General features: G+C 71.7%; 113 protein-coding genes and 1 tRNA gene (1 of these 114 running past the window's edge). 79 read left to right on the top strand and 35 right to left on the bottom strand.

Translation table 11 applies throughout. The features are described 5' to 3' along the window. Positions 1–141: 141 nt before the first annotated feature. Together GA0070561_RS20535 and GA0070561_RS20530 are read left to right on the top strand one after the other, a co-directional pair. Complete coding sequence (locus GA0070561_RS20535) at positions 142–1,146, top strand: glycine betaine ABC transporter substrate-binding protein (protein WP_091403220.1); 1,005 nt, start codon at positions 142–144, stop codon at positions 1,144–1,146. Positions 1,147–1,255: 109 nt separating this feature from the next. Next, on the top strand, positions 1,256–2,962 hold the full coding sequence (locus GA0070561_RS20530) for a hypothetical protein (protein ID WP_208603810.1): 1,707 nt from the start codon (positions 1,256–1,258) through the stop codon (positions 2,960–2,962). A gap of 18 nt (positions 2,963–2,980) precedes the next feature. Here GA0070561_RS20530 and GA0070561_RS20525 read toward each other — a convergent pair whose 3' ends face one another. The 3 genes from GA0070561_RS20525 to GA0070561_RS20515 form a co-directional block, all read right to left on the bottom strand. Further along, on the bottom strand, positions 2,981–4,168 hold the full coding sequence (locus GA0070561_RS20525) for an NADH-quinone oxidoreductase subunit D (RefSeq protein WP_181539454.1): 1,188 nt from the start codon (positions 4,166–4,168) through the stop codon (positions 2,981–2,983). Beyond that, positions 4,165–5,223, bottom strand: coding sequence for an SAM-dependent methyltransferase (locus GA0070561_RS20520; RefSeq protein ID WP_091403214.1), 1,059 nt, complete (start codon positions 5,221–5,223; stop codon positions 4,165–4,167). The genes GA0070561_RS20525 and GA0070561_RS20520 overlap by 4 nt, the downstream gene beginning before the upstream one ends. 65 nt (positions 5,224–5,288) lie before the next feature. Beyond that, entirely contained in the window at positions 5,289–6,200 is a 912-nt protein-coding gene (locus GA0070561_RS20515; RefSeq protein WP_091403211.1) for an SDR family oxidoreductase, read from the bottom strand. Positions 6,201–6,318: 118 nt separating this feature from the next. On the opposite strand from GA0070561_RS20515, the gene GA0070561_RS20510 reads away from it, so the two are divergent. The 8 genes from GA0070561_RS20510 (at position 6,319) to GA0070561_RS20475 (ending at position 13,772) form a co-directional block, all read left to right on the top strand. After that, positions 6,319–6,888, top strand: coding sequence for a TetR family transcriptional regulator (locus GA0070561_RS20510; RefSeq protein ID WP_091403208.1), 570 nt, complete (start codon positions 6,319–6,321; stop codon positions 6,886–6,888). Between the two features lie 127 nt (positions 6,889–7,015). Continuing rightward, on the top strand, positions 7,016–7,990 hold the full coding sequence (locus GA0070561_RS20505; protein ID WP_091403205.1) for a Rossmann-like and DUF2520 domain-containing protein: 975 nt from the start codon (positions 7,016–7,018) through the stop codon (positions 7,988–7,990). Further along, positions 7,987–8,835 (top strand): pantoate--beta-alanine ligase, encoded by an 849-nt coding sequence (panC, locus tag GA0070561_RS20500; RefSeq protein ID WP_091403202.1) that lies wholly within the window; start codon positions 7,987–7,989, stop codon positions 8,833–8,835. Before GA0070561_RS20505 ends, panC begins: the two co-directional genes overlap by 4 nt. 43 nt (positions 8,836–8,878) lie before the next feature. After that, on the top strand, positions 8,879–9,307 hold the full coding sequence (gene panD, locus GA0070561_RS20495; RefSeq protein WP_030327945.1) for an aspartate 1-decarboxylase: 429 nt from the start codon (positions 8,879–8,881) through the stop codon (positions 9,305–9,307). A 96-nt stretch (positions 9,308–9,403) separates the two neighbouring features. Further along, positions 9,404–10,300, top strand: a complete 897-nt coding sequence (locus tag GA0070561_RS20490; RefSeq protein ID WP_091403199.1) for a septum formation family protein — start codon at positions 9,404–9,406, stop codon at positions 10,298–10,300. Positions 10,301–10,408: 108 nt separating this feature from the next. After that, on the top strand, positions 10,409–12,103 hold the full coding sequence (locus GA0070561_RS20485; RefSeq protein WP_091403197.1) for an L-aspartate oxidase: 1,695 nt from the start codon (positions 10,409–10,411) through the stop codon (positions 12,101–12,103). After that, positions 12,100–12,996 carry a carboxylating nicotinate-nucleotide diphosphorylase gene (gene nadC, locus GA0070561_RS20480; protein ID WP_091403194.1) on the top strand — a complete coding sequence of 299 codons (897 nt, stop codon included), beginning with the start codon at positions 12,100–12,102 and terminating at the stop codon, positions 12,994–12,996. The genes GA0070561_RS20485 and nadC overlap by 4 nt, the downstream gene beginning before the upstream one ends. Before the next feature lie 17 nt (positions 12,997–13,013). Beyond that, the gene (locus tag GA0070561_RS20475; RefSeq protein WP_091403191.1) at positions 13,014–13,772 is read left to right on the top strand and encodes a type III pantothenate kinase; all 759 of its coding nucleotides are present in this window, start codon (positions 13,014–13,016) and stop codon (positions 13,770–13,772) included. 25 nt (positions 13,773–13,797) lie between these two features. Here GA0070561_RS20475 and GA0070561_RS20470 read toward each other — a convergent pair whose 3' ends face one another. Next, entirely contained in the window at positions 13,798–14,538 is a 741-nt protein-coding gene (locus tag GA0070561_RS20470) for a class I SAM-dependent methyltransferase (RefSeq protein WP_091403189.1), read from the bottom strand. An 88-nt stretch (positions 14,539–14,626) separates the two neighbouring features. On the opposite strand from GA0070561_RS20470, the gene lysS reads away from it, so the two are divergent. The 3 genes from lysS (at position 14,627) to GA0070561_RS20455 (ending at position 19,691) form a co-directional block, all read left to right on the top strand. After that, positions 14,627–16,135 (top strand): lysine--tRNA ligase, encoded by a 1,509-nt coding sequence (gene lysS / locus GA0070561_RS20465; protein WP_091403186.1) that lies wholly within the window; start codon positions 14,627–14,629, stop codon positions 16,133–16,135. Between the two features lie 112 nt (positions 16,136–16,247). Continuing rightward, positions 16,248–16,592: a histone-like nucleoid-structuring protein Lsr2 gene (locus tag GA0070561_RS20460; protein ID WP_036392792.1), complete on the top strand. Its 345-nt coding sequence runs from the start codon at positions 16,248–16,250 to the stop codon at positions 16,590–16,592. Positions 16,593–17,147: 555 nt separating this feature from the next. After that, positions 17,148–19,691 (top strand): ATP-dependent Clp protease ATP-binding subunit, encoded by a 2,544-nt coding sequence (locus tag GA0070561_RS20455; protein ID WP_030327930.1) that lies wholly within the window; start codon positions 17,148–17,150, stop codon positions 19,689–19,691. Positions 19,692–20,011: 320 nt separating this feature from the next. On the opposite strand, the gene GA0070561_RS20450 is transcribed toward GA0070561_RS20455, so the two are convergent. Then, positions 20,012–20,923, bottom strand: a complete 912-nt coding sequence (locus GA0070561_RS20450) for an HhH-GPD family protein (protein ID WP_091403605.1) — start codon at positions 20,921–20,923, stop codon at positions 20,012–20,014. Between the two features lie 96 nt (positions 20,924–21,019). Between GA0070561_RS20450 and GA0070561_RS20445 the strand changes: the two genes are divergently transcribed. The 3 genes from GA0070561_RS20445 (at position 21,020) to GA0070561_RS20435 (ending at position 22,924) form a co-directional block, all read left to right on the top strand. Beyond that, positions 21,020–21,532: a glycine cleavage system transcriptional repressor gene (locus GA0070561_RS20445; RefSeq protein WP_091403183.1), complete on the top strand. Its 513-nt coding sequence runs from the start codon at positions 21,020–21,022 to the stop codon at positions 21,530–21,532. Continuing rightward, positions 21,529–22,101, top strand: a complete 573-nt coding sequence (locus tag GA0070561_RS20440; protein WP_091403180.1) for a peptide deformylase — start codon at positions 21,529–21,531, stop codon at positions 22,099–22,101. The genes GA0070561_RS20445 and GA0070561_RS20440 overlap by 4 nt, the downstream gene beginning before the upstream one ends. A 106-nt stretch (positions 22,102–22,207) precedes the next feature. Next, entirely contained in the window at positions 22,208–22,924 is a 717-nt protein-coding gene (locus GA0070561_RS20435) for a hypothetical protein (protein ID WP_091403177.1), read from the top strand. A gap of 6 nt (positions 22,925–22,930) precedes the next feature. Here GA0070561_RS20435 and disA read toward each other — a convergent pair whose 3' ends face one another. The 4 genes from disA to GA0070561_RS20415 all read right to left on the bottom strand — a co-directional run bounded on the left by disA (position 22,931) and on the right by GA0070561_RS20415 (position 27,549). Next, on the bottom strand, positions 22,931–24,115 hold the full coding sequence (gene disA / locus GA0070561_RS20430; protein ID WP_030327921.1) for a DNA integrity scanning diadenylate cyclase DisA: 1,185 nt from the start codon (positions 24,113–24,115) through the stop codon (positions 22,931–22,933). Between the two features lie 131 nt (positions 24,116–24,246). Next, on the bottom strand, positions 24,247–25,704 hold the full coding sequence (radA, locus tag GA0070561_RS20425; protein WP_091403173.1) for a DNA repair protein RadA: 1,458 nt from the start codon (positions 25,702–25,704) through the stop codon (positions 24,247–24,249). Between the two features lie 85 nt (positions 25,705–25,789). Then, entirely contained in the window at positions 25,790–26,569 is a 780-nt protein-coding gene (locus tag GA0070561_RS20420; protein ID WP_091403170.1) for a hypothetical protein, read from the bottom strand. Between the two features lie 140 nt (positions 26,570–26,709). Next, positions 26,710–27,549, bottom strand: coding sequence for a UbiA family prenyltransferase (locus tag GA0070561_RS20415; protein WP_091403168.1), 840 nt, complete (start codon positions 27,547–27,549; stop codon positions 26,710–26,712). A 46-nt stretch (positions 27,550–27,595) separates the two neighbouring features. Here GA0070561_RS20415 and GA0070561_RS20410 point away from each other — a divergent pair, with 46 nt between their 5' ends. The 4 genes from GA0070561_RS20410 (at position 27,596) to GA0070561_RS20395 (ending at position 31,401) form a co-directional block, all read left to right on the top strand. Beyond that, positions 27,596–28,369, top strand: coding sequence for a class I SAM-dependent methyltransferase (locus GA0070561_RS20410; RefSeq protein WP_091403165.1), 774 nt, complete (start codon positions 27,596–27,598; stop codon positions 28,367–28,369). A gap of 40 nt (positions 28,370–28,409) precedes the next feature. Then, on the top strand, positions 28,410–29,576 hold the full coding sequence (locus GA0070561_RS20405) for an acyl-CoA dehydrogenase family protein (protein WP_091403162.1): 1,167 nt from the start codon (positions 28,410–28,412) through the stop codon (positions 29,574–29,576). An 84-nt stretch (positions 29,577–29,660) separates the two neighbouring features. Continuing rightward, positions 29,661–30,719 carry a type III polyketide synthase gene (locus GA0070561_RS20400; RefSeq protein ID WP_373861506.1) on the top strand — a complete coding sequence of 353 codons (1,059 nt, stop codon included), beginning with the start codon at positions 29,661–29,663 and terminating at the stop codon, positions 30,717–30,719. Positions 30,720–30,750: 31 nt separating this feature from the next. After that, entirely contained in the window at positions 30,751–31,401 is a 651-nt protein-coding gene (locus tag GA0070561_RS20395) for a flagellar basal body-associated FliL family protein (RefSeq protein ID WP_091403159.1), read from the top strand. A 10-nt stretch (positions 31,402–31,411) separates the two neighbouring features. Here the strand turns inward: GA0070561_RS20395 and GA0070561_RS20390 are convergent, their stop codons facing one another. After that, complete coding sequence (locus tag GA0070561_RS20390; protein ID WP_091403157.1) at positions 31,412–32,104, bottom strand: hypothetical protein; 693 nt, start codon at positions 32,102–32,104, stop codon at positions 31,412–31,414. A gap of 328 nt (positions 32,105–32,432) precedes the next feature. Between GA0070561_RS20390 and GA0070561_RS20385 the strand changes: the two genes are divergently transcribed. Genes GA0070561_RS20385 through GA0070561_RS20370 form a run of 4 tightly spaced genes read left to right on the top strand, consistent with a single transcriptional unit; the run spans position 32,433 to position 35,208 of the window. Then, positions 32,433–32,918 (top strand): CarD family transcriptional regulator, encoded by a 486-nt coding sequence (locus GA0070561_RS20385; protein ID WP_007073334.1) that lies wholly within the window; start codon positions 32,433–32,435, stop codon positions 32,916–32,918. Between the two features lie 56 nt (positions 32,919–32,974). After that, positions 32,975–33,670, top strand: coding sequence for a 2-C-methyl-D-erythritol 4-phosphate cytidylyltransferase (gene ispD / locus GA0070561_RS20380; RefSeq protein ID WP_091403154.1), 696 nt, complete (start codon positions 32,975–32,977; stop codon positions 33,668–33,670). A gap of 13 nt (positions 33,671–33,683) precedes the next feature. Continuing rightward, positions 33,684–34,169 carry a 2-C-methyl-D-erythritol 2,4-cyclodiphosphate synthase gene (ispF, locus tag GA0070561_RS20375; protein WP_091403600.1) on the top strand — a complete coding sequence of 162 codons (486 nt, stop codon included), beginning with the start codon at positions 33,684–33,686 and terminating at the stop codon, positions 34,167–34,169. A 10-nt stretch (positions 34,170–34,179) separates the two neighbouring features. Then, a complete protein-coding gene (locus GA0070561_RS20370) occupies positions 34,180–35,208 on the top strand; it encodes a tetratricopeptide repeat protein (protein WP_091403151.1) in 1,029 nt (342 codons plus the stop codon). 138 nt (positions 35,209–35,346) lie between these two features. Here GA0070561_RS20370 and GA0070561_RS20365 read toward each other — a convergent pair whose 3' ends face one another. After that, on the bottom strand, positions 35,347–36,513 hold the full coding sequence (locus GA0070561_RS20365) for a homogentisate 1,2-dioxygenase (RefSeq protein WP_091403148.1): 1,167 nt from the start codon (positions 36,511–36,513) through the stop codon (positions 35,347–35,349). 94 nt (positions 36,514–36,607) lie between these two features. On the opposite strand from GA0070561_RS20365, the gene GA0070561_RS20360 reads away from it, so the two are divergent. From GA0070561_RS20360 to GA0070561_RS20335, 6 genes are all read left to right on the top strand, one after another. Then, positions 36,608–37,477: a hypothetical protein gene (locus GA0070561_RS20360; RefSeq protein ID WP_091403145.1), complete on the top strand. Its 870-nt coding sequence runs from the start codon at positions 36,608–36,610 to the stop codon at positions 37,475–37,477. Beyond that, on the top strand, positions 37,474–38,670 hold the full coding sequence (fahA, locus tag GA0070561_RS20355; protein ID WP_091403141.1) for a fumarylacetoacetase: 1,197 nt from the start codon (positions 37,474–37,476) through the stop codon (positions 38,668–38,670). Before GA0070561_RS20360 ends, fahA begins: the two co-directional genes overlap by 4 nt. 176 nt (positions 38,671–38,846) lie before the next feature. Beyond that, positions 38,847–39,056, top strand: a complete 210-nt coding sequence (locus GA0070561_RS20350; protein ID WP_030327888.1) for a DUF397 domain-containing protein — start codon at positions 38,847–38,849, stop codon at positions 39,054–39,056. Between the two features lie 144 nt (positions 39,057–39,200). Continuing rightward, a complete protein-coding gene (locus tag GA0070561_RS20345) occupies positions 39,201–39,683 on the top strand; it encodes an SRPBCC family protein (RefSeq protein WP_091403139.1) in 483 nt (160 codons plus the stop codon). A gap of 81 nt (positions 39,684–39,764) precedes the next feature. After that, a complete protein-coding gene (locus GA0070561_RS20340) occupies positions 39,765–41,021 on the top strand; it encodes an outer membrane protein assembly factor BamB family protein (protein ID WP_091403135.1) in 1,257 nt (418 codons plus the stop codon). Between the two features lie 101 nt (positions 41,022–41,122). Beyond that, positions 41,123–41,485 carry an LPXTG cell wall anchor domain-containing protein gene (locus GA0070561_RS20335; protein ID WP_091403133.1) on the top strand — a complete coding sequence of 121 codons (363 nt, stop codon included), beginning with the start codon at positions 41,123–41,125 and terminating at the stop codon, positions 41,483–41,485. Between the two features lie 68 nt (positions 41,486–41,553). Here the strand turns inward: GA0070561_RS20335 and GA0070561_RS20330 are convergent, their stop codons facing one another. From GA0070561_RS20330 to GA0070561_RS20320, 3 genes are all read right to left on the bottom strand, one after another. Beyond that, entirely contained in the window at positions 41,554–42,468 is a 915-nt protein-coding gene (locus tag GA0070561_RS20330; protein ID WP_091403131.1) for a hypothetical protein, read from the bottom strand. Positions 42,469–42,595: 127 nt separating this feature from the next. Next, a complete protein-coding gene (locus GA0070561_RS20325; protein ID WP_244166336.1) occupies positions 42,596–43,150 on the bottom strand; it encodes a hypothetical protein in 555 nt (184 codons plus the stop codon). Between the two features lie 223 nt (positions 43,151–43,373). Further along, positions 43,374–44,180, bottom strand: coding sequence for an AfsR/SARP family transcriptional regulator (locus GA0070561_RS20320; protein ID WP_167362447.1), 807 nt, complete (start codon positions 44,178–44,180; stop codon positions 43,374–43,376). 600 nt (positions 44,181–44,780) lie between these two features. On the opposite strand from GA0070561_RS20320, the gene GA0070561_RS20315 reads away from it, so the two are divergent. Beyond that, the gene (locus GA0070561_RS20315) at positions 44,781–45,398 is read left to right on the top strand and encodes a hypothetical protein (RefSeq protein WP_141710413.1); all 618 of its coding nucleotides are present in this window, start codon (positions 44,781–44,783) and stop codon (positions 45,396–45,398) included. 125 nt (positions 45,399–45,523) lie between these two features. Further along, positions 45,524–45,928, top strand: coding sequence for a hypothetical protein (locus GA0070561_RS33110; RefSeq protein ID WP_141710412.1), 405 nt, complete (start codon positions 45,524–45,526; stop codon positions 45,926–45,928). Positions 45,929–46,032: 104 nt separating this feature from the next. Here GA0070561_RS33110 and hisC read toward each other — a convergent pair whose 3' ends face one another. The 4 genes from hisC to hppD all read right to left on the bottom strand — a co-directional run bounded on the left by hisC (position 46,033) and on the right by hppD (position 50,120). Continuing rightward, entirely contained in the window at positions 46,033–47,136 is a 1,104-nt protein-coding gene (hisC, locus tag GA0070561_RS20310) for a histidinol-phosphate transaminase (protein ID WP_091403121.1), read from the bottom strand. Then, positions 47,133–48,125 (bottom strand): RDD family protein, encoded by a 993-nt coding sequence (locus tag GA0070561_RS20305; RefSeq protein WP_091403119.1) that lies wholly within the window; start codon positions 48,123–48,125, stop codon positions 47,133–47,135. Before GA0070561_RS20305 ends, hisC begins: the two co-directional genes overlap by 4 nt. A 76-nt stretch (positions 48,126–48,201) precedes the next feature. After that, on the bottom strand, positions 48,202–48,903 hold the full coding sequence (locus tag GA0070561_RS20300) for an RDD family protein (protein WP_091403116.1): 702 nt from the start codon (positions 48,901–48,903) through the stop codon (positions 48,202–48,204). An 11-nt stretch (positions 48,904–48,914) separates the two neighbouring features. Next, positions 48,915–50,120 carry a 4-hydroxyphenylpyruvate dioxygenase gene (gene hppD / locus GA0070561_RS20295; protein WP_091403113.1) on the bottom strand — a complete coding sequence of 402 codons (1,206 nt, stop codon included), beginning with the start codon at positions 50,118–50,120 and terminating at the stop codon, positions 48,915–48,917. Between the two features lie 139 nt (positions 50,121–50,259). Here hppD and GA0070561_RS20290 point away from each other — a divergent pair, with 139 nt between their 5' ends. The 5 genes from GA0070561_RS20290 (at position 50,260) to GA0070561_RS20270 (ending at position 58,754) form a co-directional block, all read left to right on the top strand. Then, a complete protein-coding gene (locus tag GA0070561_RS20290) occupies positions 50,260–50,763 on the top strand; it encodes an Lrp/AsnC family transcriptional regulator (RefSeq protein ID WP_091403110.1) in 504 nt (167 codons plus the stop codon). A 72-nt stretch (positions 50,764–50,835) separates the two neighbouring features. Continuing rightward, positions 50,836–52,278: an outer membrane protein assembly factor BamB family protein gene (locus tag GA0070561_RS20285; protein WP_373861562.1), complete on the top strand. Its 1,443-nt coding sequence runs from the start codon at positions 50,836–50,838 to the stop codon at positions 52,276–52,278. 126 nt (positions 52,279–52,404) lie between these two features. Next, a complete protein-coding gene (locus GA0070561_RS20280; RefSeq protein WP_091403108.1) occupies positions 52,405–54,072 on the top strand; it encodes a fumarate hydratase in 1,668 nt (555 codons plus the stop codon). A gap of 258 nt (positions 54,073–54,330) precedes the next feature. Then, complete coding sequence (locus GA0070561_RS20275; RefSeq protein ID WP_091403106.1) at positions 54,331–57,309, top strand: AfsR/SARP family transcriptional regulator; 2,979 nt, start codon at positions 54,331–54,333, stop codon at positions 57,307–57,309. A 35-nt stretch (positions 57,310–57,344) separates the two neighbouring features. After that, positions 57,345–58,754, top strand: a complete 1,410-nt coding sequence (locus tag GA0070561_RS20270) for a class II fumarate hydratase (protein ID WP_208603809.1) — start codon at positions 57,345–57,347, stop codon at positions 58,752–58,754. A gap of 19 nt (positions 58,755–58,773) precedes the next feature. On the opposite strand, the gene GA0070561_RS20265 is transcribed toward GA0070561_RS20270, so the two are convergent. Beyond that, entirely contained in the window at positions 58,774–59,064 is a 291-nt protein-coding gene (locus GA0070561_RS20265; protein WP_091403104.1) for a hypothetical protein, read from the bottom strand. A gap of 410 nt (positions 59,065–59,474) precedes the next feature. On the opposite strand from GA0070561_RS20265, the gene GA0070561_RS20260 reads away from it, so the two are divergent. Beyond that, positions 59,475–60,074 carry a GNAT family N-acetyltransferase gene (locus GA0070561_RS20260; RefSeq protein WP_091403102.1) on the top strand — a complete coding sequence of 200 codons (600 nt, stop codon included), beginning with the start codon at positions 59,475–59,477 and terminating at the stop codon, positions 60,072–60,074. On the opposite strand, the gene GA0070561_RS20255 is transcribed toward GA0070561_RS20260, so the two are convergent. Then, positions 60,041–60,586, bottom strand: a complete 546-nt coding sequence (locus GA0070561_RS20255; protein WP_091403587.1) for a CGNR zinc finger domain-containing protein — start codon at positions 60,584–60,586, stop codon at positions 60,041–60,043. The two genes, GA0070561_RS20260 and GA0070561_RS20255, sit on opposite strands and share 34 nt — an antisense overlap. An 87-nt stretch (positions 60,587–60,673) precedes the next feature. Here GA0070561_RS20255 and GA0070561_RS20250 point away from each other — a divergent pair, with 87 nt between their 5' ends. The 3 genes from GA0070561_RS20250 to GA0070561_RS20240 all read left to right on the top strand — a co-directional run bounded on the left by GA0070561_RS20250 (position 60,674) and on the right by GA0070561_RS20240 (position 64,367). Beyond that, positions 60,674–61,639, top strand: a complete 966-nt coding sequence (locus GA0070561_RS20250) for an EamA family transporter (protein WP_091403584.1) — start codon at positions 60,674–60,676, stop codon at positions 61,637–61,639. A gap of 101 nt (positions 61,640–61,740) precedes the next feature. Next, the gene (locus GA0070561_RS20245) at positions 61,741–62,436 is read left to right on the top strand and encodes an HAD family hydrolase (protein WP_091403581.1); all 696 of its coding nucleotides are present in this window, start codon (positions 61,741–61,743) and stop codon (positions 62,434–62,436) included. Between the two features lie 221 nt (positions 62,437–62,657). Continuing rightward, positions 62,658–64,367, top strand: coding sequence for a S8 family serine peptidase (locus GA0070561_RS20240; protein WP_091403579.1), 1,710 nt, complete (start codon positions 62,658–62,660; stop codon positions 64,365–64,367). Positions 64,368–64,566: 199 nt separating this feature from the next. On the opposite strand, the gene GA0070561_RS34330 is transcribed toward GA0070561_RS20240, so the two are convergent. Then, the gene (locus GA0070561_RS34330; protein ID WP_244166335.1) at positions 64,567–65,175 is read right to left on the bottom strand and encodes an endonuclease domain-containing protein; all 609 of its coding nucleotides are present in this window, start codon (positions 65,173–65,175) and stop codon (positions 64,567–64,569) included. A 213-nt stretch (positions 65,176–65,388) separates the two neighbouring features. Here GA0070561_RS34330 and GA0070561_RS34325 point away from each other — a divergent pair, with 213 nt between their 5' ends. Continuing rightward, positions 65,389–65,529 (top strand): hypothetical protein, encoded by a 141-nt coding sequence (locus GA0070561_RS34325; protein WP_244166334.1) that lies wholly within the window; start codon positions 65,389–65,391, stop codon positions 65,527–65,529. Between the two features lie 491 nt (positions 65,530–66,020). On the opposite strand, the gene GA0070561_RS20230 is transcribed toward GA0070561_RS34325, so the two are convergent. Further along, a complete protein-coding gene (locus GA0070561_RS20230) occupies positions 66,021–66,806 on the bottom strand; it encodes an IclR family transcriptional regulator (protein WP_091403096.1) in 786 nt (261 codons plus the stop codon). A gap of 63 nt (positions 66,807–66,869) precedes the next feature. On the opposite strand from GA0070561_RS20230, the gene cysS reads away from it, so the two are divergent. Further along, positions 66,870–68,285 (top strand): cysteine--tRNA ligase, encoded by a 1,416-nt coding sequence (gene cysS / locus GA0070561_RS20225; protein WP_091403093.1) that lies wholly within the window; start codon positions 66,870–66,872, stop codon positions 68,283–68,285. Then, the gene (gene rlmB, locus GA0070561_RS20220) at positions 68,285–69,418 is read left to right on the top strand and encodes a 23S rRNA (guanosine(2251)-2'-O)-methyltransferase RlmB (protein ID WP_091403090.1); all 1,134 of its coding nucleotides are present in this window, start codon (positions 68,285–68,287) and stop codon (positions 69,416–69,418) included. The genes cysS and rlmB overlap by 1 nt, the downstream gene beginning before the upstream one ends. A 53-nt stretch (positions 69,419–69,471) precedes the next feature. Here the strand turns inward: rlmB and GA0070561_RS20215 are convergent, their stop codons facing one another. Together GA0070561_RS20215 and GA0070561_RS20210 are read right to left on the bottom strand one after the other, a co-directional pair. After that, positions 69,472–70,071 (bottom strand): hypothetical protein, encoded by a 600-nt coding sequence (locus GA0070561_RS20215; RefSeq protein WP_091403088.1) that lies wholly within the window; start codon positions 70,069–70,071, stop codon positions 69,472–69,474. A 167-nt stretch (positions 70,072–70,238) separates the two neighbouring features. Next, positions 70,239–71,330 (bottom strand): ABC transporter ATP-binding protein, encoded by a 1,092-nt coding sequence (locus GA0070561_RS20210; protein ID WP_091403085.1) that lies wholly within the window; start codon positions 71,328–71,330, stop codon positions 70,239–70,241. A 341-nt stretch (positions 71,331–71,671) separates the two neighbouring features. Between GA0070561_RS20210 and GA0070561_RS20205 the strand changes: the two genes are divergently transcribed. Further along, positions 71,672–71,748: transfer RNA gene (locus GA0070561_RS20205), tRNA-Thr, on the top strand. A 116-nt stretch (positions 71,749–71,864) separates the two neighbouring features. Here GA0070561_RS20205 and GA0070561_RS20200 read toward each other — a convergent pair. After that, positions 71,865–72,320, bottom strand: a complete 456-nt coding sequence (locus tag GA0070561_RS20200) for a hypothetical protein (protein ID WP_141710411.1) — start codon at positions 72,318–72,320, stop codon at positions 71,865–71,867. Between the two features lie 110 nt (positions 72,321–72,430). Here GA0070561_RS20200 and GA0070561_RS20195 point away from each other — a divergent pair, with 110 nt between their 5' ends. The 5 genes from GA0070561_RS20195 (at position 72,431) to GA0070561_RS20175 (ending at position 75,012) form a co-directional block, all read left to right on the top strand. Further along, positions 72,431–72,655: a hypothetical protein gene (locus GA0070561_RS20195; protein ID WP_141710410.1), complete on the top strand. Its 225-nt coding sequence runs from the start codon at positions 72,431–72,433 to the stop codon at positions 72,653–72,655. A 105-nt stretch (positions 72,656–72,760) separates the two neighbouring features. Continuing rightward, entirely contained in the window at positions 72,761–73,162 is a 402-nt protein-coding gene (locus GA0070561_RS20190) for a helix-turn-helix domain-containing protein (protein ID WP_091403075.1), read from the top strand. 35 nt (positions 73,163–73,197) lie between these two features. Then, positions 73,198–73,617, top strand: a complete 420-nt coding sequence (locus GA0070561_RS20185; protein ID WP_088952055.1) for a VOC family protein — start codon at positions 73,198–73,200, stop codon at positions 73,615–73,617. A 10-nt stretch (positions 73,618–73,627) separates the two neighbouring features. Beyond that, entirely contained in the window at positions 73,628–74,299 is a 672-nt protein-coding gene (locus tag GA0070561_RS20180; protein ID WP_091403073.1) for a DUF998 domain-containing protein, read from the top strand. A gap of 68 nt (positions 74,300–74,367) precedes the next feature. After that, positions 74,368–75,012, top strand: a complete 645-nt coding sequence (locus GA0070561_RS20175) for a histidine phosphatase family protein (protein ID WP_091403071.1) — start codon at positions 74,368–74,370, stop codon at positions 75,010–75,012. Here the strand turns inward: GA0070561_RS20175 and GA0070561_RS20170 are convergent. Then, entirely contained in the window at positions 75,000–75,539 is a 540-nt protein-coding gene (locus GA0070561_RS20170; RefSeq protein WP_112625724.1) for a hypothetical protein, read from the bottom strand. The genes GA0070561_RS20175 and GA0070561_RS20170 overlap by 13 nt on opposite strands. A gap of 166 nt (positions 75,540–75,705) precedes the next feature. Here GA0070561_RS20170 and GA0070561_RS20165 point away from each other — a divergent pair, with 166 nt between their 5' ends. From GA0070561_RS20165 to GA0070561_RS34320, 5 genes are all read left to right on the top strand, one after another. Next, positions 75,706–78,093, top strand: a complete 2,388-nt coding sequence (locus tag GA0070561_RS20165; RefSeq protein WP_091403065.1) for a M4 family metallopeptidase — start codon at positions 75,706–75,708, stop codon at positions 78,091–78,093. A gap of 220 nt (positions 78,094–78,313) precedes the next feature. Next, the gene (locus GA0070561_RS20160; RefSeq protein WP_091403062.1) at positions 78,314–79,081 is read left to right on the top strand and encodes an enoyl-CoA hydratase/isomerase family protein; all 768 of its coding nucleotides are present in this window, start codon (positions 78,314–78,316) and stop codon (positions 79,079–79,081) included. A gap of 149 nt (positions 79,082–79,230) precedes the next feature. Further along, a complete protein-coding gene (locus GA0070561_RS20155) occupies positions 79,231–79,812 on the top strand; it encodes a hypothetical protein (protein WP_141710409.1) in 582 nt (193 codons plus the stop codon). Between the two features lie 173 nt (positions 79,813–79,985). Next, positions 79,986–80,513, top strand: a complete 528-nt coding sequence (locus GA0070561_RS20150) for a hypothetical protein (protein WP_141710408.1) — start codon at positions 79,986–79,988, stop codon at positions 80,511–80,513. A 78-nt stretch (positions 80,514–80,591) separates the two neighbouring features. Continuing rightward, positions 80,592–82,235, top strand: a complete 1,644-nt coding sequence (locus tag GA0070561_RS34320) for a serine/threonine-protein kinase (RefSeq protein WP_244166332.1) — start codon at positions 80,592–80,594, stop codon at positions 82,233–82,235. Between the two features lie 70 nt (positions 82,236–82,305). Here the strand turns inward: GA0070561_RS34320 and GA0070561_RS20140 are convergent, their stop codons facing one another. The 4 genes from GA0070561_RS20140 to GA0070561_RS20125 form a co-directional block, all read right to left on the bottom strand. Beyond that, complete coding sequence (locus GA0070561_RS20140; RefSeq protein ID WP_091403053.1) at positions 82,306–82,749, bottom strand: HNH endonuclease; 444 nt, start codon at positions 82,747–82,749, stop codon at positions 82,306–82,308. Between the two features lie 232 nt (positions 82,750–82,981). Next, positions 82,982–84,190 (bottom strand): hypothetical protein, encoded by a 1,209-nt coding sequence (locus GA0070561_RS20135; RefSeq protein ID WP_091403050.1) that lies wholly within the window; start codon positions 84,188–84,190, stop codon positions 82,982–82,984. A gap of 67 nt (positions 84,191–84,257) precedes the next feature. After that, positions 84,258–85,811: an FAD-dependent oxidoreductase gene (locus GA0070561_RS20130; protein WP_091403047.1), complete on the bottom strand. Its 1,554-nt coding sequence runs from the start codon at positions 85,809–85,811 to the stop codon at positions 84,258–84,260. A gap of 24 nt (positions 85,812–85,835) precedes the next feature. Next, positions 85,836–86,324 carry an MSMEG_6728 family protein gene (locus GA0070561_RS20125; protein ID WP_091403045.1) on the bottom strand — a complete coding sequence of 163 codons (489 nt, stop codon included), beginning with the start codon at positions 86,322–86,324 and terminating at the stop codon, positions 85,836–85,838. A gap of 95 nt (positions 86,325–86,419) precedes the next feature. On the opposite strand from GA0070561_RS20125, the gene GA0070561_RS20120 reads away from it, so the two are divergent. The 4 genes from GA0070561_RS20120 to GA0070561_RS20105 all read left to right on the top strand — a co-directional run bounded on the left by GA0070561_RS20120 (position 86,420) and on the right by GA0070561_RS20105 (position 93,334). Continuing rightward, positions 86,420–88,444 carry a potassium channel family protein gene (locus GA0070561_RS20120; protein ID WP_244166330.1) on the top strand — a complete coding sequence of 675 codons (2,025 nt, stop codon included), beginning with the start codon at positions 86,420–86,422 and terminating at the stop codon, positions 88,442–88,444. Positions 88,445–88,679: 235 nt separating this feature from the next. Beyond that, on the top strand, positions 88,680–91,532 hold the full coding sequence (locus GA0070561_RS20115; protein ID WP_091403042.1) for an AfsR/SARP family transcriptional regulator: 2,853 nt from the start codon (positions 88,680–88,682) through the stop codon (positions 91,530–91,532). 30 nt (positions 91,533–91,562) lie between these two features. After that, the gene (locus tag GA0070561_RS20110; RefSeq protein ID WP_091403039.1) at positions 91,563–92,552 is read left to right on the top strand and encodes an ATP-binding cassette domain-containing protein; all 990 of its coding nucleotides are present in this window, start codon (positions 91,563–91,565) and stop codon (positions 92,550–92,552) included. After that, complete coding sequence (locus tag GA0070561_RS20105; protein WP_091403035.1) at positions 92,549–93,334, top strand: ABC transporter permease; 786 nt, start codon at positions 92,549–92,551, stop codon at positions 93,332–93,334. The genes GA0070561_RS20110 and GA0070561_RS20105 overlap by 4 nt, the downstream gene beginning before the upstream one ends. Before the next feature lie 19 nt (positions 93,335–93,353). Here the strand turns inward: GA0070561_RS20105 and GA0070561_RS20100 are convergent, their stop codons facing one another. Together GA0070561_RS20100 and GA0070561_RS20095 are read right to left on the bottom strand one after the other, a co-directional pair. Continuing rightward, complete coding sequence (locus GA0070561_RS20100; protein ID WP_091403032.1) at positions 93,354–94,589, bottom strand: APC family permease; 1,236 nt, start codon at positions 94,587–94,589, stop codon at positions 93,354–93,356. Positions 94,590–94,600: 11 nt separating this feature from the next. After that, positions 94,601–95,338 carry a phosphatase PAP2 family protein gene (locus tag GA0070561_RS20095; RefSeq protein WP_181539522.1) on the bottom strand — a complete coding sequence of 246 codons (738 nt, stop codon included), beginning with the start codon at positions 95,336–95,338 and terminating at the stop codon, positions 94,601–94,603. A 120-nt stretch (positions 95,339–95,458) separates the two neighbouring features. Between GA0070561_RS20095 and GA0070561_RS20090 the strand changes: the two genes are divergently transcribed. Continuing rightward, positions 95,459–96,682: a DUF4032 domain-containing protein gene (locus GA0070561_RS20090; RefSeq protein WP_091403026.1), complete on the top strand. Its 1,224-nt coding sequence runs from the start codon at positions 95,459–95,461 to the stop codon at positions 96,680–96,682. A gap of 52 nt (positions 96,683–96,734) precedes the next feature. Here the strand turns inward: GA0070561_RS20090 and nagA are convergent, their stop codons facing one another. From nagA to GA0070561_RS20075, 3 genes are read right to left on the bottom strand one after another with little or no spacing between them, the layout of a single operon-like run. Next, a complete protein-coding gene (gene nagA / locus GA0070561_RS20085; protein ID WP_091403023.1) occupies positions 96,735–97,844 on the bottom strand; it encodes an N-acetylglucosamine-6-phosphate deacetylase in 1,110 nt (369 codons plus the stop codon). Then, on the bottom strand, positions 97,841–98,791 hold the full coding sequence (locus tag GA0070561_RS20080) for an ROK family protein (protein WP_091403020.1): 951 nt from the start codon (positions 98,789–98,791) through the stop codon (positions 97,841–97,843). The genes nagA and GA0070561_RS20080 overlap by 4 nt, the downstream gene beginning before the upstream one ends. Then, entirely contained in the window at positions 98,788–99,717 is a 930-nt protein-coding gene (locus GA0070561_RS20075) for an SIS domain-containing protein (protein WP_091403017.1), read from the bottom strand. Before GA0070561_RS20075 ends, GA0070561_RS20080 begins: the two co-directional genes overlap by 4 nt. A 200-nt stretch (positions 99,718–99,917) precedes the next feature. Between GA0070561_RS20075 and GA0070561_RS20070 the strand changes: the two genes are divergently transcribed. The 19 genes from GA0070561_RS20070 to GA0070561_RS19980 all read left to right on the top strand — a co-directional run. Beyond that, entirely contained in the window at positions 99,918–100,703 is a 786-nt protein-coding gene (locus GA0070561_RS20070) for a DeoR/GlpR family DNA-binding transcription regulator (RefSeq protein WP_091403015.1), read from the top strand. 121 nt (positions 100,704–100,824) lie between these two features. Continuing rightward, complete coding sequence (locus GA0070561_RS20065) at positions 100,825–101,835, top strand: ABC transporter ATP-binding protein (RefSeq protein WP_091403013.1); 1,011 nt, start codon at positions 100,825–100,827, stop codon at positions 101,833–101,835. Beyond that, entirely contained in the window at positions 101,832–102,848 is a 1,017-nt protein-coding gene (locus tag GA0070561_RS20060) for an ABC transporter permease subunit (protein WP_091403010.1), read from the top strand. The genes GA0070561_RS20065 and GA0070561_RS20060 overlap by 4 nt, the downstream gene beginning before the upstream one ends. A 110-nt stretch (positions 102,849–102,958) precedes the next feature. Further along, positions 102,959–103,393 carry a DUF3263 domain-containing protein gene (locus tag GA0070561_RS20055; protein WP_091403007.1) on the top strand — a complete coding sequence of 145 codons (435 nt, stop codon included), beginning with the start codon at positions 102,959–102,961 and terminating at the stop codon, positions 103,391–103,393. 232 nt (positions 103,394–103,625) lie between these two features. Then, positions 103,626–104,264, top strand: coding sequence for a hypothetical protein (locus GA0070561_RS20050; RefSeq protein WP_091403006.1), 639 nt, complete (start codon positions 103,626–103,628; stop codon positions 104,262–104,264). Beyond that, positions 104,261–104,656 carry a phage holin family protein gene (locus GA0070561_RS20045; RefSeq protein WP_091403004.1) on the top strand — a complete coding sequence of 132 codons (396 nt, stop codon included), beginning with the start codon at positions 104,261–104,263 and terminating at the stop codon, positions 104,654–104,656. The genes GA0070561_RS20050 and GA0070561_RS20045 overlap by 4 nt, the downstream gene beginning before the upstream one ends. A gap of 22 nt (positions 104,657–104,678) precedes the next feature. Then, on the top strand, positions 104,679–105,278 hold the full coding sequence (locus GA0070561_RS20040; RefSeq protein ID WP_091403001.1) for a DUF3618 domain-containing protein: 600 nt from the start codon (positions 104,679–104,681) through the stop codon (positions 105,276–105,278). Continuing rightward, positions 105,247–106,134, top strand: coding sequence for a hypothetical protein (locus GA0070561_RS20035; RefSeq protein WP_091402998.1), 888 nt, complete (start codon positions 105,247–105,249; stop codon positions 106,132–106,134). The genes GA0070561_RS20040 and GA0070561_RS20035 overlap by 32 nt, the downstream gene beginning before the upstream one ends. Positions 106,135–106,283: 149 nt before the next feature. Next, entirely contained in the window at positions 106,284–106,793 is a 510-nt protein-coding gene (locus tag GA0070561_RS20030; RefSeq protein ID WP_091402995.1) for a GNAT family N-acetyltransferase, read from the top strand. Between the two features lie 276 nt (positions 106,794–107,069). Further along, entirely contained in the window at positions 107,070–107,498 is a 429-nt protein-coding gene (locus tag GA0070561_RS20025; protein WP_091402993.1) for a hypothetical protein, read from the top strand. A 2-nt stretch (positions 107,499–107,500) separates the two neighbouring features. Further along, the gene (locus GA0070561_RS20020) at positions 107,501–108,700 is read left to right on the top strand and encodes an SRPBCC family protein (RefSeq protein ID WP_091403576.1); all 1,200 of its coding nucleotides are present in this window, start codon (positions 107,501–107,503) and stop codon (positions 108,698–108,700) included. Then, positions 108,697–109,074: a gas vesicle protein GvpJ gene (gene gvpJ / locus GA0070561_RS34835; protein WP_244166328.1), complete on the top strand. Its 378-nt coding sequence runs from the start codon at positions 108,697–108,699 to the stop codon at positions 109,072–109,074. Before GA0070561_RS20020 ends, gvpJ begins: the two co-directional genes overlap by 4 nt. A 1-nt stretch (position 109,075) precedes the next feature. Continuing rightward, entirely contained in the window at positions 109,076–109,831 is a 756-nt protein-coding gene (locus GA0070561_RS20010) for a GvpL/GvpF family gas vesicle protein (RefSeq protein WP_091402990.1), read from the top strand. A gap of 3 nt (positions 109,832–109,834) precedes the next feature. Next, positions 109,835–110,155, top strand: coding sequence for a gas vesicle protein GvpG (locus GA0070561_RS20005; RefSeq protein WP_091402987.1), 321 nt, complete (start codon positions 109,835–109,837; stop codon positions 110,153–110,155). Further along, on the top strand, positions 110,124–110,453 hold the full coding sequence (locus tag GA0070561_RS20000) for a gas vesicle protein GvpO (RefSeq protein WP_091402983.1): 330 nt from the start codon (positions 110,124–110,126) through the stop codon (positions 110,451–110,453). Before GA0070561_RS20005 ends, GA0070561_RS20000 begins: the two co-directional genes overlap by 32 nt. A gap of 1 nt (position 110,454) precedes the next feature. Further along, on the top strand, positions 110,455–110,826 hold the full coding sequence (locus tag GA0070561_RS34830; protein ID WP_091402980.1) for a gas vesicle protein: 372 nt from the start codon (positions 110,455–110,457) through the stop codon (positions 110,824–110,826). Further along, positions 110,810–111,637 carry a GvpL/GvpF family gas vesicle protein gene (locus GA0070561_RS19990; RefSeq protein WP_091402977.1) on the top strand — a complete coding sequence of 276 codons (828 nt, stop codon included), beginning with the start codon at positions 110,810–110,812 and terminating at the stop codon, positions 111,635–111,637. The genes GA0070561_RS34830 and GA0070561_RS19990 overlap by 17 nt, the downstream gene beginning before the upstream one ends. After that, on the top strand, positions 111,634–111,843 hold the full coding sequence (locus tag GA0070561_RS19985; protein WP_091402974.1) for a gas vesicle protein: 210 nt from the start codon (positions 111,634–111,636) through the stop codon (positions 111,841–111,843). Before GA0070561_RS19990 ends, GA0070561_RS19985 begins: the two co-directional genes overlap by 4 nt. Continuing rightward, positions 111,843–112,069, top strand: partial view of a gas vesicle protein K gene (locus tag GA0070561_RS19980; RefSeq protein ID WP_091402970.1) — the 5' portion only. 127 nt of this gene lie beyond the right edge of the window; only the first 227 of its 354 coding nucleotides appear in the window; its start codon is at positions 111,843–111,845; the stop codon falls past the right edge of the window. The genes GA0070561_RS19985 and GA0070561_RS19980 overlap by 1 nt, the downstream gene beginning before the upstream one ends.

Raw genomic sequence — 112,069 nt, 5'->3', positions numbered from 1 at the left:
GGGTGACGAAGTCCATCCCAAGTTGTCGGTCGGTCCCGGAGCATGTTGGGTGGACATTCGCGGGCGGCCGACAGTCAGGATCGCCCGTCGGACACGCGGCCGGCCCGGGACGGGTCGCGCCGGGACACGGAAGGCGGGCACATGCGCGCACGTACACGTCTGGCGATCGGGGCGGTCAGCGCCGTCGCCGGGGCGGCACTCCTCACCGGCTGCGGTGACGCCGGCTCGTCCGGCACCGACGCACCCCAGACGAGCGCCTCCGGCGCCGGGTGCGCCCCGGTCGCCGGCCAGCAGCTCATCGCTCTGCAGGACGACAAGAAGCTCCAGAACTCCGACAACGTCATTCCCGCGGTCAACAGCAAGGCGGCCAACCCGCAGCTGATCGCCGCACTGGACAAGGTCTCCGCCGCGCTCGACACCCCGAAGTTGATCCAGCTCAACAAGGCCGTCAACGAGGACCGCAAGACCCCCAAGGTGGCGGCCGAGGAGTTCGCCAGCGCGAACAACCTCACCGCGGGCATCGCCAAGGGCCCGGGCGGCGACATCACGGTGGGTGCCGGCAACTTCGCCGAGAGCCAGATCCTGGGCGAGCTGTACCGGATCGCGCTCACCGCCGCCGGCTACCAGGTCAAGGTGCAGCAGATCGGCAACCGGGAGCTCTACGCGCCGGCCCTGGAGAAGGGCGAGATCCAGGTCGTCCCGGAGTACGCGGCGACCATGGCCGAGTTCCTCAACACCAAGGCCAACGGCCAGAACGCCCAGCCGGTCTCCTCGCCGGACATCAACACGACGGTGACCGCGCTCAAGGCCGAGGGCGACAAGGCCGGCCTCACCTTCGGCACCCCGGCCGCCGCACAGGACCAGAACGCCTTCGCGGTGACCCAGGCCTTCGCCGACAAGTACGGCGTGCGCACCCTCTCCGAGTTGGCGGCGAAGTGCTCCGGCAGCGCGACCGTGCTGGGTGGCCCGCCGGAGTGCGAGCAGCGTCCATTCTGCAAGCCGGGCCTGGAGAAGACCTACGGGCTGTCGGTCGGCAAGTTCTCCTCGCTGGACCAGGGTGGACCGCTGACCAAGAGCGGGCTGCGTGACGGCTCGATCAGCGTGGGCCTGATCTTCTCCTCGGATGGTGCCTTCGCCACCAGCTGAGCCCTTTCCGCACGTGCTGAGGACGCCCCCGCCCCGACCGGGCGGGGGCGTCCGCGCGTCCCGGGGACCCCGTTCCCTCCGGTGGACAACGTGGGTAGGCTGCACAGCCATGCCAGCCCCGGCCACCTCTGACGTCCGGCGTCAACCCCCACTGCTGACCATGCTCTTCTGGGCGGGCGTCGCTCTCGCGCCGGTGGCGGCGCTGATCCTGCTGGTGGCCGACGGCAATGGACCGCTGCGTTTCGCCGCGGTGCTCGCCATCCTCGCGGTGGTGCTGATCGGCCTCTCCATCGCGTTGCGGCCCGACGGCGAGGGCGCCTCGGCGCGGACCGACGAGTTGCTGGACGAGATCGAGGAGCTGCGTCGGGAGTTGCGCAGCGAGATCGTGGCCGCCGCCCAGCGCGGCAACCAGGCGCTCGATCAGGCGCAACGGGCCCAGGAGGGGATCGCCGCGGTGCGGCGTCGTCTCGACGCCAGCGGTGCTGCCCTCGCCGGTGCCGCCCCCGCCGTCGAGCCGGCAGGCGCCGGACGGGCGCGGGTGGCTGCCGCCGAGCCGCCGGTGGACGACACGCCGGTGGCCCGTAACCGGGGCGACGGGCCGGCCGGCCGTGCCCGGGTGTCCGGCCCCGACGACACGCCCCGGTGGCGGCGCCCCGAGCACCCGGACGACGACGAGCCGGCGTACGCCCGGGAGGCCCCCGAACCGCCGGCCACCGCCGGGATGTACGGCGGGGAACGGCCGGCCGCCACCGCGTACGGCTCAGCTCGCCCCCGGGAGCACGACCGCCCCGAGGCGGCGCACCGGCCGGGTGGCGTGGTCCGACACACCGAGACCGTGCACGTCACCACCCGGCACACAGTGGTGGACGGCGGCCCGCCCGAGCCGGCGGGGCGCTACGGCGGTGGGTACGCCGGTCAGTGGACCCCACCGGCGCAGGAGTGGACCCGGGGCGGCGACGCCGATCAGCCCCCTCGCCCGTCCGGCCGGGCGAGGAGCGAGCCGGAGCCGCACCCCAGGGCCGGGTACGGCGACGAGCCGGGTTGGACAGGCCGCCGCGACGAACCGGAGTGGACGGATCGGCGCGACGCGTACGCCCAGCCCGACGAACCCGCCCCGGCGGCCCGGTCACACCGCACCCCGGAGAGGCCGGCGGCGGAATCCTGGGACAGCCCGGACGATCGGGGCTGGTCGGAGCAGCGCGACCGGGCGGGCGCCCCGGCACCGCAGGCCGGCCCGCCGCTGCGGGCCGACGACACCGGCGAGTACTGGTCGCAGCTGCGGGCCGGTGACCGGTGGGCCGCCGTCCGCGACGACGAGAACGGTCGCGAGGTGCGGGTCGGCGAACGTCGGGCCGAGGTGCACGCCGACGCCACCGGCACCGAGTACCGGGTGGCCGACCGCTGGGCCGCCGTCCGCCACGAGGAGCCGCGCCGTCACGAGGACGCCGCCCGCTACGAGGAGCCGCCCCGCTACGAGGACGCCGGCCGCTACGAAGACGCCGGTCGGTATGAAGAACCGCGCCGCTACGAGGACGCCGCCCGCTACGAGGACGCCGCCCGCTACGAGGACGCCGGCCGGTATGAAGAACCGCGCCGCCACGACGGTGGTTGGCGGGCCGAGCCGGGAAGGCCCGCGCTGCCGGTGGGCGGTGTGCCGGTGCCGGACGAGTGGCGTCCACCGCGCCAACGCGGCCACCAGGCGGAACCCGAGCCGGAACGGACCGGCCGGCGACGGGTCGACGAGCGCTACGGCTACCCGCCGCAGGACGACGTACCGCGTGCCGGCGGCGCGCCACCCACCGACCGCTGGCGGTGACCGGTCAGGCGGCTCGGGTCACTTGTCGATGTCGCCGACCACGAAGAACATCGAGCCGAGGATCGCGATCAGATCAGGGACCAGACACCCGGGGAGCAGGGTGGCCAACGCCTGCACGTTCGCGTACGAGGCGGTGCGCAGCTTCAACCGCCACGGCGTCTTCTCGCCCCGGGACACCAGGTAGTAGCCGTTGATGCCGAGCGGGTTCTCCGTCCAGGCGTACGTGTGCCCCTCCGGCGCCTTGAGCACCTTCGGCAGCCGGGTGTTGATCGGCCCGGTCAGCCGGTCCACCCGGTCGAGGCACTGCTCGGCAAGGTCCAGTGACGCGTACACCTGGTCGAGCAGCACCTCGAAACGGGCGTGGCAGTCGCCGGCGGTCTTGGTGACCACCGGAACGTCCAGCTCGTCGTAGGCCAGGTAGGGGTCGTCGCGGCGCAGGTCCAGGTCGAGCCCCGAGGCCCGGGCCACCGGGCCGGACGCGCCGAACGCGGCGGCGTCCGCGGCGGACAGCACGCCCACGCCGACGGTGCGGGCCAGGAAGATCTCGTTACGACGGATCAGGTGGTCCAGGTCGGGCAACCGGCGGCGTACCTCGCCGATCGCCGCGCGGGCCCGCCCGGTCCACCCGTACGGCACCTCTTCCTTGAGGCCACCGACCCGGTTGAACATGTAGTGGATCCGGCCGCCGGAGACCTCCTCCATCACCGCCTGGATGGTCTCGCGTTCCCGGAAGGCGTAGAAGATCGGCGTGATCGCCCCGATCTCCAACGGGTACGAGCCGAGGAACATCAGGTGGTTGAGCACCCGGTTCAGCTCCGCGAGGGCCATCCGCAGCCAGGTGGCCCGCTCCGGCACCTCCATGCCCATCAGGCGTTCCACAGCGAGCACCACGCCCAGCTCGTTGGAGAACGCGGAGAGCCAGTCGTGCCGGTTGGCCAGCACGATGATCTGCCGGTAGTCACGCACCTCGAAGAGCTTCTCCGCGCCCCGGTGCATGTAGCCGACGATCGGTTCGCAGGCGACAACCCGCTCGCCGTCGAGCACCAGCTTCAACCGCAGCACACCGTGGGTGGAGGGGTGCTGTGGGCCGATGTTCAGCACCATGTCGGTGCCGAGCTGCTGATCACCGGTGCCGGCGATCAGCCCGGCCCCGGTGCCGACGGTCAGTTCACGGAGGTCCCCGGCGTCGGTGGTCATGCCCGTCATCGTGCCACGACCGGCCCGAGCGGGATGCCGACCGGCTGGCGCAACCACCAGTGCCCGCCGAGCCCGGCCGGGTCGGTCAGCTCGGCCACCGCCGACGCGGCGGCCAGCGCCCGCACGTAGCCGACCGGGTCGGTGCCGGCCAGGCTGAGCGGTGGTCGCCCGCCGTCGGCCCCGAGCGCCCGCAGCGCCTCCCGCTGCAAGACCAGGGAGTACGCGCACCGGGCGACCGCCGCACCAGCGGAGGCGACCGAGTCCATGGCCACGTGCGCTGTCACATCACTCGACCCGTCGGGCACCGGAGGCACCTGCCGCCCACCCCGGTACCCGGTCAACGTCCCGTCGACCGGCCTGGTTCCCCGCAGGTGCCCGTAGTCGACGGCTACTGCGAGGCCTTGGCTGATCTTCCCCACCGCTTGTGCCCAGGCTTCGTCTCTGGTCCGTCCGATCTCGGCTCGGCTGTGGTTGTTGTGAGGGGTTTCGGGGCGGGGCCACCAGTTGGTGAGCCAGTCGAGATCATCGGGGCTGACCGGCTCACCGACTGATTCGGCACCGGTATCGGGGTCGACAAGCGCATATCGCCAGCCGTCTTCGGTGTGCACCGCGATGTCCAGCGGGACGTTGTCAAGCCACTCGGTGGCCAGCAGCACTCCGGTGATTCCGGCGGGGATCTCGGACGTCCAGTTGATCTCTTCGGGCAGGTTCTCGGGGCGGTCGGCGTACTCGACTGCTGTGAAGCGGATTCGTTCCGCGAGCGACGGACGGGCGGCGACCAACGACGGCTCGTCCGGCGACCGACGCGCGGAAACCCCCACCGCCAGCCCGGCGAGAGCCCTCAGCAACTCCCCCCGCCCCGCGCCCACGTCGACCACGTCGAACCGGTCAGGGTGGCCGAGGGTCGAGTCCACCTCTGAGATCAGGCGCAGCAGGGCGGTGGCGAAGCCCGGAGAGGCGTGCACGCTGGTGCGGAAGTGGTCGGCCGGCCCGGTGTCGGCGACGAAGAAGCCGCCCGGCCCGTAGAGGGCGCTGGCCATCGCGTCCTGCCACAGGATCGGCATCAGTGCATTCCGCGTTGCGCGTGGGTCACCGTGCCGACCCTACGGTCAGGGCCGCCGTTCGTGGTTCAGGCCCGGAAGTAGTGCCCTTCGTGCAGGTCGGCGATCAGGCCGGGGTGGGTGGGGGTCCAGCCCAGCAGTTCGCGGGTGATGGCGGACGACGTCGGGTTGTCCATCTGTGCGAACGAGCCGAGAAAGCCGAAGTGGTCGTCGGCCTCGGCGGGGCTGATGCTCCGGACCGGGATGCCGAGGTTGTGGCCGATGGCTGCCGCGATCTGCTGGAAGGGGACGCCTTCGTCGGCGGCTCCGTGCAGACGCGTACCGGCGGGGGCCTTCTCGAGGGCGAGTCGGTAGAGCACGGCCGCGTCGAGCGTGTGGACGGCAGGCCACCGGTTGGTGCCCTCGCCGACGTAGGCGGCGTACCCCTTCCGTCGGGCCGCGGCGATGATGGCGGTGATGAAGCCGTAGTGGTCGAGTGAGCTGTGCACTGTGGGCGCGAGCCGGACGATGGAGGAGCGCACGCCGCGGGAGGCGAGGCCGGCCACGAAGTTCTCCGCGTCGATCCGGTAACCGCCGCCGGGGAAGGTGTCGTGTTCGGTGCCGGGGCGGCCGACGATGCCGCCCATCACGAGCATGGCCGTCCCGCCGGTGCCGACCAGGGGCTTGCCGGAGCCGGCCAGACCGTCGGCGAGTGCCGTGAGGGCGTCCAGGTCGGCCTTGGCGGCGCCGGCCAGGTCGCCGTCGACCATGAGGTCGTGGCGGAACGCCAGGTGGATCACACCGTCGGATGCGGCCGCCTCTTCCCGGAGCACGTCGAGGTCGGACAGGTCACCGCGGTGTGCCTGAGCGCCGAGCTTCTCAATGGCGGTGGCGGACGTGTCGGAACGGGCGAGGCCGATGACCTCGTGTCCGGCGGAGAGCAGGTCCGGGACCACCGCGGAGCCGAGATGGCCGGAGGCGCCTGTGACGAATACGCGCATTGTGATTCCTTCGTGAGGGTCGATGTCACCTTGCGACATCACCGTACCTCGCGTGATGTCACACCGCGACATGCTCACGGAATTAATGTCGCAGTGTGACGTCGGATACCATCGCCGCATGGCCCGCTGGCAACCGGACGCGCGCGGCCGCCTGGAGGCGGCCGCCTTCGAGTTGTTCCGCGAGCGCGGCTTCGAACAGACCACCGTCGCCGACATCGCCGCCCGTGCCGGCCTCGACAAACGCACCTTCTACCGCCTCTTCGGGGACAAGCGTGAGGCGCTCTTCAGCGGCAGCGGGCGCGTGGAGGAGGTCCTGGTCCGGGCGGTGACCGAATCCGACGCCGGGCCCTTCGAGGCGGTCGTCGCCGCCTTCCGCCGGGTGGCGGAGGAGCTCTTCGCGGACCGTCTCGAACTGGTCCGGGCGCGGCAGTCCATCATCGAGAGCAGCCCGGAACTACAGGAGCGCGAACTGCGCAAGACCGGCTCACTGGCGGCTGCGGTCACCGCCGCCCTGCGGGCCAGGGGCCTCGACGAAACCACGGCCACCCTGGCCACCGAGTCGGGTGCCACGGTCTTCCGGGTCGCGTACGCCCGCTGGGTCGCGCCCGACAGCGACGCCCCGCTCAGCGACCTGATCGCGGAGGTGGCCGCCGAGCTGCGCGCCATCACGTCGGCCCAAACGCCCTGATCGCAGGCGACTCGGACGCGCCGTCTCGTCGGTGGTGAAGGTTTTCACACATGCTTGTCCGGGTTCGGTAGGCCGGGCGCATACTTGCGATCGACCGGTACCCCTTCTCGAGGACTGGATCGTCGTCATGAGCGCACCGTTGCGCCCGCGTCCGGCCGGCCCATCCGGGCCCGCCGCCTCGTGGGATAGCGCCGTTCCCGGCGCCCGCGCCACCTCCCGTCTGCTCACCGTCGGTGTCGTTGGCGCCGGTCGGGTCGGCGCCGTGCTGGGCGCCGCGCTCGCCGCCGCCGGGCACCGGGTGGTCGCCGTCTCCGGCAGCTCCGGAGCCAGCCGCGCCCGCCTCGCCCTGCTGTTGCCCGAGGTGCACCGCCGCCCGGTCGCCGCCGTGGCCCACGCCGCCGCCGACCTGCTGCTGATCGCGGTACCGGACGACAGGCTGGCCGGTGTGGTGACTGACCTCGCCGAGCGGGGCGCGCTGCATCCGGGCCAGATCGTCGCGCACACCTCGGGAGCCCACGGCCTGGCCGTGCTGGCGCCCGCCGTCGCGGCCGGCGCCCGGCCGCTCGCACTGCACCCCGCGATGACCTTCACCGGTACGCCGGACGACCTGGCCCGGCTGGATGGCATCTCGTACGGGGTGACCGCCCCGGCGGAGTTGCGCCCGCTGGCTGCCCGGCTGGTCGCCGACCTCGGTGGCGTGCCCGAGTGGGTGGCCGAGTCGGACCGCCCGCTCTACCACGCCGCACTGGCCCACGGCGCGAACCACCTGGTGACCCTGGTCAACGAGGCGACCGACCGGTTGCGGGACGCCGGGGTGTCCCGGCCGGAGAAGGTGCTCGCCCCGCTGCTGCGGGCCGCCCTGGAGAACGCGCTGCGGCTCGGCGACGACGCGTTGACCGGCCCGGTCTCCCGCGGCGACGCGGGCACCGTGCAGCGGCACCTGGCCCGGTTGGCGGCCACCGCACCGGAGTCCGTCCCCGCGTACCTGGCGTTGGCCCGGCGGACCGCCGACCGGGCGATCGCCGCCGGCCGGCTACGGCCGGTGGACGCACAGTCGCTGCTCGGCGTGCTGGCCGACAGCGGTCGGGAGGTGGCCGCATGACCCAGGTGGTGCACACGCGCGCCGAGTTGGCTGAGGCGCGGGCCGGGCTGAAGGGCACGGTCGGGGTGGTGATGACCATGGGCGCACTGCATTCCGGGCACGAGACGCTGCTGCGCGCGGCCCGGGAACAGGCCGACCACGTGCTGGTCACGGTCTTCGTGAACCCGCTGCAGTTCGGACCGAACGAGGACTTCGACCGCTACCCGCGCACCCTCGACGCCGATCTGGAGGTGTGCCGGCGGGCGGGCGCCGATCTGGTCTTCGCCCCGTCGGTGGCGGACATGTACCCGGACGGTCAGCCCCGCGTACGCCTCGATCCGGGCCCGCTCGGCGCCGAGCTGGAGGGGGCGAGCCGCCCCGGCTTCTTCCACGGGGTGCTCACCGTGGTGCTGAAGCTGCTCCAGCTCACCCAGCCGGACCTGGCGTTCTTCGGCGAGAAGGACTACCAGCAGCTCACCCTGGTCCGGCGGATGACCCGCGACCTGGACGTGCCGGTCGAGGTGGTCGGCGTGCCGACCGTCCGGGAGCCGGACGGGCTGGCCCTCTCCAGCCGCAACCGTTACCTGAGCGAGCCGGAGCGGGCCGCCGCGCTGAGTCTGTCCGCCGCGCTGCGGGCCGGCGCGCAAGCCGCCGACGACGGCCTGGACGCGGGGGCGGTGCTGACCGCCGCGCACGCCGCGTTCGGCGCCGGTACGCCCGGTGCCCGCCTCGACTACCTGGTGCTCACCGATCCCGAGTTGGAACCGGGGCCGGTGGCCGGGCCGGCTCGGCTGGTGATCGCCGCCTGGGTGGGCGCCACCCGGTTGATCGACAACGCGGCGATCCACCTCGCCCCGCGTCCCTGACCCGGCCGTACCACCCCCACCGATACCGCGAAAGGCCACTCCGATGTTGCGGACCATGCTCAAGTCGAAGATCCACCGAGCCACTGTGACCCAGGCCGACCTGCACTACGTCGGTTCGGTGACGGTGGACGAGGATCTGCTCGACGCCGCCGACCTGCTCCCCGGCGAGCAGGTGGCGATCGTGGACATCACCAATGGCGCCCGCCTGGAGACGTACGTGATCCCGGGCGAGCGGGGCAGCGGCGTGATCGGCATCAACGGCGCCGCCGCGCACCTGGTGCACCCCGGTGACCTGGTCATCCTGATCTCGTACGGGCAGATGGACGACGCGGAGGCCCGGTCGTACCGGCCACGGGTCGTGCACGTCGACGCCGACAACCGGGTGATCGAGTTGGGTGCCGACCCGGCTGCGGCGGCACCCGGCACGGCCGGGAACCCGGTGCCCAGCCCGTTGGCCGTGTCCGGAGTCTGATCCCGGGTACCGCGATTCCGGTCTGTCACCAGAAGGTCATTTCCGGTTACCCTGGGCACGCTGGCGGAAGCCGGTCGGTGGCTGGGGGAGGCCGCGATGAGCCGTGCCATGACGACCCTGTTCGCCGCTGCCGTGACGGCAGTGCTGCTGGTGGGCTGTGCCGGGTCCGGCGGCCTGGACGGTGATCTGACCGACGACTGGGCGGCGTTGCCGGCACCGTCGGCGTTCACCCCGGCCGCCGGTGTGTGTCACGCCGCCGACTTCACCGATCTGGTCAGCCTGGCCAGCTATGAGCCGGTGGACTGCGCCGGGCCGCACCGCCTGGAGACAGTGCACGTCGGGGCCTTCCCGGCCGAGCGGACGGCCGCTCCGGCGGGTGGTTCGGCCGAGCTGCGGGGCGCGTTCGCCGAGTGCGACACCCGGGCGACCGGCTACGTGGGTGACGACTGGCGGTCCGGCCGGCTGCGGCTGTCCGTGGCGCTGCCCAACGGGCCGGGGTGGGCGGCGGGTTCCCGGTGGTTCCGCTGCGACCTCACCGAGCTGACCACTGTCGAGGCGGCGGCCATCGTGGTGGTCCGGTCGGGCAGTCTGCGGGACGCGTTGAAGGGCCCCACCGGGCTGCGACTCGGTTGCCAGCAGACTCGCGGTGGCGCCGGCCGGGGTGTGCAGACGCTGACCCCGGTGGAATGCGGCAAACAGCACGACGCCGAGTTCGTCGGGGTGTGGCGCGCACCGGACCGGGCGTACCCGACCCGGGACGCCGACTGGCTGCCGCTCTACACGGGTTGTCGTAGCATCCTGGCCCGGTACGCCGCTGTACCGGACGACGCCGCGCTGCGCTTCCGCAGCGGTGTGGTGGTCCGTCCGCCGGGGGCGGGGCGCTGGAAGGTCGGTGACCGGGGCGTCCGCTGCTATCTGTGGCTCAGCGACCGTACGGTGACCGCCTCGCTGAAGGGCGCGGGCCCGGCTGGTCTGCCGGTCCGGACGAAGTGACCACGGCCTGACGGTCGGCGCGGCGCGGCGCGCGCCGGACGGGGTCGCCCAAAACACTCGTCCCGCCCCCGCCGCCCCGGGCGAGGATGGTTCGGGTTGACTGGGGGGATGGACCTCCCGACCGTCGACCTGCCTGCCCTGCCCGCGCTGCTGGCCGCGCCTGCGCCCGGCTGGGTGGAGACCACCGACGTGATCGTCGTGGGTTCCGGCGTGGCCGGGTTGACCGCGGCGCTGCACCTGCGTGAGGCCGGTCTGCACGTCACGGTGGTCACCAAGGTCAACATTGACGACGGCTCGACCCGGTGGGCGCAGGGCGGCATCGCCGCCGTGCTCGACCCGGCCGACACCCCGGCGGCGCATGCCCGGGACACCGAGGTCGCCGGGGTCGGGTTGTGCGACCCGGCGGCGGTCCGGGTGCTGGTCGAGGAGGGCCCGACCCGGCTCCGCGAGCTGATCCGGATCGGCGCCGAGTTCGATCGGCACCCGGACGGCTCGCTGATGCTGACCCGCGAGGGCGGGCACCGGGCGGACCGGATCGTGCACGCTGGCGGCGACGCCACCGGCGCGGAGGTGCAGCGGGCCCTGCACGCCGCGGTACAGCGCGACCCGTGGATCCGGCTGGTCGAGCACGCCCTCGTGCTGGATCTCCTGCGCGCGCCCGGCGACGGCCCGGACGGGCTCGGGGCGGCCTGCGGGATCACCCTGCACGTGTTGGGTGAGGGCAGCGAGGACGGCGTCGGCGCGCTGCTGGCCCGTGCCGTCGTGCTCGCCACCGGCGGCATGGGGCAGATCTTCTCGGCCACCACCAACCCGGCGGTCTCCACCGGGGACGGGGTGGCGCTGGCGCTGCGGGCCGGCGCGGCGGTGACCGACGTGGAGTTCGTCCAGTTCCACCCGACCGCCCTGATCACCCCGGCCGGCGCGGGGGTGCCCGGGGCGGGGCACGCGCAGCAGCCGCTGGTGTCGGAGGCGTTGCGCGGCGAGGGCGCGTACCTGGTGGACGCGGACGGTAAGAGGTTCATGGTGGGCCAGCACGAGTTGGCCGAGCTGGCACCCCGCGACGTGGTGGCCAAGGGCATCCACCGGGTGCTGCTGGCCACCGGCGCCGACCACGTCTTCCTCGACGCACGGCACCTGGGCGGCGATTTCCTGGCCGGCCGGTTCCCCACCATCGTGGCGTCCTGCCTGGCGATCGGCGTGGACCCGGCGACCGATCTGATCCCGGTGGCGCCGGCCGCCCACTACGCCTCCGGCGGGGTCCGCACCGATCTGCGCGGCCGTACCTCCATCCCCGGCCTGTACGCCTGCGGTGAGGTGGCCTGCACGGGTGTGCACGGCGCGAACCGACTGGCCAGCAACTCGCTGCTGGAGGGACTGGTCTTCTCCCGGCGGATCGCCGAGGACATCGCGGCCGGCCTGCCCGAGCAGGCCCAGCCGGCGGAGACCGGCGCCTGGCGTGGCGGGACGGGCTGGGTGCTGCCGGCGGAGATGACGCCGACCCTGCAACGGGCGATGACCCGGGGGGCCGGGGTGCTCCGATCCGCGGCGACGCTGGCCGGGACGGCCGGGACGTTGACCGAGCTGGGCGTTGCCCGGGGCCGGCCGCGGACCGCCGACTGGGAGGCGACGAACCTGCTCACCGTGGCGTCGACGCTGGTTGCCGCCGCGTACGCCCGTAGTGAGACCCGGGGCTGCCACTGGCGGGAGGACTTCCCGACGGCCGACGAACGGTGGCTGGGCCATCTGGTCGGGGCGGTCGGGGCGCAGGGCCGGGTGACGCAACAGTGGGAGGGAAACTCGTGATCGAGTCGACGGAGACGGCGTTGCGGGCGGCCGGGTTGGATCCGGCGCACGTACGGCAGGTGATCGAGGGCGCGCTGGTCGAGGATCTGGGCCCGGACTTCCTGGACGTCACGAGCGTGGCCACCATTCCGGCGGAACAGACCGACACCGCCGACCTGGTGGCCCGCGCGGACGGGGTGTTGGCCGGGATGGCGGTGGCCGCCGCTGTGTTCGAGCTGGTGGGCGAGGTGACTGGCTTCGGTCGTACCGTCGAGGTGTCCGTGCTGGCCCGCGACGGCGAGCGGGTGGCCCGCGGCGACGTGCTGGCGACGGTGACCGGCCCGACCCGGCTGCTGCTGACGGCCGAGCGGACGGCACTCAACCTGCTCTGCCGGATGTCCGGGGTGGCCACCCACACCCGCGCCTGGGCGGACGCGCTGGCCGGCTCGAAGGCGATGGTGCTGGACACCCGGAAGACGACGCCGGGCCTGCGGGCGCTGGAGAAGTACGCGGTGCGGGCCGGCGGTGGCACCAACAAGCGGATGGGCCTCTACGACGTGGCCATGATCAAGGACAACCACAAGCTGGCGGCCGGGAGCATCACTGCGGCCTACCGGCGGGTCCGGGAGGCGTTCCCGGAGGTGCCGGTGCAGGTCGAGGTGACCACTGTCGTGGAGGCGGTGGAGGCGGTGGAGGCCGGGGCGGACTTCCTGCTCTGCGACAACATGACGCCGGAGGTGCTGGCCGAGGCGGTGGCCGCGGTGGGTGACCGGGCGGAGCTGGAGGCGACCGGCGGGCTGACCCTTGAGGTGGCCGGCCGGTACGCGGCCACCGGCGTGGACTTCCTCTCGGTGGGCGCGCTGACGCACTCGTCGCCGATCCTGGACATCGCGCTGGACCTGCGCACGGAGTAGTTGTCTAGGCTGCGTGCGTGCTGCTCTGCATCGACATCGGAAACACCAACACCGTGCTGGCGACCTTCGACGGCGACAAGCTGGTGCACTCCTGGCGGATCAAGACCGATGCCCGCTCGACGGCGGACGAGCTGGGCCTGATGTTCCGGGGTCTGCTCGCCGGGGACAACGTCGAGATCACCGGTGTGGCCGCCTGCTCCACGGTGCCGGCCGCGCTGCGGTCGCTGCGCACCATGCTCAGTCGTTACTACGCCGACCTGCCGAGCGTCGTGGTCGAGCCGGGCGTGCGGACCGGGGTGCAGTTGGCGATCGACAACCCGAAGGAGGTCGGTGCCGACCGGGTGGTGAACACCCTGGCCGCGTACACCCTCTACGGCGGTCCGTCGATCGTCGTGGACTTCGGCACCACCACCAACTTCGACGTGATCAGCGAGCGCGGTGAGTTCCTCGGCGGCGCGTTCGCCCCGGGCATCGAGATCTCCTTCGACGCGCTGGCCGCCCGGGCCGCGCAGCTACGCAAGGTCGAGGCCACCAAGCCCCGCTCGGTGATCGGCAAGAACACCGTGGAGTGCCTCCAGGCCGGCCTGTACTTCGGCTTCGCCGGGCAGGTGGACCGGATCGTCGAGCGGATGACCGAGGAGTTGGGCGAGGTGCGGGCGGTGATCGCCACCGGCGGCCTCGCCTCCCTGGTGATCAACGAGTGCCGCAGCATCACCCACCACGAGCCGATGATCACGCTGATCGGCCTGCGGATGGTCTACGACCGCAACCTGTGACCCCGGCCGCCGTCGGAGGCCGGCCTCAGCGCCGCCGGGCGCGCAGCACCAGCGTCCGGTACGGCAGTTCGATGGTGTCCCGACCAGTCAGGGCGGGGTGGGTGTTCAGGAGTTCGGCCAGTTCCCGCTCGACCCGTCGCTGATCCTCGGCGGAGGCGGTGAGCCAGTACGAGCGGGTGCGGACCATGCCGAGCAGCTCGTCCGGCGTGAGCGTGGTGCGGTGCGGGAACTCGCGCTTTTCGACGGCGTCGAACGCGGGGCCGAAGTCGGGGCGCTCGCCGAAGACCTCGCTGGTCGACTTGTCCCCGAAGTGGGCGATGCGACCCAGCTCAGCCACCCAGTCGACGCTGCCGTCCCGGATGTTCCAGACGGGGGCGAAGGTGCCGCCGGGGCGGAGCACCCGGGCGATCTCGGCGTGCGCGGGCTCCCGGTCGAACCAGTGGTACGCCGTCCCGACCAGCACCGCGTCCACCGCCGAGTCGGGCAGCGGCATGGCCTCGGCGCTGCCCGCCAGCGCCGTCGTGCCCAGGGTGCTGGCGGCGAGTTGCGCCCGCATCCCCGGGTCGGGCTCGACCGGTACGACCTCGTGGACCAGGGCCAGCACAGCGCGGGTCAGGATGCCGGTGCCCGCCGCGAGGTCGACCACCCGGGCTTCGCTCAGCCCGTCGAGTGCCCAACGGACCGCAGCCTCGGGATAACGTGGTCGAAACCGGTCGTAATCACTCGCGGCGGCACCGAACGACAGGGCGTGAGTGTGATCGACCATGACGGGCAGGTTATCCCGTAACGGCCTCCGGGCCGCTTGAGTACGCTCGGGCCTGACCCCCTGTATCTCCGTGACGAGGAAGCGTGCCGTGAGCGAGCAGAACCCCGTGCCAGTGGACCCCGCCGATGACCTTCCCGAGCAGATGAAGGTCCGCCGGGAGAAGCGGGACCGGATGCTCGCCGAGGGCATCGACCCCTACCCGGTCAGCTTTCCCCGCACCACCACCCTGGCGCAGGTCCGGGCGGCCTACGCCGACCTGCCCACGGACACCGCGACCGGCGACCAGGTCGCGGTCACCGGCCGGGTGATCTTCGTACGCAACACGGGCAAGCTCTGCTTCGCGACCCTCCGGGACGGCGACGGCACCGAGTTGCAGGCGATGCTCTCCCTGGACCGGGTCGGGCCGGAGCGGCTGGAGGCGTGGAAGCGCCTCGTCGACCTCGGCGACCACGTCGGCGTCACCGGCGAGGTGATCACCAGCCGCCGGGGCGAGCTGTCGGTGCTGGCCCAGCAATGGGAGATGACCGCCAAGGCGCTGCGACCGTTGCCGGTGGCCCACAAGCCCCTCTCCGAGGAGGCGCGCGTCCGGCAGCGTTACGTCGACCTGATTGTCCGGCCACAGGCACGGGAGATGGTGCGCACCCGGGCCGCCGCGGTACGCAGTCTGCGCGATTCACTGCACGGGCAGGGCTTCATCGAGGTGGAAACGCCGATGTTGCAACTGCTGCATGGCGGCGCGGCGGCCCGACCGTTCGTGACCCACAGCAATGCGTTGAACACCGATCTGTATCTGCGAATCGCGCCGGAACTGTTTCTCAAGCGCGCTGTGGTCGGCGGCGTCGACCGCGTCTTCGAGATCAACCGCAACTTCCGTAATGAGGGTGTCGACTCTTCGCACTCGCCGGAGTTCGCGATGCTGGAGACGTACCAGGCGTACGGCGACTACGACACGATCGGCGAGCTGACCCGTAATCTCGTGCAACAGGCGGCGATCGCGGTCAGCGGCTCGACGGTGGTGACCCATGCCGACGGGCGCGAGTTCGACCTGGGCGGCGAGTGGCGGTCCGTGACGTTGTTCGGTGTGCTTTCCGAAGCGCTGGGCGAGGAGGTCACCGTCCGCACCGAACGGTCCCGCCTGGTGGAGTACGCGGACAAGGTCGGATTGGCCGTGGACCCGAAGTGGGGCCCGGGCAAGCTGGCCGAGGAGTTGTTCGAGGAACTGGTCGTTCCCGGCCTGGAGGCGCCCACCTTCGTGCGGGACTACCCGGAGGAGACCAGCCCGCTGACCCGGGCGCACCGCAGCGAGCCGGGGCTGGCCGAGAAGTGGGACCTCTACGTGCTCGGCTTCGAGCTGGGCACCGGGTACTCCGAGCTGGTCGACCCGATCGTGCAACGGGAACGACTGGTCGCCCAGGCGCAGTTGGCCGCCCGTGGCGACGACGAGGCGATGCGTCTCGACGAGGACTTTCTTCGGGCCATGGAGTATGGAATGCCGCCGGCCGGCGGTATGGGAATGGGAATCGACCGGCTCTTGATGGCCCTGACCGGCCTCGGAATTCGGGAAACGATCCTCTTCCCGTTGGTCCGCCCGGAGTAGTCCCGTCCGGGCGTACGCCGAGCCGTAACCGGATCCTATTGACGCGACGAGCGGCGCGCGGGTTATTGTGCTCTCGTTAGCAGGAGCACCCTGCTCGAAAGGAATGTGGGACGTGGCCAAGCAGATCATTCACAAGCTGGTCGATGACCTGGACGGCGGGGACGCGGACGAGACCGTCAAGTTCGCCCTCGACGGCGTTCAGTACGAGATCGACCTGTCGAGCGCCAACGCCGCGAAATTGCGCGATGCATTTGCGTCGTACGTGGGTGCTGGCACCAAGGTCGGCCGTGGCGGTGTCGTGATCGGTGGGCGGGCCGCCCGCGGTCGGGGTGGCGCGACCGCCGATCGGGAACAGAACAAGGCGATCCGGGAGTGGGCCAAGAAGGCCGGCAAGGACATCTCGGACCGGGGTCGTATCCCGCAGGAGATCGTGGACGAGTTCCACGCGAAGCGCTGATCCGTCAGCAGCTTGGTGGCGAGCCGCCACCGCAGGCGACACCGACGCCGGGCCGGAGAAGTTCTCCGGGCCGGCGTCGCCGTATGCGGGGTCGTCGTGCCCTTTTGGGCGGCGTCGCCGCCCGTTCGGGGCGGCGTCGCCGTGTGCGTCCGGGGCCGGGAAGCATTCCGGGCCCACCGGCGTTGTCCACAACCAGTGGAACAGCTATCCACAACCTGTGGACAACCTCCTTCAGGGGCCCGGCGCGGCGCTCGTCGCGACCGCCGGTCCGCCCTCCGGGGCCTCCCGGAGCGCTTCCGGACCCCGGATCGGGCTTCCGTCGAGCCAGTCGGATTTCGCTCTGCGCGTAGCGACAGGGCTACCGGAACACCTCCTGAGCGCGGACGGTTGTTCAAAACGACGTGCAACCGACCCAGAGCAGAGACACACGACCTCAGCTGAGTCGGTCAGCGACGATAGAGTAAGGAGGCACGGACGCCCGTCCTGGACGTTCGTGCACCGGCCCCGCCAAGATCTTGACCATCAAGGCGCACGGCACGTGAGGAGCACGAGGGCATGTTCGAGCGGTTCACCGACCGAGCGCGACGGGTTGTCGTCCTGGCCCAAGAAGAGGCCCGGATGCTCAACCACAACTACATCGGTACGGAACACATCCTGCTGGGCCTGATCCACGAAGGTGAAGGCGTCGCGGCAAAGGCCCTGGAGAGCCTCGGCATCTCCCTGGAGGGCGTCCGCCAGCAGGTCGAGGAGATCATCGGCCAGGGCCAGCAGGCACCGAGCGGGCACATCCCGTTCACGCCGCGGGCCAAGAAGGTGCTGGAGCTGTCGCTGCGCGAGGCGCTGCAGCTCGGCCACAACTACATCGGCACGGAGCACATCCTGCTCGGGCTGATCCGTGAGGGCGAGGGCGTCGCCGCCCAGGTGCTGGTCAAGCTCGGCGCCGATCTCAACCGGGTCCGCCAGCAGGTGATCCAGCTGCTCTCCGGCTACCAGGGCAAGGAGCCTGCCGCGGCGGGCGCCGCGCCGGGTGAGGCCGCGCCGTCGACCAGCCTGGTGCTGGACCAGTTCGGCCGCAACCTGACTCAGGCCGCCCGCGAGGGCAAGCTCGACCCGGTCATCGGGCGCGAGAAGGAAATCGAGCGGGTCATGCAGGTGCTCTCCCGCCGTACCAAGAACAACCCGGTCCTGATCGGTGAGCCCGGCGTCGGCAAGACCGCCGTGGTGGAGGGCCTGTCCCAGAAGATCATCAAGGGCGAGGTGCCCGAGACTCTCAAGGACAAGCAGCTCTACACGCTCGACCTGGGCGCGCTCGTCGCCGGTTCCCGCTACCGCGGTGACTTCGAGGAGCGCCTCAAGAAGGTGCTCAAGGAGATCCGCACCCGCGGCGACATCATCCTGTTCATCGACGAGATCCACACCCTGGTGGGTGCGGGTGCCGCCGAGGGCGCGATCGACGCCGCGAGCATCCTCAAGCCGATGCTGGCCCGTGGTGAGCTGCAGACCATCGGTGCCACCACGCTCGACGAGTACCGCAAGCACCTGGAGAAGGACGCCGCTCTCGAGCGCCGCTTCCAGCCGATCCAGGTGGGTGAGCCGTCGCTGGCCCACACCATCGAGATCCTCAAGGGCCTGCGGGACCGCTACGAGGCTCACCACCGCGTGAGCATCACCGACGCTGCTCTCGTGGCTGCCGCGACCCTGGCCGACCGGTACATCTCCGACCGCTTCCTCCCGGACAAGGCGATCGACCTGATCGACGAGGCCGGTGCCCGGATGCGGATCCGTCGGATGACCGCGCCGCCAGACCTGCGTGACTTCGACGAGCGCATCGCCCAGGTGCGTCGTGACAAGGAGTCCGCTATCGACGCGCAGGACTTCGAGCGCGCCGCCCAGCTGCGCGACAAGGAGAAGCAGCTCCTCGGCCAGAAGGCTCAGCGGGAGAAGGAGTGGAAGGCCGGTGACCTGGACGTCGTCAGCGAGGTTGACGACGAGCAGATCGCCGAGGTGCTCGGCAACTGGACCGGCATCCCGGTCTACAAGCTGACCGAGGAGGAGACCTCGCGCCTGCTGCGCATGGAGGACGAGCTGCACAAGCGCGTCATCGGCCAGGAGGACGCGGTCAAGGCGGTCTCGAAGGCGATCCGGCGTACCCGGGCCGGCCTGAAGGACCCGAAGCGCCCGTCGGGCTCGTTCATCTTCGCCGGCCCGTCCGGTGTCGGTAAGACCGAGCTGTCCAAGGCGCTCGCCGAGTTCCTCTTCGGCAGCGAGGACGCCCTCATCCAGCTGGACATGTCCGAGTTCCACGACCGTTACACGGTCTCCCGGCTCGTGGGTGCCCCTCCCGGCTACGTCGGCTACGACGAGGGCGGGCAGCTGACCGAGAAGGTGCGGCGTCGGCCGTTCTCGGTGGTCCTCTTCGACGAGATCGAGAAGGCCCACCCGGACGTGTTCAACACGCTCCTGCAGATCCTCGAAGACGGTCGGCTCACCGACGGTCAGGGTCGGATCGTGGACTTCAAGAACACGGTCATCATCCTGACCACCAACCTGGGCACCCGTGACGTCGCCAAGGCGGTGTCGCTGGGCTTCCAGCAGTCGGAGGACTCCGAGTCCAACTACGACCGGATGAAGCAGAAGGTCAACGACGAGCTCAAGCAGCACTTCCGGCCTGAGTTCCTCAACCGGATCGACGACACCATCGTCTTCCACCAGCTGCGTCAGACCGAGATCCTCTCGATCGTGGACATCATGATCCAGCGGATCGAGGGCCAGCTGCGGAACAAGGACATGGGTCTGGAGCTGACCGACAACGCCAAGAAGTACCTGGCCGCGAAGGGCTTCGACCCGGTGCTCGGTGCCCGTCCGCTTCGTCGCACGATCCAGCGCGACATCGAGGACAACCTCTCCGAGCGGATCCTGTTCAACGAGCTGACCCCGGGTCAGATCGTCGTGGTGGACTGCGAGGGCGACCCGGACGACATCGACAAGTCCAAGCTCGTGTTCCGGGGCTCGGACAAGCCGGTGGAAGTTCCGGACGCCGTCCCGGCCGATCTCGGTGGCACTGCCGCTGGCACCGCCGCCGCAGGCGTGGACGAGTAACACAAGCAGCAAGGGGCGGGGCCCCGGTGGCGCAAGCCACCGGGGCCCCGTCTTGTTGCGTCCCCTCCGGTCACCCCGCCGCCCCCGCTCGTGCCCTCCGGCCAGCCCTGCGTCGCACTGCCCGACGCACCCGCCCGCATGCGGGCGCTCTAGCAAGATCGCGCAACATCTTGGATGTAGTGGCATCCGGCCCGCCCGACACCACTACATCCAGGATCGAGCACGATCTTGAGGTGGAAGGCGCCGATTGCGGGCCTTCGCACTCCCGCGTGCGGGCATGCGGATGCCGGCCTGTGGGGCCGGCGTGCGGGGTGGGTGGGTCAGGTGGTGAGGTCCGCGGTTGGTAGGGACGGGCCGTCACCGACCAGGCGGAAGGAGTCGGTGCCGGCGGGTTCGACCAGCCCGTCCTGCACCAGCCCGGCGAGGGCGCGGGCGCGTTGCACGTCGTCGGTCCAGACCTGGTCCAACCGCTGGTGCGGGACCGGCCCGGTGCTGTCCCGGAGCATTCCGAGCAGCAGACCGCGGACCTGTCGGTCGGTTCCCGCGTACCGCTGGGGTCGGCGGGTCGGCCCGGCCGGCGCCTCCTGGCCGGACGCCCGCCAGGCGCAGACCGACTCGACGGGGCAGGCCGTGCAGCGCGGTGACCGGGCTGTGCAGATCACCGCGCCCAGTTCCATGAACGCGGCGCTGGCCAGCGCGGCTGCTGCCGGTTCGGTGGGAAGCAGTTCTTCGGTGGCGACGAGGTCCGCTGGTCGGGTGACGGGCCCGGCGTCCGGTTCGCCGGCCACCGCCCGGCACACGACCCGGCGTACGTTGGTGTCGACGACCGGGTGCCGTTGCCCGTACGCGAAGGCGGCCACCGCCCGGGCGGTGTACGTGCCGACGCCGGGCAGTGCGAGCAGTTGCTCCAGCCGGTCCGGCACCTGACCGCCGTGTCGGTCGACGATCGCGACAGCGCATTCGCGCAGCCGGACCGCCCGACGGGGGTAGCCGAGGCGTCCCCACATCCGGATCGCCTCGGCTGGGGTGTCCGCCGCCAACGCGGCCGGCTCCGGCCAGCGGGCCAGCCACGCCTGCCAGGCCGGCACCACCCGGACCACTGGTGTCTGCTGGAGCATGACCTCGCTGACCAGGATGGCCCACGGGGTGACGCCGGGCTCGCGCCACGGCAGGTCACGGGCGTGCTGCTGGAACCACCGGCTGACCAGGGAGGCGAAGTCGGGTTGAGTCATGGCGTCGTCGATGATGTCACGCCCGGCGTTCCCGTTGAGTGGGCGGCTCGGGCGGGGTGCCACGTCCTCGTTCGGCGGACGGGGGAGAATGCGCGGATGAACGAGCTCGCGATCACCGTCATCGGTCGGGACCGGCCGGGCATCGTGGCCGACGTCGCGGAGGTGCTGGCCCGACTGGGCGCGAACCTCACCGACAGCACGATGACCCGGCTGCGGGGGCATTTCGCGATGACCCTCATCTGCACCGGCCCGGCGGCCGCCGAGGTCGAGGCCGCACTGGCGTCGCTGGCCGCCGAAGGGCAGCTGCTGGCGACGGTACGAGCGGTCACCCCGGACGGCGATGTTCCTCCGGTGGGTGAGCCGTACGTGATGGCGGTGCACGGTTCGGACCGGATGGGGATCGTCGCGGCGATGACGCGGGTGCTGGTGGATGCCGGGGGGAATGTCACCGACCTGAGTACCCGGTTGACCGGTGCGCTCTACGTGGTCCTGGCGGAGGTCGAGTTGCCGGCCGGTGTGGCGGACACTCTGCTCGACCGGCTGCACCGGACGGCTGCCGAGCTGGGCGTGGAGGTCACCCTCCGGCCGGCGGACCCGGACCTGTTGTGACCGGCGAGGAGCGCGGGCCGGAGGTCGGCCTGGGGGACTGGACACCGGAGTCGCTGGACGTGCCGGGCGAGGTGCGGGCGGTGGTGTCCGCCCCGCATCCGGTGTTGAGTCGGGCCGCGGACGAGGTCGACCCCAGGGCAAAGGAGACGGTCCAACTCGCGGCCGACCTGATAGCCACGATGAAGGTCTCGCCGGGCTGCGTCGGGCTGGCCGCGCCGCAGATCGGGGTGGGCGCTCGGGTCTTCGCCGTCGACGTGACCGGGCACCCGAAGGCGGTGACGGTGCACGGCACCTTCGTGTTGTGCAACGCGCGTGTGGTCGAGGCGACGCGGTGGAAGCCCGGCCGGGAGGGCTGCATGTCGGTGCCGGACCTGACCGGGGACGTGAAGCGGGCCAGCCGGCTGGTGGTGGAGGGTGAGCTGCCGGGCAGCGGCGAGCCGGTCCGGCTGGTGACCGACGGCTTCGAGGCTCGGGCGTTGCAGCACGAGATCGACCACTGCGCGGGGCTACTCTTCCTGGACCGGGTGGCCGGTGCGCACGCGGTCTATCAGCGCAAGGTCTACCTGTGATCGGGTGCCGGACCGTCCTCATTGGAGGGCGGTGCGGGCGCCCCGGAGTGGCTCCGGCGCGTCGCGCCGCACTGCCGGGTACGGCGCGGCTACGGTGGAGGGCATCATGCGTCTGACGGTCGGCCCCCTGCCACCCGCCGTGTACTGGCGGCGTCGCGCCGTCGTACTCGGAGCGGGGTTCCTGTTCCTGATTGTCCTGCTCTACTCCTGCACCGGTTCGGGTCGTTCCGGCGACAAGGAGCCGAAGGCGGGAGGTTCGCCGTCGGCGACGTCCGCCGCGACGTCGGGCCCCGATGGGCCGGTGCTGACACCGCAGACCGGCGGTCCGTCGTCGTCCGCGTCCGCTGATTCGGGTGCGACGAGTCCGAGCCCGGCGATCACCAGCAACACACCGCCGCTGGGCGCGGCGGCTGGTTCGGAGGACGACGGCACCTGCACCGACGGGGAGATCAGCGTGATCTCGTCGGCGAGCCCGACCTCGGTGCAGCGGGGCGCGGTGGTCCAGCTGCAACTGCGGATCAAGAACACGTCGGATCGGACCTGCAGTCGCAACGTGGGTGCGGACGTTCAGGAGATCTTCATCAAGGCCGGTGCCGAGAAGGTCTGGTCGTCGGACACCTGCGGCAAGGTCCAGGGCTCGGACGTCGTGTCCTTCACGCCGAACATCGAGCGCTCCTACCAGGTGCCGTGGAACGGGCGGGACACCAGCCGCTGCGACGGGGCGTTGGCCGGCGGGCCGTTCCCGCCGGTTGGGTCGTACCAGGTGTTCGCCCGGGTCGGCACGAAGCTCAGCGACCCGGTGAAGCTCACCGTCACCGGCTGAGCCGGGTCAGACGTAGCGTTCCAGGATGGATGCCTCGGCCAGCCGGGACAGCCCCTCACGAACGCCGCGGGCCCGGGCGTCACCGACCCCTTCGACGGCTTGCAGGTCTTCCACTGTCGCGCCGAGCAGACGCTGGAGGCTGCCGAAGTGCAGCACCAGGCGGTCGACCACCGCCACCGGCAGCCGGGGCACCTTGGCCAGCAGTCGGAAGCCGCGCGGGCTGACCGCGGCGTCGAGCGCGTCGGACGCGGCCGGGTAGCCGATCGCCTTGGCCACCGACACCAGGTCGATCAGCTCGGTGGCACCGAGCAGGTCCAGCTCGACGAGAGCCTCGTCCAGAGTGCGCGACTTGCGGCCGACGGGGAGGTAGTCCCGGATGACCAGTGTGCGGTCGGCGTCCACGCCGGCCATCAGCTCGTCGAGTTGCAGGGCGAGCAGGCGGCCGTCGGTGCCCAGCTCCACCACGTAACCGGCGATCTCGTCGGCGATTCGGCGAACCATCTCCAGTCGCTGCACCACTGCCACCGCGTCCCGCACGGTGACCAGATCCTCGATCTCCAGGGCGGAGAGCGTGCCGGAGACCTCGTCCAGCCGGAGCTTGTAGCGCTCCAGGGTGGCGAGCGCCTGGTTGGCGCGGGAGAGGATGGCCGCCGAGTCGTCGAGCACGTGCCGTTGGCCGTTGACGTAGAGGCTGATGATCCGCATGGACTGGCTGACCGAGATGACTGGATAGCCGGTCTGGCGGGCCACCCGTTCGGCGGTGCGGTGCCGGGTGCCGGACTCTTCGGTCGGGATGGACGGGTCGGGCATCAGGTGCACTGCCGCCCGGACGATCCTGGTGCCGTCGCTGGAGAGCACGACAGCGCCGTCCATCTTGCACAGCTCGCGTACGCGGGTCGCGGAGAACTCCACGTCCAGCGGGAAGCCGCCGGTGCAGAGGCCCTCGACCACCTTGTCGTAGCCGAGCACGATGAGGGCGCCGGTGCGACCCCGCAGGATGCGCTCCAGACCGTCGCGCAAGGCGGTGCCCGGGGCCATCAGGGCGAGATTGGCGCGTAGCGGATCTCCGGCGCTCCCGGCGGCTCCCGCAGTCACGCTCACGCTGATCGGGCGGGCGGGCGAGCCCACGGCGCCGGTGCGGGCCTGGGGCGGCGCGCCGGCTGGCTTGGTGGTATCGCGGTCGATCGGCACGGGCACAGTCTACGGACTGCCGTGCGGTGGGTGCTGTCGTGGTTACTGTGATGTGTCACGATGCCGCCCTTTCCAACGTTTCCCGCTTGGGACGTGCTGTCCGGTTTCGCCGCCCTCGTCGGCACGGTGGGTCACTCGGCGGACGCGCGGGCCGCATGGTGCAGCGCCGAACGGACGTCGGTGACCTCGGTCACCCGCATCTGCTCGGGGCCCGCGCCGGTGCTGGCCGGGCCGCAGCCGGGCGGCACCAGGGCCACCTTGAACCCCAGCCGGGCGGCCTCGGCCAGCCGGCGCGGCACCGCCCCGACCCGACGCACCTCGCCGGTCAGCCCCACCTCACCGATCGCCACCAGGTGCGGCGCGATCGCCAGGTTGAGCCCGCCGGAGGCGACCGCCAGAGCCACCGCCAGGTCGGCGGCCGGCTCCACCACCCGGATCCCGCCCACTGTGGCGGCGAAGACCTCCCGGTCGTGCAGGGTCAGCCGCTCGGTGCGCCGTTGCAGCACCGCGAGCACCATCGCCAGTCGCGCCGAGTCGAGGCCGGAGACGGTGCGTCGGGGAGAACCCGCCACTGTCGCGCCGATCAGCGCCTGCACCTCGGTGACCAGGGCACGACGCCCCTCCATGGCCACCGTCACGCAGGTGCCCGGGACCGGTTCCGCGTAGCGGGTCAGGAACAGCCCGGACGGGTCGGCCAGGCTGCTGATGCCGCCCTCGTGCATCTCGAAGCAGCCGACCTCGTCGGCCGCGCCGAACCTGTTCTTCACGCCGCGCACCAGGCGCAGCGACGAGTGCTTGTCGCCCTCGAAGTGCAGCACCACATCGACCAGGTGCTCCAGCACCCGAGGCCCGGCCACCTGGCCGTCCTTGGTGACGTGCCCGACCAGCACTGTGGCGATGCCCCGCTCCTTGGCGACCGAGACCAGCGCGGCGGTGACCGCGCGGACCTGGGTCACCCCACCGGGCACCCCCTCGGTGCCGGTGGTCGAGATGGTCTGCACCGAGTCCAGCACCAACAGGCCCGGCTTGACCGCGTCGAGGTGACCGAGCACCGAGGCGAGGTCGCTCTCCGCGGCGAGGTAGAGCTGCTCGTGCAGCGTGCCCATCCGCTCGGCGCGCAGGCGCACCTGACTGACCGATTCTTCGCCGCTGACCACCAGCGAGGGGCTGCCGGCGCCGATCGCCCAATGCTGCGCCACATCCAGCAGGAGGGTCGACTTGCCCACGCCGGGCTCGCCGGCGAGCAACACCACGGCACCGGGGACCAGGCCGCCGCCGAGCACCCGGTCGAGCTCGCTCACCCCGGTGGGCACGGCGCGGGCCGGAGCGGCGCTGATGGTGGCGATCGGTCGGGCCGGCTCGGACGGCATCCGGGAGCTGACCACCCGACCGGAGACGGTCGGGCCGGTCACCGTGTGCTCGACCACCGCCCCCCACTCGCCGCACTCCGGGCAGCGCCCCACCCACTTGGGCGGCTGGTGCCCGCAGGCGTCGCACTGGTAGGCCGGACGCGGATCGCGGGCGGCGGACCGACCACGGGCGGCACCGGCCGTGCCGCCACGCGGAGGGGTCGATCGGGAGGTGGTCACATCAGGACGCTAGCCCTCGCGTACGACGAAAACACCCCGGCGTGGTGGTCACCACGCCGGGGCGTTTGTCGATGTGCGGTTCGGGTCACTCGTGGGTCGTGCCGCCCTCGTTGCCCTCGTAGCCACCCTCGCGCTCGATGATCGGCGACGGAGGGGCCGCCGGGGTGAGCGGCACGGCGACCGGCGCCTGCCCGGTGACCGTGTTGCCGTTGCCGAAGTCGAAGGTCACGGCGACGTTCTGGCCGGAGCGCAGCGCCTCGGTCAGGCCGATCAGCCGGAGCTGCGTGGTGGACTCGGAGTTGAACTGGATGTAGCTCAACGGCGCCAGCTCGATCCGCGCCGGCTGACCCGGGGCGGAGGGGCTGGCCGAACCGGACGCCCGCGCCGACTCCGGGGCGGACGGGGTGGCCGAGGACGATCCCGTCTCGGAGGGCGTCACCGACGGGCTCGGCGAACCGGACGTCGAGTTCGACGGGCTGGCCGAACCGGACGGCGACGGGCTCATGGAGGCGGACTCCGAGGCGGACGGCGACGGGCTCGCCGAGCCGCCGCTGATCACGACCTCGCGGGCGCTCTCCGTGGTGACGGTGACCGTCACCGTCTCCTTGGAGTCGTTGTAGATCACGGCGCTGAGCCCCGCGTCCTGGCCGGCCTTGTAGCCCTCGGTGCCCGGGTAGTCCACGAGCAGGCCACGCACGGAGAAGGACCCGTTGTTGGTGGTGAGGCTGACGCCCTGGACCGACGCCTCCTTGGTGGCGGTCTCGGCGATCTGACCGGTGCCGCAGCCGGACGTCAGCAGACTGGCCGCCGCAATCCCGGACAGCAACAGGGCCGCCCGCCGGGATCCCCTGATCGAGCGCGTCACGTCGGTCCTCCTCGTCACAATCCCCACCCGGGCCGTACGCCGGGCACGGTGGCCATACCCGCGCAGACCGCGCTCCAGGGTAGTTGGGACTGATCGAGGCCCGCACGCGGACCCGGCAATGCCACCTGCCCGGGTGGCGTTCACACCACCCGACCGCTCGCCACCAGCAGAACCACGTCGATGAGGGCCACCAGCATCACCGCCCGGAAGGCCGCCACCGGCCGCCGGCCGGCCCGGATCGCGGAGCGCCCGGCGTACCAGCTCAGCGGCGGCACCACGGCGGCTGTGCCGACCGCCGCCCAGCCGATCGCCGTCGGCGGCCCGGGTGGTCCGAGGACCAGCGTCGCGGTCGCCGCGAGGAGGAGACCCGCCGCGGCCACCCGGCTGCCGGCGGCACCCAGCCGGTGGGGCAGACCGCGCACGCCGGTGCGGGCATCGTCGGCCAGGTCGGGCAGCACGTTGGCGAAGTGCGCACCGGCGCCCAGGCAGGCGGCCGCCGCCACCAGCCAGACCGGCGGGGTCGGCTGACCGGGCAGCGCCAGCACCACGAAGGCGGGCAGCGCGCCGAACGACACGGCGTAGGGCAGCACCGAGAACGCGGTGGCCTTGAGCGGCCAGTCGTAGAGCAGGGCGGAGACCAGGGCGAGCGTCAGCCAGAACGCCGCCACCGGGTTCGTGGTCAGCGCCAGCAGCGGGCAGGCCACCGCGGCCGCCGCGGCGGCCCAGGCCGTGACGCGTCGACCGACCGCGCCACTGGCGACCGGCTTGTCGGTACGCCCCACAGTGGCGTCCCGCTCGGCGTCCAGCGCGTCGTTGGTCCAGCCGACGGCGAGTTGGCTGGCCAGCACGGCGAGCACCACCGAGACGATTCCGGCCGGCCGGTGGCCCACTCCCCAGGCCAGCAGACCGGCCACCGTGGTCACCGCCGCGGCCGGTTCCGGATGGCTCGCTCTGACCAGCCCTAACACCCTCGACGACATAAGGGAAGTCTGGTCGTTACCGAGCAGTCGTGCCACGCTCGGTTCCATGCGAGACGTGGCTGCGGCCGGGGCGTCCACCGGTCCGAGGGTGCTGCCGCGAAACGATCCGCGTCAGTACGACGATCTGGCCGGTGAGTGGTGGCGGCCGGACGGCGCGTTCGCGATGCTGCACTGGCTGGCTGAGGCCCGTGCGGCGCTGGTGCCGCCGGCCACCCGTCCGGGCGCGTTGCTTGTCGATCTGGGTTGCGGCGCCGGCCTGCTCGCGCCGCACCTGGCCGGCAAGGGCTACCGCCACGTCGGGGTGGATCTGACCCGTTCGGCGCTCGTCCAGGCGGCCGAGCACGGGGTGCGGGTGGTCCAGGGTGATGCCACAGCGGTGCCGCTGCCCGACGGCTGCGCCGACGTGGTCTCGGCGGGTGAACTGCTGGAGCACGTGCCGGCCTGGCCGCGCGCGGTGGCCGAGGCGTGTCGGCTGCTGCGCCCCGGCGGTGTGCTGGTCCTGGACACCCTTAACGACACGGCGCTGGCCCGGCTGGTCGCGGTCCGGATCGCCGAACGGCTGCCGACGGTGCCCCGGGGCATCCATGATCCACGGTTGTTCGTGGACGCCCGGGCGCTGGTGGCCGAGTGCGCCCGACACGGTGTCGACCTGCGGCTGCGGGGCATCCGTCCGCAGGTCCGCGGCATGCTCGCCTGGCTGCTGCGCCGGGCTCGCGCGAGCCGAACGGTCGGTGCGGTGCCCGCCGGCCGCGCGCCGCGCATCGTGCCGACCCGCTCCACCGCCGTGCTCTACCAGGGCCGGGGGGTCCGCAAAGGATAGTCAGGCCGTGGCGGGGTATGGAACGCCGAGGAGGAACGAGATGACGGTGCACGCGCTTGAGGCAGCACGCCGGTTGGCGCCGCGGTTCGCCGCGCGGGCGGCCGAGCACGACCGGGACGGTTCCTTCCCCGTGGACGACTTCGCCGACCTGCGCGAGGCCGGCCTGTTCGGGCTGATGGTGCCCCGGGCGCTCGGCGGTCTGGGCGCCACCTTCGCCGAGTACGCCGCGGTGGCCACTGAGCTTGCCCGGGGCAACGGTGCAACCGCGCTGGTGTTCAACATGCACGCCTCGGTGACCGGTGCGCTGGGCGCGGTCACCGAGGAGTTGGCCGAGGCGCTGGGCGTACCGGACGAGGCGCTGGCCGCCCGCGACCGGCTGCTCAGCGCGGCGGCGCAGGGCTCCTGGTACGCGGTCGCGATGAGCGAGCGTGGCGCGGGCGCGCGGCTGTCCCAGCTGACCACGGCGTACGAGCCGACCGACGGGGGCTGGCATCTCAAGGGCAGCAAGACCTTCTGCTCCGGCGCCGGGCACGCGGACGGCTACCTGGTGGCGGCGCGCAGCGCGGCCGACCAGTCGGTGGTCTCACAGTTCCTGGTGCCGGCCGGCGACGGGCTGACAGTGGAGCCGACCTGGGACTCGCTCGGCATGCGCGCCACCTCCTCCCACGACCTGCACCTGGACGTCACAGTGCCCGCCGACCGGCTGCTCGGTGGGGTGGAGGGGCTGGCACTGGTGGTCGCCCAGCTGATGCCGCACTGGTTGGTGGCCAGCTACGCGGCCGTCTACGTGGGGGTCGCCCGTGCGGCGATCGACGCGGCGGCCGAGCACCTCAACGCTCGTAACCTGTCCGGTCTGCCGGCGGTGCGGGCCCGGTTGGGTCGGGCGGACGCGGCGACGGCCGCCGCGCAGTTGGTGGTGGCCGAGGCGGCCCGCCGGGTGGACGAGGCGCCCGGTGACGAGGAGACCAACCGTTGGGTGTGGCGGGCGAAGCTGCTCGCCGGGACCACGGCCGCGGAGGTGGCGGCGTCGGTGCTGGAGGCTGCGGGCACCTCGGCGACCCGCCGTGGACATCCGCTGGAGCGGCTCTACCGCGACGCCCGGTGCGGTTCGCTGCACCCGGCCACGTCGGATGTCTGCGCCGACTGGCTCGGCATCGCCGCACTGGGCGGCGACCCGGATCGTGACGGATCGGCACCGCGTTGGTGAGCCCGCCGCACCGGGCTCGCACGGAAGAACGACCAGCCGAGGTGGCTGGTGGGACGGCCAGGGGAGGACAGCATCTGACGAGAGGTGGGGATCGTGTTCGTACCAGTGATCGCGGGGCTCGGGACAGCGCAGCCGCCGTCCGCTTCGCAGGACGAGTTGTGGGAGGGCTTCTTCTCCCGGCACTTCTCCGGCACCACCCGGTCGTTGGCCCAGCGGATCTTCGCCAACTCCGGGGTGACCCGGCGGCAGGCCGCGGTCAATCCGCTGCTGGAGGACGTTTCGGACTGGCCGACGGAGCGCCGGATGCGCCGCTACCAGGTGGAGGCGCTGCCGCTGGGCAAGGAGGCGGTGGGTCGGGCGTTGACCGCGGCAGGGCTGAGCGCCGGCGACATCGGGCTGTTCATCGTCTGCTCCTGCACCGGGTACGCCACCCCGGGGCTGGACATCCTGCTCGCCCGGGACCTGGGCATGGCCGCGGACACCCAGCGGATGTTCATCGGCCACATGGGCTGTTACGCGGCGCTGCCGGGGCTCGGCGCGGCGAGTGACTTCGTCACCGCCCGGGGGCGACCGGCGCTGCTGCTCTGCGCGGAGCTGACCAGCCTGCACATCCAGCCGTCCAGCGCCCGGGTGGACACCCAGCAGATCGTCTCCCACGCGCTCTTCTCGGACGCCGCGGTCGCCGCCGTGGTGGTGCCGGGCGGCTCGGGGTACGCGGTGCGCGAGGTCACCGCCGTCACCGACACCTCGACCGCCGACCACATGACCTGGGACGTCACCGACGCCGGGTTCCGGATGGGGTTGTCGCCGAAGGTGCCGCAGGTGCTGTCGAAGCACGTCCGCGGGCTCGTCGACGATCTGTTGGCCCGGCACGGCGTCACCAGCTCCGAGGTGGACGGATGGGCGGTGCACCCGGGCGGGCCGCGGATCCTCAACGTGGTGGAGCGGGAGCTGGCGCTGCCCCCGCTGGGGCTGGCGGCGTCCCGGGCGACGCTGGATGAGCACGGCAACTGCTCGTCGCCGACAGTGCTGCTGATCCTGGACCGGCTGGGTCGGGCGACACCGGCGGCTCGGCGCATCGTCATGCTGGCCTTCGGCCCCGGCCTCACTCTGTACGCCGCCCTGCTCGATCGACAGGACTGAACCTCGTCGGGCCGGCCGGTACGCTCGGGGGGTGGATGCGACGGCGGACGACCGGCTGCGCTCGGTGGTGCTGTTTGGCGCGGCGGCGGCCGTCCTGGTCGTCGGCGGCTGGTGGTGGCGTGCCGCCGCGCCCGCGTCGACGGCAGGGACGGCTGTCCCTTCGGCGGCGGCGGTGCCATCGGTCGGGCCGAGCGTCAGCACCCCGATGGAACGTCTCCTCGCGGCTGAGGAGCCCGACGAGCGGCTGACGGTGCGGATGGACCCCAACACCGGCGAGGTCCTGCGGGTGCGAAGCGGCCCGCGGCTGGTGATCGACCCGGCGACGGGCTCGATCAGCGACATCGAGGGCGATCCCCGGGCGCTCTTTTCCGCGGGTGACCTGCCCGTGTTCCAGGAGACGATCTGGCGGGAGCAGCGGGACCTCGCCGCCGGCCAGGAAGTGATCCGGCAGGCCGGCAACCACGGCGCCCGCTACCTGCTCCAGTACCGGTGCACCCGGCCGGGCACGATGGCGGTGACGAGCGACGAGGCCAAGATCAACGGTCCGGCGCGCATCGACTGCGACGGCACGATCGCCAATGCCGAGGTGCTGCCCGGCGCCGGACCGTTCCAGGTGTCGCTGTCGGCCGCCGACCGGCCCATCGACATCCAGGCGCAGCTCGTCGCCCTGCCCCCTCGCTGACAGGGGCCGCTCAGGCGGCCAGGGCGCTCAGGTCGCCCCGGTAGGAATCGACAGTGCCCAGGTCGGGCAGCACCCGGGTCACTGTGCCGGCCCGGTCGACCAGCAGGGCTGTCGCGGCGCCGGGGCGGGCCGGCAGGCTCAGGAACGAACGCAGGCCTCCGGCGGGGTCGGCCAGGGCGCGAGCCTGCCGCCCGATGGTGGGCCTGGCTGGCGCCGTCCGCCCTCCGGTGACGGTGACCACGGAGACGCCGGCGGGCGCGGCCGTCAGGGCGTCGGTGACCCGGTCCGGGCAGGGGCAGCCGTCCAACAAAATGATCATGGCGGGTAGCAGGCCGCGCAATGGCACTGGTGCGTCGTCCGCGTCGACCAGGTCCAGTGCGGGCAGCGCCCGACCGACGAGGGACGCGGGTGGCGAGTAGGGGGCCGGAGTCGGCCGGTCGGCGCCGCGGTTGGCGCGGGGCCAGGTGACCGCCAGCAGGCCGGCCAAGGTGGTGAGGACGGCCACCAGCAGGACCACCAGCGGCAGGCCCAGGGCCCGGTGACCGCCCGGGAGGCCACTGGCCCGGCGCAGCTCACGGCGGATCTCAGCGGCCTCGGCGGCCAGCGCGGAGGCGTCGTCGGGAACCACCACGCGGCCCCATTCGGGCGGTAGGCCGGGCAGGCCATCGGCTGGCCCGTGACCCTCTGCGTCCGGCTTGCCCATCGGACCTCCTGGAAGCGTCTCGAGAGCGGAGTGCGGCTCGGTCTCCAGGGTCGCGCACCAGGGGCTCCTCCCGCTACATCTGGGCGCAGTCCTGCTGGCCGGGCTACCATGGGAGGAGCGCATAGCCCTTGATCTCGACGTTCTGTTCACCCGTACCGGGCAGTCATTTCCGCGTTACGGAGCGTGTTCGAACCATCGGTTTGACCGCCTGTCAAGCTGAAGCAAGACCTCTCACAGGGCCCCTGAGCTGCGCCAACGGTCAGGACATCGGTGAGACATCGGTGCCTGAGCGTGTTACCCTAGACACAGCGAAAGGGGTTTCGAACCTATGGTTTTCAGTGTCGGCGAGACCGTTGTTTACCCCCACCACGGGGCCGCACTCATCGAGGCAATCGAGACTCGGGTCATCAAGGGCGAGCCTAAGCAATACCTCGTCCTGAGGGTCGCGCAGGGTGACCTGACGGTCCGGGTGCCGGCCGAGAACGCCGAGATCGTGGGCGTCCGTGAGGTGGTCGGCGAAGAGGGCCTCGGGAAGGTCTTCGACGTTCTGCGGGCTCCGCACACCGAGGAGCCGACCAACTGGTCGCGGCGTTACAAGGCCAATCTGGAAAAGCTGGCTTCCGGCAACCCGCTGAAGGTCGCCGAGGTTGTGCGTGACCTGTGGCGCCGGGAGCGGGAGCGGGGCCTCTCTGCGGGCGAGAAGCGGATGCTCGCCAAGGCCCGCGACATTCTCGTCGGCGAGGTCGCGCTGGCCGAGAAGAGCACCAAGGATGAGGCGGAGACGCTGCTCGACAAGGTCCTCACCGAGGCCTAGTCCGCACAGCATCGTCGTACCCACATCGTAGTGAAGAAACCACCGAGGACCGCGACGTGACCGCGCAGCTCAATCCGCGCGGTGACGTCGCGGTCCTCGTGCCTGCGGCGGGTGCCGGCGTACGGCTCGGCCCCGGCCGACCCAAGGCGCTGCGCCTGCTCGCCGGTGAACCGCTGTTGGTGCACGCCGTGCGTCGACTGGCCGCCGCTCCGTCGGTGCACACCATCGTGGTGGCCGCTCCGGCCGCCGAGGTGCAGGCCGTCCGCGAGCTGTTGGCCCCGGTCGCCCCGGTGATCGTGGTGCCCGGCGGTGCCGAACGGCAGGCGTCGGTGGCCGCTGCGCTGGCCGCGGTGCCCGCCGGCCCGACGATCGTCCTGGTGCACGATGCCGCCCGGGCGCTCACCCCACCTGATCTGGTCGAATCCGTCGCGGCGGCGGTGCGTGGCGGGCGTGACGCGGTGATCCCGGTCCTGCCGGTCGTCGACACGATCAAGGAAGTCGGTGCCGACGAGGTGGTGCTCGGCACCGTCGACCGTTCCGCCCTGCGCGCGGTGCAGACCCCGCAGGGTTTCCGTCGGGCCGTGCTCAGCGCCGCCCACGCCGCCGCCGGTGACTCCCTCACCGACGACGCCGGGTTGGTCGAGAAGCAGGGCGTCGCGGTGAGCTGCGTGCCCGGCTCGGAGTACGCAGTGAAAATCACCCGACCGTTCGACCTGGCACTGGCCGAGCATCTGCTTGCCGCTGCCGGTTGACGCGTACCCTCTGATCATGATCGTTCCCCGGGTGGCCATCGGCACCGACGTGCACGCGTTCGAGCCGGGCCGGCCCTGCTGGGTGGCCGGGCTGCTCTGGCCCGATCAGGACGGCCTCGCCGGGCACTCGGACGCCGACGTGGCCGCGCACGCCGCCTGCAACGCGCTGCTCTCCGCCGCCGGTCTCGGTGATCTCGGTTCCGCCTTCGGGGTGGGTCAGCCGGAGTGGGCCGGCGCGTCCGGGGTGGCTCTGCTGACCGAGACGGCCCGTCGGGTGCGCGCCGCCGGCCTGGAGATCGGCAACGTGTCCGTGCAGGTCATCGGCAATCGCCCCAAGATCGGCCGGCGCCGCGCGGAGGCGCAGGAGGTCCTCTCCGCCGCGGTCGGCGCCCCGGTCACCGTCTCGGCGGCGACCACCGACGGGCTCGGCTTCGCCGGCCGCGAGGAAGGGTTGGCCGGGGTCGCGGTGGCCCTGGTGTACGACGCGTCGGCCGCCTAAGCTCGCCGCGATGTCCAGCGACCCCGCCCCCGACCAGTCCGCTGCCGACGGCTACGTCCAGCGGGCCCAACTCCTCGCCGAACTCGGCCGCTACGACGAGGCGGCCGGGGAGCTGGCCTACGGGTTGGCCCTCCAGCCCGATGACGTCGACGCGCTCACCATGCTGGCCCGGGTGCACCTGGCCGCCGGCCGCCCGGCCGAAGCGCTCGCCGCCGCCGACACGGCCGTGGCCGCCGCGCCGGAGGCCCTGCCGCCGCTGGTCGCCAGGGGCATGGCCCTGGCCGACCTGGAGCGCTACAGCGACTCGGCGGCCACCGCCGATCGGATCCTCACCCTCGGCCCGGCCGACGCGTACGCCCAGCGGAGCGCCGCGGCGATCCTGGCCGGCGCCCGCAACGGTCAGCCGGCGCTGAACGCGGCCTGGCGCGGTGTCGAGTTGGCCCCGCAGGAGCCGCAGGCGCACCTGGTGCTCAGCCTGGTCGCCGCCCGCCTGGACCTGTTCGACCTGGCCGAGCGGGCCTACCGGGAGGCGCTGCGGCTCGACCCGCGGATCGGCGAGGCCGGCCACGACGTGGGTGTCATGCGGCTGGAGCAGCGCCGCTGGTCGGAGGCGTTGGAGCACGTCGCCGAGGCGGTGACGGTCAGCCCGAGCCGGATCGACTCGCCACGAACCCTCGCGTACGGGCTGCACCGCCTGGTGCTCTACGGCGCGGGCTGGTCGCTGGTGGCGGCGGTGCTGGTCGCGTTCGCGGCGTCGGCGGGTGACGGGTTCTCCCGTGTCCTGGCGGTGCTCGCCGCCCTGACCGGCGGGATCATCGTCTGGCAGCTCGCGGCCCGGCTGCCCGGGCTGACCCGGACCGTCCTGCCCGCCCTGCTGCACTCGGACCGGGCGATGGCCCTGGCCGTCTACGCCGTGGCCGCCGCGCCGCTGCTGCTGCTGGTGTACGCCATGGTCGGCTCGCCGTGGCCCCTGGTGCTGGCCATCGCCACCACGGCGGTAGCCGAGTTCGCCGTGTTCACCAGAACCGCCATCCGCTGACCCACCCCCGGCATAACCCAGAAGATCACCAGCGTCGCGTAGCTCGACCAGGTCAGGGGTTTCGCCGGAGCCCGCCCGCGTCGGGATCAAGCCTGACCGCCCAGAGCGGGTGGGCTCCGGCGAAACCCCAATGGGCGACTACACGGAACGCGCCCAGGTCCAGGCGTAACCCTCGTCCTCGCAGGAGCTGGCGGCGTCGCAGAGATCCAGCGGGCGGAAGGTGTCGACCATGACGGCCAGCTCGTCGAAGTAGTCCGCGCCGATGGAACGCTCGGCGGCACCCGGCTGGGGGCCGTGGGTGAAACCGGACGGGTGCAGGGAGATCGAGCCCTGCTCGATGCCGGAGCCGCGCCGCGCCTCGTAGTTGCCCCCGGTGTAGAAGAGCATCTCGTCGGAGTCGACGTTGTGGTGGTTGTACGGCACCGGGATCGACTGCGGGTGGTAGTCGACCTTGCGCGGCACGAACGAGCAGATGACGAAGTTGGGCCCCTGGAAGGTCTGGTGCACCGGCGGGGGCTGGTGGATGCGGCCGGTGATCGGCTCGAAGTCGTGGATGGAGAACGCCCACGGGTAGAGGTGCCCGTCCCAGCCGACCACGTCGAACGGGTGGTGGGCGTAGACGTAGCGGGTCCAGCCGCGCCGGTGCCGGACCAGCACCTCGACCTCCTCACCGTCGACGAGCAGCGGGGCGTCGGGGCCGCGGACGTCCCGCTCGCAGTACGGCGAGTGCTCCAGGAACTGGCCGCGTACGGAGAGGTAGCGCTTGGGCGGGCCGATGTGCCCGGACGCCTCGACGGCGAGCAGCCGGACGGGCTGGTCGCCGGTGGGCACCAGCCGGTGGATGGTCGAGGTGGGGATGACGACGTAGTCACCGGCGACCGCGTCCAGCACCCCGAACGGGGACTCGACCCGCAGGGTGCCCGACTCGACGTAGAGGCAGTGGTCGCCGGTGGCGTCGCGGAACAGCGGTGAAGGCCGGTCGGCGAGGACGTACCCGATCCGAACGTCGTCGTTGGCGAGCAGGTACTGCCGGCCGAGGATGGGGTCGGAGCCGCCGGTGTCCAGTTTGTGGGTGCGCAGGTGGCGGGGCTTGAGCGGCAGGTTCGGCGTCCGGGTGAACGCGGGCGGGGTGAACTCGTCGGCGGCCAGGATCGCTGTGGGCGCGTGCCGGTGGTAGAGCAGGGACGAGTCGGAGGAGAAGCCCTCCTGGCCCATCAACTCCTCGGCGTAGAGGCTGCCGTCGGGCTGCCGGAACTGGGTGTGGCGCTTGCGCGGCACCTCGCCGACGCTGCGGTAATACGGCATCTCGCCTCCCGATATTTCCCGTTCACCGGCCGAAGGCGTCCGATAATCGGACGCTGTTGTCCGTTCCTCGTAGCGTCCCGTACATTCTTGTTCCGTGTCAACGCAGGTGCCAGCACTCCTCCACGGCCTGGTGGACGACGCCGCCGTCTTCCCACCGGGCAGCGCCGCGCTGCACGACGCCCTGGCCGCCCACCGCCAGCACCGCGCCGCCTGGTACGCCGATCTGGTCGGCCCACTGCTGATCCCCGCGTCGGACGTGGCCGCCGGTGAACTGAGCGGTCTCGTCGACCCGGGCGAGGGCCTGGTGGTCGGCGTGATCGGTGACACCGGGATCGGGAACCTGCCGTTCGCGCTGTCGTTTCTCGCCCCCGACGGCGTCGCCGCGCGTCAGGTCGAGGTGGCGGTCGCCAAGCGCGGCGAGGACCCGCTGCCCGGCATCGCCGAGTTGCTGCGGCTGACCGACGAGCTACCGGGCGTGGAAGCCGTCTACGCAGAGCTGCCGCTGACGTTCGGGCTGATGGGCGCACTGGATGCGCTCGTCGCCGCGCGGGCCGACGGGGCGCCGATCGCGGCCAAGTTCCGCACCGGCGGCCTGGCCGCCGAACTCTTCCCCACCCCGACCGAGCTGGCCGCGGTGATCTGCGCCTGCCGGGACCGGGGCCTGCCGTTCAAGCTGACCGCCGGGCTGCACCAGGCGATCCGACACCTGGACCCGGAGACCGGGTTCACCCACCACGGCTACGCCAACGTGCTGGCCGCGACCCTGGCCGCCGCCGACGGCGACGGTGTGCGCTCGGTCGCCGAGCTGCTGACCGTGGTCGACCCGCGCCCCCTGGTGGAGCGCACGACGGCACGGCTGGACGGGCCTCGCCCCCTGTGGGTGGGCTTCGGCTCGTGCAGCATCCTGGAACCACTGACCGATCTGATCCGGCTTGGGCTGGTGAACGGGGGCTACGACGCATGACCTGGGTGACCGGCGCCGACGGTTCGCCGTACGGGGTGACGAACCTGCCGTACGGGGTGTTCCGGCGAAACGGGGGTCCGGCGCGGATCGGCGTACGGATCGGGTCCTGGGTCTTCGACCTCGCGGCGGCCGAGGCCGCCGAGCTGGTGCTGGCCGCCGGCACGCTGTGCCGGCCCGTGCTCAACGACTTCATGGCCCTGGGTCGTCCGCAGTGGACGGCGGTACGGCAGCGGATCACCGAGCTGCTGACCGACCCGGCGCACCGGGACGCGGTGGAGCCGCTGCTGGTGCCCCTCGACGACGTGGAGCTGCTGCTCCCCATCGAGGTGGCCGACTACGTCGACTTCTACTCATCCGTTCACCACGCGTCGAACGTCGGGCAGATCTTCCGCCCCGGCCAGCCGCCGCTGCTGCCCAACTGGAAGCACCTGCCGATCGGCTACCACGGGCGGGCCGGCACTGTGGTCGTGTCCGGCACGCCGGTGACCCGGCCGACCGGGCAGCGGGCATCCGCCGAGGGCCCGGTCACCGGCCCGTCGGTACGCCTCGACATCGAGGCCGAGGTGGGCTTCGTGGTGGGCGTACCCAGCGCGTTGGGCGATCGGGTTTCGGTGGACGACTTCGCCGAGCACGTCTTCGGGGTGGTGCTGGTCAACGACTGGTCGGCCCGCGACATCCAGGCCTGGGAGTACCAGCCGCTCGGCCCGTTCCTCGGCAAGTCGTTCGCCACCTCGGTCTCGGCCTGGGTGACGCCGCTGGACGCCCTCGCCGACGCCTTTGTGCCGGCCCCCGACCAGGACCCGCCGGTGGTGGACTACCTGCGGGACGTGCCGCACCTGGGCCTGGACCTGCGTCTGGCGGTCGAGTGGAACGGCGACCAGGTCAGTGAGCCCCCGTTCGCCACCATGTACTGGACCCCCGCCCAGCAGTTGGCGCACCTCACCGTCAACGGGGCTTCGCTGCGCACCGGTGACCTGTACGCCTCCGGGACCGTCTCCGGCCCGGACCGAGGACAGGTCGGCTCCTTCCTGGAACTGACCTGGGGTGGGGCCGAGCCGGTCACTGTGGGTGGCGAGAGCCGTACCTTCCTCGACGACGGCGACACGGTGACCATCACGGCCACCGCCCCGGGCCCGGACGGCACCACCATCGCCCTCGGTGAGGTATCCGGCACGGTTCGTCCGGCCCGCTGAGCGGGCACCCGCCATCCGTCTCGTGCACGGGACCCGTGATCGCACCGGCTGTGCGATCACCGGCCCCGGTTGATCCGTTGATCGTCCGGATTCCGTTGCCACACCGCGCAATCCGAGCCGGGATCTGCCCGGCCGCCAGCGGTGGGGCAATCCCGACGCACACGGAGGTAACGACGATGCACGATCTTGCGGGCGCGGTCTGGCGTACCAGCAGCCGCTCAAACGACCAGGGGCTCTGCGTGGAAGTGGCGGACAACCTGGTCGACGTCCATGGTCTGGTCGGGGTCCGCGACTCCAAGGACCAGGCCGGTCCCACACTCGCGGTCAGCCCGCCGGGGTGGACGGCGTTCATCGGCGCGATTCGGGCCGGTCGCTTCGAGCGCTGACCGGCGCTTCGGCGCCGGTCGACGACGACCGGTGCCGAAGCGACCGCCCAATCGGACAGCGTGGCCCCCGGGTGGTGGAAATTCCGCTCCGGGGGCCCCGTCCGGCCCTCACTCCGCGTACCGTCGGGGACACGGGAGGGTGGCATGTCGACGGTGGCGATTACCGGGATCATCGAGGCGCACGCTGTCGACGTCTGGCGTCTGCTGACCGACCTGCCCGGCCGCGCGGCCCGCTTGACCGCAGCCGGCCCGATCGAGGTGCTCACCCCGGGTTCGTTCGGGCCGGGCACCTCCTGGCGCGAGGAGCGGGTCCAGCCGGGCGGCGGCACGCTGACCGAGGAGTTCCTGGTGGTCGAGGCGCTCGCGCCGCAGCGACTGGTGCTCTGTTCCTCCGGCACCGGCGCCGACTACCGCATCACCTGGAGCCTGCGACCGGTCCGCCGCCGCCGTCGGGGTTGCACCGCGATCACCGTCACCCACGAGGCGGTGCCGACCGCTCCGTACGGTCGGGTGGTGGCGCTGCTGCTCGGCGGGCTGGCCGCGCGGGCGGTCGAGGCGGCGCTCTGGCGTGATCTCGCCGACCTCGCCGTCGCGGCCGGCGCCACCGGCTCCGTCGAAGCCGCCTGAGGGCCGGGCGGTCAGCCCTCGCCGTGACCTGAACGGGGTCCGGCCCCCTCCGCTGGGTAGGGTGCCGGGCGGAGGTGCGGCATGAGGTTCCCGAGAGGCCGGCGACGGCTCGCGATCGCGGTCGCGGCGCTGCTCGCGACGGCGGCCGTCGTGGTCATCGTCCACCGGGTCCTCGCACCGGCAGAGGTGAGCACTGTGGCGCGGGCCGACTATCCGGCCCCGGCCCGACCGGCTGCCGGAGTGATCGGTCGGTTGCCGGTCGCCCCGTTGATCGTCGACGGGAGACTGCGGGTGTACGCCGCACACCGCCAGGTCTACGCCGACCGGCCGGTCGACGGTCGGTACCGGACCAGCCCGTTCTGGTCGTACCGGCGGTGGCCGGCGGAGCTGACCGGGGTGGTGGCCGGCGGTAGCACGGTGGTCAGCCGCTGGTCCGACGGGCGGCTCGTCGCACTCGACGCCCGGACCGGCGGGGTGCTCTGGCGAGCCGACGGCCCGAAGCCCGTCGAGAGCACGGCGCCGGTGCGTCGTACCTGGGCGGCGACCGTCTGGGATGCGCGCGGGCTGCAGCTCACCGACCTTCCCGACGGGCGGACCGTGCTGGTGGTGACCGGGGATGCCCAGGCGCGCGGGGTCGAGCTGAGTGGCGGTCGGGAGCTGTGGCGGGTCGAGCTGCCGGGCAGGTGCCGTAGCGATGTCGGCACCACCGCCACCGGGCAGCTGATCGGCCTGGACACCTGCGCCGGGGCGGCCACCGTCGAGTTCCGGGACGCGGCGACGGGCGAGGTACGTGAGCGTTGGCGACCGCCGGGCAGCCCGGACGGTTTTGTGGTCACGCCGCTCGGCTGTCGTACCGGCCGGTCGGACTGTCTGGGTCTGCGAACCGCCGGGCCGGGTGACGAGGGTGGTCGGGGTTGGTTGTTGGCTGCCGGTCCGCCGGTCGCCGCCCCCGCGCTGGACCCGGCCGGCGCCGCGCTGGTCGGTGAGCAGTCCGTCGCCGTGCTCGACGGGGTCGTGGTGGGCCGATCGGCGCGTACGGGCACCGAGCTGTGGCGGTCCGCGGCCCTGGGCGCGCCCCGGGTGCTGGCTGGGCAGCCTGGCCGCGTGCATCTGCTGACCGAGGCGAACGATCTGGTGACGCTGGATCCGGTGACCGGCAGGCAGTTGTCCCGCTTCGTGCTCAATGTCGGCTCGGACGGGACCGGCTGGGCCCCCGGGGCGGTGACGGCCGAGGACGGGTTCGTCGCGATCGAGCGGCTTCGCAAGCCGGTCGACCCCAGCGGCGACGACCGGCGCTACTACTACACCGGCGAGACGGTGATCCTGGCCGCCACCTGATCGTGGCGTCCTCGGCCCCGGAACACCGAACCATTCCGTTCCCTTTGTCATAAAAGGGTACGTTTTTCATGGTTCAGGTTTCCAGTGGAAGGGGTCCGCGCATGGCCAGGACGGCAGCCAACTACCTCGTGGGCGGCGCGCTCGCCGCCACCGCGAGCCTGGCGTTGGCGGTGTCGCCGGTGCTGGCCGCCGACCCCGCCTCGGCGCGGGGGTTCGGCGTTGTCCGGGCCGAGCCGTCGGCGGGCACGGGCGTCACCTTCGAGATCCTGCCGGCGTCGCCGACCCCGCCCCCGACTCAGCCGCCGCCCACGTCCACACCGACGGCACCGCCCCAGCCCACACCGAGTCACGGCGGTGAGTTGCCGGTCACCGGGTCGGGCGGGTCGGCCCTGCTCCTCACAGTGCTGGGCGCAGCCCTGATCGTCGCCGGGTGGTTCGCCGCCCGCCGGAGCCGGCCGAGCTGACGGGCCCGCCGCAGCCGGCCGAGCTGACGGGCCCGGCCGGAGCTGGTGGTCGGGCTGCCCCGCGCGGATCAACGGCCGGCCGAGGTGCGCTCCCTCGGGCGGCGAGTGGGAGGCCGACCGGACCGGCGGGCCAGCATGGCGAGTCCGACGACCAGCAGCAGGCCCACGACGGCCGCCGCCACGGTCCACCCGGAGAAGATCCGGGAGACGACACTGCCCCGTTTGCCGACCTGACCAGCGTCGGGGAACGTGACCTGCGCGGTGATGCTCCGCTTCACCAGGCCGCTCTCCAGGTTCACCTCCGCCTTCCAGGGGCCGTTCGGCAACGTGGTCGGGAGTCGGACGATGACCTGCCCGGAGGCGCCCGGTGCCAGCGTGACGCCCTGCCCGACCGGAAACGGGCCGGCCCGACTGCCGGCCGGGCCATCGCTCAGGAGGACCGCGCCGGTCAGGTCGAGGGCACGGCCTCCGGTGTTGGTGACCTGGACGGTCATCGACGGCTCGCCCTCGGGGCTGCGGGCAGGGCGTACCTCGCCGATCGAGAAGTCGGAGGCGGGTTCGCCACCGGGCCCGATGTCGAGGTACATCCGGACTCCGACCCGGTGGACCTGCATGATCTCGCCGCCGGCCCGTGGCGTTGAGGCGGTGGATGCCCAGACCACCCCGTACCGCTCGCCCCGAGAGGCGGTCTGCGGCACAGTAATGGTCGCTCGGACCCGGGTCTCGCCCCACGGCCCCAGCTCGACCGAGCCTTCGTCGACTGTGACCCAGGAGGTCAGCTCGTTCTCGGCGCGACCCTCGCCGAAGCGGAACGCCGCATTCTCCAGGGTCGCGGCCGCCGGATACACGTCGACCCGACGGGTCTGGTCGGTGCGGTTGACGATCAGCAGTTGCCGCTTGATGGTGGTGCCCGGCGGTAGGTGGTCGACGATGTAGCGCAGCGCCCGGGGGTCGGTGCGGCGCTCGGTCGGGGCTTCCAGCAACCGGATCCCGATGGTGCCGTCGTCCGATCCCGCTTCCGGCTCGACCGCGCCGGCCCGGGTCGACAGACCCGGACCGGCGAGGCAGAACAGGGCGAGGGCGACCGCGATGGTCGACCGCCCCCGGCGGCTACGCCACCGAATGTGTCACCGTGCCGCTGTAGACGCCCGCGATGCTGTCCAGCGGGACGTTGACTTCCAGGGTGGGGTTCCAGCTGACGGTGTTGCCGCCGGTGCCGCCGGCGTGGGTGAACGCGGTGAGCGGGGTGACGCTGTCCAGCGGGTCGGCGTCGCCGGCGGTGGCCTGCCCCGGCGTGAAGGTGCCGTCACCGGTGAAGGCCGTTGCCGGGCCGGACCAGTAGTCGATCTCAGACGGAAGGACCGTCTCGGGCGGTGAGCCGCCGCCGGTCTGGAAGACGCTCGCGGTCACCGAGGCGACCCAGGAGGCGTCGGCGGCGCCTCGGGAGTCGGTCACCGTCACCACGCCGAGCTGGCCGGTGATGACGCCACCGGGGGCACCGTCACCGAGGTCGGCGGCGGCCGGCGCGACGATGTCGAGGGTGCCGACGAGCACCTCGAAGGTGGTGTCGGTGGTGTCGGTGGGCGCGGCGGCAGCCGGCGCGGCGAGGAAGCCCACCATGGCAGCAGCGGCCGCCCCGGCCAGACAGATCTTGGCAGTACGCACTGTTCGTTACCCCGTTTTCTCGAAGTGAGCCGGAGTGAGTCCTCGGCACAACGGCTACTTCGGAAGATAGGGCAGAAAGAACGCAAAGTCGGACAAACAGGGCTTAGTTCACGATTGAGGTTGAGGGCCGTCTGGTCCGGCCTGCGATGGCCGAAGCGGGTAGGCGCAGGCGGCGTACGGATCCAGCCGTCACGCTGCGAGCCGTCGGCCTCGCCCTTCTCCGTCAGGCCACTCGGGCGGTGAGGTTGGAGTGCTGGGGTCGCGGTTCGGCGTCGCGGCCCAGACTCACCAGTAGCTGATCGGAGAACAGCAGGGCGTCGTCGCGCCGGAGTGCTGCGTGGTGAAGAGTCTGCAGCCATGATCCCGGGTCCACGCCAAACTCCCGGCGCAACGTGGCGCGGGCTGCCGCGAAGATGCGCAGGGCCGCCGGAAGATTGCCGGCCCGGTAACACGCGACGAGCATGAGCGCTGCTGACTTCTCCCGGGCGAGGTTCGGATCATCGATCTCCGGCAGCCCGGCAATGGCGGAGAGGCCGTCGCCGCTGGCGATACGGGCGGCAGCGAGGTCCTCGGCCAGGGCGAATCGTTGCTCGCGGAGCATTGCGAAGCGATGGTCGAGCCACCCCTGAGCGGCCACGTCCTGGCCCGGGGTTTCGGCCCAGAGCGCCGATGCGCTTTGCAGTGCCTCAACCGCGCCGCGGAAATCCGAGCGGCTCATCGCCCGGCGGCCCTCGTTCCAGAGTTCGTTGGATCGCGTGAGATCCAACTCTCCGTCGAGAATATCGAACCGGTAGCCGCCATGGACGGTTGCGAGACGTTCGTGGAGTTCCGGACTTATGTCAGCAAGGAAGCGGCGCAGTTTGGCGATGTAGGTCCGCACGTTCGCGTCTGCGGAAACCGGCGGGTCACTCCAGATGGCAGCGGCCAGGCTGGTCGAGCTGACGTTCTGCCCACGTCGAAACAGAAGAGCCGCGAAAATGCCTTGGACGCGTCCTTCCCGTGGGAAGTGGAAGGCATTGTCTACTGTCACGCCCGGAGATCTGAGTAGTCGGAACATCATTTGGCACCCCCGTTGTCGCTCACCGTCAGGGTGGGCAGCGACAGGGACGCTACATCGGCCCGCGCATCGAGGCAACGGATGCTCTCGCCATTATTTAACGGACTTATCTAGAGTCGATGCGCCTTGCGGCTGGTCGACCGTTTTGTCGCTTCGGGGGCCAAGGCTCCCGCGCGGAGTAACTCGTCACCTGGAGTAACTGGGGCGGGAGTAACGGAAAGACAAGTGACGTGGTCACATGACGGACCGGCGACGAGGTGCCAGGGGCTTGATTGGTGTGGCCGCGACACTCTGTAACCTCCGTATCGACCTGTCCGGCAGGCCGCTCTTTGCCCGTCGACGCGACCACAGAGCGCGTCGAATCCGGGCACACGACTGGTTCTCGAACTCGACGATTCGGTCGAGTGTGCGCTGCGCTCACCAAACCGGACGGCCGGAACGACGCGATCCAATTCGGGCGGGGACGACTCGGCCGCCCGCCCTGGCGGACGGCGTGTGCTGCGAATGTGCAGCGCTGGTGCATCGGAGTGAAAGGCTGCGATCTCCACCGCAATAACGACCAGGGATGTGGCGATGAGTAAAAAATCTACAGGTCTGCTCCGAGCATTTCCCATTGCTGCGACCGTCGTCGCCGCCGTACTGCTGCCGGCAGTTCCTGCCATGGCGGCGGGCGGGGTCACGCCGGCGGCCTCCGAGGACCTCGTGCCGATCCCGGCTCCGATACCTCCGAAGGGTGAGCAGGGCCCTGAGTTCGGCACCCAGGCGGAGTACTGCACTCCGGGGACCTACCTCTACTCGATGACCAACACCACCAACACCTTCGACGCGAAGTTCCGTACGTCGGTCATCAACAACACCAGTTCGGCGAAGAGCTTCAAGTTCACCGCGACGAAGACGGGCACCACGACCTTCACGGTTTCGGTCTCGGTTTCGGCTGAGCTGAAGGCGGCAATCTTCGCCAAGATGGAAGCCACCATCAACGCAGGCGTCGAACAGAGCAACACGACGTCCTATGGTGTCGAGGTCAGCGGCACCGTCAACGCCAACTCCACCCTGTACGGCGATTATGGCAACTGGAAGGAGAACGTCAGCTGGAAGTCGCACTACGTCTACAGCAACTGCAACACGGCCTCCGAGAACTCGGGCAGCGCCTACGCGCCCTACCGCGAAGCCTGGAAGCTCTACTACTGACAGTGCCCGCCCGGCGGCTTGACGACCGAGGTGACGTTCATCAGGCTCGTCCGGGCCTGGATTGGAGACGCGAGATGCGTGCTGGTCGTTCCGCCGTATGCCTGGCCATCGGCATGGTCGTCCCGTTGCTGATGGTCAGCGGCTGCACCGGTGACACGGCGAGACGATCGGCGGAGCCGTCCGAACGCCCCTCACCCACCGTGCCGAGCCGGCCTTCCCCCACTCCGGAAGCGCCGACGGGGTGGTTTCCGGCCGGTCGGGTGCTGCTGGCCGGCCCGCTGGCAGAGCAGAAGGAAGCAACCATTGCCGATGTTGTTCCCAGTGGGGCCAGCTTCACTGTGTATTTCGTCTGCACCGGAGGAGGTCGGATCGCACTGAACGTGAAGACGGCCGCTCCGCTGCGATATCCGTGCGACGGGGTGCCCAACCTGTCGCAGGTCTACGTCGACAAGGGCGTTTCGACCGATCTTGCCGTCGGGGTCGAGGGTGAAGCGCAGTGGCGACTGGCGGTGGTCGACGGAGCGCCCTAGTCGGGTACTGGCGGGCGGGGCAGCTGAGTGCTGTCCCGCCCGCCCCGTCTTTCGTTACCTGCCTGTGTGCCGGTGCGGTACCGCCCGCTAGGGCGAGCTGTCGCTCAGGCCAGGGCGGCCTCGGCCGCCGCCAGGAACGCGTCGTTCTCGGCCGGGGTCCCGATGGTGACCCGGACCCCGTCTCCGGCGAACGGCCGCACGATCACCCCGCGCGCCTCGCACGCCTTGCCGAACGCCACGGCCCGCTCGCCCAACGGCAGCCAGACGAAGTTGGCCTGGCTCGTCGGCACCTCGGGCACGAACTTGCGCATCGCCTCGGTGACCCGGTCCCGCTCGGCGACGACCAGGGCGCAGCGACGCTCCATCTCCGCCACCTGGGTCAGCGCGGCAAGTGCCCCGGCCTGGGCTGCCGTGCTGCTGGAGAACGGGGTCGCCACCTTGCGGATGGCGGCCGCCACCACCGGCTGGGCAACCAGCCAGCCCATCCGCAGACCGGCGAGCCCCCACGCCTTCGACAGCGTCCGCAACACCGCCACGTTCGGCCGGTCCAGGTAGTCGAGACCGTCCGGCACCTCCGCGTCGGTGACGAATTCCCGGTACGCCTCGTCGATGACCACCAGCACGTCGTCCGGCACCGCGTCGAGGAACCGGTCCAGCTCGGCCCGGCGCAGCGCCGTACCCGTGGGGTTGTTCGGGTTGCAGACGAAAATCACCCGGGTCCGGTCGGTCACCGCCGCGGCCATCGCCGCCAGGTCGTGCCCGTGCCCGGCGTCGTTGGGCACCCGCACGCTGGTCGCGCCGCTGGTCGCCACGATGATCGGGTACGCCTCGAAGGACCGCCACGAGTAGAGCACCTCGTCGCCGGGCAGGCAGGTGGCACGCACCAGGTGCTCGGCCAGCGCCACCGAACCGCAGCCGGTGGCGATCCGATCGGCGTCCACCCCGTACCGCTGGGCCAGCGCGTCCCGCAGCGCGACCACACCCATGTCCGGGTAGCGGTGCGAGGTGGTGATCGCCTCGGTGACCGCCTCCACCACGCCGGGCAGCGGCCCGTACGGTACCTCGTTGCTGGCCAGCTTGATGGCCTCCGGCAGGCCCAACTCCCGGGCCAGGTCGGCGGGGCTGCGCCCCGGCACGTAGCTGGGCAGCGCGTCCAGGTCGACGCGGGTCAGCCGCAGCGCCGGCTGATGACGTCCGGAGTCGGTCATGGGGTGCCTCCCGGGGGCTGGTTACGGTCGTTCGAGGGGGCGGTGTCGGTGTGTTGGGGGACTTCGACGACCACCGTCTGCGCGCGCTTGTCGTGCAGCGCCTGGCGCAGAGGGTGGTCGAAGAGGGGGGAGAGAGCGTCGACCAGTTGCAGCACCAGGCCGAGCCCGGCGCAGTACCAGAGCAGCGTCGGCAGGCCCAGCGTGCTCCACCGGCTCAGCGCCCGGCGGACGCCCAGCGGCTGGTCGGCGGCCATCGGCACCGCCCGGATCCGCATCACCCGCTTGCCGACGGTCTGCCCGCCGGAGGCCATTGTCGGCACCTCGTACGCCAGCCAGAGCGCGGTGGCGATCAGCAGGATCGCCACCAGCAGAGAATTGGCCTGCTCACTGGGGAGCGGCAGGCCGTCCGCGGAGGTGTCGCCGCGGGACGCGCGCCGGAAGACCTCCTGCCAGTACGGCGCCCACTCCTGAGCCCAGCGCCAGACGAACCAGCCGTTGACAACCACGTTCAGTGCGAAGACGAGGCCGAAGTCGATCAGCCGGGCGACCAACCTACGGCCGTAGCCGGCCAGCCTGAGGCCGTGCGGTCGAGGCTCGGGCGGTCGTCCGGGCCAGCCGGGGTGACCGGCCGGAGGCGCCCAGCCGGGAGGGGCCCCCGGCGGGGTCCAGCCCGGCGGACCGCCCTGCGGGCCCCAGCCGGGAGGGCCAGCCTGCGGTCCCCAGCCCGGGCCGTGCCCCGGCTGCGGGCCGTACCCAGGGGGTGGGCCCTGCTGGGGCGACCAGCCCGGCGCGCCGGTCGCCGAGTCGGGGGTCGTCGACGCCGCGGGCGCGGCCGGGGTGACCGGCGCGGGCGGCGGCTCGGCCGGCGGAGGACCGTCCGGCGGGGTCGCGTCGACGGGGATGGGCGCACCGAGCCAACCCTCGCCGTCCCAGTAACGCCGGGTCTCGGTGTCGGCGGGGTCGACGTACCAACCAGGTTGAACGCTCACGCCGTCGCTCCGCTTCGCTGCGCCACGGCGCGACGCGCCACGCTACTGAGCCTGCTGGTTCGCTCGCTACGCTCGCTCACTGGGACACCTTAACGACGACCGTCCCAGCGAACTTGTCGTGGAGGCACTGCTGCCACGGCTTGTCCCAGAGCTGCCAAAACCCGTCCAGGTAGCTCAGCCCCGGGAAGAAGCCAGAGAGCTGCTGCACCAGGAACCGCTTCGCGGCGGCCCGGCGGTCGAGGGAGCGCGTCGGATCCAGCGGCACGATCCGCAGGTTCATCATCTTCTTGCCGAAGGTTTGACCGGTCTTGAACATCATCTCGACGTAGTAGACGTACGCGAGCACGAGCGAGATCGCGATGACCCCCAGGTCGATCCAGATCAGGGGCAGCATGAGGTCGTGAAAGAAGTCGACCTCGCCAAGCGAGCCGTCCGACGCGAACAGTGAGATGTCGGGCGCAACGACAACGAGGAAGATGATCGCCGCGGGCACCGCGAGCACCAGGCCGACCACCATGAAGACCGCGGAGTCGAGCAACATGGCCAGGAGTCGATCGCTGAAGCTGGCCAGCGGCTGTCCGCCCGGGGTCAGCGTCGGAGGCGGGGCCGCCGGTCGCGGCGGTCCGCCATAGAACTGCGGTGGGGCGTACCCGGGTGGGGCGTACTGCGGCGGCGCGGCGTACCCGTAGGGGTGTGGGCCGGGTTGCGGCGCGACGCCGCCGGGGGTGGGTCGGGGCCCACCGACCGGCGGCGTCGGGTACGACGGAGGTTGCGTCACGCTCGCAAGTGTTACAGGTTGCCGCGGGCTTCCTGCTCCCGCTCGATCGCCTGGAAGAGCGCCTTGAAGTTGCCCTTGCCGAAGCCCAGCGAGCCGTGCCGCTCGATCAGCTCGAAGAAGACCGTGGGACGGTCCTGCACCGGCTTGGTGAAGATCTGGAGCAGGTAGCCGTCCTCGTCCCGGTCGACCAGGACCTTGCGGGCCTTCAGCTCCTCGATCGGCACCCGCACGTTGCCGATGCGCTCGCGCAGCTCCGGGTCGTCGTAGTACGAGTCCGGGGTGTCCAGGAACTCCAGGCCGGCCGCGCGCATCGCGTCGACGCTGGCCAGGATGTCGTTGGTGGCGACGGCGATGTGCTGCGCGCCCGGGCCCTGGTAGAACTCCAGGTACTCGTCGATCTGGGACTTCTTGCGGGCGATCGCCGGCTCGTTGAGCGGGAACTTCACCTTGCGGGTGCCGTTCGCCACGACCTTGCTCATCAGCGCCGAGTAGTCGGTGGCGATGTCGTCGCCGACGAACTCCGCCATGTTGGAGAAGCCCATCACCCGCTTGTAGAACTCGACCCACTCGTCCATCCGGCCCAGCTCCACGTTGCCGACCACGTGGTCGACGGCCTGGAAGAAGCGCTTCGGCTGGATGCCGGCGTCGATCATCGGCTGCCGGTCCACGATCGGGCCCCGGGCCACGAAGCCGGGCAGGAACGGGCCGGTGTAGCGGGACCGGTCGACCAGCGTGTGCCGGGTGTCGCCGTACGCGGCGATGGCGGCCATCCGGACGGTGCCGTGCTCGTCGGTCACCTCGTGCGGCTCGACGACGCTGGCGGCGCCCTGCGCGATGGCGTGCGCGTACGCGGCGTCCACGTCCGGGACCTCCAGCGCGATGTCGCTGATCCCGTCGCTGTGCCGGGCCACGTGCTCGGCACCCTCGGCGTCCGGGCGCACCGTGCCGGTCAGCACGAACCGGGCCGAGCCGCTGGTCAGCACGTACTGGGCGTGGTCCCGGTAGCCCTGCTCGGGGCCGCGGTACGCCACGCAGGTCATGCCGAAGGCGGTGGAGTAGTAGTGGGCGGCCTGCTTGGCGTTGCCGACCAGGAAGTGCACGTGGTCGAGGCCCCGCACCGGGAACGGGTCGTGGCTGATGTCGTGGTCGACAGCTCCGACGAGCCGGTCGACGTCGACGTCCTCGGTCGACTGGGGTCGGTCGATCGCCTGGGTCATGGTGGGCTCCCTCGCGTACCGGCCGGCCTTGTGGGCCGCCGTGGTCGGTTCTTGTGGCGAGGATCGCTGCCCCGGCGCCGGGTGGGCAACTGTTGGCAGAAATGCTGGTCAGGTTGCGCATTCGGTATGGTCTTCACTCATGAATGGTGAGCAGAATGTACAGCTCGACGCGCTCGACGTGCGCCTGATCGAACTGCTCGCCGAGGAGCCGCGGATCGGGGTGCTGGAGTGCTCCCGGCGGCTCGGGGTGGCCCGGGGCACCGTCCAGGCGAGGCTGGACAAGCTCGTCGAGCGGCGGGTCATCGAGGGCTTCGGCCCCGAGATCGCGCCGGCCGCGATCGGGTTCGGGGTGACCAGCTTCGTCACCCTGGAGATCAGTCAGCGGCACGGCCACGACCCGGTCACCGCTCACCTCGCCGCCATCCCCGAGGTGCTGGAGGCGCACACCATCACCGGCTCCAGCGACCTGCTCTGCCGGATCGTGGCCCGTTCCAACACCGACCTGCAACGGGTCATCGACCAGATCGTCTCGTCCGCCGGCATCACCCGCGCCTCGACGATCATCGCGCTGGCCGAGCAGATCCCCTACCGCACGCTTCCGCTGGTACGCAGTGCTGTTCGGGCCGAGGGAAGGGTGCTGTAACACCTCCGAGCGCAGAAAGCGCGGCGACACGGCGGCGCGGGCGTACGGAAGATCCGTGATCGTGGCTACGGTGTGCGGGTGGCGAAGGGGAGCGTGCGCGGTGGGCTGCTGCTCGGCCTCGCCGTGGTCGTCGCGCTCGCCGCCACCGGCGTGTGGAACCCGTTCCCCGGCCTGTGGGACTGGGTGGACCGCAGCGAACCCATCTCCGAGCCCGACGTGGTCTGGCAGCAACGGGTCGGCGGCACTCCGCGCAGCGTGACCATCGCCGGCGACGCCGTCGTGGTCGAGCAGCGCACCCGGGTCGAGGCTCGCAGCCTGGCCACCGGCGCCCAGCTCTGGGAGCGCAAGGCGGACTGGGCGGCGGTCGCCGGCGGCGACCGGGACGCGGTCGTGGCAGTGGGCAAGCTCCTGGTCAAGGGGTACGAGCTGCTCGACCCGACAACAGGGGTGACCCGGCGGCGTGACGATGACGCGGTGGCCGTCTGGACGTACCGCAACCTGCTCCTCGACGCCAGGTGCACGGACGCCACCGACTGCACCCTGAGCGCCTGGGACCCGCGTGGCACCGCGCCGCTCTGGACGGCCTTCCTGCCCGGGGTGCACAGCGGCCTGCTCGCCGACAATCCGGGCCTGCGCGGCACCCGCCGGCTCACCGCCACCCGGATCGACGACGGCGTGGCCGGGGCGGAGGCCGCGCCACCGCTGCTCGGCTTCCCGGTCGACGGTCGGGTCCACGTGGTCGACACCGCCACCGGCCGGGTGCTGCAGAACGTCGAGCCCGGCCGGGAGGAGCGGCTCTCCGTGGTGGGCGGCCGGCTGCTGCGGATCGCCGCCCGCTCCCAGGACGGCACCTGTTACTTCGCCATCTCCGCCCGGGACTCGGCGACCGGGCAGGAGGCCTGGCAGCGGGCCGGCATCAACCTGCGCACCGCCGACTCCGCCGGCTGCGTGCAACGCGAGGACCCGCAGGGTGCGCGGAACGTGCTGATCGGCGTCGCCCCGGACGGCCGCGAGGCGGTGATCGACGGGTACGACGGGCGGCTGCTCTGGGTCGGTGAGCCGGGCACCAAGTTGATCGCGGTGGACGACCGTTCGGCGGTGTTCCGGGCCGCCGACAAGCGTTCGGTCATCGCCCGCGAGTTGGGCACCGAGAAGGTGCTCTGGACGCGACAGGCCAGCGGCAAGGCCGGGGCCGCGCTCACCCCGTACGCGGCGGTGGTGGCCGACGAGAAGCCGTCCCGGCTGGCGGCACTGGACCCGCGCACCGGCCGGGAGTTGGCCGTCCTGCGCACCTCGGCGAACGCCCTCGCCATCGGGTCACAGGGCATGATCATCGGCGAGGGGCGGGAGATCGGGTACGTCCGCTTCGGCGCGTCCGGGGGCTCGCCCACCCGACCGCCCGGCGACGGTGGGAATCCCGGGCCGGGCGGCCCCGGCCCCGGCGGGCCGAACAACGGCGACTGCGGGCCGAAGGGCGAACTCTGCCCCGACCCGGGCGGCGGCAAGGACGGCTGAGCGGGCCGTTCACCCGATGATCGACCGGGCGTGCCGGGCCCGGCACGCCCGGTGGATGAGAGCGGCGTCCCAGGACCCGCCCGGCGGGTGGGAGTGATCGACCGGTCTGCCCTAGGCTTGCCGCTCATGAGCAGTGCCGCCGCATTCTCGTACGCCCCTCTGCTGCCGACCGGCCCGGACCAGACCGACTATCGCCTGGTCACCGACGAGGGCGTGGACGTCGTACATGGCCCGGGAGGCCGTCGGTTCCTCACCGTGGAGCCGGCCGCGCTCACCGCGCTGACCGCCGAGGCGATGCACGACATCGCGCACTTCCTGCGCCCCGCGCACCTGGCGCAGCTCCGGGCGATCATCGACGACCCGGCCGCCTCGCCGAACGACCGGTTCGTCGCGCTGGACCTGCTGCGCAACGCCAACATCGCCGCCGGCGGTGTCCTGCCCATGTGCCAGGACACCGGCACCGCCATCGTGATGGGCAAACGCGGTCGGCACGTGCTGACCGACGGTGCCGACGCGGAGGCCATCTCCCGGGGCGTCTACCAGGCGTACACCAAGCTCAATCTGCGCTACTCCCAGCTCGCCCCGCTGACCATGTGGGACGAGCGGAACACGGGCAGCAACCTGCCCGCCCAGGTGGACCTGTACGCCGAGGACCCGGACGGGCACCCGGACGCGTACAAGTTCCTCTTCATGGCCAAGGGCGGTGGCTCGGCCAACAAGTCGTACCTCTACCAGGAGACGAAGGCGCTGCTCAATCCAACGCGGATGATGCAGTTCCTGGAGGAGAAGCTGCGGCTGATCGGCACCGCCGCCTGCCCGCCGTACCACCTGGCCATCGTCATCGGCGGCACCTCCGCCGAGTACGCGCTGAAGACCGCGAAGTACGCCAGCGCCAAGTATCTTGACGCGCTGCCCACTGCGGGTTCGATGAGCGCGCACGGGTTCCGTGACCTGGAGTTGGAGGCGGAGGTGCTGGAGCTGACCCGCAACTTCGGCATCGGCGCGCAGTTCGGTGGGCGGTACTTCTGCCACGACGTACGGGTGGTCCGGTTGCCCCGGCACGGTGCGTCCTGCCCGGTGGCGATCGCCGTCTCCTGCTCGGCGGACCGCCAGGCAGTCGCCAAGATCACCCCGTCGGGCGTGTGGCTGGAGCGCCTCGAAACCGACCCGGCGCGGTTCCTGCCCGACGTCACCGACGATTCGCTCGACGCCGAGCTGGTGGTCCGGGTCGACCTGAACCGACCGATGGACGAGATCCGCGCCGAGCTGTCGAAGTACCCGGTGAAGACTCGCCTCTCGCTCTCCGGGCCGCTCGTGGTCGCGCGGGACATCGCCCACGCCAAGATCGCCGAGCGGTTGGACGCCGGTGAGCCGATGCCGCAGTACCTGCGTGACCACGCGGTCTACTACGCCGGCCCGGCGAAGACCCCCGAGGGGTACGCGTCCGGCTCGTTCGGCCCGACCACCGCCGGCCGGATGGACGCCTACGTGGAGAAGTTCCAGGCCGCCGGCGGCTCCCAGGTGATGCTGGCCAAGGGCAACCGCTCGGGTCAGGTGACCCGCTCCTGCCAGCAGCACGGCGGCTTCTACCTCGGCTCGATCGGCGGCCCCGCGGCCCGCCTCGCCCAGGACTGCATCAAGCACGTCGAGGTGCTCGAATACGCGGAGTTGGGCATGGAGGCGGTCTGGAAGATCGAGGTGGAGGACTTCCCCGCCTTCATCGTGGTCGACGACAAGGGCAACGACTTCTTCGCCGAGGTCACCAAGCCGGTGCTCACCGTCGGCCGCCGCTGACCCGACAGGTACGCAAACGGGCGCCGGGCGAACTCGCCCGGCGCCCGCTCTGTCGCCCGTGCTCTGCCGACATCGGTACGCCCGCCCCCTGGGGTGGGACGGGCGCACCGCCCCCGTCGGATGCCGTCACCGACAACTCGGAATGAGTGTGCGGCGCACCGCTGTCGATCCGCTCTCAGATCGCTATCGCCTGACCAAGGCGGTCCGTTACCGCCGGACTACGCTGCTGGAAGTTGCACCACTGACGCGGGAGAGCAGATGCGGTTCGGGATCCTGGGGCCCCTGCGGGTGGGCGGTGGCGAGTCCACTGTCACCGCCGGGCGCGACCGGATCGTGCTCGCCATGCTCCTGTTGCGGGCCGGCCGGCTCGTGCCGGTCGACGAGCTGGTCGACGCGGTGTGGGAGGACCGCCCGCCGGCCACCGCCCGGGCGCAGTTGCAGACCTGCGTGTCGCGGTTGCGTCGCCGGTTCACCGAACTCGAGCTGGCACCGGACCTCATCGTCACCGACCCGGCCGGGTACGGGGTGCGTACCGCACCGACCGACCTGGACGCCGAGGTCTTCACCCGGGGTGTGGACGCGGCGCGGGCCGCCGTCACGGCCGGCCGCCTGGTCGACGCGCGTGCCGAATTCCGCGCCGCCCTGGCGTTGTGGCGCGGTCCGGCGCTGGGTGGAATCCCGAGCCGCAGCGTCCGCCGCCGCGCACAGGCACTCGACGAGCAGCGTCTCACCGCGCTGGAGGAGTGCGTCGACGTCGAGCTGCGCCTCGGGCGGGCCGCCGAGCTGATCGGCGAACTCGCCGAGAGCCTCGACCAGCACCCGGTGCGGGAGCGGCTGCGCGGACAACTGATGCTGGCACTGTCCGCGGTCGGGCGGCAGGCCGACGCGCTCGCGGTCTACCGGGAGGGCCGGCGGACCTACGCCGACGAGCTGGGCATCGAGCCGGGCGCCGAGTTGCAGGAGCTGCACCAGCGGGTGCTCGCCGGTGACCTGGCCCTGGCCGGTCGGGAGGCGCGGCCGACCGCTCCGGTCCGCTCGCTGCCGCGGGCGATCGGCGACTTCACTGGCCGGCAGCAGACGATGGCCCGCCTGGTCAAGGAGGTGGAGGCGGGGGCCCGGATCCAGCTCATCGACGGCATGGCGGGCAGCGGCAAGACCACCCTCGCGGTGCATCTCGCCACCGCTCTCGCAGGCGACTACCCAGACGCCCAGCTCTACATCGACCTGCACGGGCACAGCGAGCGCACTCCGTTGACGCCGGCCGCGGCGGTCGCCACGCTGCTGCGGCAGCTCGGTGTGCCCGCCGAGAGGGTGCCTACGAGCCAGGACGACCGGTTGGCGCTCTGGCGTAGCGAGCTTGCCGGTCGGCGGGCCCTGCTGGTGCTCGACAACGCGGCGACCGCCGACCAGGTGACGCCGCTGCTGCCCAACGGCTCGCACTGCCTGATCCTGATCACCAGCCGCCGCCGGCTGGTCGGGGTGGATGAGGGACGGCCCTCGTCGCTGCCCGTGCTCGACAGCGACGAGGCGGTCGAGTTGCTCGGGCGGGTCGTCGGCGTGGCCCGGGTGACGGCGGAGCCGGTGGCGGCCACCGAGGTCGTCCGACGCTGCGGACACCTGCCGCTGGCCATCCGGCTGGCCGGTGCCCGGCTGGCACACCGACCCCACTGGCGAATCGCCGACCTGGCCGAGCGGCTGACCAGCCGACCGGATCCGTTGGCCGAGTTCGAGGTGGGCGAGCGGTCGGTCGGCCGTGCCTTCGCCCTGTCGTACGCCCAGGTGTCCCCGGTCGCGCAGCGCGCGTTCCGGTTGTTGGGCCTGCACCCCGGGGTGCGGTTCGACACCCCGGTGGCCGCCGCTCTCACCGGGCAGCCGCTTGCGAAGGCGCAGGACCTGCTCGACGAGCTGGTCGACGCGAACCTGGTCGAGGAGACGGAGCCGGGCCGCTACCGGCTGCACGACCTGGTGCGGGAGTACGCGCGGACGCTCGTCGCCGAGCCGGGGTGGGCGGGTGAACGGCGGGACGGCATCGAGGGTCTGCTCGACCATCACCTGCATGTCGCCACGGCGATTGCCCGCACGAGGGAACTCTCCTCCAGCTACAGCCTGGCGCTGCTGCCGGAGCCGGCGCGTCCCGATCTGGTCCTGCCCATCGTCGGGCAGGGCCGAGGATGGTTCGACGACAACCTGGCCGCGTTGACCGCCCTGGTCCGGCTGGCCGAGACGGAGGGCTTCCCCAGGCACTGCTGGCAGCTATCGAGGGCCTGCTGGTATGCCCAGTTCGAGGGCGGTCACCTCGACGAGTTGGTCGAAACGCACATGGTTGGGCTGCGTGTGGCCGAGGAACTTGGCGACGAGACGGCGATGGCGATGATGCTCAACTACCTCGCCTCGGCCCACTACCGGTTGGGTCGGTTCGCCGAGTCGAACCGGCTGATGGAGAGGGCCCTCGACGTCTACCGCCGGCTCGGGTTGCAGAGTGAGGTGCGTAACACCCTGGGTAACCTTGGCAACTCTTACGTCGCCAATGGCGACTATCGCCGGGGTCGGGAGTGCCTGGAGGCAGCCGCGGCGCTGGCCCGGCGGATGCAGGAGCAGGTACCACTAGCCAACAACCTGAACAATCTTGCGATGGCCCTGCTGCTGTGGGGACGGTACGACGAGGCGCTGCGCACGTGTCGGCGGCACCTGGCGCTGGCTCGCGAGCTCGGCGACCTGCGACAGATCGGCAACGCGTTGGGGCACCTGGGCATGACCCGCCACCGGTTGGGTGACGGCGAGCCGGCGCGTCGGTTGCTGCGGTTTGCTCTACGCCTCAAGCGGAAGGCCGGCAATCGGTTCGGCGAAGGGGAGTTGCTCAACGAGATCGGCGTGCTGGAACGCGTGGCCGGGCAGCCGGATCATGCTGCCGCTCTGCACCGGGAAGCGCTGGTGGCGATGGCGGACGTCGGCGACCGGGTCGGTCAGTGCGCCACCCGGAATCTGCTGGCCCGGGCGATGCTGGAGCAGGGGGACGCTGCCAGCGCGCTCGACCTGCACCGCCGGGTGCTCGACGACGCCAGCCGGCTCGGGGCCCGCAATGAGAAGGCCCGGGCGTTGGAGGGCATCGCCCGCTGCGTACGGGACACGGATCCGACGGCGGCCCGCGCGCCGCTGGAGCAGGCGCTGGCCCTGTTCCGGCAGATCGATTCGCCGGAGCGGCACGAGGTGGAACGGCTGCTCACCGAGTTGGGCTGACGGATCATCTGCGAGTCGGCCACGGGCGCGGCAGGATGGTACGCGTGACGACTCCAGAGGCGACCGGTTACCGCATCGAACGCGACTCGATGGGCGAGGTGGAGGTGCCCGCCGAGGCGCTGTGGCGGGCGCAGACCCAGCGCGCGGTGCAGAATTTCCCGATTTCCGGCCGGGGCCTGGAACCGGCCCAGATCAAGGCCCTCGCCCAGATCAAGGGCGCGGCGGCCGAGGTCAACGGCGAGCTGGGCGTGATCGACGCCAACGTGGCCGCCGCGATCGCTGCCGCCGCCGCGCACGTGGCCGACGGTGGTTACGACGACCAGTTCCCGGTGGACGTGTTCCAGACCGGCTCCGGCACCTCGTCGAACATGAACACCAACGAGGTGATCGCGACCCTGGCCAGCCGGGAGCTGGGCTCGCCGGTGCACCCGAACGACCACGTCAACGCCTCCCAGTCGAGCAACGACGTCTTCCCGTCCTCGATCCACCTGGCGGCCACGCAGTTCATCGTCGAAGACCTGCTGCCGTCGCTTGCCCACCTGGCGTCGGCGTTGGAGGCCAAGGCCGCCGAGTTCGAGACGGTGGTCAAGGCCGGGCGTACCCACCTGATGGACGCCACCCCGGTCACCCTCGGCCAGGAGTTCGGCGGGTACGCCGCCCAGGTCCGCTACGGGATCGAACGGCTGGAGGGCGCGCTGCCGCGACTGGCCGAGCTGCCGTTGGGTGGCACCGCCGTCGGCACCGGGATCAACACCCCGCTCGGCTTCGCGGCCGCCGTGATCGACAGGCTGCGCGAGTCGACCGGGTTGCCACTGAGCGAGGCGCGTAACCACTTCGAGGCGCAGGGCGCGCGGGACGCGCTGGTGGAGACCTCCGGGCAGCTGCGGACCGTGGCGATCGGCCTTTACAAGATCGCCAACGACATCCGCTGGATGGGCTCCGGCCCCCGCGCCGGTCTGCGCGAGCTGCGTATCCCGGACCTCCAGCCCGGCTCGTCGATCATGCCGGGCAAGGTCAACCCGGTGGTCGCCGAGGCGATGCGGCAGGTCTGCGCCCAGGTGATCGGCAACGACGCGACCGTCGGGTTCGCCGGCTCACAGGGCGACTTCGAGCTGAACGTGATGCTCCCGGTGATGGGCCGCAACCTGCTGGAGTCGATCCGGCTGCTCTCCGCTGTGAGCCGGCTCTTCGCCGACCGGCTTGTGGTCGGCCTGGTCGCGGACGCCGAGGTCTGCCTGGCGTACGCCGAGGGCTCACCGTCGATCGTCACTCCACTCAACCGCTACCTGGGGTACGACGAGGCCGCGTCGATCGCCAAGGAGGCGCTGGCCAAGCAGACCTCGATCCGCGAGGTGGTCATCTCCCGGGGTCACGTCGACTCCGGCAAGCTCACCGAGACCCAGCTGGACGAGACGTTGGACCTGCTCCGGATGACCCACCCCTGACCCGGCTCGCCTGCCCTGGTCAGGGTAGGTGCCGTGGTCTCGCCCAGCCGAGGAAGCGGGCGAAGAGCGCGGCGGGGTCGGGGCCGTCGTGCGGGTTGAGTCGGTACAGGTCGGCAGCGGCCTCGTGCAGGGCCATGCACAGGTAGATGCTCAACCCGATGCGGTCGTGCGCGTACTCCTGGCGCAGGGTGAGTCGGGCGACCGGGCACGGCCAGGGCGCGGCGCAGACCCGGCAGAGCCAGAGCGGGCGCGGCGGCAGGTGCGGTCGACGTGGTGTCGTCGCGCGGCCGTCCGGGGCGATCCGGGACATGCGGCGGCCTTCCTTTCGACCTGAATCGTCTGTGGCATCACCACGCCCCCGCGCGCCCCGGGCCGGGCTGCCCCAAGATCGCGCTCGATCCTGGATGTAGTGGCTTCCGCACGCCAGGACCCCACTCTTTCCACGATCGAGCACGATCTTGCGTGGGCGGCCGGGGATGCCGGCGGGGTTCGGTGGCCGAAGTGGTCGGTCGGGTGGTGGGCGTGGTCGGGTGCTGAGCGCGGCTGTGATGGTGGGCGTGGCTTGCTCTGGCCGTGGCTCGGTCCGGCTGTGGCTGTCCGGGTGGTGGGACCGCCCGGCACGGGGGAGCGGACGGTCCCGTGCGGCGCCGGCAGATCCCGGGGGACCCGGCCCGGATAAACGGCTCGACGGGGTCCTGAACAGGACGGATGATCCGGGCCATGGGTGACGATGGCGCGGCGGTGCCGGCGGGGACCGAGCGGCTGCGGTTGCGGCGGCTGACCATGGCCGACGTGGACGTGCTGGTCGAGTTGGACAGCGACCCCGAGGTGATGCGTTTTCTCACCGGGGGCGTCGCGACCCCGCTGGCCACTGTGCGCGATGAGCAGTTGCCGAGGCTGCTGGCCCAGTACGACAGGTACCCCGGGCTGGGTCGGTGGGCGGCGCACGACCGGGAGTCCGGCGAGTTCCTGGGTTGGTTCGCGTTGGACCCGTCGACGGACGGCACCGAGGCCGAGTTGGGCTATCGGCTGCGCCGCTCGACGTGGGGGCGGGGGCTGGCCACCGAGGGGTCGCGGGCGTTGGTCCGGTACGCCTTCGACACCGTCGGGGTGCGTCGGGTCTGGGCCGAGACGATGACTGTCAACGAACGTTCCCGGCGGGTGATGGTGAAGGCCGGGCTGCGCTACGTGCGGACCTTCCACCTCCAGTGGGACGACCCGATTCCGGGCACCGAGCAGGGCGAGGTGGAGTACGAGGTGCGGGCCGAGGAGTGGACGACCGTCGCTCAGGAGCGGCCGGCGGCCCGGCGGGCGCGGTAGGCGGTCACCGCGGCGCGGTTGCCGCAGCCGGCCTCGCAGAACCGCCGGGACCGGTTGCGGGACAGGTCGACGACCACGTTGTCGCAGTCCGGGTATTCGCAGATCCGCAGGCGGCTCAGCTCGCCGGTACGGACCAGGTCGGCCATCGCCATGGCGGCCTCGACCGCGATCCGGGTGGCCAGCGGCGCGTCGCGGGGAACGGCGTGCAGGTGGTACGGCTCGTCGTCGTGCTCGATGAGCTGGGGCAGCGCCTTGTGTTCCAGCAGCAGGCCGTTGACCACCGCGACGATCTCGGGTGGTTCGGCGTACCAGATGCGGCGCAGTTGGGGCCGCAGCTCCCGTACGGCGCGCAGCTCGGCCTCGGTGTGCTCGTGCCGGCCGCTGTAGGAGTGACGGACGAAGAACGCGTCCAGCGCCGCGATGTCGGGCAGCAACTCACCGTCCCGACCCGCGGTGTTGACCAGCGCCGCGGCGGCAATCAGCGAACATTCGGTGTCATGAGCGAATAGCAACTTGACTCCTGTCACGGCTTCCGCCTAGCGTCATCAGTACAAGGATAGTTTGCTCATGACACGGTGCCCATCCCGGAGGAGCGCGACATGCACTCACGATCTGTTGCCGGCGTCGGGTTGGCGCTGCTCGCCGCAGTCACCTTCGCCACCTCCGGAACATTCGCCCGTTCGCTCATCGAGGCCGGCTGGTCAGCCGAGTCCGCGGTGATCGCCCGCGTCGGCGTGGCCGCCCTGGTGCTGGCGATCCCCGCCCTGCTGTCGCTGCGGGGCAAATGGGACGTGCTGCGGAGCAACGCCACCGCCATCGGGCTGTTCGGGCTCCTCGGTGTGGGGCTGGCCCAGGTGTGCTACTTCAACGCCGTGCGCTACCTGCCGGTCGGTGTCGCGCTGCTGCTGGAATACCTGGGCATCATCCTCGTCGTGGCCTGGATGTGGCTTCGGCACGGGCAGCCGCCCCGCCGACTCACCATCGCCGGGTCGGTGGCCGCGCTGGCAGGGCTGGCGTTCGTGCTCGACCTCGCCGGCACCGCCGACTTCCACCCGGTGGGCGTGCTCTGGGGGCTGGGCGCGGCGTTCGGCCTGGCCGGATACTTCGTGCTCGCCGGCCGGGTCGACCCCCGGCTGCCCTCGGTCGCCATGGCCAGCGGCGGAATGGCCGTCGGCGCCGCCATGCTGCTCCTCATCGGGCTGACCGGCCTGCTGCCGCTGCACGCCACCTTCGGCGAGGTCACCTTCGCCGGGCAGCCCACCACCTGGTTGGTGCCCATCGCCGGGCTGTCGCTGGTGGCCGCCGTCATCGCGTACCTCGCCGGCATCGCCGGCACCCGGATCCTCGGGCCCCGCCTGTCGTCGTTCCTCGGGCTGACCGAGGTGCTCTTCGCAGTGCTGATCGCCTGGCTGCTCCTGAACGAGCTGCCCACCGGCTGGCAGCTGTTCGGCGGTGCGCTGATCGTCGCCGGCGTCGCCCTGGTACGCCTCGACGAGCTGCGCGGGTCGCCCTCGACGCCCGCGCCGACCACGCCCGAGCCCGAGCTGGCGCTCGACGGTCGGTGAGGTTTTGGGCGGTCGTTGCTCCTGATCGTCGGCGCTTGTCGGCGGTCGGTCGGTGACCTCGGCGGGCGGTGGGTTCTGCTGGCGGTGAGAGGGTGGGCGTCGTGCTGACCACTGTGGTGTTTGACGCTGACGAGACGCTGTTGGACCTGCGTCCGGCGGTCACGGGCGGGCTGGTGGCCGTCCTCGACGAGATGCGGCGACGCACAACTGCGGCGGCCGGGGTGACGCTCGCCGAACTGGAGTCGGACTGGGGCGCGGTCTTCGGCGAGCTGAGCGCCGCCCCGGTAGCGGAGATCCGGCGCGCCGCACTGGCCCGGTCGCTGGCCCGCGCCGCGCTGGTCCACCACCTGGACGAGATCGCGGACCTCTTCTTCGCCCAGCGCTTCGCTCTCACCCGACCGTTTCCGGACGTACCACCGGCGCTGGCCACGCTGCGCGGCCGGTACACGCTGGGCTTCGCCACCAACGGCAACAGCCGCGCCGAACGGTGCGGGCTCGCCGGCGAGTTCTCCTTCGAGTTGTACGCGCACGAGAACGGCCTGCCCAAGAAGCCAGCCCCGGAGTTCTACGCGGCGGTGGTCGCGGCGGCCGGGGTGCCAGCCGAGCAGATCGTGTACGTCGGCGACTCGTGGGAGCACGACGTGGTGGCGCCTCGCCGGGCCGGCCTGCGATCGGTGTGGCTGAACCGGCTCGGCCTGCCTCGCCCCCTCGGCTGCCCACCCGACGCCGAGGTTTCCAGCCTGGCCGACCTGCCGGTCGCGCTGGCGAATCTGGGTGTCGACGCGGTAGGTGTGTAGGTCGAGGCGGCCGGCGCGGGTGTCCGTGCGGCCTGTGTCCGTGCGGCGTGTGGCTGTGCGGACTGTGCCTGTGCGGCCTGTGCCTGTGCGGCCTGTGCCTGTGCGGCCGGGATGCGGCTCGAACTGGCGGGATTCACGGCCATAACGGGCGCTCAACTGGCGTAATCCTGGTCGTTGTTGTGTGATGGCTGCCACGTCCCTCAACGAGAGGATCCGATGTGGTGAGCAAGCGCTTCACCGCCCGTACGGTCGCGACCGCGGCTGTGCTGGCACTTACGGCTACGGGGTTGGGTGTGCCGGCCAACGCCGCGCCGAGCAACTCCCGGACCTTCACCGTCGTCGCCGAGGATGGCGTCGCCGCCGACACGGCCGTCGCCGCGATCCGGGCAGCTGGCGGCACTGTGGTGTCCCGGTCCGATGAGGTCGGCATGTTCCAGGTGAGCAGCGACCGGGCCGACTTCGCGGCCAGGGCGACCGCGGCACCGACGCTGATCGGCGCAGCCGAGCAGAAGGCCATCGGCCGCAAGCCGAAGCTGGACCGGGTCGAGCAGGAGCACCTGCCGGCCGCTGCCGGTGCTCCTGCCGGTGCTGCCAAGAAGGGCGCCAAGCTCGATCCGCTCGATGACAAGCTGTGGGGCCTGGAGATGATCCGGGCCGACAAGGCCCGCAAGATCGAGCCGGGCGACCGTCGGGTGACCGTCGGCGTACTGGACACCGGCGTCGACGCCAGCAACCCGGACATCGCGCCGAACTTCAACTGGTCGCTGTCGCGTAACTTCGCGCCCGACCTCACCGATGTGGACGGCCCCTGCGAGGTGCCGAGCTGCCTCGACCCGGTCGGCACCGACGACGGCGGCCACGGCACCCACGTGGCCGGCACCATCGGCGCCGCGGCCAACGGCTTCGGTCTCTCCGGCGTCGCCCCGAACGTCTCGCTGGTCGAGCTCAAGGGTGGCCAGGACTCCGGCTACTTCTTCCTCGACCCGGTCGTCAACGCCCTGGTCTACGCCGGCCGGTCCGGGATCGACGTGGTCAACATGTCGTTCTATGTCGACCCGTGGCTCTACAACTGCACCGCCAACCCGGCCGACTCGCCCGAGGACCAGGCCGAGCAGCGGGCCATCATCAAGGCGATGAAGCGGGCACTGGTCTTCGCGCACAACAAGGGCGTCACCCTCGTCGGTGCGCTCGGCAACAACAACGAGGACCTGGGCGCGCCGCGCACCGACGTCACGAGCCCCGACTACGGCGCCGACCCGTATGACCGCCCGATCGACAACGAGAGCTGCTGGGACCTCCCCACCGAGGGCCCGCACGTGATCGGCGTGTCGTCGGTCGGCCCGTCCGGCAAGAAGTCGGACTTCTCCAACTACGGCACCGAGCAGATCTCGGTTGCCGCGCCCGGTGGATTCGCGCGGGACGGCTTCGGGACTCCGACGTACAACACCCCCGGTAACCGGATCCTCTCCAGCTACCCGCTGAAGGTGCTCCAGGAGGAGCCCATCTCCGTCACCATCCCGGACCCGAAGGTGGACGCGGACGGCAACATCGATCCGCGCGTCGCCACGAGCGTGTTCAAACAGTGCAAGGCCAACGGCGAGTGCGGGTACTACACGTACCTGCAGGGCACCTCGATGGCCTCCCCGCACGCCGCCGGTGTCGCCGCGCTGATCGTCAGCCGGTACGGCAAGGCGCAGGGTCGGACTGGCTTCGGCATGTCGCCGGACCTGGTCGAGCAGCACCTCTACCGCACGGCGGCCGAGCACGCATGCCCGGAGCCGCGCCTCCAGCAGTACCGCAACGAGGGCCGGGACGAGACCTACGACGCGTACTGCGCCGGTGGGGTCAACTTCAACGGCTTCTACGGCTACGGGATCGTCGACGCCTACGCGGCGGTGAAGACCCCGCTCAAGCCGAACGCCCGCCCGTAGCGCACATCGCACTGCGGTGGCCCAACCGCCACCGTCCTCCGGGGCCCGGTCGACACCTCGTCGACCGGGCCCCGGCTCGTCCAGGCCTGTTGTCACCGGCCGCCGCCCCGCGCCACTCATGATCGACTCGGCTTCCTTGAAGGCGTGGTGTTGGTGCCTGAAGGATGGCGCGGTTTCCAGGAACCCGAGTTGATCCCGGTCATCTGGACGATCCCTGTCGCCAGCCGCGGCTGACCAGCGCGTCGCGTACCTCTCGAATCACCGCCGGGAACTCGCCGTTCAGCCGGCGGCTGGTCACGTGCAGGACCAGCCAACCCGCGGCGACCAGCTGATGCAGCCGACGGCGGTCGCGGTGCAGCTGCTCCACGTCGGAGTGCGACTTCCCGTCGTACTCCACCGCTACCCGATATTGCGGCCAGGCAAGGTCGGGGTGCAGAACAATGCCGGTGGGCAGGCGTACCGGATGTTGAACCGCTGGGCGCGGCAGCCCACCCAGCACCAACCGCACGCGTAGCTGTGACTCCGGCGGAGACTCGGCTCCGCCGTCGGCCAGGTCGAACACCCAGCGTGCTCGTCGCGCACCCGGCCGGTCAGCATTGCGGACAGCCAGGGCAGCAAGCGTCTCGCGATCGGCCAGCCCCTGACCGAGCAGCGAATCGACGATGGTGACCGCCCGGATCGGGTCGAGCCAGACAGCCGTCTCCCAGGCGGCCCGCCCGGGGTCGGATCGGGGGATCGGGAGGTCTTGCTCCCTGGGCCTGGGCGGGCTGGCCGCCGCGCACCCGTCGCCTCGATCAGCCACCACCATGCCCCCTGCTCCGACGGACACGGCGGCCGGGCGGGACAGTTGCCGTGCTGGGCGTGGTGACATTCCGCCGGTAGGTGGGCGGCCCACTCCCGTAGGTCGCGCTGCATCACGTGGACCTCCAGCGCTCGACGGTCGTCCCGCTGTCGGTCGTCGTGTGGTTGGCGCCGCGGGCTCAGACGTCTCGCTCGCCGTGAGCGGGGTGATGGCGTTGACGTGCACGCGGAGGCCACGCTGTGGGCCGATCCGCAGCGGTCGGGGCACGAGGACGTGCACATCGTCGGTAAAGCTCGCGGCGTGTTGGACGCCGTGCAGGTAGGCGGCCGACGGGCCGCCGACCACCACGCCGGGCGGTAGCCGCAGGAGGGCGGCGCGACACGCGAGGGCGTGATCACGGTCCAGGCGCGAGTCGGCGTAGATGTCGTGGCGCAACCGCACCCAGGCAGAGTTGCGCAGTTGATGTTCGGTGAGCAGGCCGTCCCGGACAGCGTCGGAGCCGCGGAAGACCTGCCAGGCCAGGGCATCGGGGCGATGCGGACGTGGGGGCATGCCGAGCAGCCTGCCGACCCCCGACTGGCCGCCGAAACCCCTGTGGACAACCCGGCCCGCGCTCGACGCTGGACCTGTGGACAACCACGAATCCGCCTGCCGATCGTGCTATGGATACGGCCAGAACGGCCGACCAATCAGGCATCGGAGCCGTCGACGGGCGGTGATCCACTCGCGTTCCTGAAAGTCGGGCGGTCACCGGCCTCGGGACACCGCGACTTCCGTGAACCCGAGTTGATCGAGCCGTGGGGGGCGGTGGGTGGCGCGCGGGGCGGTGGGGTGGGGTGCGGCGGTCGGGGTCAGCTGAGGGCGGTGGTGATGGCTCGGGCGGCGGCCAGCACCTCGGGGCCGATCGTGTCGACGTCCAGCGGGGCGAGCGCGACCACGCCGACGCTGGCCTCCAGGCCGGGTACGCCGAGCACCGGTGCGGCCACCCCGTACGCCCCGGCCTGCAACTCTCCGCTGCTACTCACCGGCTCGGCCACCCCGGCGCGACCGGCCAGGATCGCCCGGCCGGCCGCTCCCAGGTCCAGTGGATGCCGTGCCCCGGCCCGGTACGCGACGTGGAACGACGTCCAGCTCGGCTCGACCACGGCCAGGGCGACGCCCTCGCCACCTTCGACGACGGTCAGGTGCGCGGTCGCGCCGGCCTGCTCGGCGAGGCGGCGTAGCGCGGGCAGTGCACCCTCGGCGAGCAGCGGCTGGGCCCGTCGAGCCAGGTGCAGCAACCCGGCACCGAGGCGTAGCCGACCGTCTCCGTCGCGGCGCAGCATGCCGTGCCCGGTCAGCGCGCTGACCAGTCGGTAGACGGCGGCCCGGCCGATGCCGAGCCGATTCGCGGCCTCGGTGACGGTCAGACCGCCAGAGGCGTCGGCGACCAGGTGCAGCAGCCGCAACCCCCGGTCGAGCGTCTGCGACGTTTCCCCGCCCCGCCCCGCAACCGCGTCGGCCCGCCCCGAGCCAGCCTCGGTCCGCCCGAGGGCCGCGTCGGTCGGCCCGGAAGCCCGGTTGAAGGACGGGTCGGCGGGGGCGGTGGGGTTGGCTGGCGGGTCACCGGAGCCACCGGAGCGTGCGGTCGCATCCACGCCTGGCAGCGTACGACCCGGCACCGGCGGACCCGGACAGGCACGGACAGCTACCCTTGTACGGTGACGCTACGCCTGTATGACACCGCCACCCGATCGGTGCGGGACTTCGTCCCGCGGGAAGCCGGCAAGGTGGGGGTCTACCTGTGTGGTCTCACCCTTCAGGCACCGCCGCACATCGGTCACCTTCGCTCCGGCGTCAACTATGACATCCTGCGCCGCTGGCTGTTGGCCGCCGGCTACGAGGTCACCTTCATTCGCAATCTGACCGACATCGACGACAAGATCCTGGTCAAGGCGGGCGAGCAGGGTCGTCCGTTCTGGTCGATCGCGTACGCCAACGAGTTGCTGCTCGCCGAGTCGTACCGGTCGTTGAACGTGCTGGCGCCCACCTACGAGCCGCGCGCCACCGGGCACGTCCCCGAGATGCATGAGCTGATCACGAAGTTGATCGCCGACGGGCACGCGTACCCGGCGAGTGACGGCTCCGGCGACGTCTACTTCGACGTGGCGTCCTGGCCGGCGTACGGGTCGCTGTCGGGTCAGTCTCCGGACGCCATGCAGTCGGCCGGGGACGCCCCGGATCGGGGCAAGCGGGATCCGCGCGACTTCGCGCTGTGGAAGGGTGCCAAACCGGACGAGCCGGCGGACGCCTACTGGCCTTCGCCGTGGGGGCTGGGCCGTCCCGGCTGGCACATCGAGTGCTCGGCGATGTGCTGGCGCTATCTCGGCCCGGAGTTCGACATCCACGGCGGTGGCCTGGATCTGACGTTCCCGCACCACGAGAACGAGATCGCCCAGTCCCAGGCGGCCGGGTTGCCGTTCGCCCGCTACTGGGTGCACCACGGGCTGCTCAGCATCGGCGGGGCCAAGATGGGCAAGTCCGCCGGCAACGCGCTGGGCCTGGCGTACGTGGACTCGCTCGGGGTGCGGCCGGTGGAGCTGCGCTACTACTACGCCGCCGCGCACTACCGCTCGGTGATCGACTACTCCGAGGATTCGCTGCGCGACGCGGCCACCGCGTACCGGCGGATCGAGGGTTTCGTGCAGCGGGCCGCCGAGCGGGTCGGTGCCGGGCCGCTCGGTGAGCTGCCCGCCGGCTTCGTCGCGGCGATGGACGACGACCTCAACACGTCCGCCGCGCTGGCCGTGCTGCAACAGCACATTCGGGACGGCAACACCGCGCTGAGCGTCGGCGACGATGTGACCGTCCGCACCACGCTGGCCGTGGTGCGGGCAATGCTGGATATTCTCGGGATCGACCCCCTCGACCCGGCCTGGACCGGCGGCGGCCGATCGGACGATCTTCGTGCCGTGGTGGACTCCCTGATCGCGCTGGCCCTGGAGCAGCGTGCGCAGGCGCGGGGCCGCAAGGACTGGGCCGCCGCGGATGCGGTGCGTGACCAGCTCAAGCTGGCCGGCGTGGTGGTCGAGGACACCCCCCAGGGCCCCCGTTGGACTATTGGAGAGCAGGACTGATGGCCGGCAACTCGCAGCGCCGTGGCCGGCGACTGACGTCGAAGGCAGGCGCCCCCAAGGGCACCGGCGGCAAGAACAAGGACTCGTTGGCCGGGCGGGGTCGCACCCTGCCCGCGGACGAGCGGCCGTGGCACAAGGGCTACTCGGGCACCGAGAAGCTGCCCCAGCGCACCGCCTGGAAGCAGGACAAGGAGCGCCGCGCGGCGGCCGAGGAGGGGCGCGCCCCCAAGATCGGCCAGCCCGGAAGCAAGGACACCACCTGGGGTCGGGGTGGCGGTCGGGGCGTACCGGGCGGCCGGGGTGCCGCCACCGGCGGACGGGGCGGCAAGCCCACCGGGCGATCCGGCCCTCGGGTCACGCCGGGGCGCAAGTCCAACCCGTCCAAGGACACTCCGGAGCTGCTGGTCGGGCGTAACCCGGTGCTGGAGGCGCTGCGCGCCAACGTGCCGGCGACGGCGCTCTACACGGCCCAGGGCATCGACATGGACGACCGGATCAACGAAATCATCCGGACCGCCGCCGACCGGGGCATCGCCAACCTGGAGATCAGCCGCGCCGAGTTGGACCGGATGACCGGCGGGGTGCTGCACCAGGGCGTCGGCTTGCAGGTGCCGCCCTTCGCGTACCAGCCGTTCGAGGACATGGTCGCCGCTGCCCTGGAGCAGCAGGCCCCCCTGCTGGTCGCGCTGGACGGTGTCACCGACCCGCGCAACCTGGGCGCCGTGATCCGGTCGGCTGCCGCGTTCGGCGCGCAGGGTGTCTTCGTACCCGAGCGTCGTGCCGCCGGGATCACCGCGACCGCCTGGCGGACCAGTGCCGGCGCGGCCGCGCGGGTGCCGGTGGCGCAGGTGACCAACCTGACCCGGTCGCTGAAGGCGTGCCGGGACGCCGGCTTCATGGTCGTCGGCCTGGATGCCGACGGCGACACCGACCTCTACAACCTGGAGGCTGCGGTCGGTCCGCTGGTGGTGGTGGTCGGTTCCGAGGGGCGCGGTCTTTCCCGCCTGGTCGGGGAGACCTGCGACCTGACCGTCAGCATCCCGATGATCTCCGAGGTCGAGTCGCTCAACGCCAGCGTGGCAGCGGCGGTCGCCCTGGCCGAGGTCGCCCGCCGGCGCTCCGTCGAGCAGTAGCGCACGTCGAACGAAGGCCCCCTCCCGCCGAGCGCGGGAGGGGGCCTTCGTGCTCAGATCTGACGGGTCCACGCGACGAAGAGCAGAGCCCCGGCGAGCGCCATCAGCAGCACGGTCGGAAGCAACCAGAGCGGACCGCGTTCGCCGTCCAGGCGCCGGGTGAGCCGTTGGTGCACGGCGGCGATGCCGATCAGGGCGGCCAGCCCGGCGGCGGCCATCGGCAGGCCGACGAGGAAGTGCGCCAGCCACGCGCCGGCCCGGGTCGGACCACCCCAGGAATTGTCGTACGGCCCCGGGTCCACCACCCCGTAGAGCACGCCGCGCAGCACCATCAGCAGTTCGACGCCGAGGGGCAGCAGGGCAACGGCACCCACGAGCAGGCTGAGCAGGGCGTGGCCGAGCACCGCGACAGTGCCGGGCCGCCGGCCCGGCACTGTCGTCGGTGGCGTCCCGAGCAACCAGCCACGCAGGGCACGCCAGCGTGCGACGGCGGCGCCGGCACCGCCCAGCGGCGCGGTCACCAGTGTGAGTACGGCGACCGGGGCCAGCGCCGCGCAGTAGGCGAGACTGCGGCCGGCCAGGCGGAGCACCCGGTACGGCCGGGAATGCGCGGTCGGGTGGTGAGCAGCGGGCTGGGCGAGATCGGTGGGCACGACGCCTCCTCCGGTTCGGGTCGCCGTGACCGTACGAGAACGGCCAGCCTTGCCGAATCACCCCACAGAGCCACCCCCGCGCTGGCTCCACAGAGTGAAGAGCCACTCCAGGTACGACGAAGGGGCGGCCCGCCGAAGCGGACCGCCCCTGTCGGTACGGCGTTACGTCAGATCCGGCCACCGGTGGCGGCGTGGAAGACGTGGCTGCGACCGGCGACCGGCTTGACGAACACGGTGTCACCCATGTTCGGCATGTTGCGCCGGTCGGTGCGGACGACGAAGCGCTCCGAGTTGCCACCCAGCGCGGCGTGGCCGTAGACGTTGGCGTCAGAGCCGAGGTCCTCGACCAGCTCGACCACGACCGGCATGCCGCCCTCGGTCGGGCTGACCAGCTCGCAGTCCTCCGGGCGGAAGCCCACGGTGACCTTGCCGTCGCCACCCTCGGCGCGGGCCGCCTCGACCTGCTCCCGGGTCAGCGGGATCTGCAGCTCGGCGAACTCGGCGCCCCGCTCGTTCAGCGGAACGGTCTTGATGTTCATGGCGGGAGAGCCCATGAAGCCGGCGACGAACACGTTGGCCGGGGTGTCGTAGAGCGCCCGCGGAGTGTCCACCTGCTGGAGGACACCGTCGAGCAGCACCGCGACTCGGTGACCCATGGTCATGGCCTCGACCTGGTCGTGCGTGACGTAGACCGTGGTGACGCCCAGCTTGGCCTGCAGGGACGCGATCTGGGTACGGGTCTGCACGCGGAGCTTGGCGTCGAGGTTCGACAGCGGCTCGTCCATGAGGAAGACCTGCGGCTCGCGGACGATCGCCCGGCCCATCGCGACACGCTGACGCTGACCACCGGAGAGCGCCTTCGGCTTACGGCTGAGGTACTCCTCCAGCTGGAGCAGCCCGGCCGCCTCCTTGACCCGCCGGTCGATCTCCGACTTGGAGGTCTTGCGCAGCTTGAGGGCGAACGCCATGTTCTCGTACACCGTCATGTGCGGGTAGAGCGCGTAGTTCTGGAAGACCATCGCGATGTCGCGGGCCTTCGGGGGAAGGTGGGTGACGTCACGCTGGTCGATGTAGATCGAACCGGCGTCCACGTCCTCCAGGCCGGCGAGCATCCGCAGGCTGGTGGACTTACCGCAACCCGAGGGGCCGACCAGGACGAGGAACTCCCCGTCGCCGATCTCGAGGTCCAGCTCGTTGACGGCGGGACGCTCTTGGCCCGGGTAGACCCGGGACGCCTTGGAATAGGTGACCGTAGCCATGGTGAAGCGCTTCCTTTCACCGGCAGGAACGTGCCGGACGATCCGAGTGAAGGAGCAACCGGCACGTGTCCGTGCCGGTTCAGCGGACGGCGGCGCGGTCGCGGGGGCGCCCGGTCGTCGTCCGTGTCAGTGAACCGTAAACGCGTTTACCCGTGCTGCCAAGGCGGGAGGCCGCCCAGCCCATCAGGCGGGCTACGCATTCCGGTCACTCGGGCACGGTCAGACATCAATCGACGCCGTGTGAAACGAGTCAGCGTCGGGTTGTTGACGATTCCCGTGCTCGGGAGGCCTCGCCATCGGGATTACCGGACGTCAGTCGCTATGCTGACCTCGACGCACGCGCCCCTGTAGCTCAGCTGGCCAGAGCACTCGCCTTGTAAGCGAGATGTCGCCGGTTCGATCCCGGCCGGGGGCTCCAATTACATCAGGCCTTCCGAACGGCACTGCCACGAGTCGACCGGTTGACAGCAACCGGCACTGATTCCGACACGCCTCAACCGGCGGCACCAGAGGCGCGAACGGGCACGCTCTGCGCTATCTCCTGGACCCGCGGGATCGGGTGACGAGGCCAGGCTCGCGGATCAGGCCCCCGTCGACTCCGGGGCGGCGGGGGACCAGCCACCAGCCCTGCGCGGTGTCCGGCTCGTAGTGGGCGACCGCATCCTGCTCGGCCAGGTTGTTAAGCCAGCCCCGGAGCTGTTTCAGCCGGTCGGGCGGGACCGGCTCGCCAGCGCGGCGGCGGGCCTCGGTACGCAGCATGTGCAGCATGTGGTTGTGACGGTGCTCGGGCTTCACCGCCCACGGGATGAGGTTGCTGTCGCGTACGGTGCGCTTCTTCAGCCCGAGCTGGTGGCGCCAGTTGGAGATGGTTCCGTGCCCGATCCGCAGGTCGTACTTGCGCCGGTACTCGTCGATGATCCAGGAGTAGGTCTTTCCCTCGCCGAACCAGCGAATAAACTCATCCGGGTCCACAAGCTTACTTGCGGTCATGCCCACCTCTCGGAATCGAGCAGTGGGAGATGCTAGGACCAGATCAGACAGGGTTGCAAGTGCGGATCGAAATCGACGTATGCGACGTCTGCCGGAACCCCTCGTCGCAGGTGAAGACGTACACCGTCAGCGTCGGTGACCGCACCGGCATCACGGACCGCTGCGCCGCGCACTCCGAGGAGTTGGAGGCGATCCTGACTCGGAACGTCCCCTACTCAGAGGAGTTGGAGGCGCTCCTGTCGCCCGATGAGCGCCCGTTCGGGCGTCGCCGGGGTAGGCGGGGCACGCAGGTGGTGGACATGGACGAGGTCGAGAAGGCCAAGGGACAGCAATAGCCCCCGCCCTGGCGAGAGGCAGCCGGGGGCGAAACGCTACCCGGCTGGACGACGGGTGCCCGGCGGTAACCTGGGGCCGGGCAGCGAGCAAGGCGAGGCGGGCCGATGAGTCGGGCGGTGGAGGAGTCGAACCGGGCGATGCTGCGCGCCCGGGACGCGATGGACCGGGCGTACGCCGAGCCTCTGGACATTCCCGCGTTGGCCCGGATCGCGCACGTCTCGCAGGCGCACTTCATCCGTACCTTCCGGGCCACCTTCGGGGAGACCCCGCACCGCTATCTGCAACGCCGCCGGGTGGAGCGGGCGATGTCGTTGCTGGTGGAGACCGACCGGGACGTGACGGACATCTGCTACGCCGTCGGCTTCGGCAGCCTGGGCACGTTCAGCCGGACGTTCCGACAGATCGTCGGGGAGTCCCCCTCGGATTTCCGGCGTCGACGCGTCGCGCCGGCCAACGTGCCGTCGTGCTTCACCAAAGCCTGGACCCGACCCAGCAGTTTTGGATAAGCCGCAGGTCACGGTCTACCTCTAGCGTCATGGGCATGACGATGAACGCGATCAGCCGCTCCCAGATCTACGTCCTCGACCAGGACGCCGCGCTTGACTTCTACGTCAACAAGCTCGGCATGGAGGTCAACACCGACCAGGACCTCGGCTTCATGCGGTGGCTCACTGTCAACCTGCCCGGCGACCCGGAGCGCGAGATCCTGTTGGAGAAGCCGGGCCCGCCCGCGCTGGACCCGGCCACCGCCGAGCAGGTCCGGGAGCTGCTCACCAAGGGTGCCCTCGGCGGGTACCTCTTCATGACCACTGACGACGCCCGCAAGACGCACGAGGATCTTGTGGCGAAGGGCGTCGAGATCACCGACGAGCCGACTGAGCGCCCGTACGGGATCGACTTCGGCATCCGGGACCCGTTCGGCAACCGGATCCGCATCGGCCAGATGTTCCCCCGGGCGTAGGGGGCGGGCGATGAGCCAGGCTGCGGCGTTTCCCGTGGTACGACCGACCGCCGTCGGTCGGGACCGCCTGCTGTTGCTGGGCGGGGTGCTCGCTGGCCCGATCTTCGTCGGCTCGGCGATGGTGCAGGCGGCGACCCGGGACGGCTTCGACTTCCGTCGCCACCCGGTCAGCGTGTTGAGCACCGGCGAGCTGGGCTGGATCCAGATCGTCACGTTCCTGGTCACCGGGGTGCTCTGCGTGCTGGCCGCCCAAGCACTGCGCCGCCGTACCGGCGAAGGCGGCGGATCGGTCTGGCTGCCCCGACTGCTCGCGCTGTACGGCCTGGGCCTGGTCGGGGCGGCGATCTTCAGCGCCGACCCGGCCGACGGGTTCCCGGCCGGTACGCCTCGGGGCGCCGGTGAGATCAGTTGGCACGGGGGTCTGCACTTCCTGGTGGCGGCGGTCGCCTTCGTGTCGCTGATCGTGGCAACGGTGGTGGCCGCCCGTCGGGCCGCACGGCAGGGGGCGCGCGGTCGAGCCGCGTACAGCCTGGTGACCGGGATGTTCTTCGCGGTGGCCTGGGTGACGCTGATCGCCCGGCCGGCACCGGCCGTGATGGTGGCGTTCGGCCTGGCGGTGACGGCCGGCTGGCTGTGGGTGTCGATTACCTTCGCGCGGGCGGCGTCCGGTCGGGTCGACTGAGCCGACGGCCGCAGGACCGGGAGGTACGGGGTCGAACTCGTACCTCCCGGTGTGTTGAGGTGGGGGTCATGGTGACCCGGTTGCTGTACCTGACCCGACACGCCGAGCAGGATCTCTCCGAGCCGAGTGGACCGGATGCCGGCGAACCGGATACCGGCCTGTCGGAGCGCGGCCGGCGGCAGGCCACCCTGCTGGGCGAACGCCTGCGGGCCCGGCGGTTCGCCGCCGTTCACCACGGGCCGCTGCGCCGGGCCGCGCAGACCGCCGAGCTGGTCGCCAAGTCGCTGCCCGACGTTCCGGTGTACGAGACGGAGCTGGCTGGCGACCACCTCCCGCACGACACGGATCCAGCTGGCCTGCCGCCCGCGTACGTCGAATTCCTGACGCAGTTCTCGGCGGCCGAGCGGGTCGACGGGCCGCGAGTGACGGCGGACGCGGTGCGGCGGTTCGCCGGCCCGGTCGCCGAGGGGCCCGCCGGCGGCGAACCGGTCCGCGAGCTGGTCGTGACGCACAGCTTCCTGATCGCCTGGCTGGTGCGGCATGCCCTCGACGCGCCGGAGTGGCGGTGGCTGGGTATGAACTCGCACAACGCGGCGCTGACCGTCATCCGGTACAGCGCGGCCGGCCCGCCCAGTCTGATCGCCGTCAACGACGTGGCCCACCTACCGCCGGAGCTGCGGGGCACCGGCCTGCCCCCGGACTACCTGGTGTGAGTGCCGGTGGCCCGTAGCAGCAGCTTGACCAGGTCCTGTGTGACCGGCGGCGGGGGCGCCTCGGACGGGCAGTCGACGTACCCCGTCTCGATCGTGCCGACGGTGACCCGGTAGGTGAAGACGTCCGCACAGTTGGTCGGACTGGTCGTCTGGCGCGCCTCGGCGGCCAGCCGGGGGTCGGCGGCCAGAGCTGTCAGTTGACCCAGGTCGGCGGGGGCGAGCCGACCGGTACGCCGACTGCCGGCCCGGTCCACCGCGGTCCACTGACCGTCCGGCTCGACCGTCACGGCGTCACCGCGGCCGGCGAAGCCGCCGGAGCTACGTAACGTCACCCGTGCGGACGCGCCGCTGGTCTCGGCGCCGCCGGTGGTGGGGGCGGTGGTCGGAAGCGGGGTGCCGGTCGGGCCGGGAGCGGTGGTGACCGGGGGTTGACTCGGGGCGGTGGGGGTGCCGTCGGCGCTGGTGCAGCCGGTCAGGAGGGCAACCAGCAGCGCGACCGTGACGCCCGCTGTCGAGGTGGGTCTCATGGTCGTCGGACGCATGGTCCGCAGCGTCGGTTCCCTTGTCAAGAGCCTCATCCGAACGGCCACTGTCGATGGCGGGAAGTTGCCTGGGGCTTCTTTCTGGGTCATTCATAGATCAGTATGCATGCGTGACCACCCCCGTCACACTCTTCTCCTTTCAGGAGGGCACGTGAAAAGAGCTCTTGCCGCCGTCAGTTCAGTGCTGCTCACCAGCGGCCTGCTGACCGGCGTCGTCACCCCGGCGCATGCGGCCCCGCCCACCTCTCCCGCGCCGGACGCCTCCGCCGTGGCCCGAGCGGCATCCGTCCTACGAGCGAACCCCGGCGCCGTCCAGGGTTCGAGCGCCGAGTCCTACCAGGTGCACAGCACCAAGGTGGACGCCACTGGTGCCGCGCACACCCGCTACACCAGGACCTACCACGGCCTGCGGGTGTACGGCGGTGACTTCGTCATCCACACTGCGCCGAACGGCACGTACGCCGGCAGTTCGGTCGGTTTGGCCGCGCCGCTGACCCTCGCCACCTCGGCCAGGACCACCGCGGCGGCCGCGAAGAAGGCCGCCAGTGCCCGGTTCGCCGGTAAGGCCGAGGCGGTGGGCACACCGGAACTGTTCGTCGACGCCAGCTCCGGCACGGGCCGGCTGGCGTGGGAGACAGTGGTCAGCGGGTGGCAGCCCGACGGGCAGACCCCCTCCCGGCTGCACGTGATCACCGACGCCGCCACCGGCGCGACAGTCGGGTCGTACGACGAGATCGAGTCGGTGGTCGGCAGCGGCCAGGGCATCTACACCGGCACGGTCAGCATCGACACGACGCTCTCCGGCAGCACGTACCAGATGATCGATCCGTCGCACGGCAACGGCCGTACCTGCGACATGAACAACGGCACGTCGACCTGCACCACCTTCACCGACGCGGACAACGCGTGGGGCACCGGTGCCAACTCCAACCGGCAGTCCGCCGGCGTGGATGCGCACTTCGGCGCGGCGAAGACGTTCGACTACTTCAAGAACGTGCACGCCCGCAACGGCATCTTCGGCAACGGCTCCGGCGTGCCGAGCCGGGTGCACTACGGCAACAACTACGTCAACGCCTTCTGGGACGGCGCCCAGATGACCTACGGTGACGGCTCCAGCAACTCCCGCCCCCTCGTCTCGCTGGACGTGGCTGGGCACGAGATGAGCCACGGTGTCACCGAAGCGCTGGCCGGCCTGGTCTACTCCGGCGAATCCGGCGGCCTCAACGAGGCCACCAGTGACATCTTCGGCAACATGGTGGAGTTCTACGCCGCCGCACCGAGCGACCCGGGCGACTACCAGGTCGGCGAGAAGATCAACATCAACAACAACGGCACGCCGCTGCGCTACATGTACAACCCGTCGCTGGACGGCTCGTCCGACAGCTGCTGGTCCACCAGCACCAAGAACAAGGACGTGCACTACTCCTCCGGCGTGGCCAACCACTTCTTCTTCAACCTGGCCGAGGGCACCGGCGCTACCTCGTACGGCACCTCGCCGGTCTGTGGTTCCGCCCCCGCGGTGACCGGCATCGGCCGGGCCAAGGCCGAGAAGATCTGGTTCCGGGCACTCGACGTCTACTTCACCTCCAACACGGCGTACGTCAGCACCAGCAACCCGGCGAACACCGCCCGCGCCTACAGCCTGCGGGCGGCCACCGACCTGTACGGCAGCTGCTCCACCGAGTACAAGGCCGTACAGGCAGCCTGGACCGCGGTGAACGTGGCCGGCAGCGACTCCGCCTGCTCGACCGGCAACGACTTCTCGGTGTCGCTCTCGCCGACCGCCGGTTCGGTGAACCCGGGCAGCTCCGCCGCCACCACCGTGTCGACCGCCACCACCAGTGGCTCGGCGCAGACGGTGACGTTCTCCGCGTCCGGCCTGCCCAGCGGGGCGAGCGCCGCGTTCAGCCCCGCCTCGGTGACCTCGGGCGGCTCGTCCACCCTCACCATCAGCACCTCGGCGAGCACCCCGGCCGGCACGTACTCGATCACCGTCAACGGTGCCGGCGCGGTCACCCGCAGCGCCACCTACCGGCTGACCGTGAACGGCGCCGGTGGCGGTTGCACCGCGCCGGGTCAGAAGCTGGCCAACCCGGGCTTCGAATCCGGCGCGACCGGCTGGACGGCAAGCTCCGGCGTCATCACCAACTCCAGCAGCCAGGCAGCCCGCACCGGGTCGTACAAGGCATGGCTGAACGGGTACGGCAGCACCCGCACCGAGACGCTCGCCCAGTCGGTGAGCCTGGCGGCCGGCTGCGCGTCGTACGCCCTCAGCTTCTGGTTGCACATCGACTCCGCCGAGACCACCAGCAGCGTCGCCTACGACAAGCTCAACGTGCAGGTGCTCAACTCGAGCGGAACCGTTCTGGCCACCCTGGCGACCTACTCGAACCTGAACAAGGCCACCGGCTACAGCCAGAAGTCTTTCTCCCTGGCCGCATACGCCGGCCAGACCGTCAGCCTGAAGTTCACCGGAACCGAGGACTCCTCGCTCCAGACGTCCTTCGTGGTCGACGACACCGCGGTCACCGTCTCCTGACCTGACCACGAGCCCAGCGACCCGCACAGTGGTCGCTGGGCTCGCCGGTGCCGGCAATCTTGGACTGTTTCCGTTCAGCGCCGACGGAAACAGTCCAAGATTGCTTCGGGCAGTCCGCGTGGTCTGACCAGTCGCCGCGCCGTTAGTGTCGCCGCACCGGCGCGCGGCGCCGGCGGCCAGATCGGCGGCGTCGCTCCAGGTGGCGCGGGAAGGGGCGGACGTGTCGGACGCGGAGTTGACCGTCGAGGTGACCGGACCGGTCGCCACCGTTGTCATCAGCAACCCAACCCGGCGCAACGCGATGACCGCGGCCATGTGGCGTCAGCTCCCCGAACTGCTCGACCGGCTGGAGCCCGACCCCGACGTACGGGCGTTGGTGCTCACTGGCGCCGGCGACGCCTTCTGTGCGGGTGCCGACCTCGGTGACCTGGCCGAGCTGCTGGACGCCGGTGACGCCAGCATCGCGGTCGCCGCCGAGGAGCGGCTGGCCCGGTTCGCCAAGCCGACGATCGCGGCCATCCGGGGCGCCTGCGTCGGCGGTGGGGCTCAACTCGCGGTCGCCTGCGACCTGCGGATCGCCGCGGACAACTCCCGCTTCGGCGTACCGCCGGCCCGGCTCGGGCTGGTCTATCCGGCACCGACGACGCGGCGGCTGGCCCGGCTGGTCGGCCCGTCCGCCGCCAAGCATCTGCTGTTCACCGCCGAGATGATCGACGCCGAGCGCGCCCTGCGGATCGGCCTGGTCGACGAGGTGCTGTCGGCCGACCGGCTCGCGCCACGGGTGGACGAACTGACCGCGACGATCGCCCAGCGGTCGCCGTTGAGCATCGCCGCCGCGAAGGAGATCATCGAGGAGCGGGCCGAGCCCGCGCGGATCGCCTGGTGGCACCGGAAGGTGACGACGACCGGCGAGGCCCGCGAGGGGGTGGCGGCGATCGCCGAACGCCGGCAACCCCGCTTCGCCTGGCGGCCACCGACCGGCGACTGAGCGCCTCGGCTATCGCGGGTGCCATGACAACCGCAGAGCCACCCGGGCCAATGTTGAACACTGCGGGGCCCCGGGCGCGAGACAGCTGATCGCGTTTGTCGTACGACCGTCGATGGGTATCCCGGGACCAACCAGGGTCGGGGGCCTTCATGGAGATGGTGACTTCACCGCAGAGCCGCAGTCGTCGGCGGCTGATGCTCGTAGTACTGCTGTCGGTTCTGGCGGCTGCCGTCATCGTCGGCGCGGTCGTGGTCGGCCGCGACACCGGCATCCTCGACGGCGCCCCGCCGGCCTGGGCGAACACTCTCGGCGGCGTCCTGCAACTCGCCGGGCTCGCCCTGACGATCGCCACGATCGTCTGGCTGGTGCGCAGCGGCCGGTTCCGCGCCGACCGCGGGTCGTCGCTGCGGCGGCTGAGCCCGTTGGGCATCCGGAGCCTGCAGCAACAGGTCAGGCGGGGCACGCCCCAGGACGATGCGGACTTCGGACTACTCCGGGCCACCGCGCAGATGATGATCAACCAAAGCTGGTACTCGCTGATGCTGGTCGGTTTCGTGATCACCAGCTTTGGTCAGGCGCTGCTGAAGTTCACACCGCTGTTCACCGGTCTTTTCGCCGTACTGGCGGCGCTGGGCGTCGGTGCCGTCGCGTTCGCCTTTCGTGATGCCCGTCTGGCCAAGGCATTCCTCCGCGCCCATCCGGCGCCGGAAGGGCAGGAGTCGCACGACTGACGCGGCTCACCGCAGTATTCGGCAACCTCGACCACCCGACCGGCGGTGGACAAGCGTTTGGGCCGCCGCCGTCGATGGGTAGCTCCGATCCACACGGTGATCGGGGGACCACTATGGACGCGACAGCGATGACTCCGGACCGGGCCGGGCGGAAACAACGGCGACTCCGTCTGATGCTCGGGCTCGTGCTGCTGCCCGCCGTGGTCGGCGCGCTCGCGGTCGGCGTCGCGGTGGGTGGCCAGAACAGCGGCATCTTCGACGGTGACCCGCCGCGCTGGGCCGGTAATCTCGGACGCGTTCTGGTGATTCTCGGAGTCATCGTCGAGGTGGTGGCTGTCGTCTGGGTCGTACGCACCGGGCGCTACCGGGCTGCCCGACAGTCCCCGTTGCTGACCTTGAGCTGGTCGCACCGTCGGCGGCTGGCGGGGCAGGTTCGACGCGGCACACCCGAGGCCGACGAAGACCCGGCCCTCCTCGTGGAGACCGCCCGACAGCTCGCCGGCCAGCGCTGGTTCGTGGTGCTGGTCGCCGGGTTGGCGATGACGAGCGTCGGCCAGGCATTCCTGGGGTTCGCGCCGTTCTTCGCGGTGATCGGCGGGTTGCTACTGATGATCTGGGCGGTGCTGACCGTGTCGGTCCTCCGAAACGCCCGTCGGGGCGAGGCGTTCCTGCGAGACCGCCCGGATCTGAGCGGACGGTAGCCGCAAGCCGGTCCCACTCATCGCGATATTTCGATCCCGGGTAGCCGGTTCTCGGGCCGGTACGGCAGGCTGTCCGTTGTGCAGCGTGATCAGTTGCTTGCGGGCCGCTACCGGCTCCTGGAGCGCCTCGGCAGTGGCGGCATGTCGGCGGTGCACCGGGCGTACGACGAGGTGCTCGAACGGGACGTGGCGGTGAAGGTGATGGTCGCCTCGGACACCAACGCCCGACAGCGGATCCGAGGCGAGGCCAAGGCCGCGGCCCGGCTGTCGCACCCCCACGTCACAAGCGTCTACGACTACGGCGAGTCGGTGCTGGACGGTGCCCAGGTCCCGTTCGTGGTGATGGAGTTGCTCGGCGGTCACACCCTCGAACACCGGCTGGTGGTCGGGCCGTTGCCGCCGCGCGCCGGTCTGCGGGTGTGCGCCGAGGTGGCCTCGGCCCTCACCGCCGCGCATGAGCAGGGGTTGGTGCACCGCGACATCAAGCCGGGCAACGTGATGCTCACGCCGACCGGCGCAAAGGTGCTCGACTTCGGCATCGCGGCAGCCGCCGGCGCGCCGGAGATCGACTTCGAGGGGCGGTTGCTGGGCACGCCGGCGTACCTGGCGCCGGAGCGGTTGGAGGCCGGCGAGGTGCTGCCGGCCAGCGACGTGTACGCCCTCGGCCTGCTGCTGCACCGGGTGCTCACCGGCCGGTTGCCGTGGCCCGCCAAGGCGCAGAGCGGGATGCTCCGCGCGCACACGCACGTCGAGCCCGACCCGCTGCCCCCGATCGACGGCGTACCGCCCGAGGTGCACCGGCTCTACCGCTGGTGCCTGGCCGGCGATCCCGCCGACCGACCGTCGGCGGCCGACGCTGCCCGCATATTGCTCGCCGCCGCCAGCGGGACCGCCCCCGAGGCGGCTGCCGTTGCCGCTGCCTCGGCGGCAGACGTCGCCGCGACCGGCCCCGAATCGACCGGTGCCGAAACCAGAGCCGCGCCAACCGGCACCGAGCAGACCGGCACCGAGCAGACCGAGGCCGAGCCGACCGGCACCGAGCAGACCGGGGCCGGACTGACCGGCACCGAGCCGACCGAGGCCGAGAAGAGCGGCACTGGGCCGACCGGCACTGGGCCGACCGGCGATTCGGCGGTGCGGATGAGGCGCGGGCCGTGGCGTCGGGGGCGAGCCATTCTGACGGTCGGCGGAGCCGTGATCGCCGCGGTGGCGCTCGCCGGGTCGCTCGGGGACTTCAGCAATCGTCGACAGGGACAGAGCGCCGCGCCGACCGGTAGCGGTCCGGGCACCACCACGGTGGGGATGCCCCGCACCGAGGAGCCGACTGACACGGCCGATGCCGGACCGTCCGCCGTACCGCCGACCAGGAACACCGCGCCCGCTACCCGGATCAGCCCCCCGGTCGGTCCGGGCGGGACAGTGGTCCCAGGCCCGACGACCGCCACTTCTGGCCCGACCCCGACCAGGCCCGCGCCGACTCCCACCGCTGCCGCCGACGTACCCGTCGACGCGCGCGGCGGGACGGTCACCGCTCGCTGCGTGGGAAAGTCGGTCGAGGTGCTCACTGTGGTGCTTGCGCCCGATTTCCGGGTCGAGCGGTACGACCCGGGGCCGGCCAAGCAGATCGTGGTCGAGCTGACCTCCGCGGAGCACCGCAGCGAGATCCGGGTGCAGTGCCCCAGTGGTCAGCTGCAGCCGAAGGTCAAGGAACGCGCCGTCTGATCGGAGGCCGGCGGGTGCCGCGTCCGGGACGTACCCGGGACGCGGCCCCCCGTTCCCGCCGGCCGGTCCGTCACCGCCCGGCCAGCGCCGCCCAGCCCGGGTTCACCGGCTCCCGACGCAGCGGCATGCCCGCCTCCGCTGGCGTCCGGTCCCCCTTGCGCTGGTTGCAGGCGTAGCAGGCGGCGGTGGTGTTCCGCCAGGTGTTCCGGCCGCCGCGCGAGCGGGGCAGGATGTGGTCGATGGTGGAGGCCGGGCCGCCGCAGTACGCGCAGCACCGGTCGTCGCGGCGCAGCACACCGGCGCGCGACCAGGCCGGCCCGGAGTTGAACCTCCACCGGGTGACCACGAAGCGGACCAGCCGCACCACCCGGGGCATCGGGAAGACCCCGATCACCCGGTCCGGCTCGGCCTCGTGGATCTCGGCCACCCGGCGGCAGAGCATGCGGACAGCGTGTTGAACGGTGACCCGGTGCAGCGGGCCGAGGTCGGCGTTGATGACGAGGACGGCGTCCACCGGGATCTCCCTCCGTGCAGATGACGAACAAGGCGACGAGGAGCGGACAGCAAGAAGCCGCCCGGTCCGGCTGTCGGACGGGGCGGCTCAGCGCGTACGGGTACGCGTCAGTCGGGCCGGCCCGCCCAGGGACCTTCCGCTCGGTAACCGTCACCGGGCAGCGTCGACAGCACGGTGCTGACGTGCCACGTCGTCATGAGCTGCTCCCGCGGTGGTGGTTGACCTTGCGCGCTCACGGTAGGTCGACCCGGGAGACGCGAGCAACGTATTTCGATCGGCCGGCCTCGTCGGGACGCCGCTGGCGACGGGTGCGGGGAGCTGCCTTGGCCGAGACCTGGGCGGTGGTCAGCGGCCGGTTCAGCCGCAGGGCCATCCGTGCGGTGAGTTCGCTGTCCAGCAGCGGCCGGTTGACCTCACCGGCGACGGCGAGGGCGGGCCCGGAGACCGACCGCCAGATCGCGGCCAGCCCGGCGCCGAGGCCCACCAGGGCGACGGTGGCCCGGGTGGTCGGTGAGCCGGCGGCCGCGGCGGCACTCACCCCGACGACCGCGAAGAGCACCAGCAGCAGGGGTACGAGCACCGGCCAGAAGATGCCCCGGGCCGCCTGCGCCACCAGTCGCCGGTCTCGGATGATCAGGTTCCTGGCGATCACCGCGTAGTCCTCCTCGTCGAGCAGGTCGCGCGGGTGCAGGCCGCCGGTGAGCACGTCGCGCCAGAGGTCACCCTGGCCGCGCAGCGCCCGACTCAGGGTGGCGGGCGTCGGCTCGGTCGGGTCCCCGTGGCCGGCGCGGTCGACAGCGCTCGCCCAGGCGGCCAGCGAGCGGCGCACCACCGCGGCCGAGTACGGCGGCAGCACGCTGGCCAACTCGTCCAGCCATCTGCTGATCTGCACCTGCCGGCCGCCGAACTGCCGCAGCAACTGCGTGACGTCGCCGGCTCGGACGGTGTCGGCCACCGATCGGCCCAGTCGGTAGGCCAGCCCGACCCGGTGGTTGGCGGCCATCGCCCAGCGCAGCACCTCCACGTTGAGGTCGTCGAGGGCGAGCAGCAGCGGCACCGGGTCGGCGGGGTCGGGCTGGCCCAGGTCGGGGAGCAGGGCCCGGGCGGCCGACGTGTCGGGTACCGGCCCGGTGTGCCGGGTGAGGTCGGCGATCTGGGCCAGGGCGACGTCCACCCCGTCGAGGTACATCCGCATCCGACGGTGGGCGGACATCTCGGTGAGGTTGGAGAGTTTGGCCGGCGGTACGGCCGGACGGGCCTCGACGAAGGCGCGGGGCTCCGCGTGCTGTCCGTGGTGGTAGGCGTCCGCCATCCACCAACCCAGCCGGAGCGCGGTGACGATGCAGGCGCGCTCGTCGCGGATCAGCGGGTACGCGTCGTCGCGGCCGATCTCGTCGATCGACGAACCGGTCTCCGCGCCGGCGCGGTGCAGTGGTGACATCTCCCGCTGCCCTCCCGCCCGGCCGATCGACGGTTGATCATTCGAGCGTACGGCAGCGTACGGTGGCTTATGTTGTTTTTTGTCGTTTTGGCCCGATGCGACCGGCCAGCAGTCCACGCGGTCGGATCGAGCGCACCGGCTCGGCCGCGCCACCCTCCGCGCGCAGGATGTGGTTCGCGGCGATGATCCCGGTCGCCGCCGAGCGTTCCATCAACGCGCTCGGGAAGTCCGTCGCGATGCCGTCGCCGGCCAGGTAGAGGCCGTTCGCGTCGGTGCGTACCCCCGGTCGCCAGGCGTGGCTGCCCGGCGTGAACGCCGGCGCCTGCGCCTCCACCCGGGCCCGCAGCTCGCGGACCCGCAGGTCGCCGGCCTCCGGCCAGAGCGCGACCAGCTCGCGGCGCATCCGCTCGGCCAGTTCCTCGGCCGGCACGCCGGGCTCGCAGGCGTACGCGTGCAGCTCGACGACCGACCCGCCGGTCCGCTGCGCCCAGCGCCGCGGCTCGTTCTCCAGCCGGTGGTAGAGCGTCACCGAGTCCAGAGTGGGCTGGCGGGACACGCCGCTGAACACCGCCCGCTCGGCGGCCACGTCCCCGTCACACCAGTACCGCGCCACCGCGTACGGCGGGCCGGGGGTGCCGAAGGCCGGCATCCGTGCCGTCAGCTCGGGTGCCTGCTCGGCCAGGTCCGGGGAGGCCGCCACCAGCGCGGCGAGCGCCGGCGGGTCGACGGCGAGCACGACGTGACCCGCCGGATGGCTGCCGCCGTCGGTGGTCGTCACCCGCCAGCCCTCGGCGTCGCGGTGCACTCCGGTGGCGGCGCAGCTGGTCAGGACCCGGCCGCCGTGCTTCTCCACGTGCCGGGTCAGCGGCTCCCAGATCGCCGTGGCGTAGTCCTCGTCGGGGCAGTCGAAGGCCAGCCCCTCCGGGTTGCCGAGCAGATAGAAGTGGAACTGGGCGACCATCTCGGCGGCGGACATCTCCGCCTCGTGGTTGAAGAACGAGTGCGAGAAGACCTCGAACAGCATCGCCCGCGCCCGGTCCGGCAGTCGCAGCGACGCCAGCAGGTCGTCGGCTGTGGTGTCGTCCAGCTCGGCGTAGGTGCGCACCGGGTCGTAGCTGAGCAGCGGCAGCGCCGCGTCCCGGTCCATCAGTCGCAGGTCGGCCAGGCGCAGGCTGGGGCTGCGCAGCAGCAGCGCCAGCAGGTTCGCCGGCGGCGCGGGCGGCAACCTGCCGAACTCCTCGGTAGGCCACTGCTCGCTGAGAATCGGGTAGCCCGGAATGGGCTTGAGGAAGCCCAGGTCACTGTCGATCCGGCGGAGGATGGACCGCCAGTTGTAGTACTGCCGGAAGAACGCATGGAAGCCGTGCTCGTTCTGCTGGCTGCCGTCTGCGAGCGCCTCCGGCCAGGCGCCCAGTCGACCGCCGAGGGTGGGTGCCGCCTCCAGCACCGTGACCGCCACACCCCGCTCGGCCAGCACCACCGCCGCCGACATCCCGGCGATGCCGCCACCCACCACCAGCGCCGTGGTCGGTCGCGGCACCCGGTCGGCGCCACCGCCGCCCGGGTCCACCTGGTGCTGCCGTACGCCGATCAGCCGACCTACCACTTGCGACAGCGCCATGGGCTCAGTCTGCCCCACCTTGGATCAGTCGGCTGGTAAGCAACGGCGGGGACGGTCGGAGGCGGGCCAGACGTACTCCAGATCCTCCGGCACGTCGTCGCCGAACAACGGGCGGTAGTGCGTCGGGTCCTTGCGCAGCAGCGACGAGCGGTGACTCAGGTGCAGGTCGTCGCGGCCCAGCCACGGTGGCAGCTCACCGGCTCGGGCCAACTCGTCCTGGGTTCGGATCACGCCGGCCCCGCAGGCGGCGGCGAGGTCGACGGTCATCGTGGTGGCGCAGGTGTCTGCCCGCCCCGGCTCGGTCCAGACCGCGCACATGTCCAGCCCGTAGCGGACGAGCGCCTCCTCGTACCCGGCCCACATCTTCACCGCCGGGTGGTTGCGCCAGCCGTACCCGGGTCGGGTGAGTCCACGCAGCACCTGGATGGCCTCCACCCGCTGCTTGCCGAGCCGCTTCTGGTCCAGCGTGCGGGCGCTGGCCAGAAAGCCCGGGTACGGGAGGAACGTCTGCATGTCGCTGCTCTACCCGTCGCCGGAGCGGACATACCTGGTCCTGGGATGATCCGGACGGGGTCGCCCACCGTGGCCGTGCTGATTACGATCCGGGCATGGCGGAGCCGTGGCGGGACCGGGCGCGACGGGCGGTCGAGTGGAACTGGCGGCTGCGGTCCGTCGGTGATCCGCGCCCGCACTACGTGATCTGTGGCAAGGACGCGCTCGCCTACTACGTGGCCCGGGCGATGCTCGAATCCGAGCTGCCGACGGGTGGGGCCCGGGTGACCGTGGTGGTGCCGGAGCGTTACCGCAGCAACGGGCCGGACGTGGCCGGGCTGCGCGGCGTTCGCGTGGTCCGCTCGGATCGGCTGGACGTGGCCACCTTCGAGGCCGCCGGTCTGGCCGGCGCGACGGGGCTCGCCCTGTTGCACCAGGACGACGTTGGCAACCTGCACGCCGCGCTCTGCGCCCAGGCTGTCGACCAGCGGGTCCGCCAGGTGCTGCGGATGTTCAACGGCACTCTCGCCGACGGCGTACGCAAGCTGCTCAAGGCCCCGGTCGAGGTGCTCTCCGACGCCGAGATGGCCGCGCCGGCCTTCGTGGCCGCCGCGCTCAACGAGGTCGACCCGAGTTCCTTCCAGCATCGGGACAAGACGCTGCGGGTGGCGCGGCGGGCCGACGTCCGACCGCAGGACGTGGTCTGTGCGTTGGCGCACCTCAGCGAGACGCGGGGGGTGGAGCTGCTGCCGGCCGAGCAGGCCGGCGCCGACCTGGTGCTCGCCGAGGCGACCGGTCAGCCACCGGCCACCGAGGTCGCCGCCCGCCGGTTGGTCCGGGCACGTCGGCGGCGTCGTCCGGTCGCGGTGGTCCTGGGGGCGGTACGTGGCTTCGCCACCCGCAAGATCGGGATAGCGGTGATGGCGGTGCTCGCGCTGATCGCGGTGCTGGGGGCGCTGATCTCCCGGGCCGAGGACGTCTCTCCGCTGGAGGCGCTGTACCTGACGTTGGTCACCACGCTCAGCGGCGCCGACCCGGACACCACCAAGGCGGCGGACGCCCAGATCATGCAGGTGGTGCTCAACCTGGCCGGGTTGGCGCTGATCCCACTGATCACCGCCGTCGTGGTGGACGGCATCGTCAACGCCCGGCTGGCCCTGCACACCGGCCGCCTGCAACCCGCGCGGGTCGGGCACGTGGTGGTGATCGGCCTGGGCAACGTCGGCACCCGGGTGATGGCGCAGCTGCGCGAGTACGACGTCGAGGTGGTGGCGATCGACAAGGATCCGGAGCCGCGCGGCGCCGCCCTGGCCCGCCAACTGGAGGTGTCGCTGATCGTCGGCGACGCGGCGTTGCCGGAGACGCTGGTCGCCGCCTCGGTGGCCGACTGCCAGGCGCTGGTGGTGGCGTCCACCGACGACGTGGCCAACCTGGAGGCGGCGCTCGCCGCCCGCGACCTCCGCGCCGACCTGCGCGTGGTGCTTCGGCTATTCGACGGTGACTTCGCCGAACGGGTGGAGGAGACCTTCGCGCTCGGCGTGTCCCGCTCGGTCTCCTACCTGGCCGCCCCGGCCTTCATCGGGGCGCTCACCGAACGCGCCGTGATCAGCACCATCCCGGTCGACCGGCACGCGTTGCCGGTCGCCGAGGTGCCGGTCGCCGCCGGCTCCGAGTTGGACGGCCGACCACTGGGTGTGGTCAACCGGGACGGACAGGTCCGGCTGATCGCCCGCACCCCGGCGGGCGGCGCCAAGACCATCTGGTGGAAGGACCTCGATCCCCGGCAGGTGATCTTCGCCGGCGACCGGCTGACCGTCGTCGCCCGGCGGCGCGGGTTGGACTGGCTGACGCGGCAGTGCGCACCGCCCGCCTCGGCAAAGGTGACCATTCCGCAGGGACAGGTGGGTTCGGTGCCCCGGCCCGTGCCCGCCCAGTCGGGCGCCGTTGTGGCCGGGCCCGTCGCTGGCGAGGAGCCGTCTGCATCGGCGGCGTTCACCGGGTCGCTGCCCGGGTCGACCGATTGGGGGGTCGCCGCCTCGGCCCCCGACGCGACGGGGCAACCGGCGGGTCGCCCCGCGTCTACCAGCGGTAGTGATCCTCAAACCCGAACGAGCGAAGAGCAGCGACCAGAAACCGTTTGATCGCCACGCGTCCGGCTGCCCGACGAGCCGCTGGCCCTCGACGCTCCGCGCCAGGCATGTCTGGCTTTTGACTGGTATACCTCTGCGTCATAAATATGACTCAGAGGTATACCGGTCAGCGCGAACAAACCCATCGCGCGGGCTTGTCCGCAGTGCCCAGAAGCTGACCCTCCTGATCAAAAGCTCGGCGGATCGGTCAGCCGGAACCAGCCGGCAGTGGGCGACAATCCATGGCATGCGTTTCCGCATCCTGGGGCCGACCCAGGTGGTACTGGCCGACGGGCGAGAGGTCCCCGTGGGCGGTCCGCGGCTGCGCGCCCTGCTGGCGCTCCTCCTGCTCGACGCGGGCCGGGTGGTCTCCGCGGAGCGCCTGATCGACGGCCTGTACGGGGAGCATCCGCCCCGGGGTGCGGCCAACGCGCTCCAGTCTCAGGTGTCGCGGCTGCGCCAGGCCCTGCCCACCGAGTACGACCCGGTCGAGTTTCACCCGGCCGGATATCGCCTGGCAGTGGACCCCGACGACGTCGACGCGTACCGGTTTGAACGGCTCGCCGAGGCGGGGCGCCGCGCGCTCGCCGACGGCGACTGGCACCGGGCGGCGACGGTGTTGCGCGAGGCGCTGGAGCTGTGGCGTGGTCCCGCCCTGGCCGATGCCATCGGCGCAGCCGGCGCGCCCGCGCAGGCGGCCCGGCTGGACGAGCTGCGGTTGGCCGCGCTCGAGGATCGGGTCGAGGCGGACCTGGCGTTGGGTGCACAGAGCGCGCTGATCGCGGAGTTGCGGGAGCTGGTCGTCGCGCATCCCCTCCGGGAGCGCTCGCGGGGCCAGCTCATGCGTGCCCTGGCGGCACTGGGTCGGCCGGCGGAGGCGCTGGCCGAGTTCGAGGACGCCCGGCACACGCTGGCCGAGCAACTCGGCGTCGACCCATCGGCGGAGCTGGCCGCGGTCCACCTGGCGGTGCTCCGCGGTGAGGAACGCGGGTCGGCCGAGCCGGTGCTGCCGAGTCAACTCACCACCTTCGTCGGGCGCGAGGAGGAGCTCAAGCGTGTCGGCGACCTGCTCGGCGATCGCCGGCTCGTCACCCTCACCGGTCCCGGGGGCGCGGGCAAGACGCGCCTGGCGATCGAGGCCGCGGGCCGGGTCGAGGGGGAGGTCCGTTTCGTCGAGCTGGCCGGGCTGGCCGACGGGTCGGACGTTCCGCAGGCGGTGCTGAGCGCGCTCGGCCTGCGCGACGCGGGCCTGCGCGCCCCGGCCGAGTCGGGCTGGCAGACCACCGATCGGCTGGTCGAGGCGCTCGCCGAGCGGCGGCTGCTGCTGGTGCTCGACAACTGCGAGCACGTCCTCGTCGATGCGGCCCGGCTGGCGGCCCGGTTGCTGAGCGCGTGCCCGGCGTTGCGCGTCCTGGCCACCAGCCGGGAGCCGCTCGGGCTGGCCGGTGAGGCACTGTGCCCGCTGTCCGGGCTCACAGTGCCGCCGCTCGGCGCGTCAGTACTGGACGCCGACGAGTACGCGGCGGTCGGCCTCTTCGCCCAGCGGGCCGCCGACGTCGCTCCCGACTTCACCGTCACGCCGGCCAACGTCGAGATGGTGCTGCGGATCTGCCGCAGCCTGGACGGCCTGCCGTTGGCGATCGAGTTGGCCGCCGCGCGGCTGCGGGCGCTGTCCGTCGCCGAGGTGGCAGCCCGTCTCGACGACCGGTTCCGGCTGTTGTCGACGGGCAACCGGGCCGTGTCGCCGCGACACCGCACCCTCCGGGCCGTGGTCGAGTGGAGTTGGGATCTGCTCGACGACGCCGAACGGGAAGTGGCCCGACGGCTGACCGTCTTCGCGGGTGGGGCCACGCTGGAAGCGGCCGAGCGGGTCTGCGGCCTGCCCACCGCCGAGTTCGTCGACGCGCTCACCGGTCTGGTCGACAAGTCCTTCGTGGAGATGACCGGTGGCCGGTACCGGATGCTCGAAACGGTGCGGGCCTTCTGCGCCGAGCGTCTCGCCGAGGCCGGCGAGGCCGACCAGCTCCGCCGCGCGCACACCGCGTTCTTTCTGGAATTCGCCTGGACCGCCAGCGACCACCTCCGCTGCGCGGAGCAGCTGCACTGGCTGCGACGGCTCGACGCGGAGCGGGACAACCTGCACGCCGCGTTGCGCCGGGCCACCGCGGCCGGTGAGGCGTCCGACGCGGCCGGAATGGTCGCGGCCCTGTCGTTCTACTGGTGGCTGCGCGGCATGCGCGGGGAAGGGGCGCGGCTCGCCGCGGACGTCCTCGAACTGCTCGGCACCGAGGCCCCGCCGGGGCTGGGTGAGGAGTTCGCCCTCTGCGTCTACAACGCCTCGCTCTCTGGCTCCGGCCCTCTGCCGTCCCTCGGGACGCAGCGGTCCGTGATCCGCAGCCTCGACCGGCCGCCCCGACAGCCCTTCCTGCTGTACCTGTCGGGGATCTCGACGGGACCGCCGTCCGGCGGTGCCGAGGATGTCGACGAGCTGATGGGGGAGCTGCGACGGCTGGTCGGCCCGGACCCGTGGATCAACGCGCTCGGCGCGATGGGCAGCGGCTCGGCGCTGATGTGGAGCGACCAACGGGACCGGGCCAGGGCCGCGCTGGCCACCGCACTCGACGGCTTCCGCGGCACCGGGGACCGGTGGGGCACCATGATCACACTCGGTGCGCTCGGCGAACTGGCGGCCTGGCAGGGCGATCCGGAGACCGCGGGCGCCCACATGGATGAGGCCATGGGACTTGTCGAGGCGCTCGGGTCGGCCGTCGACCAGGCCGACATGCTGCGTACCCGGGGCGAGATCAGGCTGCGCGCCGGTGACCTCGCGGGGGCGCACGACGACTTCGCCGGTGCGTTGCTCCTCGCGCAGCGCAGCGGCGCGCCCGAGTTCGTGGCCAGCGCCCGGCTCGGCCTCGCCCAGGTGGCCCGGGTGCGCGGGGACCTGGCCGCCGCGAGGCGGTTCTGCGAGGAGGCGTTGACCGGCGGGCTCACCGGCTGGTACGTCGGCGAGGCCGCCCGTGCGGAGATCATTCTCGTCCTGACGGAGATCACCGAGGCGGAGAAGGCCGGTGCGCCACCGTCAGCGGGCGGTGCGTGACCGGTCAGCGCCCGGCCGCACCGTGGGGGCATGACGACATTCGAGGTGGTCGCCGAGGGTCTGGGCAAGCGGTACGGCCCGACCCGCGCGCTCGACACGTTCGACCTGACAGTGCCGCCCGGCACGGTCCACGGACTGCTGGGACCGAACGGCGCGGGCAAGACGACGGCCGTACGGATCCTCACCACGCTGCTGCGCTTCGACACGGGAAGGGCCACCGTGGCCGGGTACGACGTGCTGCGCCGGCCGGACGAGGTGCGCGCCCGGATCGGGCTGACCGGGCAGTACGCCGCGGTCGACGAGATCCTCAGCGGCCGGCAGAACCTGGAGCTGTTCGGCCGGCTGTTCCGGCTCGGCCGGCGGGAGGCCCGCCGACGCGCCGGTGAGCTGCTGGAACGGTTCGGGCTCGACGAGGCGGCGAGTCGGTCCGCCGGTGAGTACTCGGGTGGGATGCGTCGCCGACTGGACCTCGCCGCCAGCCTGATCCGCACGCCGCGCGTGCTGTTCCTGGACGAGCCGACGACCGGCCTGGACCCGCGCAGCCGCAACCAGGTGTGGGACCTGGTTCGCGGTCTCGTGGCGGACGGGACCACGGTGCTGCTCACCACGCAGTACCTGGAGGAGGCCGATCAGCTCGCCGACCGGATCTCGGTGATCGACGCCGGTCGGGTGGTGGCCGAGGGTTCACCGGACCAGCTGAAGGCGATGACCGGCGGCGACCGGATCGAGGTGGTGGTCCGGGACGCGGCCGAGCTGAGCCAGGCGGCCCGCCTCGTCGCGCCGATCTGCGGTGCGGAGCCCGAACTCGACCCGGAGGTCCGACGGCTCAGCGTGCCGGTGGTCGATCGCGTCGCCGGCCTGGTCGACGTGGTTCGCGCTCTGGACGACGCCGGGATCGCGGTCGAGGACATCGGCCTGCGGCGCGCGACGTTGGACGAGGCGTTTCTGCACCTGACCGGCCACCGGCCGGACGAGGCCCGTGAGCCCGTGGCGGCGGGACGAAAGGCGGACGTGGCATGACCACTGTGATCGCTGACGGTTGGACGATGACCAGGCGGAACATGACCCATGTGGTCCGCGCGCCGGAGGAGCTGATCCTCTACTTCTCGCTGCCGATCATGTTCGTGCTGGTCTTCGGGTACGTGTTCGGCAGCGGCATGCAGGTAGCGGGCGGTGGCAGCTACCGCGAGTTCCTGCTGCCGGGGGTCTTCGTGATGACGATGCTCTACGGGCTGGGTGCCACCGCGACGGGCGTGGCGCTCGACCTCAGCCGGGGTGTGGTCGACCGGTTCCGGTCGATGCCGATGGCCCGGTCCGCCCTGATGACCGGTCGCAGCGCCGCCGACCTGCTGCGCGCCCTGCTGGAGATGTCCACCCTCCTGGTGTGTGGCCTGCTCGTCGGGTGGCAGTGGCGACAGGGTGTCGGCAAGGCGTTGCTCGCCGTCGGTCTCCTCCTGCTGCTGCGAATCGCGATCACCTGGGTCGGGATCTACCTGGCGTTGCTGGTCCGCAACCCGGACACGGTCGGTGTGATCGTCTTTCCGGCGGCGTTCCCGTTGAGCGCGATCTCCAACGTCTTCGTGTCGCCCGAGCTGATGCCTCCGGTCATCGGGACGATCTCGGAGTGGAACCCGTTGTCGGCCACCGTGGCGGCGATCCGAGAACTGTTCGGCAACCCGGGCCTGGGTGGCGACTCCTGGCCGGCGGAGCACGCGATGCTGTTGGCGGTGCTGTGGCCGGTGCTGCTGATCGCGACGTTCGCCCCGCTGGCCGTGCGCCGTTACCAGCGGTTGAGCCGCTGACTACGGCCGGCCGCTGGGGTCAGCGGCGAGCCCGCAGCGCGTAGAAGGCGGCACCGACGGCGAGCACACCGAAGCCGGCGAGAACGCTGCCCAGTGGCAGGTTGACCGCCAGCAGCAGGCAACCGAAGAGCCCCAGACCGGCGAGCACCCGGACCGGCAACCGCCGGTCCGGGTCCCGGCCCAGGGTGAGCGCCGCCGCGTTGGTGATCGCGTAGTAGACGAGCACCGTGCAGCTGGAGAAGCCGATCGCGTCGCGTACGTCGCCGAGCAGCACCACCACGATCACCACAGCGGCGACCGCCAGTTCGGCGCGGTGCGGCACCTGGTGCACCGGGTGCACGGCGGCCAGCGCGCCGGGCAGGTCACGGCGACGGGCCATGGCGAGGGTGGTCCGACCGACCCCGGCGACCAGGGACAGCAGCACCCCGACGACCGCGATGGTGGCACCGGCGCGAACCACCCACGCCAGGCCGGGCAGCCCGGCGGCGGTCACCACGTCGACCAGGGGCGCTGCGGAATCGGCCAGCCGGTCGGCGCCGAGCACGCCGAGGGCGACCACGGCCAGCACCAGGTAGATCACGAGAACCACCCCGAGCGCCAGCGGCACCGCGCGCGGGATGGTCCGCTGCGGGTCGCGGACCTCCTCGCCCAGCGTGGCGATCCGGGCGTACCCGGCGAAGGCGAAGAACAGCAACCCGGCGGCGGTGAGCACGCCGCGCGCCGAACCGCCGGGCTCGCCGAGCCGGTCCAGATGCACCGGCCCACCGACCAGGCCGACGACCGTGACCACTGCCAGCACCCCGAGCACCAGCGCGACCAACGCCCTGGTCACGGTGGCGGTCTTGCCGATGCCACGCAGGTTCACCGCGGTCACCGCGAGCACCGCGCCGACGGCGACCAGCCGGGCCTGGCCCGGCCAGAGGTACGCCCCGACGGTCAACGCCATCGCCGCACAGCTCGCCGTCTTGCCGACCACGAAGCCCCAACCGGCCAGAAACCCGGCGAACGGCCCGAGGCGCTCCCGGCCGTAGACGTAGGTGCCGCCGGACTCCGGGTAACGGGCCGCGAGCCGCGCGGAGCTGGTCGCGTTGCAGAAGGCGACGAAGCCGGCCAGCGCCAGCGCGGGCAGCAGGCCGGCGCCGCCGGCCGCCGCCACCGCCGGGCCGAAGACCACGAAGACGCCCGCACCCAGCATCGAGCCCAACCCGATGACAACCGCATCGGGTACGCCCAGCCGCCGCGCCAGTTGATTCACGATCCAGAACCCTAGGGGTACGAGGTGAACGGCCGATCCCATCCGCGTAACCGGCCGGGGAGCGGCACGCCGTCCCAGGGTGCCCGGTGCAGCAGCCGGTCCAGGAGCAGGCCCAGCAGCAGCCCGGCCACCGAGTCGGTCAGCCAGTGCCAGCCGAGGTAGGTGGTGGTGGTGAGGACGACCAGCGGCGGCACGACGCGGATCACGGTGACGAGCCGGGCCGGCAGTTGGCGGCCGAAGCTGCGGGCCAGCGGGGCGAGCAGCATCGCGATGACCCCGTACCAGACGATCGCGTTGGCGACGTGCCCCGACGGGTAGGACTGGGCGAACCGCACCGGCAGGTCGTCGTGGAACAGCGGCAGGGTCTGCTCGGGCGTCAGGAACGGCTCCTTCACGCTGGCGCTCGGTGCCGCCCGCGCGGTCCAGATCTTGAGCGGGCCGATCGTCAGGTTGGTCAGCACGAACGCGACCACCGGAGGCAGGATCGGCCGCACCGACCGCAGCCGGACGGCCAGCAGCACGCCCAGCCCGGCGGCGATCAACGTCAGCGGAGTGCCCTGGCCGAGGAAGTTCAGCACCCGGGCGACCCAGTACGCGGCGGCCGGCCGGTGCCCGTCGGCCCAGTCGGCGATCGCCCGGTCCAATCCGAAGAGCTGGTCGGCGGCGAGCGCCACAGTCAACCCGACCAGACCGACCAGCAGGAGCGCGTCGAACCACCAGCCGGCCGGGCGGACGGGCCGTAGCCGCAGGTCACGTCGTACCGCTGTGGGTTTGAGCACGCGACCACGCTACCGGCCCGGCGCGAGCCCGGGGTGTACGGCGCTGTGGGCCCAACCACGATCAGGGGCGGATGCGGGGGGAGACCAGTCATGCTTGTGCCCGTGCGGATCACGTCTGCCCTCGTGGACCCGGCGCTGCTCGACCTGCCCTGGTCGACACCGCTGGAGGAGTGGCCTGCCCAACACCTGGTGGCGCTGCCGCAGGGCATCTCCCGGCACATCGTCCGTTTCGTCCGGTTGGGCGACTACGTGTACGCGTTCAAGGAGACCCGCGAGCGGATCGCCGAGCGGGAGTACGACCTGCTCCGGGCCCTGGAACGGATCGACTTTCCCTCGGTCGAGGCGGTGGCGGTCGTCGCCGACCGGCAGACCGAGGATGGGGAGCCGCTCGAATCGGTGCTGATCACCCGGCATCTGCAGTTCTCGCTGCCGTACCGGGCGCTCTTCTCGCACACCCTCCGGCCGGAGACGATGAGCCGACTGCTCGACGCGCTCGCCGCCCTGATCGTGCGGATGCACCTGACCGGCTTCTTCTGGGGCGACTGCTCGCTGTCGAACACGCTGTTCCGGCGGGACGCGGGCGCCTTCGCCGCCTACCTGGTGGACGCGGAGACGGGTGCCCTGCACAACAAGCTCTCCAACGGTCAGCGTGGTGAAGACCTGGAGATCGCCCGGGTGAACATCTTCGGTGAGGCGTTGGACCTGCAGGCCGCCGGCCTGCTGCACGAGTCCATCGACCCGGAGGTGGTCTGCGAGGAGGTCGTGCAGCGCTACGAGCGGCTCTGGCACGAGATCACCTATGAGCAGGCGATCGAGCGGGAGGCCCGGCACGACATCGAGGGCCGGATCCGGCGCCTCAACGAGCTGGGCTTCGACGTCGCCGAGGTGGCCATGTCGTCCATCGACGACGGGCGGTTCCTGGTTCGGCCGAAGGTCGTCGACGCCGGCTACCACACCCGGCGGCTGCTGCGGCTGACCGGGCTGGACGCCGAGGAGAACCAGGCCCGCAAGCTGCTCAACGACCTGGACGCCTACCGCGCGGAGAGCGACCTGATCGACGAGCAGCAGGCCGCGCACCGCTGGCTCACCGAGGTCTTCGAGCCGGTGGTCCGGGCCGTGCCCGCGAACCTGCGCCGCAAGCTGGAACCGCAGGAGCTGTTCGCCCAGATCATCGAGCACAAGTGGCTGCTCTCCGAGAAGGCGGGCCGGGACGTCGGGATGCGCCACGCGGTCCAGTCGTACCTGTCGGACGTGCTGGTGCACCGCCCCGACGAGCAGGCCGTCCTCGGCGTCGAGGTCCCCGCCGTCAACTGAGCTGGGCCTCCGCCTGCTCCGGTCGATGCGAGCGGCGCCGGCGGCGCCCCCGTCACTCCACCCAGGAGCCCCCGCGCAGCACCCGCACCACGTTGAGGTCGTCGTCGAGCACCACCAGGTCGGCGCGGAGGCCCACCTGGAGGGACCCGAGCCGGTCACCCAGGCCGATGGCCCGCGCCGGGGTGGTGGCCACCATCCGTGCGGCGTCGGCGATCGGGATTCCGGCGTTCACGGCGTGCCGCAGCGCGGCGTCCATGGTCAGCGTGCTGCCGGCGATCGCGCCGTCGCGGGCGAGCCGGGCCACCCCGTCGGTGACGGTGACGGCCTGGCCGCCCAACTCGTACTCGCCGTCGGGCATGCCGGCGGCGGCCATCGCGTCGGTGATCAGCGCGGCGCGGTCCGGGCCGGCGGTCGCGGTGACGAAGGTCAGCATGCCGTCGTGCAGGTGCACCCCGTCGGCGACCAGCTCGCAGATCACTGTGGGCGCGTCGAGCAGGGCCACCACCGGCCCCGGCTCACGGTGATGCACCGGCCGCATCCCGTTGAACAGGTGGGTGCCGACACTCGCGCCGGCGGCGACCGCGGCGCGGGTCTGCTCGTACGTGGCGTCGGTGTGGCCCACCGCCGCCACCACCCGCTGCGCGGTGAGCAGCTTGATCGCCTCCAGCGCGCCGTCGCGCTCCGGGGCGAGGGTGACCATCCGGATCGCGCCCCGGCCCAGCTCGATCAGCTCGGTCAGCTCGTCGGTCGACGGGTCACGCAGGTACTCCGGGTTCTGCGCGCCGCAGCGGGCGGCCGACAGGTACGGCCCCTCGAAGTGGATTCCCGCCAACACGCCCTCCTCGACCAACGGGGCGAACGCCTCGGTGGCCGTACGCATCAGTGGAAAGGGCGCGCTGACCAGGCTGGCCAGCAGCGTGGTGGTGCCGTGGGCGAGGTGGAAGTCGGCCGCCGCGCGGGCCTCGCCGGCGTCCCCGGTGGTGAAGGTGTGCCCGCCACCGCCGTGCGTGTGCATGTCCACGAAGCCGGGCAGGATCCAGTGCCCGTCGCGCACCGACGGATACTCGGCCACCGCTGTGATCCGATCACCGTCCCACTCGACGCAGCCCTGTCGGACGACTCCGGTCGGGGTCACCACTCGGCCGTTCACCCGTACGGTCATCGCTTCTCCTGATGGTCACGGACACCCACGGCGTCCAGGGCGAGCAGGGCGGCACCGAGGCAACCGGCCTCGTCGCCGAGGGCTGCCGCGACCAGTTGCGGCTCCCGGTGGAAGGTCATTCGTTCGTGCAGCGCCGCCCGCAGCGGGGTCAGCAGCAGGTCCCCGGCCTGGGCCAGGCCTCCGCCGAGCACGATCGTCGCCACGTCGAACAGCGCCTGCCCGCTGGCGAGGCCATCGGCGAGCGCCTCGACCGCCTCCTGCCAGACCTGGCCGGCGAGCTGCTCGCCGGCAGCCGCCCGCTCGGCCACCTCGGCCGCCGTCACCGGCGCGTCCGCGGTGTCGCCGGCCAGTTCGGCGTAGCGGCGGCCGATCGCGGCGGCCGACGCCATCGCCTCCAGGCAGCCGGGACGGCCGCAGCCACAGCGCGGACCGTCGGGCCGGACCAGGATGTGGCCGATCTCCCCGGCGGCGCCGTGGGCCCCCACGGCGGCCGTGCCGTCCACGACGTGCGCGGCGGCGATGCCGGTGCCGATGGCCACGAACAGCACGTGCCCGGTGCCGCGTCCGGCGCCGAGCCGGGCCTCGGCGAGACCACCGACACGCACGTCGTGGCCGAGCGCCGTCGGCAGGCCGAGCCGCTGCACCGTCAGGTCCCGCAGGGGTACGTCCCGGAAGCCCACGTTGGCCGACCAGACCGCGACGCCGCGTGCCTCGTCCACCACCCCGGGCACGGCGATGCCGACCGCGATCGGGGTGAGCCCGTCGGCGCGGGCCTTGTCGGCCAGCCCGCCGGCCACCTCCAGGATGGTGCCGACCACGGCGGCCGGGCCGCGTGCGGCGTCGGTGGGGTGCCGTTCGGTGCGCACCACGACGCCGTCCGGTCGGACCAGGGCACACTTCATGCCGGTGCCGCCGACGTCCAGCGCAACGACCACGCGGTCGTTCACGCCAACACCACGGACCGGGTCAGGTGGCGGGGCGCGTCCGGATCGAGGCCCCGGCTGGTGGCCAGCGCGACAGCGAAGCGTTGGGCCAGGATCAGGTCGGCCATCGGATCGACCGGGGTACGGCCGGCGGACCAGCTGCCCAGCACCGTGCGCCAGCCGTGCGTGCGGCTGTGCACGAAGGCCGCGCCGGTGGCGGCCACGTCCTCGGGCAGCCCGTCGGGCAGCTCACCGAACGCCCAGACCAGCCGGCCCGCCGCCGCGACCGAGATGGGCCCGTGCCGGTAGTCCATCGCCGGGTACGCCTCGGCCCAGAAGGTGGCCGCCTCGCGGCACTTCAGCGCGGCCTCCTGGGCCAGCCCGATCGTCCACCCCCGACCGAGGAAGGTGACCTGCTCGATGGTGGCCGGGTCGATCGGCAGCGGGGATCGCACCGCCACCTCGGCGTCGGCGGCGAGCGCTGTCACCGGGTCGCCGAGCTGGGCCCGGAGCAGGGCCAGTGCGGTGGTCGCGAAGCGGGTCTGCACCACCGACCGTTCGTCGGCGAAGGGCATGGCCACTGTGGCTGCGGCCAGCTCGACCGCCGGGGACGTGGGGTCACCGACGATGACGGTGGTGGGTGTCCGTCCGCGCAGCGCGGCGAGCAGTTCCAGCACCTCGGTGGTGGTGCCGGAGCGGGTGATCGCGATCAGCCGGTCGTAGCGGCGGCCGGCGGGGAACTCGGACGCCTGGAACGCGTCGGTCTCACCCTGGCCGGCCTGCTCGCGGCGGGCCGCGTACGCCATCGCCATGAACCACGACGTGCCGCAACCGACGACGGCGACCCGTTCCCCGGGGCGCGGCAGGTCACCGCGTACGACCTCGGCCAGCCTGGCCGCCTCCCGCCAGCAGTCGGGTTGGCTCGCGATCTCCGCGTCCACGTACGCCATGGGAAACTCCTCGCAGGGCCGATCGGTGCGCAATACGGCTCGTTAGACCCGCATTTCGCGCGTTATTCTGCGCGAACGCGGGTGACCATGGCAACCGGCCGGCCGATCGCGCAGGTCAGTCTTTTGCGCCAGCCTAGTTTCGCGCACTAGTGTGCACGCAATCAATCACCGTCCGTGCAGTTGCTGGGAGGGCCCCCGCGGTGGACCGGTACGCCAGATGGAACGCCCTGCTCGAAATGCTGACCGACAACGGCCGGGTCAGCGTCGAGGCGGCAGCCGAGCGGCTGGACGTCTCCCAGGCCACCATCCGGCGTGACTTCGACCAGCTCGCGCAGCAGCAAATGATCACGAGGACCCGGGGCGGCGCGGTCGCCAACGGTGTGTCGTACGACCTGCCTCTGCGCTACAAGACGGCCAAGCACTCGGCCGAGAAGCAGCGGATCGGGGCGGCCGCCGCCGCGCTCGTCACGCCGGGCACCGTGGTCGGCTTGAACGGCGGCACCACCAGCACCGAGGTGGCGAGGGCGCTCGCCGTGCGACCGGATCTGAACACCAGCGCCGAGGGTGCCCAGCTCACCGTTGTGACAAACGCGCTGAACATCGCGAACGAGCTGCTGGTCCGATCCCGGATGAAGGTCGTGGTGGCCGGCGGCGTGGTGCGCCCGAAGTCGTTCGAGCTGGTCGGCCCGCTGGGCGGGGCGCTGCTGCGCGAGGTCACCCTGGACGTCGCCCTGCTCGGCGTGGACGCGATCGACCCGCAGCTCGGCGCCGCCGCCCACCACGAGGGGGAGGCGGCGATGAACAACCTGATGGTGGCTCGCGCCAAGCGCGTGGTGATCATCGCGGACTCGTCCAAGCTGGGGGGTCACGCCTTCGCCCGGATCTGCCCGGTCGAGCGGGTGGAGACGCTGGTGACCGACTCCGGTGCCGCGCCCGAGGTGGTGGACGCGTTCCGCGCTGCCGGCGTACAGGTCATCTGCGCCTGAGAGGTCACGCTCCGTCGATGAACTAGCCTGATCGGCGCGTCGATGCATACCGCGTATTGCGTGCTTCTGCATACCGCGTATGGTGTCGGCTGTCACGCCCACCCATCGGGGGAGGTGCAGCTTGCCAGCTGTCCTGGAGATCGAAGGTCTACGTAAGACGTACAAGAGTCGTCGACGCGGCACCCGCAACGCGCTCGACGGCTTCGACATGCGGGTCGACGCGGGGCAGGTGCACGGCTTCCTGGGTCCCAACGGGTCCGGCAAGACCACCACGCTGCGTACGCTGCTCGGCCTGATCCGACCCGACGGCGGCCGGATGGCGCTGCTCGGGCACGAGGTCCCCGACGCGCTGCCCACTGTCGCCGGCCAGGTCGGCGCGATCGTGGAGAGCCCGCAGTTCTTCCCGCACTTCACGGCCCGGGACACGCTGTCCCTGCTCGCGGGGGCGGGCGAGGTGCCGGCCGTCCGGGTCGACGAGGTGCTGGAACTCGTCGGGCTACGCGACCGGTCCGGCGAGCGGGTCAAGACGTACTCGTTGGGCATGAAGCAGCGGCTCGCCGTGGCCTCGGCCCTGCTGAAGAACCCGAAGCTGCTCATCCTCGACGAGCCGGCCAACGGCCTCGACCCGGGCGGCATCCGGGAGATGCGCACGCTGATGCGAACGCTCGCTGAGTCCGGCATGACAGTGGTGCTGTCCAGCCACATCCTCGGTGAGATCCAACTGATCTGCGACTCGGTCACCATCATCTCGCTGGGCCGACGGGTCGCATTCGGCCCGGTCGACGAGGTGCTCGCGCAGCACTCGTCCGGTGCCGTCCGGATCCGGCTGGAGGCGGTCAGTGACCTGCCGGTGGCCACCGAGGCGCTCACCCAGGCCGGGATCCGCGTCACCGGTCACCCGGACCACCTGATGCTGGCCGGCGTCGACAAGCCGGCGTCGGTGACCCGGCTGCTCGCCGAGAAGAACCTCTACGTCAGTGAGTTGGCGCCGATCGCCGTCGACCTGGAGAGCGTCTTCCTCGAACTGACCGCCACCGCGCCGGTACCCGGTCAGCACCGGCAGGTCGACGAGTCCATGAAGGTCGGTGGGACGGGTCAGCCCGGTCCCGCCGGGGGAGGGTGGGGCGCGTGAGCCTCTTTCGTACCGAGCTGCGCCGGCTCAGCAAGCGGCGTTTCACCCGCTACATGACACTGCTCGGCCTGCTGGTGCTGGCCGCGGTGGTGGTCGGGGTGTTCTTCACCAATCAGAAGATCGACGCCGGCCAGCTCGCCCGGGCCGAGCGTCAGGCCGACCAGCAGTACCAGGAGCAGGTGCGCTGGAGCGAGCAGGAGCGCGTTGCCTGTGAGCAGGCCAAGACGGCCGGCACGGCGACCGACGGCCGCTACCCGGACGACTGTTCGGTGATCACTCCGCCGCCCCGGGAGGAGATCAAGGCCGAGTGGTTCCTGCCCTCGACGTTCGACTTCAAGGAGACGTTCGACGAGACCCTGATCCCGTTCGCGGCGATCCTCGCCCTGGTCGGGTTCGTCATCGGCGCGTCCTTCGTCGGCGCCGAGTGGAGCACCGGCGGCATGATGAACCTGCTGCTCTGGCGGCCGAAGCGACTCACCGTACTGCTCACCAAGCTGGCCGCGCTGCTCACCGGCATCCTGGCCGTGACGCTTCCGGCCGCGGTGCTGTGGTTCGCCGGGTTCTGGGCGGTCGCCAACTTCCGGGGCAGCACCGAGAAGATGACCTCGGGGGTCTGGCAGTCGTTCGCGCTGACCGGTGTACGTGGCGTGGTGCTGGTGTTGGTGCTCACCACCATCGGCTTCGCCCTCGCCTCGCTCGGTCGGCACACCGCGATGGCCCTCGGTGGCGTGGTGGCCGTGATGGTGGTCGGCCAGTTCGGCCTGGGCATCCTGCTGTCCATGGCCGGCGTGCGGTTCGCCGAGGCCTGGCTGCTGCCCACGTACGCGCTGGCCTGGATGACGAAGACGGTCAAGCTGGAGGACTGGAACGCCTGCAACGCGACCTACTTCGGGGAGTGCAAGCCAGCCACGATGGACATCACCTGGCAGCAGTCCTCCGTCCTGCTCTCGGTCGGGGTGGTGGTGATCCTCGGGGCGGCGCTCTGGGCGATGCGTCGCCGCGACATCTCCTGACCTGACCGAAGTGACGCGGCGCGGCCGGCCCGGCCGTCGGGGTTCCCGGCGGTACGGACCGGCCGCGCCGCCTGCTGCGTCAGTGGTCGCCGCTGACTAGGCTGAACGACATGTCCGCCGACACCACCCCGGCCGCCCCCGAGCCGTCCATCGACGCTCGTCCGGGTGAGGCCGTGGGTGCTGCCGGGCCGACCGTCCCGAATCCCCGACCGGCGCCGCCCATCGAGACCGCCGACGAGTCGGGGCCAGCCGCCGACGAGTCGGGGCCAGCCGCCAACGAGTCGGCGCAGCCCACTGATCCCGCTGATCCCGCGGCGGGGCTGACCGAGCGGGAGCGGGCCATCCTCGCCTTCGAGCAGCAGTGGTGGCGGCACGCCGGCGCCAAGGAGCAGGCCGTGCGGGACACCTTCGGGATCTCGTCGACCCGGTACTACCAGCTGCTCAACGGCCTGCTGGACAATCCGGCAGCCCTCGCCGCCGACCCCGTGCTGATCAGCCGACTCCGCCGGTTGCGCTCGTCGCGCGCCCGTAACCGCCGCCGCTGACCGAACGCCCCGCGCCCGTAGCCGCCGCCGCTGACCGAACACCCCGCGATCTTGCACTTCCTGTAGCCGTTTCGCGCCTTTGGCACGTCTTTGTCGGGGCACAAAGTGCAAGATCGGCCGGCGGTCGTTCGCCCGCCGACCGCCTGGCCAGCCGCATGCCGGCTGGCCAGGCGGGTAGGCGAGAGGCGTTCCGGGGTCGCACGCGGCCTCGGGCCCAGGAAGGGAGCGGGGTATGACGGCAACGAACCAGAGCGGCAGAGGTCAGCAGGCCCGCCAGGAGGCTTCGCGCGTCGGCCAGCAGGCCGCGCAGGCCGGGGGTCAGGTCGCCCACACCGCAGCTGAGCAGGGCGGGCAGGTGGCCGCAGAGGCGCGGCGACAGGCCCAGCAGTTGACCGGCGAGGCGACTGGGCAGCTGCGGGATCAGGCGCAGACGCAGCAGCGGCGGGCCGCTGCGGGCCTGCGCGACCTGGGTCAGAACCTCAGTTCGATGGCCGAACGGGACGGCGATTCCGGACTGGCCGGTCAAGCGGTACGCAAGGCGGCCGACGCCGCCCAGCAGGCAGCCGGTTGGCTCGACGAGCGCGAACCCGGCGAGGTGCTCGACGAGGTTCGCACGTACGCGCGGCGCCATCCGACGACGTTCCTCGCGGGTGCGGCGGTGGCCGGGCTGCTGGTCGGGAGGCTCACCCGTGGCCTGACCGCGCCGGCCTCGGGCAACGGTCAGGGCGCAAGCGCGTCCGGTGCTCCGTCACCCGCGCAGGGCGCACCGGCGGACGTCGGTCAGCAGCCGTACGTGGGGACGGCGCGGCCGCAGAACGTCTCGCCCGCCGGTGAACAAGCGCGGGACCTGCCCGGCGGGGTGGCCCCGTGAGCGCCCCGGAGAAGGAACGGACCCAGGCTTCCGTCGGCGAGTTGATCGGCGACGTGACCCGGGACATGTCCACTCTGGTGCGCAAGGAGGTCGAGCTGGCCAAGGCCGAGCTGCGCGAGGAGGTCAGTCAGGCGGGTAAGGCCGGCGGTATGTTCGGCGGCGCCGGGCTGGCCGGGTTCCTGGCGGTGCTCTTCGTGTCGTACGCCCTCTGGTGGGGGCTGTCCAACACGATGGACCAGGGATGGGCGGCGCTGATCGTCGCGGTCATCTGGGCCGCAGTGGCCGGTGGTCTCTTCATCAACGCCCGGACCCAGCTGAAGCGGGCTCGTGCGGTTCTGCCCCGGACGAAGCAGACTGCCCGGGAGCTGCCGGACGCCCTGCGGGGTCGGTGAAACAGTCGGGAGGGAACAGGTCATGTCCAGTGATCCGGATCAAATCCGGCGGGAGATCGAGACCACCCGCAACGAGTTGAGCAGTGACGTCGACGCGCTGACCGACAAGGTCAACCCGCGTCGGATCGCCGGTGACCGCGTCGGGCAGGCCCGCGGGGCGTTCACCCGAGCGAAGGAGAAGATGATGGGCAGCTCGAGTCACATGGGGCAAGAGGCCACCCAGCGAATGTCGCACGCGGCCGGTTCGGTTCGTGACGAAACCCGTTCGCTCGGGCAGCACCCCCGCGAGCAGGCTCAGGGCAACCCGATGGCCGCCGGCCTGGTCGCCTTCGGAGTCGGTCTGCTGGCCGCCTCCCTGATCCCGCCGAGTGGACGTGAGCGGCAACTCGCCGGACGCGCGCGGGGCATGGTGAGCGAGCACTCCGGTGAGCTGCGCGAGCAGGCGAGCCAGGTTGGCCATCAGATGCAGGACAACCTGCGGGAGCCTGCACAGCAGGCGGCGCAGTCGGTCCGCTCCAGCGCCCAGCAGGGCGTGTCCGCGGTTCGCGACCAGGGCCGTTCGGCCGCCGGTCAGGTGCAGGGAGAGACGCATGCGGCCGTCGACGACCTTCGACAGCGCTGACCCGATCGGTGTGCCGGGGCCGGCGCCGGTGATGCGGGTACGCTCCGCGTCCGCGCCGGCCCCGGACCGGCCGGTCAACGAGGACCTGGTCTTCCGGTTCGGCCCGCTGGTCGGTGTCCTGGACGGCGCGACGGTGCCGGACGGCTTCGACACCGGCTGCGTGCACGGGCCCGAGTGGTACGTCCGGCACCTGGCGGCCCGGATCGGCGTCGCCGAGGCCGTGCGCCCGGCCGCCCGGCTGACCAGCAACCTGGCCGCGGCCATCCTCGCCGTACGCGCCGACCACGGCGGGCAGTGCGACCTCGACCATCCGGGCACCCCGTCCAGCACGGTCTGCCTCCTGCGGGACTGCGGCGACCAGGTGGACTACCTGGTGCTCTGCGACAGCCCGCTGGTCCTCGACGCCGGTGGGCAGGTCAGCGTGGTCACCGACAACCGGTTGGACGCGGCGATGGCGGAGCTGCGGGAGACCGTGGCCGTCGTGCCGGGCGGCGCGGCGGACCCGGTCACCCGGTTCCGGCACGCGGTGAGCGTCCAGCGGGAGCGGATGAACCGCACCCACGGCTACTGGGTGGCGGCCTCCGACCCGGACGCGGCCTTCCACGCGGTCACCGGGACCGCGCCCCGGCGCGGTCCGGGGGCGCTACGGCGGGCGGCACTGCTCAGTGACGGCGCGTCCAGCGCGGTGGAGCAGTTCGCGCTGACCGACTGGGCCGGTCTGCTGGACCTGCTGAGCGCCGACGGTCCGGGCGCGTTGATCGACCGGGTGCGGGACGCCGAGCGCGACCATCCCGATCGGCTGCGCCGACACAAGTCCACCGACGACGCTTCGGTGGTGTTCTGCGAGTTCGGGTAGGCGTTCTGGTCCACTGACACCCGGTCGGGTGACAACAGAGCGTGATGTGGAACACCCGAGCCGCCCGACCGGCCGGTACCGCTGTCCGGACCGCCAGTGGATGGCCAATGGGGTGGACTTCGGCCGATGAGGGCGGCAGACTGCGGCACGTGGCGGGTGCGGTCCGGCTGGAGCCGGTGGACGAACGGAACCTGGAGCCGTTGCTCTCCGTAGCGGCTGCGGAGGCAGAGCCGGGTGATGTGATGCCCCCGGTCGAGGCACCCGCCGGCTGGTCGCTCGCCCGTCGCGAGGCGTTCCGCGAATTCCACCGGGCAAGCTTCGGCGGGCTGGACGGCCCGACCGGTTCGCAGATGTACGCCATCCTCGTCGGCGGCGAGGTGATGGGCATGGTCCGGATGACGCGCTGTGACGAGCCGCGCACGGTGGAGACCGGGATGTGGCTCGGCCGCTCCGCACGCGGGCAGGGAATCGGCGCGGCCGCCCTACGGGAGCTGCTGAACGCCGCCGCGCTGGCGGGCATGCGGGCCGTGGTTGCCGAGACGACCCCGGACAACATCGGCGCGGTCGCCGTGTTGCAGAAGTGTGGCGCGAAACTGCGCGAGGACGGCGGCAAGGTGCGCGCCGAAATCTGCCTCGATTCGACGCCGCCCGCTCTCTGAATACTGTTTGGGCTTTTCGCCTTTCCTCGCAATCTCCCTGCTCATGACCGACTGAAAGTCCGGTCTGGGTATTCCGGTGCCGCCTTTCCGGATCTCTTTCAGCGGCGTTCGACGGAAATTGTCGTAGCGGTTTCGACATAACGTCGCCGGGTACTGCCGCCCGGGTCCGCAGAGGTGGACGCCTGATTGAAGGCACGGTTCGCGCTATTCCCCGGTACCCCTTCTTTGGTCCCGACCGGGCAGGCGTCCGGACCCTCCGGGAGCGAAGGAGACCTGATGAAGAACGGAACACGAATCGGTCTGGCGGTGAGCTTCGGCTACCTGCTGGGCCGTCGCCGCAAACTGCGTACCGCGCTCACCCTGGCCGCTGCGGTTGCCGCGGGCCGGGCCAGCCGGGACCCCGGCGGGCTGCTGAAGCGGGGCGGCGCGGCACTTCAGTCTTCCCCCCAACTGAGCAACCTGAGCCGGCTCGGTGTGCCGTTGGTCAACGCCGGCCGGGCGGCCGCGACTGCGGCGGCCGGCAGCGGGGTCGACGCGCTCACGGGTCGCCTGCGCGGCTCCGCTGATGCCCTGCGTCGGCGCTCCGGCGACCAGCGCGGCGACGACAAGGGCCGCGACGCGGCGAACGACCGGTCCGCGACGAACGATCAGGACGCGACGAACGACCAGGACAGCACGGCGGCCGGGCAGCGGCGGGGGAGGTGACCATGCCGGGGAACACCAACGCGGGCGGCCTTGGCGACAAGGTCCGTGGCCAGTTGGCCGACGAGGTGCGCAACCTCGCCGGAGCGATCGGCGATCGTGCGGTGAGCGTGGTGACCGAGCGGATCACCGGCGCGACCGGGCGCCTCAGCGAGTACGCGCGCCAGGGCGGCGGCCCCGGTCTGATCGCCGCCGCAACCGGCGCGCAGAAGCTGGCTGAGGGCGGGTCGCCGGTGAAAGCGATGCTGCACGCCGGGGTGGCCGGCGGTAAGGAGAAGGTGATGTCGGCTCTCGGCCGCACGGGCGGCGGTAAGGGCGGCGGCAAGAAGAAGAAGGTCACCAACATCGTCGAGACGATCGAGGTCGGTGTGCCGGTACGGGCCGCGTACAACCAGTGGACGCAGTTCGGCGACTTCCCGAGCTTCATGAAGAAGGTCGAGAACGTCGACACCGACTCGGACGAGAAGCTGACCTGGAAGGCGCAGGTCTTCTGGTCGCATCGGACGTGGGAGTCGACCATCGTCCGCCAGGTGCCGGACAAGCTCATCCACTGGCGGTCGAAGGGCGAGAAGGGCTCGGTCGACGGCACCGTCAGCTTCCACGAGGTCACCCCGGACCTGACCCGCATCCTGGTGGTGCTGGAGTACCACCCGCAAGGGCTCTTCGAGCACACCGGCAACCTGTGGCGCGCCCAGGGCCGGCGGGTGCGGCTGGAGTTGAAGCACTTCGTCCGGCACGTCATGACCGAGGTGGCGCTCGACCCGGACCAGGTCGAGGGCTGGCGCGGCGAGATCCGTGACTCGCAGGTGGTCAAGGACCACGAGACGGGCCTGCGCGAGGAGCGGGAACAGGAGCAGCGAAGCGGGGCGCCCGCCGGCCCCGAGGACGACGAGTTCGCTGAGGGCGAGCCGGCCGAGGAAGAACCGCGCCGCCGGCCTGGCGGACGACTGCGCCAGCGTCCGCGACGGCGGCCGGTCGAGCCGGAGTACGAGGAGGAGTACGAAGCGTACGAGGACGGCTACGACGAGGGGTACGCGGACGAACCCGACGAGGAGCCTCCGCCGCCGCCCCGACGTCGTGCGCCGGAGCGGGCCCGCCGGCCTCAGCCCCGCGAGGAGCCGCAGCGACCCCGTCCGCCTGTCCGCCGTGGACCCGAGCCGCCGCGCCGGCCCGTGGTGCGCCGCCGCCGCGAGGAGGACGAGTGACGCTGGCCGCCGGCGATGCCGCCGCCGGGGGAGCCCTGGAACGTGTGGGCTCCGCCGGCGGGCTCGCCGACGTGGTGGAGACGGTGCTCGACAAGGGCGTGGTGATCGACGCGCAGGTGACGGTCGGGGTCGTCGGTATCCCCCTGGTGGAGATCAACGCCCGGGTGGTGGTGGCGAGCATCGAGACGTACCTGCGGTTCGCCGAGGCGGTCGACCGGCTCGACCTCGACCCGGGCGATGGGTTGGGCGAAGGGCTGGGTGGTCTCGTCGGTGGCGTCACCGGCGCGGTTCGGGACGTGACCGGTTCCGTTCGGGACGTCACCGGCTCGGTCAGGGACGCCACCGGCAGTGTGCGGGACCTCGGGAGGGGCTGACATGGCAGGGGAGACGGGACTCTTCGTCTACGGGCTGGTGCCGGCGGACGTGGAGGCGACGCCCGACGCCGCCGGGGTCGGTGAGCCGCCCGGCGAGGTGACTGTGGTCCGGCACGGCGACCTCGCGGCTCTGGTCAGCGAGGTGCCGTTGGACACGCCGCTGGGCCGGTCGGCCGACCTTCGGGCGTACCAGGAACTGCTGGACGGGACAGCGGTCGTGGCGCCGGTCCTGCCGGTGCGGTTCGGCACCGTGGTCACCGGCCCGGACGCGGTGCTCGACCTGCTGCGACCACACCACGACCGGTTCGCCGCCGCGCTCGCCGAGTTGGAGGGCACTGTGCAGTACGTCGTGCAGGGCCGTTTCGAGGAGCCGGCGTTGCTGCGCGCCATCCTCGACGAGAACCCGGCCGCCGCCCGGCTCGCCGAGCAGGTGCGTGGCCGGACCGAGGCGGCCAGCCGGGAGCCCCGGATCCGGCTCGGGGAGCTGATCAGCCAGGCGGTGGAGCTGCGCCGCGAGACGGAGAACCGGCGGCTGCTCGACACGACCGCCGAGTACGTCGTCTCCACGCAGCTGCGCCCGCCCAGCCACGAGATGGACGCGGCCCACGTGGCACTTCTGGTGGACACCAACCAGGAGGACTCCCTGGTCGACGTGCTGGAGGAGTACGCGCGGGATCGCCGGGGCCTGCTGCGGATGCGGCTGCTCGGGCCGCTCGCCCCGTACGACTTCGTCGATGCGCACCAGCTGGCGGGCTGACCGATGGACCTGCTCTGGGCGCTGCTGACCTTGCCGTACGCGCCGGTGCGCGGGCTGACCGCGGTGGTCGGGGTGGTGGCCCGGGAAGCGGAGGCACGACAGCGGAACCCGGTGAACATCCGGCGCGAGCTGGAGGCGTTGGACGCGGCCGAGGCAGCCGGCGAGCTCAGCGCCGAGGAACGCGACCGGGCCGAGCAGCGGGTGCTGGACCGGCTCACCGGGGGTGTGGGCCAGGCCGCTGAGCGGCCACGTCCGCGCCGGCAGCGCCCGGCCCGCCAGGAAGGAGTGCGCCATGACCGACGGCGACCGCGCCCGACGACGTGATCCGACCGCCGACGGTTACTCCGACGAGGAGTACGTCGAACCGGTGTCGGCGGCCGAGGCTGCCCAGGCGGGGCTGCGGCAGCTCGTCGAGCTGACCGGTCGCGAGCCTTCGGTGACCACGTCGCTGGAGGCCACCGAGGACGGCTGGCTGATCGGGGTGGAGGTGGTGGAGGCACGCCGGATCCCCAACTCCATCGACCTGCTCGGGCTGTACGAGGTGGAGCTGGACCTCGAGGGGAACCTGCTCGGCTATCGGCGGCTGCGGCGCTACCAGCGCGGGAAGAGTGAGGTGGATTGAGATGACCGCTGCGCAGCCGCCGCCGGTGGTGCAGAACTCCGGCCAGGTCCTGCCGGCCGGCCACGAGCCGGCGAACCTGGGCGACATCCTGGAGCGGGTGCTCGACCGGGGCATCGTGATCGCCGGGGACATCCGGGTGAGCCTGCTCGACATCGAGCTGCTGACGTTGAAGCTGCGACTGGTCATCGCCTCGGTCGACACCGCACGTCAGATCGGCATCGACTGGTGGGAGCACGACCCGTGGCTCAGCTCGCGAGCCCGTCCGCCGGTGGAGCTGGGACCGCGTGACCCTGCGCAGGTCGAGGTGGAGCGACGGTCCCGAGCGCTACGTCGCGACCCCGAAGTGGAGGAGTGGGATGGGTTCGACGGCTGAGGTGACCACCGAACGGCCTGCCCCGGTCGCCGGGGCCTGGCTGCACGGCGTGGTTCGGGACATCGAGCCGGCGACGTTGGCGATGATCGTCGGAATGGACGGTGGGCCGGTCCGCGCGGTGCCCGCCGCTGGGCTGATCGCCGTGGTCAGCGCTGCCCCGCTGGACGAGTACGGCGAGGAGTCGCTGCGCCGCAACCTGGAGGACCTGGTCTGGTTGGAGCGCGCGGCTCGGGCGCACCATGCCGTGGTCGAGACGTTGGCTCGCCAGGGGCCGGTGGTGCCGGCCCGGCTCGCCACAGTGCACAGCGGCGACGACGGGGTGGCCGCGTCTCTCGCCGCCCGGCGCGCCGAACTGGTCGCCACCCTGGACCGGCTGACCGGGCGCGGCGAGTGGGGCGTGAAGGGTTACCTGGTTCCGGGTGCCACCCGCGTGAACGCCGAAGCGACGAGCGCCGGCGGGGTGGGGACTGCGTATCTGCGTCGCAGACGCGCCCAGTTGACCGCCCGGGAGGAACACCAGCAGGTGGCGAGCGTCGCCGCGGACGCGGTGCACGCCGCCCTCTGCGAGGTTGCCGTGGCGGGCCGCCGGCACGCTCCACAGGACCGGAGGCTCTCGGGTGCGCCCACGCCGATGGTGCTCAACGGGGCGTACCTGGTCGATGTCTCGGCGTTGTCCCGCTTTACCGACCTGCTCGGACAGTTGGGTGGCCGGCACCTGGGGGTCCGGCTGGAGTTGACCGGCCCGTGGCCGGCGTACTCCTTCGTGGCGGATCGGCCGGACCTCGACGGCGCCGTCGGGGAGTCGCGGTGACAGCCACCCTCGCGCCGAACAGCGCGGACGACTCGCTGGCCTACCGGCCGGTTGCCCTCGTCGACCTGCTCGACCGGGTGCTCGCCACCGGGGTGGTGATCAGCGGCGACATCACGCTGTCCATCGCCGACGTCGACCTGGTCCGGATCTCGCTGCGCGCGTTGGTCGCCTCGGTCGGCGCGTTGGCCTCGCCGGAGAACACCTGATGACCGGGCGGGACGAGGCCGGGGACCTGGTCGCTGCGCTGGGCGCCCAGTCGTGGCTGCCGCCCCGGGTCACCCCGCTGGACCGTCGGATCGCGGTGGACCGTGACTCGGTCGAGCGAGGCCTGGCCAGCCTGGTGCTCACCGTCGTCGAGCTGCTGCGGCAACTGATGGAACGGCAGGCTCTACGCCGGGTCGATCTCGGTGACCTCTCCGAGGAGCAGGTCGA

The sequence above is a fragment of the Micromonospora saelicesensis genome (assembly GCF_900091575.1).
Classification (GTDB): domain Bacteria; phylum Actinomycetota; class Actinomycetes; order Mycobacteriales; family Micromonosporaceae; genus Micromonospora; species Micromonospora saelicesensis.
Note: the sequence above shows the minus strand (reverse complement) of the source record. Positions and strands in the feature narration are given on the sequence as shown.

Coding starts and splice junctions, on each gene's coding strand:
- GA0070561_RS20270 (WP_208603809.1), top strand. CDS start 57,345: ATGGTACGCGTGACGACTCCAGAGGCGACCGGTTACCGCATCGAACGC.
- GA0070561_RS20455 (WP_030327930.1), top strand. CDS start 17,148: ATGTTCGAGCGGTTCACCGACCGAGCGCGACGGGTTGTCGTCCTGGCC.
- GA0070561_RS20290 (WP_091403110.1), top strand. CDS start 50,260: ATGAATGGTGAGCAGAATGTACAGCTCGACGCGCTCGACGTGCGCCTG.
- GA0070561_RS20445 (WP_091403183.1), top strand. CDS start 21,020: ATGAACGAGCTCGCGATCACCGTCATCGGTCGGGACCGGCCGGGCATC.
- GA0070561_RS20260 (WP_091403102.1), top strand. CDS start 59,475: ATGGGTGACGATGGCGCGGCGGTGCCGGCGGGGACCGAGCGGCTGCGG.
- GA0070561_RS20105 (WP_091403035.1), top strand. CDS start 92,549: ATGACCACTGTGATCGCTGACGGTTGGACGATGACCAGGCGGAACATG.
- GA0070561_RS20125 (WP_091403045.1), bottom strand. CDS start 86,324: ATGCAGACGTTCCTCCCGTACCCGGGCTTTCTGGCCAGCGCCCGCACG.
- GA0070561_RS20200 (WP_141710411.1), bottom strand. CDS start 72,320: ATGACCGCAAGTAAGCTTGTGGACCCGGATGAGTTTATTCGCTGGTTC.
- GA0070561_RS20530 (WP_208603810.1), top strand. CDS start 1,256: ATGCCAGCCCCGGCCACCTCTGACGTCCGGCGTCAACCCCCACTGCTG.
- GA0070561_RS20505 (WP_091403205.1), top strand. CDS start 7,016: ATGAGCGCACCGTTGCGCCCGCGTCCGGCCGGCCCATCCGGGCCCGCC.
- panD (WP_030327945.1), top strand. CDS start 8,879: ATGTTGCGGACCATGCTCAAGTCGAAGATCCACCGAGCCACTGTGACC.
- GA0070561_RS20515 (WP_091403211.1), bottom strand. CDS start 6,200: ATGCGCGTATTCGTCACAGGCGCCTCCGGCCATCTCGGCTCCGCGGTG.
- GA0070561_RS20050 (WP_091403006.1), top strand. CDS start 103,626: ATGACGGCAACGAACCAGAGCGGCAGAGGTCAGCAGGCCCGCCAGGAG.
- GA0070561_RS20405 (WP_091403162.1), top strand. CDS start 28,410: ATGACGGTGCACGCGCTTGAGGCAGCACGCCGGTTGGCGCCGCGGTTC.
- GA0070561_RS20180 (WP_091403073.1), top strand. CDS start 73,628: ATGAGCCAGGCTGCGGCGTTTCCCGTGGTACGACCGACCGCCGTCGGT.
- GA0070561_RS20345 (WP_091403139.1), top strand. CDS start 39,201: ATGTCGACGGTGGCGATTACCGGGATCATCGAGGCGCACGCTGTCGAC.
- GA0070561_RS20340 (WP_091403135.1), top strand. CDS start 39,765: ATGAGGTTCCCGAGAGGCCGGCGACGGCTCGCGATCGCGGTCGCGGCG.
- GA0070561_RS20490 (WP_091403199.1), top strand. CDS start 9,404: ATGAGCCGTGCCATGACGACCCTGTTCGCCGCTGCCGTGACGGCAGTG.
- GA0070561_RS20210 (WP_091403085.1), bottom strand. CDS start 71,330: ATGGCTACGGTCACCTATTCCAAGGCGTCCCGGGTCTACCCGGGCCAA.
- GA0070561_RS20315 (WP_141710413.1), top strand. CDS start 44,781: ATGAGTAAAAAATCTACAGGTCTGCTCCGAGCATTTCCCATTGCTGCG.
- GA0070561_RS20250 (WP_091403584.1), top strand. CDS start 60,674: ATGCACTCACGATCTGTTGCCGGCGTCGGGTTGGCGCTGCTCGCCGCA.
- GA0070561_RS20350 (WP_030327888.1), top strand. CDS start 38,847: ATGCACGATCTTGCGGGCGCGGTCTGGCGTACCAGCAGCCGCTCAAAC.
- GA0070561_RS20075 (WP_091403017.1), bottom strand. CDS start 99,717: ATGGCGTACGTGGACGCGGAGATCGCGAGCCAACCCGACTGCTGGCGG.
- GA0070561_RS20190 (WP_091403075.1), top strand. CDS start 72,761: ATGAGTCGGGCGGTGGAGGAGTCGAACCGGGCGATGCTGCGCGCCCGG.
- GA0070561_RS20275 (WP_091403106.1), top strand. CDS start 54,331: ATGCGGTTCGGGATCCTGGGGCCCCTGCGGGTGGGCGGTGGCGAGTCC.
- GA0070561_RS19990 (WP_091402977.1), top strand. CDS start 110,810: ATGGGTTCGACGGCTGAGGTGACCACCGAACGGCCTGCCCCGGTCGCC.
- GA0070561_RS20470 (WP_091403189.1), bottom strand. CDS start 14,538: ATGGTCGATCACACTCACGCCCTGTCGTTCGGTGCCGCCGCGAGTGAT.
- GA0070561_RS20040 (WP_091403001.1), top strand. CDS start 104,679: ATGTCCAGTGATCCGGATCAAATCCGGCGGGAGATCGAGACCACCCGC.
- GA0070561_RS20450 (WP_091403605.1), bottom strand. CDS start 20,923: ATGACTCAACCCGACTTCGCCTCCCTGGTCAGCCGGTGGTTCCAGCAG.
- GA0070561_RS20010 (WP_091402990.1), top strand. CDS start 109,076: ATGGCAGGGGAGACGGGACTCTTCGTCTACGGGCTGGTGCCGGCGGAC.
- GA0070561_RS20020 (WP_091403576.1), top strand. CDS start 107,501: ATGCCGGGGAACACCAACGCGGGCGGCCTTGGCGACAAGGTCCGTGGC.
- GA0070561_RS20175 (WP_091403071.1), top strand. CDS start 74,368: ATGGTGACCCGGTTGCTGTACCTGACCCGACACGCCGAGCAGGATCTC.
- GA0070561_RS20005 (WP_091402987.1), top strand. CDS start 109,835: ATGGACCTGCTCTGGGCGCTGCTGACCTTGCCGTACGCGCCGGTGCGC.
- GA0070561_RS20135 (WP_091403050.1), bottom strand. CDS start 84,190: ATGTCACCACTGCACCGCGCCGGCGCGGAGACCGGTTCGTCGATCGAC.
- GA0070561_RS20365 (WP_091403148.1), bottom strand. CDS start 36,513: ATGCCGTATTACCGCAGCGTCGGCGAGGTGCCGCGCAAGCGCCACACC.
- GA0070561_RS34830 (WP_091402980.1), top strand. CDS start 110,455: ATGACCGCTGCGCAGCCGCCGCCGGTGGTGCAGAACTCCGGCCAGGTC.
- hisC (WP_091403121.1), bottom strand. CDS start 47,136: ATGACCGACTCCGGACGTCATCAGCCGGCGCTGCGGCTGACCCGCGTC.
- GA0070561_RS20170 (WP_112625724.1), bottom strand. CDS start 75,539: ATGAGACCCACCTCGACAGCGGGCGTCACGGTCGCGCTGCTGGTTGCC.
- GA0070561_RS20035 (WP_091402998.1), top strand. CDS start 105,247: ATGCGGCCGTCGACGACCTTCGACAGCGCTGACCCGATCGGTGTGCCG.
- GA0070561_RS20110 (WP_091403039.1), top strand. CDS start 91,563: ATGACGACATTCGAGGTGGTCGCCGAGGGTCTGGGCAAGCGGTACGGC.
- GA0070561_RS20415 (WP_091403168.1), bottom strand. CDS start 27,549: ATGTCGTCGAGGGTGTTAGGGCTGGTCAGAGCGAGCCATCCGGAACCG.
- hppD (WP_091403113.1), bottom strand. CDS start 50,120: ATGACCCAGGCGATCGACCGACCCCAGTCGACCGAGGACGTCGACGTC.
- GA0070561_RS20435 (WP_091403177.1), top strand. CDS start 22,208: ATGCGTCTGACGGTCGGCCCCCTGCCACCCGCCGTGTACTGGCGGCGT.
- GA0070561_RS20510 (WP_091403208.1), top strand. CDS start 6,319: ATGGCCCGCTGGCAACCGGACGCGCGCGGCCGCCTGGAGGCGGCCGCC.
- GA0070561_RS20120 (WP_244166330.1), top strand. CDS start 86,420: ATGGCGGAGCCGTGGCGGGACCGGGCGCGACGGGCGGTCGAGTGGAAC.
- GA0070561_RS34330 (WP_244166335.1), bottom strand. CDS start 65,175: ATGGTGGTGGCTGATCGAGGCGACGGGTGCGCGGCGGCCAGCCCGCCC.
- GA0070561_RS20525 (WP_181539454.1), bottom strand. CDS start 4,168: ATGACGGGCATGACCACCGACGCCGGGGACCTCCGTGAACTGACCGTC.
- GA0070561_RS20000 (WP_091402983.1), top strand. CDS start 110,124: ATGACCGACGGCGACCGCGCCCGACGACGTGATCCGACCGCCGACGGT.
- rlmB (WP_091403090.1), top strand. CDS start 68,285: ATGGCCGGCAACTCGCAGCGCCGTGGCCGGCGACTGACGTCGAAGGCA.
- GA0070561_RS20520 (WP_091403214.1), bottom strand. CDS start 5,223: ATGCCGATCCTGTGGCAGGACGCGATGGCCAGCGCCCTCTACGGGCCG.
- GA0070561_RS20150 (WP_141710408.1), top strand. CDS start 79,986: ATGCTCGGGCTCGTGCTGCTGCCCGCCGTGGTCGGCGCGCTCGCGGTC.
- GA0070561_RS20390 (WP_091403157.1), bottom strand. CDS start 32,104: ATGGGCAAGCCGGACGCAGAGGGTCACGGGCCAGCCGATGGCCTGCCC.
- GA0070561_RS20155 (WP_141710409.1), top strand. CDS start 79,231: ATGGAGATGGTGACTTCACCGCAGAGCCGCAGTCGTCGGCGGCTGATG.
- GA0070561_RS20370 (WP_091403151.1), top strand. CDS start 34,180: ATGTCCAGCGACCCCGCCCCCGACCAGTCCGCTGCCGACGGCTACGTC.
- GA0070561_RS20280 (WP_091403108.1), top strand. CDS start 52,405: ATGAGCAGTGCCGCCGCATTCTCGTACGCCCCTCTGCTGCCGACCGGC.
- GA0070561_RS20090 (WP_091403026.1), top strand. CDS start 95,459: ATGCTTGTGCCCGTGCGGATCACGTCTGCCCTCGTGGACCCGGCGCTG.
- GA0070561_RS20115 (WP_091403042.1), top strand. CDS start 88,680: ATGCGTTTCCGCATCCTGGGGCCGACCCAGGTGGTACTGGCCGACGGG.
- nagA (WP_091403023.1), bottom strand. CDS start 97,844: ATGACCGTACGGGTGAACGGCCGAGTGGTGACCCCGACCGGAGTCGTC.
- fahA (WP_091403141.1), top strand. CDS start 37,474: ATGACCTGGGTGACCGGCGCCGACGGTTCGCCGTACGGGGTGACGAAC.
- GA0070561_RS20055 (WP_091403007.1), top strand. CDS start 102,959: ATGTCCGCCGACACCACCCCGGCCGCCCCCGAGCCGTCCATCGACGCT.
- GA0070561_RS20130 (WP_091403047.1), bottom strand. CDS start 85,811: ATGGCGCTGTCGCAAGTGGTAGGTCGGCTGATCGGCGTACGGCAGCAC.
- GA0070561_RS20485 (WP_091403197.1), top strand. CDS start 10,409: ATGGACCTCCCGACCGTCGACCTGCCTGCCCTGCCCGCGCTGCTGGCC.
- GA0070561_RS20335 (WP_091403133.1), top strand. CDS start 41,123: ATGGCCAGGACGGCAGCCAACTACCTCGTGGGCGGCGCGCTCGCCGCC.
- GA0070561_RS20385 (WP_007073334.1), top strand. CDS start 32,433: ATGGTTTTCAGTGTCGGCGAGACCGTTGTTTACCCCCACCACGGGGCC.
- GA0070561_RS20185 (WP_088952055.1), top strand. CDS start 73,198: ATGACGATGAACGCGATCAGCCGCTCCCAGATCTACGTCCTCGACCAG.
- panC (WP_091403202.1), top strand. CDS start 7,987: ATGACCCAGGTGGTGCACACGCGCGCCGAGTTGGCTGAGGCGCGGGCC.
- GA0070561_RS20410 (WP_091403165.1), top strand. CDS start 27,596: ATGCGAGACGTGGCTGCGGCCGGGGCGTCCACCGGTCCGAGGGTGCTG.
- GA0070561_RS20265 (WP_091403104.1), bottom strand. CDS start 59,064: ATGTCCCGGATCGCCCCGGACGGCCGCGCGACGACACCACGTCGACCG.
- GA0070561_RS20535 (WP_091403220.1), top strand. CDS start 142: ATGCGCGCACGTACACGTCTGGCGATCGGGGCGGTCAGCGCCGTCGCC.
- GA0070561_RS20025 (WP_091402993.1), top strand. CDS start 107,070: ATGAAGAACGGAACACGAATCGGTCTGGCGGTGAGCTTCGGCTACCTG.